The organism is Methylocystis bryophila (assembly GCF_027925445.1).
GTDB classification, from domain to species: Bacteria; Pseudomonadota; Alphaproteobacteria; order Rhizobiales; family Beijerinckiaceae; genus Methylocystis; species Methylocystis bryophila.
Genome location: NZ_AP027149.1, coordinates 2,832,851 through 2,947,103 on the forward strand (window position 1 = coordinate 2,832,851; position 114,253 = coordinate 2,947,103).

At 63.4% G+C, this 114,253-nt stretch carries 99 protein-coding genes, 2 tRNA genes and 5 pseudogenes (2 of these 106 cut by a window edge); 59 read left to right on the forward strand and 47 right to left on the reverse strand.

Translation table 11 applies throughout. The features are described from left to right. Window positions 1-575, reverse strand: partial view of a Crp/Fnr family transcriptional regulator gene (locus QMG80_RS13185; protein ID WP_085773224.1) — the 5' portion only. 100 nt of this gene lie to the left of the window's left edge; the window shows 575 of its 675 coding nt (coding positions 1-575); it begins with the start codon at window positions 573-575; the stop codon falls past the left edge of the window. A 478-nt stretch (window positions 576-1,053) separates the two neighbouring features. On the opposite strand from QMG80_RS13185, the gene QMG80_RS13190 reads away from it, so the two are divergent. The 9 genes from QMG80_RS13190 to QMG80_RS13230 all read left to right on the forward strand — a co-directional run bounded on the left by QMG80_RS13190 (window position 1,054) and on the right by QMG80_RS13230 (window position 7,165). Further along, window positions 1,054-1,647 (forward strand): DUF3501 family protein, encoded by a 594-nt coding sequence (locus tag QMG80_RS13190; RefSeq protein WP_085773226.1) that lies wholly within the window; start codon window positions 1,054-1,056, stop codon window positions 1,645-1,647. A gap of 64 nt (window positions 1,648-1,711) precedes the next feature. Continuing rightward, on the forward strand, window positions 1,712-1,945 hold the full coding sequence (locus tag QMG80_RS13195; RefSeq protein WP_085773227.1) for a DUF433 domain-containing protein: 234 nt from the start codon (window positions 1,712-1,714) through the stop codon (window positions 1,943-1,945). Between the two features lie 129 nt (window positions 1,946-2,074). Continuing rightward, window positions 2,075-2,437, forward strand: coding sequence for a DUF5615 family PIN-like protein (locus QMG80_RS13200; RefSeq protein WP_085773228.1), 363 nt, complete (start codon window positions 2,075-2,077; stop codon window positions 2,435-2,437). Between the two features lie 140 nt (window positions 2,438-2,577). Beyond that, window positions 2,578-3,858 carry a serine hydroxymethyltransferase gene (gene glyA / locus QMG80_RS13205; protein ID WP_085773229.1) on the forward strand — a complete coding sequence of 427 codons (1,281 nt, stop codon included), beginning with the start codon at window positions 2,578-2,580 and terminating at the stop codon, window positions 3,856-3,858. A gap of 56 nt (window positions 3,859-3,914) precedes the next feature. Further along, the gene (locus tag QMG80_RS13210) at window positions 3,915-5,054 is read left to right on the forward strand and encodes a bile acid:sodium symporter family protein (protein ID WP_085773878.1); all 1,140 of its coding nucleotides are present in this window, start codon (window positions 3,915-3,917) and stop codon (window positions 5,052-5,054) included. Between the two features lie 324 nt (window positions 5,055-5,378). Continuing rightward, window positions 5,379-5,870, forward strand: coding sequence for a transcriptional regulator NrdR (gene nrdR / locus QMG80_RS13215; protein WP_085773230.1), 492 nt, complete (start codon window positions 5,379-5,381; stop codon window positions 5,868-5,870). 100 nt (window positions 5,871-5,970) lie between these two features. After that, entirely contained in the window at window positions 5,971-6,864 is an 894-nt protein-coding gene (locus QMG80_RS13220; protein ID WP_085773231.1) for a PfkB family carbohydrate kinase, read from the forward strand. A 102-nt stretch (window positions 6,865-6,966) separates the two neighbouring features. Next, window positions 6,967-7,042: transfer RNA gene (locus QMG80_RS13225), tRNA-Asn, on the forward strand. Between the two features lie 31 nt (window positions 7,043-7,073). After that, window positions 7,074-7,165 (forward strand) — tRNA-Ser (locus tag QMG80_RS13230). A gap of 103 nt (window positions 7,166-7,268) precedes the next feature. Here the strand turns inward: QMG80_RS13230 and QMG80_RS13235 are convergent. From QMG80_RS13235 to QMG80_RS13255, 5 genes are all read right to left on the reverse strand, one after another. Beyond that, entirely contained in the window at window positions 7,269-7,898 is a 630-nt protein-coding gene (locus tag QMG80_RS13235) for a hypothetical protein (protein WP_245300000.1), read from the reverse strand. Between the two features lie 60 nt (window positions 7,899-7,958). Then, window positions 7,959-8,528, reverse strand: a complete 570-nt coding sequence (gene ybiA, locus QMG80_RS13240) for a riboflavin biosynthesis intermediates N-glycosidase (RefSeq protein WP_158658892.1) — start codon at window positions 8,526-8,528, stop codon at window positions 7,959-7,961. A 655-nt stretch (window positions 8,529-9,183) separates the two neighbouring features. Next, the gene (locus tag QMG80_RS13245) at window positions 9,184-9,816 is read right to left on the reverse strand and encodes an NADAR family protein (protein WP_085773234.1); all 633 of its coding nucleotides are present in this window, start codon (window positions 9,814-9,816) and stop codon (window positions 9,184-9,186) included. A gap of 301 nt (window positions 9,817-10,117) precedes the next feature. Next, window positions 10,118-10,669: a hypothetical protein gene (locus QMG80_RS13250; RefSeq protein ID WP_085773236.1), complete on the reverse strand. Its 552-nt coding sequence runs from the start codon at window positions 10,667-10,669 to the stop codon at window positions 10,118-10,120. A gap of 63 nt (window positions 10,670-10,732) precedes the next feature. Continuing rightward, entirely contained in the window at window positions 10,733-11,254 is a 522-nt protein-coding gene (locus QMG80_RS13255) for an NADAR family protein (RefSeq protein ID WP_199769002.1), read from the reverse strand. A gap of 118 nt (window positions 11,255-11,372) precedes the next feature. Here QMG80_RS13255 and dps point away from each other — a divergent pair, with 118 nt between their 5' ends. Further along, window positions 11,373-11,966, forward strand: coding sequence for a DNA starvation/stationary phase protection protein Dps (dps, locus tag QMG80_RS13260; protein ID WP_085773237.1), 594 nt, complete (start codon window positions 11,373-11,375; stop codon window positions 11,964-11,966). A 55-nt stretch (window positions 11,967-12,021) separates the two neighbouring features. Here the strand turns inward: dps and QMG80_RS13265 are convergent, their stop codons facing one another. Then, a complete protein-coding gene (locus QMG80_RS13265) occupies window positions 12,022-13,143 on the reverse strand; it encodes a DUF2865 domain-containing protein (RefSeq protein WP_085773238.1) in 1,122 nt (373 codons plus the stop codon). Between the two features lie 99 nt (window positions 13,144-13,242). Then, the gene (locus QMG80_RS13270; RefSeq protein ID WP_085773239.1) at window positions 13,243-14,469 is read right to left on the reverse strand and encodes an LL-diaminopimelate aminotransferase; all 1,227 of its coding nucleotides are present in this window, start codon (window positions 14,467-14,469) and stop codon (window positions 13,243-13,245) included. 25 nt (window positions 14,470-14,494) lie between these two features. Between QMG80_RS13270 and QMG80_RS13275 the strand changes: the two genes are divergently transcribed. Then, on the forward strand, window positions 14,495-14,695 hold the full coding sequence (locus tag QMG80_RS13275) for a hypothetical protein (RefSeq protein ID WP_085773240.1): 201 nt from the start codon (window positions 14,495-14,497) through the stop codon (window positions 14,693-14,695). A gap of 131 nt (window positions 14,696-14,826) precedes the next feature. Here QMG80_RS13275 and QMG80_RS13280 read toward each other — a convergent pair whose 3' ends face one another. After that, entirely contained in the window at window positions 14,827-15,183 is a 357-nt protein-coding gene (locus QMG80_RS13280; RefSeq protein ID WP_158658893.1) for a hypothetical protein, read from the reverse strand. Window positions 15,184-15,653: 470 nt separating this feature from the next. On the opposite strand from QMG80_RS13280, the gene QMG80_RS13285 reads away from it, so the two are divergent. From QMG80_RS13285 to QMG80_RS13295, 3 genes are all read left to right on the forward strand, one after another. Further along, window positions 15,654-17,576: a PHA/PHB synthase family protein gene (locus QMG80_RS13285; RefSeq protein ID WP_085773242.1), complete on the forward strand. Its 1,923-nt coding sequence runs from the start codon at window positions 15,654-15,656 to the stop codon at window positions 17,574-17,576. A gap of 7 nt (window positions 17,577-17,583) precedes the next feature. Further along, window positions 17,584-18,123, forward strand: coding sequence for a ribosome maturation factor RimM (gene rimM, locus QMG80_RS13290; protein ID WP_085773243.1), 540 nt, complete (start codon window positions 17,584-17,586; stop codon window positions 18,121-18,123). A 281-nt stretch (window positions 18,124-18,404) separates the two neighbouring features. Further along, entirely contained in the window at window positions 18,405-18,974 is a 570-nt protein-coding gene (locus QMG80_RS13295) for an HdeD family acid-resistance protein (RefSeq protein ID WP_085773244.1), read from the forward strand. Window positions 18,975-19,036: 62 nt separating this feature from the next. On the opposite strand, the gene QMG80_RS13300 is transcribed toward QMG80_RS13295, so the two are convergent. Continuing rightward, window positions 19,037-19,483 (reverse strand): DUF805 domain-containing protein, encoded by a 447-nt coding sequence (locus QMG80_RS13300; protein WP_085773245.1) that lies wholly within the window; start codon window positions 19,481-19,483, stop codon window positions 19,037-19,039. 184 nt (window positions 19,484-19,667) lie between these two features. Between QMG80_RS13300 and ftsY the strand changes: the two genes are divergently transcribed. From ftsY to recN, 3 genes are all read left to right on the forward strand, one after another. Then, the gene (ftsY, locus tag QMG80_RS13305; RefSeq protein ID WP_085773246.1) at window positions 19,668-20,759 is read left to right on the forward strand and encodes a signal recognition particle-docking protein FtsY; all 1,092 of its coding nucleotides are present in this window, start codon (window positions 19,668-19,670) and stop codon (window positions 20,757-20,759) included. Then, window positions 20,756-21,376 (forward strand): septation protein A, encoded by a 621-nt coding sequence (locus tag QMG80_RS13310; protein WP_085773247.1) that lies wholly within the window; start codon window positions 20,756-20,758, stop codon window positions 21,374-21,376. Before ftsY ends, QMG80_RS13310 begins: the two co-directional genes overlap by 4 nt. Window positions 21,377-21,667: 291 nt before the next feature. After that, a complete protein-coding gene (recN, locus tag QMG80_RS13315; protein WP_085773248.1) occupies window positions 21,668-23,341 on the forward strand; it encodes a DNA repair protein RecN in 1,674 nt (557 codons plus the stop codon). A gap of 834 nt (window positions 23,342-24,175) precedes the next feature. Here recN and QMG80_RS13320 read toward each other — a convergent pair. Both QMG80_RS13320 and ppc read right to left on the reverse strand, forming a co-directional pair. Beyond that, entirely contained in the window at window positions 24,176-24,625 is a 450-nt protein-coding gene (locus QMG80_RS13320; RefSeq protein ID WP_102938137.1) for a helix-turn-helix domain-containing protein, read from the reverse strand. A gap of 128 nt (window positions 24,626-24,753) precedes the next feature. Further along, window positions 24,754-27,531, reverse strand: a complete 2,778-nt coding sequence (gene ppc / locus QMG80_RS13325) for a phosphoenolpyruvate carboxylase (protein ID WP_199769097.1) — start codon at window positions 27,529-27,531, stop codon at window positions 24,754-24,756. Between the two features lie 249 nt (window positions 27,532-27,780). On the opposite strand from ppc, the gene guaA reads away from it, so the two are divergent. Beyond that, window positions 27,781-29,415 carry a glutamine-hydrolyzing GMP synthase gene (gene guaA, locus QMG80_RS13330; RefSeq protein ID WP_085773251.1) on the forward strand — a complete coding sequence of 545 codons (1,635 nt, stop codon included), beginning with the start codon at window positions 27,781-27,783 and terminating at the stop codon, window positions 29,413-29,415. A 147-nt stretch (window positions 29,416-29,562) separates the two neighbouring features. Here guaA and QMG80_RS21585 read toward each other — a convergent pair whose 3' ends face one another. The 8 genes and pseudogenes from QMG80_RS21585 to QMG80_RS13365 all read right to left on the reverse strand — a co-directional run bounded on the left by QMG80_RS21585 (window position 29,563) and on the right by QMG80_RS13365 (window position 35,848). Beyond that, window positions 29,563-29,700 (reverse strand): SEC-C metal-binding domain-containing protein, encoded by a 138-nt coding sequence (locus QMG80_RS21585; RefSeq protein ID WP_349775652.1) that lies wholly within the window; start codon window positions 29,698-29,700, stop codon window positions 29,563-29,565. A gap of 246 nt (window positions 29,701-29,946) precedes the next feature. Then, entirely contained in the window at window positions 29,947-30,318 is a 372-nt protein-coding gene (locus QMG80_RS13335; RefSeq protein ID WP_199769004.1) for a hypothetical protein, read from the reverse strand. Between the two features lie 274 nt (window positions 30,319-30,592). Further along, window positions 30,593-31,894: a hypothetical protein gene (locus tag QMG80_RS13340; RefSeq protein WP_199769005.1), complete on the reverse strand. Its 1,302-nt coding sequence runs from the start codon at window positions 31,892-31,894 to the stop codon at window positions 30,593-30,595. 79 nt (window positions 31,895-31,973) lie between these two features. Continuing rightward, window positions 31,974-32,171 (reverse strand): hypothetical protein, encoded by a 198-nt coding sequence (locus QMG80_RS13345; protein WP_085773252.1) that lies wholly within the window; start codon window positions 32,169-32,171, stop codon window positions 31,974-31,976. After that, window positions 32,168-32,776, reverse strand: a pseudogene (locus tag QMG80_RS13350) (methylated-DNA--[protein]-cysteine S-methyltransferase); the annotation flags it as partial. The gene QMG80_RS13345 and the pseudogene QMG80_RS13350, both read right to left, overlap by 4 nt. Before the next feature lie 151 nt (window positions 32,777-32,927). Beyond that, window positions 32,928-34,214 (reverse strand): 5-aminolevulinate synthase, encoded by a 1,287-nt coding sequence (gene hemA / locus QMG80_RS13355; RefSeq protein WP_085773254.1) that lies wholly within the window; start codon window positions 34,212-34,214, stop codon window positions 32,928-32,930. A gap of 193 nt (window positions 34,215-34,407) precedes the next feature. After that, window positions 34,408-34,845 (reverse strand): hypothetical protein, encoded by a 438-nt coding sequence (locus QMG80_RS13360; RefSeq protein WP_085773255.1) that lies wholly within the window; start codon window positions 34,843-34,845, stop codon window positions 34,408-34,410. A gap of 571 nt (window positions 34,846-35,416) precedes the next feature. Beyond that, window positions 35,417-35,848: a hypothetical protein gene (locus tag QMG80_RS13365; RefSeq protein WP_158658894.1), complete on the reverse strand. Its 432-nt coding sequence runs from the start codon at window positions 35,846-35,848 to the stop codon at window positions 35,417-35,419. Window positions 35,849-35,998: 150 nt separating this feature from the next. Between QMG80_RS13365 and QMG80_RS13370 the strand changes: the two genes are divergently transcribed. From QMG80_RS13370 to QMG80_RS13395, 6 genes are all read left to right on the forward strand, one after another. After that, window positions 35,999-36,733: a heme ABC transporter permease gene (locus QMG80_RS13370; protein WP_432806979.1), complete on the forward strand. Its 735-nt coding sequence runs from the start codon at window positions 35,999-36,001 to the stop codon at window positions 36,731-36,733. Then, entirely contained in the window at window positions 36,730-36,879 is a 150-nt protein-coding gene (gene ccmD / locus QMG80_RS13375) for a heme exporter protein CcmD (protein WP_085773257.1), read from the forward strand. Before QMG80_RS13370 ends, ccmD begins: the two co-directional genes overlap by 4 nt. Further along, window positions 36,876-37,478 (forward strand): DsbE family thiol:disulfide interchange protein, encoded by a 603-nt coding sequence (locus tag QMG80_RS13380; RefSeq protein ID WP_085773258.1) that lies wholly within the window; start codon window positions 36,876-36,878, stop codon window positions 37,476-37,478. The genes ccmD and QMG80_RS13380 overlap by 4 nt, the downstream gene beginning before the upstream one ends. 377 nt (window positions 37,479-37,855) lie before the next feature. Then, window positions 37,856-38,206: a hypothetical protein gene (locus tag QMG80_RS13385; RefSeq protein WP_158658895.1), complete on the forward strand. Its 351-nt coding sequence runs from the start codon at window positions 37,856-37,858 to the stop codon at window positions 38,204-38,206. 485 nt (window positions 38,207-38,691) lie between these two features. Beyond that, a complete protein-coding gene (locus QMG80_RS13390; RefSeq protein WP_281926138.1) occupies window positions 38,692-56,109 on the forward strand; it encodes a cytochrome c3 family protein in 17,418 nt (5,805 codons plus the stop codon). Between the two features lie 855 nt (window positions 56,110-56,964). Continuing rightward, the gene (locus QMG80_RS13395; RefSeq protein WP_158658898.1) at window positions 56,965-59,883 is read left to right on the forward strand and encodes a hypothetical protein; all 2,919 of its coding nucleotides are present in this window, start codon (window positions 56,965-56,967) and stop codon (window positions 59,881-59,883) included. 366 nt (window positions 59,884-60,249) lie between these two features. Here QMG80_RS13395 and QMG80_RS13400 read toward each other — a convergent pair whose 3' ends face one another. Together QMG80_RS13400 and QMG80_RS13405 are read right to left on the reverse strand one after the other, a co-directional pair. Then, window positions 60,250-61,827 (reverse strand): cytochrome c3 family protein, encoded by a 1,578-nt coding sequence (locus QMG80_RS13400; RefSeq protein WP_245300001.1) that lies wholly within the window; start codon window positions 61,825-61,827, stop codon window positions 60,250-60,252. A 14-nt stretch (window positions 61,828-61,841) separates the two neighbouring features. Then, complete coding sequence (locus QMG80_RS13405) at window positions 61,842-62,741, reverse strand: pyridine nucleotide-disulfide oxidoreductase (protein WP_245300002.1); 900 nt, start codon at window positions 62,739-62,741, stop codon at window positions 61,842-61,844. Window positions 62,742-63,096: 355 nt separating this feature from the next. Between QMG80_RS13405 and QMG80_RS13410 the strand changes: the two genes are divergently transcribed. The 9 genes from QMG80_RS13410 (at window position 63,097) to QMG80_RS13450 (ending at window position 72,727) form a co-directional block, all read left to right on the forward strand. Further along, window positions 63,097-64,398 carry an NAD(P)-binding domain-containing protein gene (locus tag QMG80_RS13410; protein ID WP_085773266.1) on the forward strand — a complete coding sequence of 434 codons (1,302 nt, stop codon included), beginning with the start codon at window positions 63,097-63,099 and terminating at the stop codon, window positions 64,396-64,398. Between the two features lie 208 nt (window positions 64,399-64,606). Further along, complete coding sequence (locus tag QMG80_RS13415) at window positions 64,607-65,857, forward strand: ankyrin repeat domain-containing protein (protein ID WP_281926450.1); 1,251 nt, start codon at window positions 64,607-64,609, stop codon at window positions 65,855-65,857. Between the two features lie 147 nt (window positions 65,858-66,004). Next, entirely contained in the window at window positions 66,005-67,987 is a 1,983-nt protein-coding gene (locus tag QMG80_RS13420; RefSeq protein ID WP_085773268.1) for a heme lyase CcmF/NrfE family subunit, read from the forward strand. Window positions 67,988-67,992: 5 nt separating this feature from the next. Continuing rightward, window positions 67,993-68,514 carry a DsbE family thiol:disulfide interchange protein gene (locus tag QMG80_RS13425; protein ID WP_085773269.1) on the forward strand — a complete coding sequence of 174 codons (522 nt, stop codon included), beginning with the start codon at window positions 67,993-67,995 and terminating at the stop codon, window positions 68,512-68,514. Next, window positions 68,511-69,005, forward strand: coding sequence for a cytochrome c-type biogenesis protein (locus QMG80_RS13430; protein ID WP_102938138.1), 495 nt, complete (start codon window positions 68,511-68,513; stop codon window positions 69,003-69,005). Before QMG80_RS13425 ends, QMG80_RS13430 begins: the two co-directional genes overlap by 4 nt. Beyond that, window positions 69,002-70,258: a c-type cytochrome biogenesis protein CcmI gene (ccmI, locus tag QMG80_RS13435; RefSeq protein ID WP_085773270.1), complete on the forward strand. Its 1,257-nt coding sequence runs from the start codon at window positions 69,002-69,004 to the stop codon at window positions 70,256-70,258. The genes QMG80_RS13430 and ccmI overlap by 4 nt, the downstream gene beginning before the upstream one ends. Before the next feature lie 93 nt (window positions 70,259-70,351). Continuing rightward, a complete protein-coding gene (locus QMG80_RS13440) occupies window positions 70,352-70,696 on the forward strand; it encodes a hypothetical protein (RefSeq protein WP_158658899.1) in 345 nt (114 codons plus the stop codon). 391 nt (window positions 70,697-71,087) lie between these two features. Further along, window positions 71,088-71,453, forward strand: a complete 366-nt coding sequence (locus tag QMG80_RS13445) for a YciI family protein (RefSeq protein WP_085773883.1) — start codon at window positions 71,088-71,090, stop codon at window positions 71,451-71,453. 2 nt (window positions 71,454-71,455) lie between these two features. Continuing rightward, window positions 71,456-72,727 (forward strand): RNA polymerase sigma factor, encoded by a 1,272-nt coding sequence (locus QMG80_RS13450; protein WP_085773271.1) that lies wholly within the window; start codon window positions 71,456-71,458, stop codon window positions 72,725-72,727. A gap of 75 nt (window positions 72,728-72,802) precedes the next feature. Here QMG80_RS13450 and QMG80_RS13455 read toward each other — a convergent pair whose 3' ends face one another. After that, entirely contained in the window at window positions 72,803-74,956 is a 2,154-nt protein-coding gene (locus QMG80_RS13455; protein ID WP_085773272.1) for a DUF4132 domain-containing protein, read from the reverse strand. Window positions 74,957-75,298: 342 nt separating this feature from the next. Here QMG80_RS13455 and QMG80_RS21590 point away from each other — a divergent pair. Beyond that, window positions 75,299-75,406: pseudogene (locus QMG80_RS21590) on the forward strand (VOC family protein); the annotation flags it as partial. A 39-nt stretch (window positions 75,407-75,445) separates the two neighbouring features. Here the strand turns inward: QMG80_RS21590 and QMG80_RS13460 are convergent. Beyond that, window positions 75,446-75,613: a hypothetical protein gene (locus QMG80_RS13460; protein WP_158658900.1), complete on the reverse strand. Its 168-nt coding sequence runs from the start codon at window positions 75,611-75,613 to the stop codon at window positions 75,446-75,448. Between the two features lie 31 nt (window positions 75,614-75,644). Next, window positions 75,645-75,998 carry a winged helix-turn-helix transcriptional regulator gene (locus QMG80_RS13465; RefSeq protein WP_085773273.1) on the reverse strand — a complete coding sequence of 118 codons (354 nt, stop codon included), beginning with the start codon at window positions 75,996-75,998 and terminating at the stop codon, window positions 75,645-75,647. A 128-nt stretch (window positions 75,999-76,126) separates the two neighbouring features. Here QMG80_RS13465 and QMG80_RS13470 point away from each other — a divergent pair, with 128 nt between their 5' ends. Next, a complete protein-coding gene (locus QMG80_RS13470) occupies window positions 76,127-76,801 on the forward strand; it encodes an NADPH-dependent F420 reductase (RefSeq protein ID WP_281926451.1) in 675 nt (224 codons plus the stop codon). A 34-nt stretch (window positions 76,802-76,835) separates the two neighbouring features. Here the strand turns inward: QMG80_RS13470 and QMG80_RS13475 are convergent. From QMG80_RS13475 to QMG80_RS13490, 4 genes and pseudogenes are all read right to left on the reverse strand, one after another. Then, window positions 76,836-77,192 (reverse strand): annotated as a pseudogene (locus tag QMG80_RS13475) (LysR family substrate-binding domain-containing protein); the annotation flags it as partial. Between the two features lie 195 nt (window positions 77,193-77,387). Continuing rightward, window positions 77,388-77,783, reverse strand: a complete 396-nt coding sequence (locus tag QMG80_RS13480) for a helix-turn-helix domain-containing protein (protein ID WP_085773275.1) — start codon at window positions 77,781-77,783, stop codon at window positions 77,388-77,390. Window positions 77,784-77,900: 117 nt separating this feature from the next. Continuing rightward, the gene (locus QMG80_RS13485) at window positions 77,901-78,371 is read right to left on the reverse strand and encodes a GNAT family N-acetyltransferase (RefSeq protein ID WP_085773276.1); all 471 of its coding nucleotides are present in this window, start codon (window positions 78,369-78,371) and stop codon (window positions 77,901-77,903) included. Window positions 78,372-78,473: 102 nt separating this feature from the next. Then, window positions 78,474-79,340, reverse strand: a complete 867-nt coding sequence (locus QMG80_RS13490; protein ID WP_085773885.1) for a LysR family transcriptional regulator — start codon at window positions 79,338-79,340, stop codon at window positions 78,474-78,476. Window positions 79,341-79,529: 189 nt separating this feature from the next. On the opposite strand from QMG80_RS13490, the gene QMG80_RS13495 reads away from it, so the two are divergent. Continuing rightward, on the forward strand, window positions 79,530-81,047 hold the full coding sequence (locus tag QMG80_RS13495; protein WP_085773886.1) for an MFS transporter: 1,518 nt from the start codon (window positions 79,530-79,532) through the stop codon (window positions 81,045-81,047). A 39-nt stretch (window positions 81,048-81,086) separates the two neighbouring features. On the opposite strand, the gene QMG80_RS13500 is transcribed toward QMG80_RS13495, so the two are convergent. Beyond that, window positions 81,087-81,965, reverse strand: a complete 879-nt coding sequence (locus QMG80_RS13500) for a LysR family transcriptional regulator (RefSeq protein ID WP_085773277.1) — start codon at window positions 81,963-81,965, stop codon at window positions 81,087-81,089. Window positions 81,966-82,062: 97 nt separating this feature from the next. Here QMG80_RS13500 and gstA point away from each other — a divergent pair, with 97 nt between their 5' ends. Next, window positions 82,063-82,680, forward strand: a complete 618-nt coding sequence (gstA, locus tag QMG80_RS13505) for a glutathione transferase GstA (RefSeq protein WP_085773278.1) — start codon at window positions 82,063-82,065, stop codon at window positions 82,678-82,680. Window positions 82,681-82,844: 164 nt separating this feature from the next. Here the strand turns inward: gstA and QMG80_RS13510 are convergent, their stop codons facing one another. Further along, window positions 82,845-83,618, reverse strand: coding sequence for a class I SAM-dependent methyltransferase (locus QMG80_RS13510; RefSeq protein ID WP_085773279.1), 774 nt, complete (start codon window positions 83,616-83,618; stop codon window positions 82,845-82,847). Between the two features lie 86 nt (window positions 83,619-83,704). Here QMG80_RS13510 and QMG80_RS13515 point away from each other — a divergent pair, with 86 nt between their 5' ends. Both QMG80_RS13515 and QMG80_RS13520 read left to right on the forward strand, forming a co-directional pair. Further along, window positions 83,705-84,517 carry an AraC family transcriptional regulator gene (locus QMG80_RS13515; RefSeq protein ID WP_085773280.1) on the forward strand — a complete coding sequence of 271 codons (813 nt, stop codon included), beginning with the start codon at window positions 83,705-83,707 and terminating at the stop codon, window positions 84,515-84,517. A 378-nt stretch (window positions 84,518-84,895) separates the two neighbouring features. Then, window positions 84,896-85,438: an AAA family ATPase gene (locus QMG80_RS13520; RefSeq protein WP_085773281.1), complete on the forward strand. Its 543-nt coding sequence runs from the start codon at window positions 84,896-84,898 to the stop codon at window positions 85,436-85,438. A gap of 57 nt (window positions 85,439-85,495) precedes the next feature. Here QMG80_RS13520 and QMG80_RS13525 read toward each other — a convergent pair. Continuing rightward, window positions 85,496-85,632 (reverse strand): annotated as a pseudogene (locus QMG80_RS13525) (GNAT family N-acetyltransferase); the annotation flags it as partial. Window positions 85,633-85,663: 31 nt separating this feature from the next. Here QMG80_RS13525 and QMG80_RS13530 point away from each other — a divergent pair. Together QMG80_RS13530 and QMG80_RS13535 are read left to right on the forward strand one after the other, a co-directional pair. Continuing rightward, window positions 85,664-86,035 (forward strand): tRNA-binding protein, encoded by a 372-nt coding sequence (locus tag QMG80_RS13530; protein WP_085773282.1) that lies wholly within the window; start codon window positions 85,664-85,666, stop codon window positions 86,033-86,035. A gap of 92 nt (window positions 86,036-86,127) precedes the next feature. After that, window positions 86,128-86,880: an SDR family NAD(P)-dependent oxidoreductase gene (locus QMG80_RS13535; RefSeq protein ID WP_199769006.1), complete on the forward strand. Its 753-nt coding sequence runs from the start codon at window positions 86,128-86,130 to the stop codon at window positions 86,878-86,880. 105 nt (window positions 86,881-86,985) lie between these two features. On the opposite strand, the gene QMG80_RS13540 is transcribed toward QMG80_RS13535, so the two are convergent. Next, a complete protein-coding gene (locus QMG80_RS13540; RefSeq protein WP_085773283.1) occupies window positions 86,986-87,621 on the reverse strand; it encodes a TetR/AcrR family transcriptional regulator in 636 nt (211 codons plus the stop codon). 89 nt (window positions 87,622-87,710) lie between these two features. Here QMG80_RS13540 and QMG80_RS13545 point away from each other — a divergent pair, with 89 nt between their 5' ends. Next, window positions 87,711-88,190: a peroxiredoxin family protein gene (locus QMG80_RS13545; RefSeq protein WP_085773284.1), complete on the forward strand. Its 480-nt coding sequence runs from the start codon at window positions 87,711-87,713 to the stop codon at window positions 88,188-88,190. Between the two features lie 83 nt (window positions 88,191-88,273). Here the strand turns inward: QMG80_RS13545 and QMG80_RS13550 are convergent. Further along, window positions 88,274-88,607 (reverse strand): annotated as a pseudogene (locus QMG80_RS13550) (carboxymuconolactone decarboxylase family protein). Between the two features lie 91 nt (window positions 88,608-88,698). Further along, the gene (locus tag QMG80_RS13555) at window positions 88,699-89,622 is read right to left on the reverse strand and encodes a LysR family transcriptional regulator (protein ID WP_085773285.1); all 924 of its coding nucleotides are present in this window, start codon (window positions 89,620-89,622) and stop codon (window positions 88,699-88,701) included. 122 nt (window positions 89,623-89,744) lie between these two features. Here QMG80_RS13555 and QMG80_RS13560 point away from each other — a divergent pair, with 122 nt between their 5' ends. From QMG80_RS13560 to QMG80_RS13580, 6 genes are all read left to right on the forward strand, one after another. After that, window positions 89,745-90,965 carry an MFS transporter gene (locus tag QMG80_RS13560; protein ID WP_085773286.1) on the forward strand — a complete coding sequence of 407 codons (1,221 nt, stop codon included), beginning with the start codon at window positions 89,745-89,747 and terminating at the stop codon, window positions 90,963-90,965. After that, window positions 90,962-91,885, forward strand: coding sequence for an EthD domain-containing protein (locus QMG80_RS13565; protein ID WP_085773287.1), 924 nt, complete (start codon window positions 90,962-90,964; stop codon window positions 91,883-91,885). Before QMG80_RS13560 ends, QMG80_RS13565 begins: the two co-directional genes overlap by 4 nt. Then, window positions 91,842-92,282 (forward strand): GNAT family N-acetyltransferase, encoded by a 441-nt coding sequence (locus QMG80_RS13570; protein WP_085773288.1) that lies wholly within the window; start codon window positions 91,842-91,844, stop codon window positions 92,280-92,282. Before QMG80_RS13565 ends, QMG80_RS13570 begins: the two co-directional genes overlap by 44 nt. A 104-nt stretch (window positions 92,283-92,386) precedes the next feature. Next, complete coding sequence (locus QMG80_RS21740) at window positions 92,387-92,665, forward strand: hypothetical protein (RefSeq protein WP_158658902.1); 279 nt, start codon at window positions 92,387-92,389, stop codon at window positions 92,663-92,665. Then, window positions 92,560-93,525 carry a nuclear transport factor 2 family protein gene (locus QMG80_RS13575; RefSeq protein WP_281926139.1) on the forward strand — a complete coding sequence of 322 codons (966 nt, stop codon included), beginning with the start codon at window positions 92,560-92,562 and terminating at the stop codon, window positions 93,523-93,525. The genes QMG80_RS21740 and QMG80_RS13575 overlap by 106 nt, the downstream gene beginning before the upstream one ends. Before the next feature lie 204 nt (window positions 93,526-93,729). Then, entirely contained in the window at window positions 93,730-94,338 is a 609-nt protein-coding gene (locus tag QMG80_RS13580) for a hypothetical protein (RefSeq protein WP_085773290.1), read from the forward strand. Between the two features lie 146 nt (window positions 94,339-94,484). On the opposite strand, the gene QMG80_RS13585 is transcribed toward QMG80_RS13580, so the two are convergent. From QMG80_RS13585 to QMG80_RS13610, 6 genes are all read right to left on the reverse strand, one after another. Continuing rightward, window positions 94,485-94,679: a hypothetical protein gene (locus QMG80_RS13585; protein ID WP_085773291.1), complete on the reverse strand. Its 195-nt coding sequence runs from the start codon at window positions 94,677-94,679 to the stop codon at window positions 94,485-94,487. A 65-nt stretch (window positions 94,680-94,744) separates the two neighbouring features. Continuing rightward, window positions 94,745-95,425 carry a DNA-3-methyladenine glycosylase gene (locus QMG80_RS13590; protein ID WP_085773292.1) on the reverse strand — a complete coding sequence of 227 codons (681 nt, stop codon included), beginning with the start codon at window positions 95,423-95,425 and terminating at the stop codon, window positions 94,745-94,747. Further along, window positions 95,404-95,784 (reverse strand): nuclear transport factor 2 family protein, encoded by a 381-nt coding sequence (locus QMG80_RS13595; protein ID WP_102938141.1) that lies wholly within the window; start codon window positions 95,782-95,784, stop codon window positions 95,404-95,406. Before QMG80_RS13595 ends, QMG80_RS13590 begins: the two co-directional genes overlap by 22 nt. Before the next feature lie 18 nt (window positions 95,785-95,802). Then, complete coding sequence (locus QMG80_RS13600) at window positions 95,803-97,179, reverse strand: FAD-containing oxidoreductase (protein ID WP_102938142.1); 1,377 nt, start codon at window positions 97,177-97,179, stop codon at window positions 95,803-95,805. A gap of 131 nt (window positions 97,180-97,310) precedes the next feature. After that, complete coding sequence (locus tag QMG80_RS13605) at window positions 97,311-97,967, reverse strand: pyridoxamine 5'-phosphate oxidase family protein (protein WP_085773293.1); 657 nt, start codon at window positions 97,965-97,967, stop codon at window positions 97,311-97,313. A gap of 32 nt (window positions 97,968-97,999) precedes the next feature. After that, the gene (locus tag QMG80_RS13610) at window positions 98,000-98,608 is read right to left on the reverse strand and encodes a TetR/AcrR family transcriptional regulator (protein WP_085773294.1); all 609 of its coding nucleotides are present in this window, start codon (window positions 98,606-98,608) and stop codon (window positions 98,000-98,002) included. A 125-nt stretch (window positions 98,609-98,733) separates the two neighbouring features. Between QMG80_RS13610 and QMG80_RS13615 the strand changes: the two genes are divergently transcribed. After that, entirely contained in the window at window positions 98,734-99,111 is a 378-nt protein-coding gene (locus QMG80_RS13615) for a DsrE family protein (RefSeq protein WP_085773295.1), read from the forward strand. A 367-nt stretch (window positions 99,112-99,478) separates the two neighbouring features. Here the strand turns inward: QMG80_RS13615 and QMG80_RS13620 are convergent, their stop codons facing one another. Continuing rightward, the gene (locus QMG80_RS13620; RefSeq protein ID WP_085773296.1) at window positions 99,479-101,245 is read right to left on the reverse strand and encodes an outer membrane protein; all 1,767 of its coding nucleotides are present in this window, start codon (window positions 101,243-101,245) and stop codon (window positions 99,479-99,481) included. 251 nt (window positions 101,246-101,496) lie between these two features. Between QMG80_RS13620 and metG the strand changes: the two genes are divergently transcribed. The 3 genes from metG (at window position 101,497) to QMG80_RS13635 (ending at window position 105,121) form a co-directional block, all read left to right on the forward strand. Then, window positions 101,497-103,065, forward strand: coding sequence for a methionine--tRNA ligase (metG, locus tag QMG80_RS13625; RefSeq protein ID WP_085773297.1), 1,569 nt, complete (start codon window positions 101,497-101,499; stop codon window positions 103,063-103,065). Between the two features lie 215 nt (window positions 103,066-103,280). Then, window positions 103,281-103,649 carry a hypothetical protein gene (locus QMG80_RS13630; protein ID WP_085773298.1) on the forward strand — a complete coding sequence of 123 codons (369 nt, stop codon included), beginning with the start codon at window positions 103,281-103,283 and terminating at the stop codon, window positions 103,647-103,649. A gap of 446 nt (window positions 103,650-104,095) precedes the next feature. Beyond that, window positions 104,096-105,121, forward strand: coding sequence for a hypothetical protein (locus tag QMG80_RS13635; protein WP_158658903.1), 1,026 nt, complete (start codon window positions 104,096-104,098; stop codon window positions 105,119-105,121). A 171-nt stretch (window positions 105,122-105,292) separates the two neighbouring features. Here the strand turns inward: QMG80_RS13635 and QMG80_RS13640 are convergent, their stop codons facing one another. Further along, complete coding sequence (locus QMG80_RS13640) at window positions 105,293-106,015, reverse strand: hypothetical protein (RefSeq protein WP_085773300.1); 723 nt, start codon at window positions 106,013-106,015, stop codon at window positions 105,293-105,295. Window positions 106,016-106,444: 429 nt separating this feature from the next. Between QMG80_RS13640 and QMG80_RS13645 the strand changes: the two genes are divergently transcribed. From QMG80_RS13645 to QMG80_RS13660, 4 genes are all read left to right on the forward strand, one after another. After that, the gene (locus QMG80_RS13645) at window positions 106,445-107,038 is read left to right on the forward strand and encodes an HdeD family acid-resistance protein (RefSeq protein ID WP_085773302.1); all 594 of its coding nucleotides are present in this window, start codon (window positions 106,445-106,447) and stop codon (window positions 107,036-107,038) included. A 232-nt stretch (window positions 107,039-107,270) separates the two neighbouring features. Next, window positions 107,271-107,777: a hypothetical protein gene (locus tag QMG80_RS13650; RefSeq protein WP_085773303.1), complete on the forward strand. Its 507-nt coding sequence runs from the start codon at window positions 107,271-107,273 to the stop codon at window positions 107,775-107,777. A 48-nt stretch (window positions 107,778-107,825) separates the two neighbouring features. Beyond that, window positions 107,826-108,626, forward strand: a complete 801-nt coding sequence (locus QMG80_RS13655) for a TatD family hydrolase (protein WP_085773304.1) — start codon at window positions 107,826-107,828, stop codon at window positions 108,624-108,626. Then, complete coding sequence (locus QMG80_RS13660; protein ID WP_085773305.1) at window positions 108,623-109,432, forward strand: MBL fold metallo-hydrolase; 810 nt, start codon at window positions 108,623-108,625, stop codon at window positions 109,430-109,432. Before QMG80_RS13655 ends, QMG80_RS13660 begins: the two co-directional genes overlap by 4 nt. Before the next feature lie 11 nt (window positions 109,433-109,443). Here QMG80_RS13660 and QMG80_RS13665 read toward each other — a convergent pair whose 3' ends face one another. Next, entirely contained in the window at window positions 109,444-109,734 is a 291-nt protein-coding gene (locus QMG80_RS13665; RefSeq protein WP_085773306.1) for a hypothetical protein, read from the reverse strand. A 497-nt stretch (window positions 109,735-110,231) separates the two neighbouring features. Between QMG80_RS13665 and yghU the strand changes: the two genes are divergently transcribed. The 3 genes from yghU (at window position 110,232) to mazG (ending at window position 113,114) form a co-directional block, all read left to right on the forward strand. Then, entirely contained in the window at window positions 110,232-111,080 is an 849-nt protein-coding gene (gene yghU / locus QMG80_RS13670; protein ID WP_085773307.1) for a glutathione-dependent disulfide-bond oxidoreductase, read from the forward strand. 466 nt (window positions 111,081-111,546) lie between these two features. Then, window positions 111,547-112,206 carry a cold-shock protein gene (locus QMG80_RS13675; RefSeq protein ID WP_085773308.1) on the forward strand — a complete coding sequence of 220 codons (660 nt, stop codon included), beginning with the start codon at window positions 111,547-111,549 and terminating at the stop codon, window positions 112,204-112,206. 77 nt (window positions 112,207-112,283) lie between these two features. Further along, complete coding sequence (gene mazG / locus QMG80_RS13680) at window positions 112,284-113,114, forward strand: nucleoside triphosphate pyrophosphohydrolase (RefSeq protein ID WP_085773309.1); 831 nt, start codon at window positions 112,284-112,286, stop codon at window positions 113,112-113,114. A 136-nt stretch (window positions 113,115-113,250) separates the two neighbouring features. Here the strand turns inward: mazG and QMG80_RS13685 are convergent, their stop codons facing one another. The 3 genes from QMG80_RS13685 to QMG80_RS13695 form a co-directional block, all read right to left on the reverse strand. Next, window positions 113,251-113,658, reverse strand: coding sequence for a type II toxin-antitoxin system VapC family toxin (locus QMG80_RS13685; RefSeq protein ID WP_245300284.1), 408 nt, complete (start codon window positions 113,656-113,658; stop codon window positions 113,251-113,253). Between the two features lie 5 nt (window positions 113,659-113,663). Continuing rightward, window positions 113,664-113,915 (reverse strand): type II toxin-antitoxin system Phd/YefM family antitoxin, encoded by a 252-nt coding sequence (locus QMG80_RS13690; RefSeq protein WP_085773311.1) that lies wholly within the window; start codon window positions 113,913-113,915, stop codon window positions 113,664-113,666. A 190-nt stretch (window positions 113,916-114,105) separates the two neighbouring features. Beyond that, a protein-coding gene (locus tag QMG80_RS13695; RefSeq protein WP_085773312.1) for a PadR family transcriptional regulator crosses the window boundary here: on the reverse strand, window positions 114,106-114,253 show its 3' portion. 410 nt of this gene lie beyond the right edge of the window; only the last 148 of its 558 coding nucleotides appear in the window; its start codon lies off the right edge, out of view; it ends in the stop codon at window positions 114,106-114,108.

Genomic DNA, 114,253 nt, shown 5'->3' on the forward strand with positions numbered 1-114,253 from the left:
AATGCGCGCCCCACCACCTCGCGCGCCGTTCCGAGGTCGGCGGCGAGCGCGTGCTGGGTCGTCTCGATATGGCCCTCCGACTTGAGAATAGCGAGAAGCCGCTCGGCGAGGCGCACGTCAATGCGCGTGCAGACAATGTCTTCGATACGGGCCATCAGGGTCGCGATGCGCTGGCTGTACCCGCTGAAGACGAAGGCGCGAAACTGCGCGGACTCGCCCATCATGCGCTCGAAAGCCGACGGCCTCAGCGCATAGGCGACAACCTCGGTTTCGGCGATCGCCTCGGCGGTGTATTCCTCGCCCGTGAGCAGCCCCGCGATGCTGAGGATACAGGTTTCATGCGCGGAGACGCGATAGAGCACGATCTCGCGGCCCGTGCAGGTGATTTTCTGAACGCGGATGCTTCCCGAAACGACCAAGGGGAACTGGGCAGCCGTGTCGCCCGGACGAAAGGCGGTTGCGCCGGGCGGCAAAAGGATTCGCGTCGCCGAGGCTTTCAGCAGCGCTTTTGCCGAAGGGTCCATGCCGCGTAGCGCCGGCATGGCCTCGATCCAATCCATCGCGGGCGTCTGCATGAGGCGTTCTCATCCAGGGTTACGCGGCGTTTACGAGGCTGGCCCGAACGCAGCGCGACCCAGCGTATAGACCCGAACAATCGTCAGGGTTAGCTTTCTCCCAATGGGTCGAAGCGCGCAACCGGCCTTGGGTCTCTGTTCGATCGGAGCGTCACGGAGGATCGGCTGCGGACGCTGGTGGTTTTCTTTATTTCGCCTCCCTTCGACTGGCGGCCTCGCGGCCTCGTCGGCCCTCAACAGGATCTTAACGCTGAGCCTCGAGGCGAGACGGTTGAGTCGGAGGCGCCGTCGCGTTAGCAAGGACGCGACAAAGTTCGCGGCGGGCGGCTCGCGACAGTGCGCCTCTCTCGCGGGCCGCCAAATGCGTCGCGGGCGATTATTTCGATGGCGGCGCGCCGTTTGCCTGACGGCCAGCACATCGGGCCCTGAACGCGGCGACGCCTTGCCGCGCCCCCTGCGACGCACACGGGAAAAAATCATGACGCCGAGAAAACACAAGCTTGCCGCTTCCGACATTCTCGCCTGGCAGGACTATGCGCAGAGCCGGCCGGAGCATCGGCGCCGTCACGCCGAAAGGAAGCGCGACCGTCGCATCGAGGTTGGTCCTTATGTGACCTTCTATTTCGAAAACTTCGACACGATGTGGTTTCAGGTGCAGGAAATGATGCATATCGAGAAGGGCGGCGCGGAGCAGCTCGAGGGCGAGCTTGCCGCCTATAATCCGCTCATTCCTCAGGGCGACGAGCTTGCCGCGACCTTCATGATCGAGATCGACGACCCGCTGCGTCGCGCGCGCGTGCTGGACGGGCTCGGCGGGATCGAGGAGACCTCCTTCTTCCAGATCGGATCGGAGAAGATCAAAGGTCTGCCCGAGGCCGACCAAGACCGCACCAGCGCGGAAGGGAAGGCGAGCGCGGTGCAATTCGTGCATTTTACTTTCACGCCGGCGCAGATCCAGGCCTTCAAGACGCCGAATGCGCAGGTGATCCTCGGGCTCTCGCATCCGGGCTACAATCACATGGCGGTGCTGAACGAGTCGACGCGGGCGGCGCTGGCGGGGGATTTCGATTAAGCCCCCCACTATTGATCCTGGCTCTGCAGGCCTTAGGATAAGGGCTTCAGCAAAGGACAAAGCCATGCCCGAAGGCGCAAGGATTGTTCTCGATGCGCAAGTGCTCGTGGGAAAACCGATCGTGCGGGGAACGCGACTTTCCGTCGAGTTCGTCGTCGGTCTCCTGGCCGACGGCTGGAGCGAGACCGAGATCTTGCAGAATTATCCGACTCTCTCGCGTGAGGACATCATCGCCTGCCTCGCCTATGCGCGCGACATCCTGAGCTCGGAGAAAATTTTTCTGTCCTCGAGCGCGTGATCGGCGAGGCCCCAATCCCGCTCCCGCCAGAACGGCGACAGGGCGGCGGCGGTAATCTTTGCGCGCCCAAACTCGAAGCGCCGCCAGAGCGTCCGTCCCTCGGTCTTCGACGCAGTTCCGGAATGTAGGATGCGCTTTCTGGCTGATGAGAACTTTCCGGGTCTCGCCGTGGCGGCTCTGCGTTCGGCGGGCCACGACGTCCTGTGGATTTGCGAAGCGTCTCCGGGCTCTAGCGATCAGCAAGTTCTCCAGACCGCCAGCGAGGAACGGCGCATTCTTCTCACCTTCGACAAAGACTTCGGTGAATCGGCCTTCCGCGTCGGTGTGTCCATGAGTTCCGGCATCATTCTCTTTCGTCTCCCAACGCCGCCGGCGAGCCGTGTGGGGTCAATGCTCGCCTCGCGTATCGCGGAGCGGCGCGACTGGGAAGGGCACTTTTCGGTTGTGGAGTCGGGCCGCGTGCGAATGCGCAAGCTGACTGCGCCTTCCTGAGCCCGCGCCCCGCGACCAACGGCTGCGGGTCGCCTCGACTTAGGCTCTTTTCCGCGCGGAAGGGGCGTGATAAGCGCTCGGCTCTCGCGCGCGCGCAGAAAGCGCCGGCGCATTCTCCGCACCCGACACTGAGGAAAATGATGAGTCAGTCCGGTTTCTTCACCACCCCGCTTTCGGCTTCCGATCCCGAGGTTTTCAAGGCGATTGAGCTCGAGCTCGGCCGTCAGCGCGATGAGATCGAGCTGATCGCGTCGGAAAACATCGTCTCGCGCGCGGTGACGGAGGCGCAGGGTTCCGTTCTCACCAATAAATACGCCGAGGGCTATCCCGGTAAGCGCTATTACGGCGGCTGCCAGTTCGTGGATATCGCCGAGAATCTGGCGATCGAGCGCGCCAAGCAGCTCTTTGGCTGCGGCTTCGCCAATGTGCAGCCGAACTCCGGCTCGCAGGCCAATCAGTCTGTCTTCCTCGCGCTCGCGACGCCGGGAGACACGTTCATGGGCCTCGACCTCGCGGCTGGCGGCCATTTGACGCACGGCTCGCCTGTGAATCTCTCGGGCAAGTGGTTCAAGCCGGTCCCCTATACGGTGCGCAAGGACGACCAGCGCATCGACATGGAGCAGGTGGAGCGTCTCGCCAAGGAGCATAAGCCGAAGATCATCATCGCCGGCGGGTCGGGCTATTCGCGCATCTGGGACTTCGCGGGCTTCCGCAAGATCTGCGACGAGGTCGGCGCCATTTTCATGGTCGACATGGCGCATTTCGCCGGGCTCGTCGCGGCGGGGCTGCACCCGTCGCCCTTCCCGCACGCCCATGTCGTCACGACGACGACGCACAAGACGCTGCGCGGCCCGCGCGGCGGCATGGTGCTGACCAATGACGAGGAGATCGCCAAGAAGATCAACTCGGCGGTCTTCCCGGGCCTGCAGGGCGGCCCGCTGATGCATGTGATCGCCGGCAAGGCCGTGGCCTTCGGCGAGGCCTTGCAGCCCGAGTTCAAAGCCTATCAGCAGCGCGTCAAGGACAATGCGCAGACGCTTGCGCAGACCCTCGTTGATTCGGGGCTTGCGATCGTCTCGGGGGGCACGGAGAATCATCTGATGCTCGTCGATCTGCGCCCCAAGAAGATCACTGGCAAGGCTGCGGAAGCCGCGCTCGGCCGCGCGCACATCACCTGCAACAAGAACGGCATCCCCTTCGACCCGGAGAAGCCCTTCGTGACATCCGGCATTCGTCTCGGCTCGCCGGCGGCGACCTCGCGCGGCTTCGGCACGGCGGAGTTCAAGGCGGTCGGCGGCATGATCGTCGAAGTGCTGGACGGCCTCTCCGCCAAGGGCGAGGAGGGCAACGCCGCGACGGAAGCCGCGGTGAAGGAGAAAGTCCACGCGCTGACGGCGAAGTTCCCGATCTACGCTTATTGATGGAGCTCGAGCCCTCCCTCAGAGACAAGGGGGAGGGCGCGTCCGACTCGCGCGGGATGAAACGCAGGGGGGCCGCAGGCTCTCGCGAAACTTTGCCGAAAGGGGCGGGGGGCATCGGCACTGCCCACGCGGTAGCGGCGCTCCAGCACGCGATCCATCGTTACTTTATCTGGCTGATCCTTTCGTCCTACGTTCTCGCCGCCGTCTTTCCCGGACTCGGCCTCTACTTTCGCAGCGCCGAGCTTGGCGCTGTCAGCCTACCGCAGGGCAAAATCGCGGTTTCGCTGCCGCCGCTGATGCTGGCCTTCCTTCTCTTCAACGCAGGGCTTGGCGTCAGGACCGCCGAATTATCGAGCCTGCTGCGCAAGCCGGGCTTGCTGCTCGCTGGCGCCGCCACGAATGTCGCCGCGCCGCTGGCCTTCATTGCCAGCGTTAGCCTCCTGTTGGCGTCCTGGAGCAACGCCGACGAGACGCAGCGGATTCTTGCCGGTCTGGCCCTGGTGGCCTCGATGCCGATCGCGGGGACCTCGACCGCCTGGGCGCAAAACGCCAATGGCAATCTTGCCTTGAGCCTCGGCCTGATCCTGCTGTCCACCTTATGCAGTCCGATTCTTTCGCCGCTCGCGCTGCACGCGGCAGGCTTCCTCACAACCGGCGACTACTCCGAAGACCTGCATGAGCTGGCCCAAAGCAGCGCCGGCTCCTTCCTCGGAGTCTGGGTCATTCTCCCGTCTCTGCTAGGGATCGCGACCCATAAACTGCTTGGAGAGCGGCGGGCGGCTTCACTTTCTCCCTACATGAAGATCATCAATTCCGTGGTCTTGCTGCTACTCAACTATTCGAACGCTTCGCTGAGCCTGCCGAGCCTCGTTGCTCAGCCCGATTTCGATTATCTCGCGGTCATGGTCGGCGTCGTGGTCGCCCTCTGCTTCTCGATGTTCGCGGCTGGCTATCTCCTGTCGCGGGCCTTTCGCACGGAGCGCGCCGCCATGGCGTCGTTGATGTTTGGACTCGGCATGAACAATAATGGCGCGGGGCTGGTTCTCGCCTCGCTCGAGCTGACCGATCATCCCGGCGTGATGCTGCCGATCATCTGCTACAATCTCGTCCAGCATTTCGGCGCGTCGCTCGCCGATCGCCTAATCGCCCGCGGCGGGTTCTCGAGGCCGCATGAGGAGCGCGCTCAGACCGAGTGAGCTTGGGCGTCGTCAGCCACCTTTGTTTGCCCGGGCGAGGTTGAGCGCGAGCAATTTTTCCAGCTCCTGCGCCGCCGCCCGCTCGGTCAGCACATGATTCTTCCATTTTCTGATAACTTTCGCGGGCTCGTGCCTCTGGCGGGGAGCGAAGACCCGAGACTGTCCGATCTTCTTGGAGAGAGAAGGCAGGGGCGAGGCGCTGGGTTATTCAAGAGGAATCGGACTCCCGCTGTCCAGACCATCGTGAGCTTGGCTTGCTTTCCTGCCTTGCCGTCGCCCGCCGCGATGGGTAAGCAGATCAATCCCGCTCGAGAAGACGCAGTCATGCGCTGTCCCTATTGCAGCTCGCCCGACACGCAGGTGAAGGATTCGCGCCCCGCCGAGGATAATTCGGCGATCCGGCGTCGCCGCGTCTGTCCCGACTGCGGCGGGCGCTTCACGACCTTCGAGCGCGTGCAGCTGCGCGAGCTTGTGGTGGTCAAGAAATCCGGGCGGCGCGCGCCTTTCGATCGCGACAAGCTGATGCGCTCGGTCGAGATCGCCTTGCGCAAGCGGCCGGTCGATCCCGAGCGCGTCGAACGCATGGTCAATGGAATCGTGCGCCAGTTGGAGAATTCCGGCGAGCCCGAGGTCGAGAGCGCGCGGATCGGCGAGCTGGTGATCGAGGGCCTGCGCGCGCTCGATCCCGTCGCCTATGTGCGCTTCGCCTCGGTCTACCGCGACTTTCGCGAGGCGCGCGACTTCAACACCTTGATCGACGAGCTGGAGAGCGCCGGCGCTTGGCAGACGGACGCGGCCCCCGAGAAAAAGCTCTAAGCCGCCGCGTCATAAGTCTGAGAGACTTTTCGCCGAGCCTCAGACCCTTCATAATCAACCGGCTTCCCGCCCGCGAGCGCCGCAAACGAAGGATGAAGCCTTGGACGCTCTTTTTATCGGCCATTCCTATATCGACGTGACGATGCTCGCTCCCTGCCTGCCGCAGGGCGACGAGAAGGCGATCGCGCAGGACTATGCCGTCTCATTTGGCGGCAACGCCGCCACTGCCGCCTTTTGTTGCGCCAAGCTCGGGACGCCGCCCGATCTCCTCGCTCCGCTGGCCCGAGACTGGCTTGCGCATATGTTCCAGGACATGGCCGCGACCTTCGGGCTGCGCCTGCACACGCGTCGCGTCGCGCGCTCCTCGCTCTCCTTCGTGTTTCCGCAGGAGGGCAAGCGCGCCATATTGCGCGCGCGGGACGATCACTATTTGCAGGATTTTCCGCGCCTCGACATCACGTCGGCGAGGCTCCTGCATCTCGATGGACATATGCCCGACGCAGCCATGCATTACGCTAGGGCGGCGCGGGAGAAGGGCATTCTGGTCTCGCTCGACGGCGGCGCGCTGCGCCCGGGGCTCATCGAGCTCCTTGACTTCGTCGACGTGGCGATCGTGGCGATGGACCTCTGCCACAAGATGCGGCTCTCCGAGGAAGAGATGCTCGACTTTCTCACGAGCAAGGGCGTGCGCATAGCGGGAGTCACCGACGGCGCGCGCGGCCTTCTCTGGCGCGAAGGCGGCGGCGCCCCGCAGCGTCAGATCGCGCTCAGCGTGCCGAGAGAGCGAATCATCGACACATCGGGCGCAGGCGACGTCTTCCACGGCGCCTATTGCGCCTCCTACCTCGATAATCCCGACGCGCCCTGGAGCGAGCACTTCGACTTCGCTCGCGCGGCCTCCGCGCATAAGGTGCAGCACCTCGGAAATGAGGCGGGGCTACCGTCTAAGGCCGATATTCTCTTGGCGCAGAGGCGTTACGGCGAGGCGGCGTGAGCGCTTCCGCGCCGCGAAATCGGGCCGGATTGAAAGCAGTCAGCGATTTACGCCAAAAGGGGTTGGCAAGCCGCGTCGCCGCTTGCTATATGCGCCGGACGTTCCCCGATAGCTCAGCTGGTAGAGCACGCGACTGTTAATCGCTAGGTCGTAGGTTCGAGTCCTACTCGGGGAGCCAGTCGCCTTTGTTGCTGGGCGATAGCGTTGCTGGAGAGGTGGCAGAGCCTGGTTGAATGCACCGCACTCGAAATGCGGCATACGGGAAACCGTATCGGGGGTTCGAATCCCTCCCTCTCCGCCATTCGCCGCGCATTCGGCGAAGTCTGACTTCGCGGCGCATGTTTTGACGAAGCTCCGCGCGGCGCTCGTCGCGCCCGCTCTGCTCCTCGGCATGGCGTCAAGCGCTACGGCCTGGCGCGACTTCGCCGCTGTCCCTCAGCGCAAGCGGCTTCGGAGATGTCAGCGATAAGACGCCTTTCACAGAGCAGGCGATCGCCTCGGCGCTTCCCGGATTTGAAATTAAGAAAACAACGGATGGAAGAGAGGACACGAGCTGGACCGCCTTCGTCGCCGAGCGGGATGGCTTGAAAGTTCTCCTCGGCCCCGGTGAGGGGAAATCCGAAGGCGAAAGGTTCCACACTCGTCTCCTGAGGAATGCTGAGGGTCCGAAAGGTTTCTTCCTGGAAGGCGGGAATGGTCGCGTCGGCTATCTGAAAGTTTCCGGCCCGAAAGGCGCGACGGTCGCGGGGATCAGAATCGGCGAAAAATTCTCTGATGTGTATGGCGAAGCCGCCCCGATCACGGGGGCCGCGAGCGGCGCCAACTGTGTCGCCGGCCTGGAGGAACTCCAGGACTCTATCCTGTGCGCGGCTCCCGGACTCCCTCACGTCATTCTGCAATTTCAGTCCAATCGCGGGGAAATCCCCGAACTCGCCGAACCCTTTTTCCGCAAGAAACTGAATTCCTGGATTCTGCGCGCCCTGGCGCTCCGCTTTACGCCAGCCGATTAGGTTGCTGCGCTCAAGCTCAACCAAGCTTCAACATGCCGACATGTTGCTTGAGAAATTGGCGCGCGTATCACCACTTCCATGTGGTCAGTTATAGCTGGCTCTGAAGTCGGCTGACCCGTTTGGGAAGCCGGTCGAATCTTCAGTTCTCCTTAGTTGATCGCGAACTTCCATGATCACGCGACCGGCCCAATTGAACCCCTGGCCGTCCGGCCCGGTTCCCCAAAACGGCTCGGACGGAGAGTCTTCAATCAGTTCGGCGTCACCTGTTGCGAGCAGCAGTGCTGCAAGGTCGGGATTTTGGGAGAATTTTGCCAAGTCGGCGCGCCGCATGATCTCGAGTTTGACGTCATGCCAATCTGGCCGTGGCATGACGCTGTTCTTCCGAAACCAGGACTGCTGCGCCGAGCGCCCGGGCGCCATCGGTTGAGCGGCAAGACGCTTGGCGAGACCGGGCGTTTCCGCAGCGCGTATGGCCGCCCGGTAGTCTGGGTGATCCGACTTTTGAGCCTGGTAGAAATGCTCCACCGTCACCCAATGATCGTTATCGAGCGTGATGGGCGAGGGGTGGAAGTGGGAGAGAAAGCCGAAGGCTGCGTGATCCCTCGAAAAATACAGGATGCGGCCATCGGCCGGAACGGGTGCTGACTCAATCACGATGGGCCTCGATACCGGGGGGAGACGACAGCCTGAGAGATTTCGCCTTAGCCGTGTCACTAATGCTTTGATCCTCCTCGCCATGACGATCATAACTTCTCGAACGGTTCTGGTAAGCCTCGGCATAATTCGGATCGAGCCCGATCGCCTTGCTGTAGCCGGGGATTGCCTGGATTTTGTCCCCCATTGTGGCGTGGGCGACGCCCCGGCCTTCGTAGGCGAGCGCGGATTTTCCACTTGCGGAGGCGCAACCAGAGCCCGGCTTCGCCAGAGCCTGGCCTGATCGAAGTCATAGGCTACGCCTTCGGCGGTCTGGCTATGATCCGCCAACCACTCGTATTCCGAGGCCCGCGCCAGGCATTCGGCGCGCGAAAGGTTGACGGGAGTCATACGTCGCATTTGCCAGCTCCGAGTTGTCCTTTGCGATCATCACCCGAGACGACCCGGGCTTGCCTTTCGTGAGCGGCCAGCGCGGCTTTTGATTCCGCCACGCGCGCTGATCTGTGAGCCCGACATGTCGCCAAACGCGAGTTGAATCGGGTCCAACGCAATCGAGCAACATCAGGAGCAGTCATGAATTGGCTCGCCTGAATGAGCAACTCCGCAAACGCCAGGTCGGGCGAGGCGGCATGGCTTTCATGACTGTCCGGGGTTGTCATGAGGCCCCGGTCTCGCGGTTCTTCAGCCAGCTTCGGACGCGCATCCAGATCTCTGCCATGAGGGCGCCCGGAATCGTCTTGCTGTCGCGCCGGACACGATGGGTGAGCGGGCGCTCGCCAGTTGAAAGCAAGGCTTTCTGTGCCGGAAGATGCTGGGTGAATTTCGCTCGGCAGGCCTGCAGCATGAGCGCGCGATGGTTAGCGCTGCCGGCGACATAAGTTCGCCCGTCATAGCTGAAAGTCGCCGGCGTCGGTCCCTTCGGCGCCGCAAATTTGGCGTCGCGTCCCGAAAGCGCCGCAACGCGTCGTCGATCTTCCTCCAAAGGATACTTCAGGCCCTGCCAAAAGCCCTCGATGCTCGCATAGGTTTTGTCTCTCAGCGTGAAGGGAGTTTCGGCCAGATTGCTGATCGGCAGCCATTGTTCCTCAATGTCGTAGACAATATTGATCGGTTCGCGACAGGCCTCTTCGCGTGGGCCGAGATCACGGAGGGCGCCGCCCTTTGCGGACCCTCCGTCGAAGTAGAACACGTGACCCCGGGTCGTCTCGCTCCACGCTGCGAATTGGGCGCGCTCATCTTCGGTTTCAGCGGCGAAGACGAGAATTCCGGTCTTAAGAATGACGCGCATCGTAAAATCTCGTTGGCTGAGGGAGGCTCAGTTGACGGTTGGTATCCGAGTCACTTTGGCACGCCCAGCCTCCGTCACAGCCTTGATCTCGGCATTCGCCCGGAGGGGCATGGGGCAGGCTCTGGGCTTCGCAAAGCCGTGGATCGGCCGAACTCTCCTGAATGATCGCCTTACACAGCGGAAACTGGCTGTGTTTGGGCCATGATGATTGAGACCGACACGCCTTCAAATCCAGGAGCCGACGAATTGAGCGCCGCCACCGCCAAATGACCGGCGGCCTCTGCAAATACAACTAATTGATTTAGCACGGAAAACTCACAAGATAGTAATGCCGCCAGAGTGGTTGAGCCGAAAAGCCTCCACACTGCAACTCTCCTAAATGCGCGCTTGCGCGCCACGCGACAGATTGTTCGCCCGCAGGAAGCGCGACCTCGTCGCTCTCATCGTAGACAACGCCGCGCGAATTCCAAACCATGCCGCCCCAATTGAACACGGCGATGCGCGGGCTCTCGTTGCGTGGCAGTCCAGCGACCACGCGCTCGTAATAGGGTAGCGCGACGACGAAGTGGAGGACGTCTCCAAGGACCGCGCAGCTGCGCAAGAAGATGGTTGGATAGAGGCAAACCAGGACGGCCGCGACGGGAAGCGCGGCGCACGCCAGGGAAGATTTCCAGAGCCCGCGAGCCGCAAAGCGGACGCACAGGATCAGCGACCGGGCAGCGACAAGCGCCCATAGCAGAAGCAGAAGCGGGACGCCGATCAAAACATAGATCGGGTTTGCGGCGAGCGGCGACGCCCCCAACAGGATAAGGCAGAACGGGACGCCAATCCCGTAACGAAGAACGGATCGCATTTTGACACTCTGGAACTGATTCGGCTGCGGCCTCAGAATCAGACGGACGCATCTTCGTAGTTTTCACCCCCGCGAGCGCGTTGACGATCGATCTCCGAAATGGGCTCGCAAGCGTTCAAGGCGTGTGCAGAATTCTTGTTCGGTGAGGATTGTCTCGCAAGGGTCCGACTTTCCCATTCGATGGGTGAGCGGCGCCTCTCCCGTCGCCGCAAGCGCATTCCGGAATTTTGGCGCCTGGGCGAAGAGCGCGTCATAGGCGCGGTCAAGCAGCTTCTGATAGGCGTCCGACAGCCGGTCGACGGGCTTTCCTTGCCACCATAGCGTTCCGCTGTTCCAGTCTTCTTGGCGCCCCCGGCTTTGCGCCTCGGCTCCAGAGAGACGGCAGACGCGAGCCTGCTCGGCGCTGTCCTGAATTTTCAGACTTTGGAGAAAACCCTCCATCGAGCCACAGGCTATCCCGTCCAACGCGAAAGCGTGCGGAGCAAAATTGCTCAGGGCGCCGGCGGGGAAGGGCGCTTTGGCTTTGATGTCGACGGGGTCACAGCTCATCTTGGGGACTTCGCATTTTTGGAAATGCGCCGTCATCACGCTCTTCGTCGCCGTGTATAAAAGCAGGCCGCCAAGCGCGGGCGAGCGCAGACACCGTTGTGATCACCTGAAAATCTTACCTGGCCGTCTTGCCGACGCGGCGGCCCGCGCCATTATGCAGAGTCGGGCGAAAGCCGCGCAGCCGGCCCGCAAAGGCGGCGGCGCGCGTCACGGCGAAGCGGAGGAGGCGGATTTGACGACCAAGACGACTGCGACGACCAAGACGACAAAAGCGCATGAGACTCGAAACGATCTTGCCTCGAATTCCAAAGCTACGGCCATCGGGCTCCTGAACGCACGGCTGGCCGACTCGATTGATCTCGCGCTCGCGACCAAGCAGGCGCATTGGAACATGCGCGGGCCGAATTTCATCGCAGTTCATGAGATGATCGACGGGTTCCGCACACAGATCGACGGGCACGTCGACACGATCGCGGAAAGGGTCGTCCAACTCGGCGGCGTCGCGCTCGGCTCCACGCAGGCGGTCGCCGGCGCCACGGCCCTGGAGCCCTATCCGCTCGACATTTCAAAGCTCGAAGATCATCTCCACGCGCTGGCGGACCGCTACGGTAAGGTCGCGAACGCGGTGCGCGGGGGAATCGACGCGCTGGACGAGGCGGGCGACGCCGACAGCGCCGATATTCTCACGAACTACTCGCGCGATCTCGACAAGGCGCTTTGGTTCATCGAAGCGCATATCGTGCCATGAGTTGAGAGGCGCATACCGCGCCTGAGCTGAAACGGGACGCTGCCGCGTCCTCGGTTCAGAGCGCGGGATCGATGACGCGCACGCGTTTCGTCGCTCCATCAGGCCCAGTCACCTGACGGTAGACGCCCTGATCCAGGCCCACGCCCGCAGCCGCGGATTCGGCTGGCGGCGAGGCCACGGCATCGATCACGCGTGTATCCCGCCGCGTTTGGCCGTTGGCGACGCGCCGGCTCGCCCCGCCGATCGGCAGGGGCCGCGACAACCGCTCCGCTTCCTCAGCGGTGAGGATCGAATCGTGATGCCGTTCGAAGGAGAGCAGACGCTCCGCGCCCTCGAGCGCTTGCGCCCAGCTCACATCCGGCGGCTTGCAGCTGCAGGCGGCGTTGCGCTGCTTCTGGAACTTCAGCGCGTTCGGGAGGCTCATATAAGGCTGGCCGTCCATCGAGACGGCCGTGTCGACGTCCCGCCACAGGGATTTCGTGAAGACCGCCGCTTCCGCATTCGGACATTGCGCCTGACAAAGCGAATTAAGGTCCTGAAGATTGCCATGGTGCGCCGAGTAGCTCACCGGGAAGAAACCGCCGTCGCATTGGCGGACGCAAATCGCCTCGGAGCCGCCTTGGGCGTGGTATTCCCCATCCGGATCGCCGGGATTGAGGACGCCGCCGCCCGGCCCGTCGACCGTCGGCTCGTCGCGGCGCGGAACCATGCCAAACAGCGCTTCGAAAATATTCGAGGGCTCGGCTTGTCGGGCGGCGCGATCGCCGTGCCGGCATTCGGCGTCGTAGCGGGCCAAAAGGGCGCTGCGGTCTGAGCCTCCCCAATAGCCGCCCGACGTCGGACTAGCGACGCTCGATAGCTGCGCGATCCGAGACTGCAGCCCTCCGCACTCCGCCGGCTCGCTGGGGCCAAAGATCAGGAACGCGCCGCGGCCGCAGCCGATGGCATGGGCGCGGTATTGCAAGCGGCGAAGCTCGGCGCTCTGCCGGCCCGAGGCGCGCTCGCCGCCGCTTCGGGCGATCTGCGCGCGTAGATTCTGGCAATAGGCGCTGTCATCGGGGCGCGCCGCCGCAGGCTGGAGAAAGATACCAGCCAAGGCCAAGGCGCTGAACAGCGTAATCGCAAGCCGGCTCGCGCCGAGGACGCCAGTCGTCCGATGATCAGCGAGGTTTCGCATCTCGTTTCGCACGCTCCTGGCGCAGATGGACGCGGGAAGGGCCCCGGAGAAGGACTATCTGTGAACTCGCCGTTACGATCAACGAACTTTACGGCGCTTTCACGAAGAAGCTGCGAGGCGTGTCTTTGGCGCCACATTATGGAGCCGCTCATCGGCGGAATCGAAGAACTTCCGTAGGTTGCGCGCAGCTTGTCGGATGCGTTGCTCGTTTTCGACGAGCGCGAGACGCAGGAAGCCTTCCCCGTGCTCGCCAAAGCCCACGCCCGGCGCAACGGCGAGATCCGCCTTCTCGATCAGGAGGCTGGAGAATTCGAGGCTCGTCAGCTCGGCGAAGCGCTCCGGTATCGGCGCCCAGGCGAACATCGAGGCTCGCGGCGAAGGAATGGTCCAGCCCGCCTGCGCGAAGCTTTCCACCAGCACGTCTCGGCGCCGGCGATAGATCGCGCGCATCTCGGCGATGCAGTCCTCTGGGCCGTTCAGCGCCGCGGCCGCCGCGACCTGAATCGGCGTAAAGGCCCCGTAGTCGAGATAGCTCTTGACGCGCGCCAGCGCCGCGCAAAGCCGCTCGTTGCCGGCGGCGAAACCTATGCGCCAGCCGGCCATCGAGAAGGTCTTGGACATGGAGGTGAACTCGACGGTGACGTCGATCGCGCCGGGCGCCTGCAACACCGACGGCGGCGGTTCGTCGTCAAAATAGACCTCGGCGTAGGCGACGTCCGAAAGGATGAAGATCTCGTGCTTTTTGGCGAAAGCCACCAAGTCTTTGTAAAAATCGAGCGAGGCCAAGGCGGCGGTGGGATTGGCGGGATAGCAGACCACCACGGCGATCGGCTTCGGGATCGAATGCTTGACCGCGCGTTCGAGCGCCGCAAAATATTGGGGAGTCGGCTCGGCCGGTACAGAGCGCACGACCCCGCCGGCCATAAGGAAGCCGAAGGCGTGGATCGGATACGAGGGGTTCGGCGTAAGCACCACGTCGCCCGGGGCGGTGATCGCCTGCGCCATATTGGCGAAGCCCTCCTTCGACCCGAGCGTCGCGACGATCTGGGTTTCGGGATCGAGCGCGACGCCGAACCGGCGCCGATAGTAACTGGCCTGCGCGCGCCGCAGGCCCGGAATGCCCTTCGAGGCCGAGTAGCGATCGGTGCGCGGTTTTCCCGCCGTTTCGACGAGCTTCTCGACGACGTGACGGGGCGCTGGGAGATCGGGATTGCCCATGCCGAGGTCGACGATGTCGGCGCCTCCCGCGCGCGCCTTGGCCTTCAGGCGATTGACCTGCTCGAAGACGTAGGGCGGCAGGCGTTGGATGCGATAGAAGTCCGGCATAGCTGTTCCAGGGCGTTTAGCGCGCTTGTCCATCGAACGGCGTCGTTCGAGCGACGAGAAAGCGCGCCGGATTAAAACGTCGGAGCGAATTCAGATCGCAAAAGTTACTTTTGCCGAATTCGCTTCAGATTTTCGCCTGCGCTTCTTAGCGCGCTTTCCGCTCGAACGGAATCATTCGCGAGAGCGGAAATCGCGCCAGATCAAAAAGCTGAAGCAGGTCACATGATTCTGTCGAGCTCACAGACTCCGCTTCGCCGCTTAGACCGGTTGCGAGATGGCGCAGATCACGCTGCGTTCAGGCGAAAAACCGGTTTCCACTTTTCGTATCGCGCTCTAGGAGCATGTCACGGCTGCGAGCTAGGGATCCTGCTGGTCGAGCTTGACTTTCGCCGGCTTTTTTCCTCCTAACGGACCGGGCGCATGGACGCCTTGAGCGGCCCGCTGATTCGCGGTCCTGGCGTTCTCGAGCGAGGAGGCCAGGGCGTCCAGCTCGGCGGCGCTCTTCTTGTGGTTCGTCTTGTCGGTCGGCGCGAGTCGCTCGTACTCCGACTGATCGGGGCGGGCGCGCTCGACGAAATCGGCGGCGGGCGGAGGCGCCGATCTCAGATGGAGAATCTCGGCGGCCTCCCCGATAGCGCCGCCCGGAGATTGCGCATGCGCCGGGCCCGCGGCGCAGAGAAGCGCCAGCGCCGCGGCGAGAGCGCAAAAATCCAAGACCGGCTTTGCGAGTGAAGCGCGCTCCACCTTTCTGGACGCAGTCGCGTTTTCCACCTTCGGGCGATTACGCTCAAACGCAGCGTGATCTAAACGGGCGCAGGAGGCGGCGGCCGCGACATTTCGTCTCGCCTGCGGTTCGCCGCAGCCTAGCGAAAATCGCTTTCGCGGCGCGCCGCGGCTGGCGTCGTGCGTCGTCATCGGCATGATGCTAAATTATCCCAATTCGGAGCCGTGAAGCGCCATGGCCCCGGAAGCGGCGCGGTTAGCTTCGCCAAATGTAGGTTGCGACGAAGCGCCTTGATTTTCCCTCGCCGGAACGCAAGAACCGAGGGGAGGGCGCCTCCCGCGCCAAGGAGGCAAGGGGAGAGACGATCATTAATAAGACCAAAAAGACTGGCAAGAATAAGACCGGCGAGGCTGAGAAGCGGGGAAAGCCCGAGCATAAGAAAGCTACCGCGCGAATTATCATGGACCCCGAGAAGGCGTCGGGGGACGAGGCTCAGCCCGAGCTCGCGGCGTCCGCGAAGAAAGCGAAGCCGGCGAAGAGCAAAGCTGGAAAAGCGCGCGCCGACCTCCCGACGCCGCCCGAAACGCCCAAGTCCCGGGAGAAGCCTGCCACATTCGCGGACGAGATCGACCTCGCGGCCGACAATATGGCCAAGCTCGTCGATCATGGCCGCCGCGTATTGCACGCGGCGATGAGCGCGCCCGACCCGGCGGAGACGACGAGCGAGCTCGCGCTCAACGCCGCCGACGCGACGCGCACGCTCGGCGCCGTCGTCGAGGCGTGGATGAAAAACCCCCAGCGCGCCGCGGGGGCGCAGGCGGAGCTGACCCAGGGGCTCGGGGCGATCTGGACGCAAACGCTGCGCCGGCTCTCGGGCGAGAAAGCCGAGCCCGTCGTCCCTGTCGACCCATCGGACAAGCGCTTCGCCGCGCCGGAGTGGAAGGACAGCCCGTTCTTCGACTTCTTACGTCAGTCCTACTCGCACACGACGCAATGGGCGGACAATATGGTCGAGCGCGCCGAAGGGCTCGATCCCATGACGCGCTCCAAAGCGGCCTTTTATACGCGGCTCATCTCGAGCGCGATCTCGCCTTCGAATTTCGTGGCGACCAATCCCGAGCTCTTGCGCGCGACCATCGACGCGAGGGGCGGCAATCTTGTCCGCGGCCTAGAAATGCTCGCCGAAGATTTGAAAGCCGGCGGGGGCACGCTGAAAATCCGCCAGACTGATCAGAGCAAGTTCGAGCTCGGCGTCGACATGGCGACGACTCCGGGCAAGGTGGTCTTCCGCAACGATGTGATGGAGCTCATCCAATATGCCCCGACGACGGAGGAGGTGCTGGCGCGTCCGCTGCTCATCGTCCCGCCCTGGATCAACAAGTTTTACGTTCTCGATCTGAACCGCGAGAAGAGCTTCGTACGCTGGGCGGTCGATCAGGGGCTGACAGTCTTCATCATCTCCTGGGTCAATCCCGACTCGAGCCAAGCGGAGTTGTCTTTCCCCGACTATATGCGCCGCGGCGTGCTGGCGGCGATCGACGCGATCGAAGCGGCGACCGGGGAAAAGCGCGTCTCTGCGGCTGGCTATTGCGTCGGCGGCACCATGCTCGCCACAACGCTCGCCTATTTGGCGGCCACCGGCGAGGAGCGCGTCCAGAGCGCGACTCTCTTTGCGACGCAAGTCGATTTCACCCACGCCGGCGACATGCAGATTTTCGTCGACAAGGACAAGCTCGCGGCGCTCGAGGAGGCGATGGCGAAGACCGGCTATCTCGACGGCGTCAAGATGGCCAACACCTTCAACGTGCTGCGGCCCAACGAGCTCGTTTGGAACTACATCGTCAATAATTACGTGAAGGGAGAGACGCCTTCCGCTTTCGATCTTTTGGCCTGGAACGCGGACTCCACGCGCATCCCGCGCGCGAACCACTCCTTTTACCTGCGCAACTGCTATCTTGAGAACAATCTCGCCCGGGGCAAGCTCCGGATCGACGGCGTCACGCTGGATCTGAAGAAGGTGACGATCCCAATCTATGAGATCGCCGCGAGGGAGGACCATATCGCGCCGGCGCGCTCGGTCTTCCTCGGCGCCAAGCTCTTTGGCGGGCCGGTCGAATATGTGCTCGCCGGCGCCGGGCATGTGGCGGGAATCATCAATCCGCCCGTCAAGCATAAATATCAATATTGGCGCGGCGGACCGCCGAGGGGCGAGCTCGAGGACTGGATCAAGAACACCCAGGAGGTCAAAGGCTCCTGGTGGCCGAATTGGATCGAATGGTACAAAAGCCAGGCTCCCGAGAAGGTTCCCGCGCGCTGGCCCGGAGAAGGCGGGCTGAAGGCGATTTGCGACGCGCCCGGCGAATACGTCCGCGTGAAGGCGTGAGCTTGCGATGAGCGAAACCACCGCCAAGCCAGGGAATCTTCTGCTGATGGGGCGTTTTGGCGCGCCGCATGGCGTGCGCGGCGAAATCCGCTTGCAGAGCTTCACCGCCGAGCCGCTCTCGATTGCAGACTATGGTCCGCTCTTCGACAAGAGCGGGGCGCGGCGCTTCTTGCTCGAGAGCGCGCGCGAGCAGGGCAGAGAGATGCTCATCGTCAGCGTCAAGGGCGTCGCGGATCGCGACGCCGCGCAAAAACTGACCGGAATTGAGCTTTATCTCCCGCGCGAATCCCTGCCGGCGCCGGAAGAAGACGAGTTCTATCTCGCCGATCTCATCGGCCTCGCCGTCGAGAGCGAAGCAGGCGTAGCGCTCGGGCGCGTGATCGCGCTACGCAATTTCGGCGCGGGCGATATTTTGGAGGTTCTCCCGCAAGGGGGAGGCGAAACCCAGTTCTATCCCTTCACAAAGGCGCTTGCGCCGATCGTGGACGTGGCCGGTGGGCGTGTCGTCGTCATGGCGCCACGCGAAGAAATCGACGAAGAAGACTGAGGCGGCGCCCACTTCTGGGTGCACAAAGTTGATCTGCGGCCGATCAGATGAGCGACGGACAAGCGAGGGCCCGATTGCTCGGACGGCTTGTCAAAAAACTGGAATCGGAAGAGGATTTAATGCTTCGGCCGCCGACCTGCGGAGAGCAAGGCGGCGAGATCGAAGCCGCGGAGATATTTCGAGCCGGGAGAGCGGCGCCGATTTCACGAAGCTGAATTTCCGGCTCTGCTCGAACATTGCGATCTCTCCACGGCGCAGCTTGCAAAACGAGGAGGCCGATCATGAGCATTGGAGGAGCTGAAAATCTGTTGGGCGGGCGCTCCGGACTGGAGCACAAATGGGGCTGGGTCGTCGCGCTCGGCGTCTTTTTCCTGCTTGCGGGCTTCATCGCCCTGACGGATGAGTTCGCCGCGACCGTCGTCAGCGTCTTCGTGACGGGCGTGTCGCTGATCGTCGCTGGCGTCGTGGAAGTCATCACGGGCATACAGGTGCGTCCCTGGCCGCGCGCGCTGGTCTGGGTGCTGGTGGGCGTCGGCGTGGCCGTCGCCGGCGTGCTGATCTTGCGCGACCCCGTGCTTGCGGCCGCGGGCATCACGCTCGCCTTGGGCCTCTGCCTGCTCATCTCGGGGGTGTTTCGACTCATTTTGGCGTTTCAGCTCAAGGACGCGGCGCTTTGGCCGATGGTGGCTTTGGCGGGCCTCTTGAGCGTCGTCGTCGGCGGGCTGATCTTGAGCCGCTGGCCGACTTCGAGCCTTTACATCATCGGGCTGCTGCTCGGCGTGAACCTGATCTTCGCCGGCGCCTCCTGGCTCAGTCTCGGACTGACGCTGAGGAAAAGTGCGTCCGCTTGAGTCGCCGCAAAGCAACGACGCAAGCGGCGCGGGGGCAAAAGCGCGCTCGCCGCTTGCGACATCTAGATCTCGGGCGCCAGGGTCTGAGCCGCCGGGAGCAGCGGATCCTCACCGAAGCGATTGGCGCCCACCGTGCCGCGGAAGCAGAAGCCGATGAGCATGACCAGGGCCGCGAGCGAGCCAAGATAGGGAACCAGTAGCGTCAAATACCACCAACCCGACCAGTCGAGGTCATGCAAGCGCCGCACGGTGACGCAAACCGTCGGAAGCAGCAGGGCCAAAAAGCAGAGACCAAGCACGAGGGCGATAACGATGAACGCCGAGCTGTCTTCAGGCCGAAGTCCCGCAGCCTGCTGATTGGCGGCGATCACGAGGAGCGGAACGCCGCCGAAGATGTAGACAAAGAATGTGAACAGAGCAAACCACCAATATTCGGAGCGCGGAGCGCGGCCCATGAACGCCGAATATTTGGCCGTTAGGCAGGTCTTGACGGCTTCGGGATAACCCATGGATGAGCTCCGCGCCACGCCGAAACGAGTCCGACGCGGCGCCCAGCGTGGCGGAGCCGCGTTTATCGACGACGTAGTTAGGCCCTCGCGGCGGCGCATCAATCGAGGAACGGCGCCGGGCGCCGCTCTCTTGGCCCTGGCCCTTCTCTGCGCTCTGGTGTAGGGCTCAGCGTATGGGGCGGGGATGAGCGGGAACGGCGTGGAGACCAAGGAAAAGAAGGGGCTTTTCGCTCGGCTGTTTGGCCGAGGGGAAGCGCCGGCGCCCCAAGAGGCGCCTCCGCCCGAAGCGGCGGAAGCTGAGGAAGCGGCCCCAGAGGCCCCAAAGCGCAGCTGGCGCGAGAGGCTTTTCGGCGGGTTGTTTCGCTCGTCGCAAGCCCTTCGCAAAGGGCTCGCGGAGCTTTTCACCAAGAAGAAGCTCGACGCGCTGACGCTCGAGGAGCTCGAGGATGTGCTGATCCGCGCCGATCTCGGCGTGGGCGCGGCCTCGCGCATCGCTGACGCCGTAGGCAAGCTGCGCGTCGAGAAGGGGATCGAGCCCGACGAGGTGCGCAAGATCCTTGCGGCTGAGGTCGAGCGCGTTCTGGAGCCCGTGGCGCGGCCGCTCGAGATCGACGAAAGCAAGCGCCCCTTCGTGGTGCTCGTCGTCGGCGTGAACGGCTCCGGCAAGACGACGACGATCGCCAAGCTCACCGCCAAATGGCGCGGGGAGGGGAAAAGCGTGATTCTCGCCGCTGGCGACACCTTTCGCGCCGCCGCGGTCGAGCAGCTCAAACATTGGGGCGCGAAGCTCGACGCCGAAGTCGTCTCCGGCAAGGAGGGCGCGGACGCCGCCGGCCTCGCCTTCGACGCTATCCAGCGAGCCCGCGCGCAAGAGGCGGATCTGCTGCTGATGGACACGGCAGGCCGGCTCCAGAATCGCGCCGAGCTGATGGCCGAGCTCGAGAAGATCGTGCGCGTGATGAAGAAGGCCGATCCCGAGGCCCCGCACGCCACGCTCCTGGTGCTCGACGCCACGGTCGGTCAGAACGCCTTGCAGCAGGTCGAAATATTCGGCAAGACCGCGGGCGTCACGGGCCTCGCCATGACAAAGCTCGACGGCACGGCGCGCGGCGGCATTCTCGTCGCCATAGCGGAAAAATACGGCTTGCCGATTCATTTCGTCGGCGTCGGCGAAACCGCCGAGGACTTGGAGCCGTTTGCGGCCCGTGATTTCGCCCGGGCCATCGCCGGCCTCGAGGACGATGAAGAACCGACAGTCAAAGGGACGGACGCATGACGCAAGAGGCGGCGGGCACGAGGCCGGAGACGAAAACGGCAAAAAGACAGGTTCCGCGCGGCTTGAAATTCGCGGTGGAGCTTGGACCGCTCATCCTGTTTTTCGCGATCAACGCCAAATGGGGGATTTTCACCGCGACCGCCACGCTGATGCTCGTCGTGCCGATCTCGCTCGGCGTGGCGTGGAAGCTCGCGGGGCGCATGCCGGTGATGCCGATGGTCACCGCGGCGCTGGTGATCGTCTTCGGCGGACTGACGCTGCTTCTCAACGACGAGGAGTTCATCAAGATCAAGGTGACGATCCTCTATGCGCTGTTCGGCGCGGCGCTCCTGATCGCGCTCCGCTTCAACAGGCTTCTGCTGCCGATCGTCTTCGACGCGGCCATACATCTCGACGACAACGGTTGGCGCAAGCTCACCTGGCGCTGGAGCTTTTTCTTCTTCTTCCTGGCCGGCTTGAACGAGGTGTTGCGCCACGCGCTCTCGACCGACCAGTGGGTGAGCTTCAAGGTCTTCGGCATCGTCGCGCTCACCTTCGTCTTCGTGCTAACGCAGGCGCCGCTGATGCTCCGCCATGAGATCAAGCCGGAGGACGACACGTCCGAAACGCATTTTTAGGCGGGTTCAGGAAGGCTCTTTCTCCTCCCCACTTGTTGCCTGTTCGCGAGGCCGCCGGATGCAGGTGTCTCGAAGATTCCCAGCGCCGTCATGGCCGGGCTTGTCTCGGCCGTCCACGCCTGTCCGCTGCGACAGAGTCGAAGAGCTGCGTCTCTCGCGAAGGCGGCAAGCTCCTGCCCTATTACACAGAAATCTTCGGCCTTTCGGCGTGGATGGCCGGGACAAGCCCGGCCATGGCGGGACCTGTGACGACCCGAGCCGCACTCTCCTCGCCATTGGGTAGAGGCGCTCATGCTCACCCGTCTCTCCATTCGCGACATCGTGCTCATCGACGCGCTCGATCTCGACCTTGCGGACGGACTCACGACGCTGACGGGCGAGACGGGCGCGGGCAAGTCGATCCTGCTCGACGCCTTCATGCTGGCGCTCGGCGGGCGGGGAGACGCCTCGCTCGTGCGCGCGGGCGAGGCCCAGGGCCAGGTCGCCGCGGTTTTCGAGCTTTGCGCGGACCATCCCGCGCATCTTGCGGCGCGCGAGCTCGGTCTCGACACGCAGAGCGAGCTCGTGCTGCGCCGCGTGCAGAACGCAGATGGGCGCAGCCGCGCCTTCGTCAACGACCAGCCGGTGTCCGCGCAAGGTTTACGCGCTATCGGGCGCGAGCTCGTCGAGATCCACTGTCAGCACGATGAGCGGGCGATGGTCGACCCGGCCGCGCATCGCGCGCTCGTCGACGCGCATGGCGGCCTGTTGCGCGAGGTCGAGGCGCTACGCGGCTTGCACGCGGCGAGGAACGCGGCGAAGCGCGCGTTGGAAGAGGAAGAAGCGCGCGTCGCCAAGGCTCGCGCGGAGGCCGATTATTTGCGCCATGCGCATCAGGAGCTCGCGGAGCTTGCCCCGGAGGAGGGCGAGGAGGAAAGTCTCGCTGCGCGGCGGCTGGCGATGCAACGGGCGGAGAAAGTCGCAGCGGATCTCCGCGACGCCCTGGAAGTCTTTTCCGGCGATCATTCCGCGGTGGCTTCGCTCGCGCAAGCCGTACGTCGTCTCGAGCGACGCTCAGCGACGGCGCCGGAGCTGCTCGAGCCGCCCTTGAAGCTCCTGGGGCAGGCCCTCGACGCGCTGGCCCTTGCCGAGCAGGCGCTGGAAGCCGCGCTGGAGCAGGCGAATTCCGATCCGCGCGAGCTCGAAAAAGTCGAGGAGCGGCTCTTTGCGTTGCGCGCTGCGGCGCGCAAGCATCAGGCGCGCGTCGCCGAGCTGCCGGCCGTCGCCAGAAACATCGCGCAAGCGCTCGCCGCTCTCGACGCCTCTGAGGTCCGGCTGACCGAGCTTGCGCGCCTCGCGAAAGACTCGAAGGCCGCCTATGACACGGCGGCGCATGCGTTGAGCCAAGCGAGGCGCAAGGCCGCGAAGGCGCTCGATGCTGAAGTCGACGCGGAGCTGAAGCCGCTGAAGCTGGGCGGCGCGCAGTTCCACACATCGATCGCGAGCGACCCCGATAACGGCGGCCCCGAGGGGATCGACCGGATCGAGTTCTGGGTGCAGACCAATCCTGGCTCGCGTCCGGGACCTTTGACGAAAGTCGCCTCGGGCGGCGAGCTCGCCCGCTTCCTTCTGGCGCTCAGAGTGGTCCTCGCCGATCGCGGATCGGCGCCCACGCTCGTCTTCGACGAAATCGACACGGGCGTCGGCGGCGCGGTGGCGGATGCGATCGGCGAACGTCTGTCGCGGCTCGCGAGACGCGTCCAGGTCCTTGCAGTCACCCACGCGCCGCAGGTCGCAGCGAAGGCGCAACAGCATCTGCGCATCGCCAAGGCGCCAGCCAACCGCAATGAGGAGCGTTTGGCGACTCGCGTGACGGCGCTCGCCGCCTCTGAACGCCGCGAGGAGATCGCGCGCATGCTCGCCGGCGCGACGGTCACCGACGAGGCGCGGGCTGCGGCGGCGCGATTGCTGAAAGGGACGCGCTAGATCACGCTTCGATCAGGCGGAATCGCCAGAACGCAGAATACGTGATCGACTCCAAAGTTTAAGCGCGAAGTGCGCGCGAAAAACCGGCTCCCTGTCTTTCGCATCGCACTCTTGAAAGCGTCCCGCGCGACAGGCCCGCAGAGTCGACGCTAGAGGCGCGTACGTACTGCAGTGCTGTATTTTCCACAATGATGCGCAAATTCGCCTCGCCCATATCAAAAGCAGAAGTCGACGAAGCCTTTCGCTGACGGACGCCGGGGGTGTGCGGGGAAGGCTCGCGCGTCCGGAATGCAAACGGGCGACCAGAGGCGCGTCGAGCGCGCTCGCTGCGAGGGAATTTGGTTTTTGGCCGGCCTTCTCGCAGGCTCCAGCCTTTTCTTGTTGATCAGCTCCTCTGCCTTCTGGCGCCTGCGTCCAGACACAGAGAGTGCGCGCGCAAAGAAGCCTTGCCGGATCGATGTGCCGCCTCGAATTCCGGGCGTGAGGGCCGCGAGCCGCTTTCCGCAAACGGGTTGCGTCAAATGATCGCAGCGTCACGATGTCGGATTGGCTTGGCGCTTGCCTCTGGGCGATGGCCATTGCCGACAATGCGCCATCATAGGCGCTCGCCCCTACGGCGCGATGAGAAGGAAAATTGGACCATGCTGGGACCGCAAGAAATATACGCGATCATGACGCTGATGCGAGGCGCGTCGCTGTTGCTCGTTCTCGTCTTCGCCTTCAAGATCCTCAAGCACTTCGTGCTGACTCTCTGAGGAGAACGCGCCACCAAGCTTGTGGCGCGCCAAACGGCATGCGCCGGACCATGCGGGTAGCCCGTGAGTTATCCTTGCGTCAGTTCGCTCGTTCCCTTTGCGCGCTCAGCCGCGCTTCGATTTCGTTTACGCGCGATCTCACCGTCCGCCAATTGGGCGGGCGCAGTCCATTTTTGCGGCAGCGCTCTTGAATTTCCTTGTAGAGCCGCGTGTAGCTCGGCGCCAGCGGCGTAAAATAAAAGGTTTCGATCGTTTCGCGGATCAGATATTCGCGCGTCGCGTCGAGCATGCGCGCGCCTTTCGGGCGGCCGATGGGCCGCGCTTTCGGGTCGACCACCGCGCCGCAGGCGCGAAACGTCTTGATCATGCGATAGGCGGTGGAGCGGCTGACGCCGAGCTTGTCCGTCACCTCCTCGATGTGTTCTTGCGAGAGGCGCTTGCCGGCCCGCAGGATGATGTCGCGAATGGCGTCGGTGCGGACGCGCGTCTGCGCGTCGCGTGGACTTAGGTCCAACTTATGGTCGCTCATGGCTCGGGCTCCGAAGGTTTTCCGCGCTCCGCCTCGCCTTCGTCGAGGCCTAGCTAACGAGCTGTTTCTACGGCGAGTCGCTAGGAATGGCGAGCAAAGAGCGCCCTCCGTCCCTGCGACGCTTTGCCTCATCCGGTGTTGCGCAGGCCCGCGGCCACGCCATTGATCGAGGTTAGAATGCCCTCGCGGATTTCGTCGTTCGTCTCGCCGGCGCGCCAACGGCGGATCAATTCGATCTGCAGATAGTTCAAGGGCGCTATATAGGGCATGCGCAGCTTCAGGGAGCGCGCGAGTGAAGGATTGTCCGCAAGCCGCGTCTCTTCGCCCGTAATCGCCTGCAGCGCGGCGACCGCGCGGCCATGCTCGGCCTCGATCTCGCCAAATATGACGCGGGCGGACTCCTGGTCGGGCGCGAGCCCGGCATAGTGACGGGCGATCGACAGATCTGTCTTGGCGAGAATCATGTCGATGTTCGAGAGCAGCACCCGGAAGAACGGCCAGTCGCGATTCATCCGCTGCAGGAGGCGCAGCCGGGGCTCGTAATCTTTCTCGAGGAAATGCGCTATGGCTGAGCCGAAGCCGAACCAGCCGGGCAGCGCAAGGCGCGCCTGGCCCCAGGCGAAGCTCCAGGGAATCGCGCGCAGATCTTCTATCCGACGCGAGGGTCTACGTGACGCCGGCCGAGAGCCGATGTTGAGCGCGGCGATCTCGGAGATCGGCGTCGAGCCGAAATAGTAGTCGACAAAGCCCTCTGTCTCGTAAACCATCTTGCGATAGGCGGCCATGCCGTCGCGCGACAACGCTTCTGCGGCCAAGAGGAATTCGTCGGGGGGCGCCTGGCGATCGGAGAGCAGCGTCGCCTCGAGCGTCGCCGCAACGATCAACTCGAGCTGGCCGCGCCCAATCTGCGCGTTAGCGTATTTCGCGGCGATGACCTCGCCTTGCTCCGTCATGCGGATCTGGCCGTTCACCGTGCCCGGCGGCTGCGCGAGAATGGCGTCATAGGTGGGTCCGCCGCCGCGCCCGACGGTTCCGCCGCGCCCGTGGAAGAGCCGCATCGAGATGCTCGGGATGGTCGAGAAGAAATCGGCGAGCGCCGTCGAGGCCCGATAGAGCTCCCAAATGCTCGTGACGATTCCGCCGTCCTTGTTGCTGTCGGAATAGCCGAGCATGATGTCTTGCGTCGCCCCGGAATGGGCGACGAGCGCGGCGATTCCTGGCAGCGCGTAGAAATCGCGCATGATGGGCGCGGCGTTGCGCAGGTCTTCGATCGTCTCGAAGAGCGGCGTGATGATGAGGTCCGCCCAGGCCGAGGCGGCGTCCTCCTCCGCGAGCGAGCCATGCATCAGCCCGCACTCCTTTTGCAGGAGCAGCACTTCCAGGAGATCGCTCACCGTCTCTGTGTGCGAGACGATGTAGTGTCGAATCGACTCGTCGCCGAAATCCCGCCGCATGCGGAGAGCCGTTTCGAAAATTTCGAGCTCGGAGCGCGCAGCCTGCGAATATTTTGCCTCGGCGAAACGCAGCGGGCGGCGTTCGCTCAGCAGGCGCATCAGGAGCTGCTGCTTTTCCCTCTCGCCGAGCGCCGCATAATTGTCGCAGACGCGCGCGCAGGCGAGAAGCTCGCCGATGGTCTCCTCGTGCCGGTCGGAGCTTTGTCGCAGATCGACCGTCGCAAGGTGGAAACCGAAAACCTCGACCGCGCGGATCAAGGGTTCGAGACGCTGCGAGGCGACCACCTCGCTATGGTGCAGACGGAGTGACTCGTCGATCGCCACGAGGTCGGCGAGAAAAGCCCAGCTGTTGGCGTAGGGCTCGCCGGGCGCGACGGCGTGGCGTTGCGCCTCCTGGCCGGTGAGCTTCGTGAGCGTCGCGGCGAGCCGCGCATAGACGCCGATGAGGGCGCGACGATAGGGCTCGTCGTCGCGGTGCGGGTTGTCGTCGCCGGAGCGAAGCGCCAGCTCCTCGACCGCCTTGGTCGCGCCGGCGTATTTCCTCGAGATCGATAGCTCGCCGCCAAGCTGATGCACTTCGATGAGATAAAATCGCAGCGCCACCTCGGCCTGCAATTTGAGCGCGGTCTCGAGCGAAGCGGCCACCACATTGGGATTGCCGTCGCGGTCGCCGCCGACCCAGGTGCCCATGCGCAAGAAGGGCGGCACCCGCAGGCCCTCGATGCGGCGCTCCACATCCGCGTAAATATTCGGAATTTCGACAAGAAAGGTCGAGCGGTAGTAGCTCAGCGTATTCTCGATCTCGTCGCGCACCGAAAGGCGCGCATGGCGCAACAGCTCGGTCTGCCAAAGCTGCGAGACGCGCGCCAAAAGCTGCTCCTCGTTGCGCGCCAGCTCGCTCTTGGCGCGCAACGAGTCTCGCTGCGCCAAGAGCGAGAAGACAGCATGCTCGGCGTCGAGAAGGCACTTGCGTCGCACCTCGGTCGGGTGAGCCGTCAACACTGGCGATATCCAGGCGCGCGCAAGAACCTGCGCGATCTTGCCGGCGCCGATCGAAGCCTTGCGAAGCTTCGCGAAGCTTTTGGCGAGGCTCGGCTCGGCTCCCGGCATTTCGCCGGCCGCCTCGGCCCGCGCCCGCTGCTGCAGCGGATGCAAATCCTCGGCGATGTTGCCCAAATGCAGGAAATAGCTGAAGGCGCGGATGACCGAGACCGCCTCGCGGGCCGTGAGCTGGCGCAACAGCGAGTCGAGCCTGTCGGCGGCCTCATGTTCGTTGCGGCTTGCGGCGATCGACAGCCTCCGAATGGTCTCGATCCGTTCGTAGGCCTCTTGCCCCTCGTGCTCGCGCACGGTCTGGCCGAGCAGGCGTCCGAGCAGGCGCACGTCCTCATGCAGCCCCTGATCGTTGCGCGAGGACTCCAAACGCAGCCCGTTCGGAGCGTCCGGGCCCATCTGGGCGGCGCGCACGGCGAGAGGGGAGGGTTCCGCGACCTGCATGGAAAGGACCTCCTTGGGCTAAGGCGCGATGCAATGACCGGGCCGGAGGGGGCTCTATAGCAGGCTTCGGCGCCAAACTCGAACGCCGCCGTCGCTTTCCTGGCGGCGGCGACATCTCCAGTCGGGTCTGATGTGTCATCGCTTGACTTATCCCTTAAACCCCTCCGTATGACCGTCTTCCTTCAGCCTGAACACAAAGCACCCATGACCGTCGACTTCCACCATGAAATCGCCGAGAGACACGACAAGGCGCTCGTGATCGACTTCGGCTCGCAGGTCACCCAGCTCATCGCGAGACGGGTGCGCGAGGCGGGGGTCTATTGCGAGATCGCGCCTTTCCAGAAGGCCGAGGAGGCCTTCGCCGAGACGCGGCCCAAGGCCGTGATCCTCTCGGGCGGACCCTGCTCGGTGACGGACGAAGGCTCGCCGCGCGCGCCGCAGGCGATTTTTGACGCGGGTATCCCAGTCCTCGCCATCTGCTACGGCGAGCAGCTATTAGCGGAGCAGCTTGGCGGCAAGGTCGAGGCCGGCCATCATCGTGAATTCGGCCGCGCGGACCTCGAAGTCGTGACCCCGAGCCCCCTGTTTGAGGGCGTCTGGGCGGTCGGCGGCCGGCATCAGGTCTGGATGAGCCATGGCGACCGCGTCACGCGCCTGCCGGACGGCTTCGCGATCATCGGCAAGTCCGAGAACGCGCCCTTCGCAGCAATCGCGGATGAAAAACGTCGCTTCTACGGCGTGCAGTTCCACCTCGAGGTCGCGCATACGCCCGACGGCGCCAGGCTGATCTCGAACTTCCTGCACAAGATCGCGGGGCTCAAATCCGACTGGACCATGGCGGCTTTTCGCTCTGAAGCCGCGCGGGCGATCCAGAAGCAAGTGGGCCTAGGGCGTTCGGCAGAACGTCCGTCGCAGGCGGCAGGCTATGGAAGGGTGCTTTGCGGCCTCTCCGGCGGCGTCGACAGCGCCGTCGCGGCCGTGCTCATCCATGAGGCGATCGGCGACGCCCTGACTTGTGTTTTCGTCGACCACGGACTCTTGCGCCAGGGCGAGGCCGAGGAGGTCGTGAGCCTCTTTCGCGACCACAACAATATCCCGCTGCGTCATGTGCAGGCGCAGGAGTTGTTTCTTACCGCGCTCGAAGGCGTCGAGGACCCGGAGGTCAAGCGCAAGACGATCGGCCGGCTCTTCATCGAAGTTTTCGAGGCCGAGGCGAAGAAGATCGCCGAGGACGGCCGCGGCGCGCCGCAGTTCCTGGCGCAGGGCACGCTCTACCCGGATGTGATCGAAAGCGTCTCCTTTACCGGCGGGCCTTCGGTGACGATCAAGTCGCATCACAATGTCGGGGGTCTGCCCGAGCGCATGAACATGGCGCTGGTCGAGCCTTTGCGCGAGCTTTTCAAGGACGAGGTGCGAGCGCTCGGCCGCGAGCTCGGCCTGCCGGAAGCCTTCGTCGGCCGCCATCCCTTCCCCGGCCCGGGGCTTGCGATCCGCTGCCCGGGCGCGGTGACGCGCGAGAAGCTCGAAATCCTGCGCAAGGCCGATGCGGTCTATCTGGACGAAATCCGCAAGGCGGGCCTCTACGACGAGATTTGGCAGGCTTTCGCGGCGCTGCTTCCCGTGCGCAGCGTCGGCGTGATGGGCGACGGGCGCAGCTACGACTATGTGCTGGCGCTTCGCGCCGTGACCAGCACCGACGGCATGACCGCGGATTTCTATCCTTTCGACATGAGTTTTTTAGGCCGGGCGGCGACGCGAATCGTCAATGAGGTGAAGGGCGTGAACCGGGTCGTCTATGACGTGACCAGCAAGCCGCCGGGGACCATCGAGTGGGAATGAGGGGTACAAACGGCGGCAAAAGGGTAGTTTCGGCGGCGATTTTCCCTGCTGTTCCCGTCCGCTCGTCACCTTCGTCCGCGCCAACTTGAGCGAAATCAAAGTTGCAAGATGTCCAGCCTGGACTCGGTTAGCAGCTGCGGCTCGCTCCTAACGGCCGTGGCGCCTCTTGTACTTTGCTCCACTCCCACACGGGCACGGATCATTCCGTCCCACCTTCTTGGTCTTCACAGGAGAGATTGCGTTTTTTGGCTGGTTGAGTTTCACCGCCCGTGTGGGTTGAGCCATTCGGGCGGCGTCTTCGTAAATGTGGGCATTTTCTTCCGTTCGCGCTGTCGGAATGTTGACTGCGAAAGGCTGCGCTCGGTGGTAGGTTCCATCGGCACTAACCTCTGCCACGACGCCAATGATGTTAGAGGCTCTGAGGGCCAGCGCAGCTGCGCTGGCCTTGTCATTCACCTTGGTCCAGTTAACTTGGTGGTCGTGTTGTTGAAGCCAAACGAAGAGCGGCTCGCCGACGGTGGACAAGATAAATTAGCGAGCGGGATGCTGGTTCAAGGTTTGGCGAAGGTCGGACAGCATCTTGGCTAGGTTATTCCGGCCTTCCTCTCCCAAGGCACGGATATGGCTCTCGGCCGAAAGCCATCCGCGTGCTCGGGTGGCGTCAAGCGCTTCAAGCAGCGTCAGCACTTGCTCCGGGAAGTCCTGCGCCGGAAACGGCCCGTTTTCCCAGTCTTCACCCTCGAAGCTCCTGTCAACGATGTCGCTCCTGCCGTCCCAGACGAGCATGTTGACCTTGCCGCCCTTTAATTGGTCGGCAATGTCCTGATCGAAGCGGTTCTTCTTCAGGTACGCGCCCAGGTGGTCGAACTCGTCGAAGAGATGAGCCCGGCGTATCCCCGCCACGGATTGTCGCACCTCCATGTATGGGCAAATGAGCCTGGCGTGGGCAGGAGCCGCTTGAGCACGAATAGCTCGTCAATGGACAGCGAAATGAAGGCATGCTTCCCAAGTAGCGGCTTAATCTGCGGCAGTTCCTTGCAGTACGTCGAAAAGGGCGAGAATGACTCGACTGTCAGCCCAATCGGCACCAACACGCGGTAGTCGGAGCGGCGGACACGGCCGCACTCTTCATATTTGCCGTCGACGAGGTGATAGAGCGGCACTTCGTCCGCAGAATTCAGGTAGCTAAAGAAGCGCTCGCACTGCTTGTACGCCTTGAGCACCAAGTCATGCACGGACTGGGCGTGGCGGCCGAAATCAAGCGCCGGCGACGCAATGGTGGCGGCCGCTCCTGCCTTGGCTTCAACCAGGTACAACACGTCGTCGACCAGGATGAGGGTGTCGTTTTCGGCCCACTGCTTGCTGGCGGGGTCCTTGTAGTAGACCTCCTGGAAAACTGTGCGCCTGGAAGCTGGACCGTCAGAATGTCGGCGAAAGCAGCTTCGCTCATCGTCTTCTGCCGATCTTCAAAGGTCTTCTTGTAGTCCGGCTTTTGCTGAAGGAGGTTGTAGAGAAGTGCGCGATACCCCGCGTCGCGGATGAAGCACGGGTCGACGGCGTAGTAGTCCGATCCAAGCTGGATTAGGGGTTTCTTTCGGGCAGGCAGTGTCCGATAGGGTGTCCCCACAAAATCGCCCGCAGCGAAGAACTCGGTTTCTTCTCCGCGCCCGTACGCCAAGTCCGTCAGCAGCATCGGCGGCAGCTTCGTGTGGCGGCTCACGTTGGCGATGCCGCCCCGAAACATGTCATCCATCGCCCGCCCCGCGGCTATCGATTGTTCCGCATTGGCTGCAACCCACGCCTCCATGACAGCTTCCAGAGGCTTGCCCTGTGCTGCAGCGAAAGCCTGTGCCGCCTCAAACTGCTTCATCATCTCCATGACCGCGTCGGCATGCCCAGAACGCATGGCGTCGGCCATGGCCTGAAAGCCGTCCGCGATAACGGCGGCACCGACGCCGTACACCTCTTTCAGGACATCATTGTGAGGCGCCAGAACGTAGCGATAGAACTCTCCTTCCAAAACTTGGTAGCGATTGCCGCGTAGCATGATCCAGGTGGATTTCGCGCGGAATTCAATGTCGGCCGTGTCGGGACCGAAGACGCCGTCCTTAGTATCGGCGGAAGTGGCCATGGCAAAAAGCACGGCTTGCTCTCGCAGTTTGCGGCCAAGTTCAAACAGCTCGGCGCACTGTGCTTCGTCGAATGTTACGTCTGCAGAAGCAGCATCTGACGCGAGAACCGCGTGCACGTACTCCAGCAGGAACTGTCTTTCGTTGATCAGGTCATCCGGGCCGTTCGCTTCGCGTTGCTCCCCGGTGGTGCCTTGGTCTGTCACCGCTTTAATTATGTGCTGGGCGTAGATGTAGCCGAGCAAATCGTGCGCGGGCATGGCGACAATCAGCGCGCGCATACGGCCGGCGGCGGCTTCCATGTCTTTCAGTAGAGAGGCTGCAACCTCTTTTCGCTTTTGCTCGTTCATGAATATATGCACACCTGACATCCCCTCGGCACAATATTGCGCAGTGCGCATCCATAGCTAGCGTAGGCGTCGCACTCTTTCAGATAGACTCATCGTGGTCAATCTCCCGTGGCTCGCCGAGCAGTTCAATATCAGCCTCATTTGGCACGAACGCTGTCATGGTCATGCGGGCCAACGTTGGATTCGAGAGTTGCTCAGCGAGCTGGCGGGCGAGAAAGCGGCCGGGAATTCCGCGTGATCGGCGCATGGATATGGCTGCCGAACTATCCTCGCTCACCCCGCTGTCTCCCTGTCCAGAAGCGCGCGTTTGCGCTCCACGCCCCAGCGATAGCCCGACAAGTCGCCGTCGGAGCGTACCACGCCGTGGCAAGGTATGGCGACGGCAATCTTGTTGGCGGCGCAGGCCTGCGCGACGGCTCGAACGGCGGCCGGTTTGCTAATGCGGGCGGCGACTTCGGCGTAACTGGCGGTGTTGCCTGGCGGGATTTCGCGAAGCGCCTGCCAGACTCGCTGTTGAAAGGCCGTGCCGCGCACATCGAGCGGAAGCGCGAGCCCGGTCTTTGGCGCTTCGACGAAGGCCACGACTTGGGCGACCAGTTTTTCAAACTCAGCGTCTCCGCCGATGAGACTGGCTTTGGAAAAGCGATCCTGGAGCTCGCGCAGCAGATCCTCGGGATCATCGCCCAGGGTAATCGCGCAGACGCCCTTGTCACTGCACGCCACCAGAATGGCGCCGAGCGAGCACTCGGCGACGGCGAAGCGGATCACGACGTTCTTGCCGCCACCCTTGAACGCGCTTGGCGTTATCCCGAGCAGAGCATTCGAGTTCTCGTAGAAGCGGCTGTTGGAGGAATAGCCGGCGCTGTAGATGGCGTCGGTCACTGACGCGCTGCTTTTGGCGCTTACCCCCGGATGAGTGGGTTCGCGAAAATCGAGAGCGGGCTCGCTGTCATGAATTGGATGATGGGACTTTCAATCGTCTCGCTCACCAGTGAGACGCAAGTGACCTTCATGCACTGAAGCGCTGTCAAGCCTACTGCGCCGCGCGCAGGATCTCCGGATACGCGCACTGCTCTGCGCTCTTCTCATGGATGCCCAGATTCGCCGGCGGTTCGATGAAGGGAAGGCCGAGCGTTTGCCAAACATCGACCAGCGCCTCGACGAGCGCGCCAATATGCTCGCGGGTGTGATGAGGCGTCGGCGTAATGCGCAGGCGCTCCGCTCCCTTAGCGACGGTGGGATAGTTAATCGGCTGGATGTAGATACCATGCCGGTCAAGCAACATGTCGCTCGCCGCCTTGCAAAGCTGAGCGTCGCGCACCAAAACCGGCACGATGTGCGAACTGTTTTCGAGCACCGGAAGGCCCGCCGCCAACAGCGCATGCTTTGTGACTTGCACGGCGCGCTGGTGGGTCGCGCGAATCTCGGGCCGCGACTTCAACAGCCGCACCGCCGCGCAGGCCGCCGCGGCCACCGCCGGCGGCAGCGCTGTCGTAAAGATGAAGGACGGAGCATAGCTGCGAACCGCGTCGATCAGCGCCGCGTCCCCTGCGATATAGCCGCCGAGCGCGCCAAAGCCCTTGGCAAGGGTGCCTTCGATCACATCGATCTGGTCCATTACGTCCGCCTGCTCGCAGACGCCGCCGCCACGCGCCCCATACATGCCAACGGCGTGCACTTCGTCGATATAGGTCATTGCGCCGTACCGCTTCGCGAGAGCGGCGATCTCCGCAACGGGAGCGACATTACCGCTCATCGAGTAGAGGCTCTCGAAGACGATGAGCTTTGGGCGGTCGCCAGCCGTGATCAGCAGCTCCTCGAAATGCTCGAGATCGTTATGCCGGACGACCCTCTTTTCGGCGCGTGACCGCCTGACGCCTTCGATCATCGAATTGTGATTGGACTCGTCGGAGAGGATCAGGCAGTTGGGCAGAAGGTCGGCGATGGTTGAAATCGCCGCGAGATTGGAGATCCAGCCGGACGTGAAGACGAGCGCCGCCTCCTTGCGATGCAGGTCCGCCAGCTCGCGCTCGAGCTCGACGATCGCTTGGCTCGTGCCGGAGATGTTTCGAGTGCCGCCCGCGCCGGCGCCGGTTCTCCCGGCGGTCTCGATCATGGCCTGGATGACCTCGGGGTGCTGTCCCATGCCGAGGTAGTCGTTCGAGCACCAGATCGTGACGTCCTGGCTGCACCCGTCCGGACGCCGCCAAGCGGACACGGGGAAGGACTCAACGTCGCGCTCGATTGGGACGAACACCCGATAACGGCGCTCGGAACGCAGGCGAAACACGGCTGCCTCGAAGTAGCGTCGATAGTTCATGATTCTTACCGCCCCTCTCAGCCCGCGATGCCAGCAAAAGACAAATTCCTCGTGTGAGCGATCCACGAAGTTATGTGAGTTGCAGTCGCACTTTGCGAGTTCACTGGAAATCGGTTCAGCCGATTGACAAGCATTCAATCCAATCTCTGTGCTTTGCAGGCTTAGACGATGGCTCTAGCGCTAGGGGTTGCTCCTATTCAGCAGCCGCCGCTCTGGAGTAATCGGTTAATTCCTGTTCCGTGCTCGCTCTCGATATTTCTTCAGCTACTCGTCTGGCATTTTCTCGACGCGCGCGTTCCTGCGCGGTTCGACGCCGACGAAACTCAGCTCGCTCCTCCGGCGTCATTTGAGCGATGTAAGATCGATTCTGCGCATTTCTACGATCCTTCCGCGCGCGCAGCTCCTCGGGGGTTAAAGCCCCCCGAGTTTTTGGCCTAGGCTGCGCCTCATTTCCTGGTTCCGGGCGCTCCGCTTGGTCCTCTTCTTCGTCCACCTCATCATAGGGCGAGGGCCAAAGCACTTCTGCGACGACAAAAAGTTGATCCGTAAATCGCTCGAACTCTTCGCGCGACTTGATGGTGACGGAAACCTTTAGAGCGTCTTCGCAGTGCGCCTGGAAGTCAATCTGCATAGATGTCAGCCCTGTACTCTCCGCTCCTGGAACTCTCTTTTAAAGCTTTATATTGCGAGTAAAGCTTCATATTGCGAGACATTGCGCGATATGTTAAGACCGGCCGCTGATACATAGTGTATCAGCAGAGACTGGCTGTCAAGAAGGATGAGGCGCCACGTACCTTGGAATGCGCTGGCTCTCCTCTAAACTCTGAGATGATCGCGCCGCCGTCGCCTGGCCCATGAAGGCATATGCGGTAAGGGGCAGATTTCCAGGCGACTGGCTCTTGGCTCAGGCAGGCGGATTAGGCTTGCTACAGGCGCCTCTCGCATCATCCGACGGCCCTCTCGCGCTGAAGAACTCAAACGTGGATGCCGAGTAAGACGTGAAGCTAGCGCGCTGGCGCTGCGACAGGGCTGACGGTCGCTGCGCCGAGCTTGCCGCAAGAGCTGTCGGCGTCGCGCGCGACACGCCCGATCGCTGGAAAAAAACTTCTCGGCCATCACAGGCTGCGCGGTGAGGTCGGCGCAGCCTGTCCAGATCGACACGCTCTTCATCAATATCCGCCTCGACAGGCCAATCAAGCACTTCATCGGCTATGACCCGTCGCCAAATGCACGACGACCGCGTGGCCGGCCATGCCAGCGCCACCAGCGCCAAAGCGGTTCTCGACAAGCTTCTCGCCGAGGCGCCGTTCGCAACAAGCGGGATTCGAGTCGACGGCGGGAGCGAGTGCAAATCCACGTTCGAGGCGAAGTGTCAGGGACGCGGCCTCGAGCTCTTCGTCCTGCCACCCAAGCGACTCGATCTCAACGGGTGCGTCGAACGCACTCAGTTCTAACGGCGCTACGAGTTCTACGCCGCCTAGAAACTGCCGCATAAAATCGAAAAGCTCCAAACCTTCGTCGACGCCATCGCTTATCGCTACAACACCTAAAGGCCGCACAACGTTGGCGAAAAAGCCCGCAAGAGTATCTGCAGGCTGAAGGCTACGGGCGATCCCGGCCGTCTCAGATTTCATGAGACCGGAGATCGCCTTGCTTCCGGGCCAGAGCGTGTTTAGGTGTCGCCTCTCAGGTCGGCGGCTGGGGTCCGCCCGGAGCCGAGCGCGCGGGACTCACGGCCCACCGACCCGCACTTCACGCAAGGAGACGTCCGCCCCGTGGCGACAATTTCCGAGTTTTTCAATCCGACGCGTTTCATGGCGCTGACGGACCGGCTGCTTCCCTGGCTCTCGGGCGCCGCGGCGCTGTTGCTCGGCGTCGGGCTCTATGCCGCCTTCTTCCTCGTTCCGCCGGATTATCAGCAGGGCGAGACGGTGCGGATCATGTATATCCACGTGCCCGCCGCCTGGCTTGGCATGTTCGCCTATATTGTGATGAGCTCCGCCTCGATCGGCGCGCTCGTCTGGCGTCATCCGCTGGCCGATGCGGCGCAGAAGACGGCGGCGCCGCTCGGCGCGCTCTTCACTTTTCTCTGCCTCGTCACGGGCTCGCTCTGGGGCAAGCCCATGTGGGGAACCTTTTGGGTCTGGGACGCGCGCCTCACCTCTTATCTCGTGCTGTTCCTCATCTATCTCGGCGTCATCGCAATCCGCCAGACGATGGACGACACGCCGCGCGGCGCGCGCGTCGCCGCCATCATGACGCTTGTCGGCCTCGTCGACATCCCGATCATCAAATTCTCGGTCGACTGGTGGAACACGCTGCATCAGCCGGCGTCGGTGTTCCGCGCCGGCGGCTCGACGATCTCGGGCTCGATGCTCTGGCCGCTGCTCGTCATGGCGGCGGGCGCCTCCTGCCTCTTCCTGGCGCTGCATTTCATGGCGCTGCGCAATGAGATCCTGCGCCGGCGACTCGCGCGTCTTACGCTGCGCGCCGTGCGCGCCGAGGAGGCGCTGACATGAACGCCGATCCGCACTGGGGCTATATCATCGCGGCTTACGCCATCGCCTTCGTTGTGGTCGGCGGCGCGATCTGGCGCATCGTTGGCGAGCATCGCAGGCTCTTGGCCGAGCTCGCGCGCTTCAAGGATCAAGGAGAGGAGGGTTGAGCGCCGGGGAGGAGAAAAGCCCGCGGACCTGGCTCCGTCTCGCGCCGCTCGGCGTCTTTCTGCTGTTGGCCGGACTCTTTGTCATTCGGCTCTATTCCGGCGATCCCTCGAAGCTCCCCTCGGCGCTCATCGGCCGGCCGGCGCCGGCCTTCACGCTTCCGGCGGTCGAAGGACTGGCTGGCGTTTCGGGCTTCGGCGACGCCGATTTGCGTCAAGGCCATGTCAGCGTCATCAACGTCTTCGCCTCCTGGTGCGCGCCTTGCCGCGCCGAAGCGCCGACGCTGTTGACGCTCGCCCATGACGAGACGCTGAAGGCTGCGGGCGTCAAGCTCTACGGCCTTTCTTACAAGGACGATGCGGCAAATGCGGTGCGCTTCCTGACGCAGGAAGGCAATCCCTTCGACGCCGTCGGCGCGGATTCTCTCGGCCGCACGGCGATCGACTTCGGCGTCTATGGCGTGCCGGAGACCTTCGTCGTCAGAGGCGACGGGGTCGTCGCCTATAAATTCGTGGGACCTTTGTCGCCCTATGCGCTGGAGAAGACGCTGATCCCCGAGATCGAGAAGGCGCAGAAGGCGTCGGCGGCGCAGGGCTCGTAATCCTGGCTCTCGCGAGTGGTTCATAGTGCCCTCGCGAGGTAACGCTTTTCCAGCCGGCGACTCTTCGGCGCAGCTTCGGAAAGCACCACGCGCGTTTGCATGCGAATGAGCATCGCCGCGCGTGGCAGGCGCCTCGCCTGCAAAACATCGCTCGCCGTTTAGCCAGCCCCTTCATGATGACGCTGCCGCATCCCTGCGCGATGCGACGGTGGACCATGTCGTGGTCTCACACCAGGCGGCAGAGTCCGCGGAAACTGGCGCCTGATTGATGGGGTTCATGAGGAAGGCGGCCTGCGTCGGCCTCGAGCACCGCGCGGGCATAAGGAAGATAGCGCGCAGGAGGGCTAGGTTCGTTTCGCCCCAGGGACGATGGCGCCGTGATGATTGCTGTCGGCCAGCGAGCCGCAACACGTCGCAATCGCATGCAGCAGAACGCCGTTGGAGTCGGTGCTAGTGAATTGGCTGCCGTGATTCGTGTTAAAAAATTCGGGCCAGTGACGTCCGACAAACGCATCTTGAATCGTCTCGATGCAAAGCGCCGTCTCCATCGTGATCGACAAGCTGTGGGCTCACGTCGCATCGATGACACGTCGATCATCGCGGCGAAACAGGCGAAGACTCTCGCCATCGAGGGGCAAGCGATGTCCATCACTCCACATCTGATCCGGTCGCTTGATCCTCGCGGCGCACAATTGATGCGGATCAGGCAATCATTGCTCTTTATGTAGAAGCTCCACTCGGCATATGCTCACGCTTCGCCTCATTCCAAAGTTAGGAATGTCGCTGAAGGTTTAGTCCTGTCAGGCGTGTGTCAGTTACCGCGGTTAGGGCTAACGGTGCGGCTCAATCGAGTTGCGTGTCATGCTGCTGGTGAATGAAAAACGAGAGGTCGCATCAGAATGCGGGCAACGGCTTGAGCTGGCTCCGAGGATGGCGGGAAGTTGCGCGGAACTCGTTGTTCCGCGTCGCGGCTCTGCTGCTCTTCGCAATCGCGTGCAGCGTGATTGCAACGGGGTCGCTCGCCCAAAGCTCACGTCCTGGCGCCGATTTTCATCCGTCATACGACCAACCCTTGCGAGGCGCTTTCGACCACGAGAAGACCGGCTTCCCACTCACACGCAGCCACTCCACAGTGGCGTGCGAGTCCTGTCACATAAAGGGCCGCTTCAAGAACACTCCGAGATATTGTTTTGGTTGCCACAACGGTTCCGATGTGGCTGGCAGGCCTCCCTCGCATCCTCCGACAACGGAGAAATGCGAGGCCTGCCACGATACGACTTTCTGGCGTGACATCCGCATCATCGATCACACGCAGGCTTCTATCGAATGCGCCGCCTGCCACAATGCACGGATCGCTCCCGGCAAGCCGGCCGGACATATCCGCACGCTTGCATCCTGCCAGCTTTGCCATAACAGCACGTCGAGTTTCGCTAACGCGATCGTGATGAACCACTCGGGGATCGCGAGCGGTTGTGCGAATTGCCACAACAATGTCACTGCGATTGGTAAGCCGCCGAACCACATCCAGACCGCTCTGCCATGTGAGAGTTGCCATAAGAGCTTTTCCGATTTCTTGGGAGCGGCGTTCACCCATCAGTCGCAGGACACCAATTGCGTGAGCTGCCACAATGGGACGACGGCGGTCGGCTTAACGACGCCGCCGCATATCCCGACCGGGACGATCCAATGCTCGGGCTGCCACAACAATGCGCCGGGGACGCTGCTGACGAGCTTCACGACGGCGCCCGGCTATCCGCAGGCGATGGGGGCGGCCGGGCATGCGGTGGTGGCGTCGATGCGCTGCGACAGCTGCCACAGCGGCGCCTATACGAACCAGGGTCTGACGGGGGCCTATGGGACGGCGAGCTTCCCCGGCCATGTGGCGACGAACGGCCAGGACTGCGCCGCCTGCCACAAGAGCGCGGCGACGAGCTTCACGAGCTGGGCCGGGGCAGGCTTCGTGCACACGGCGGCCAACACCAATTGCGTGAGCTGCCACAATGGGACGACGGCGACGGGCTTGGCGACGCCGCCGCATATCCCGACCGGGACGATCCAGTGCTCGGGCTGCCACAACAATGCGCCGGGAACGCAAATCACGAGCTTCGCGACGGCGCCGGGCTATCCGCAGGCGATGGGGGCGGCCGGGCATGCGGTGGCAGCGTCGATGCGCTGCGACAGCTGCCACAGCGGCGCCTATACGAACCAGGGTCTGACGGGGGCCTATGGGACGGCGAGTTTTGCAGGGCACGTGGCGACGAACGGGCAGGACTGCGCCGTCTGTCACAAGAGCGCGGCGACGAGCTTCACGAGCTGGGCCGGGGCAGGCTTCGTGCACACGGCGGCCAACACCAATTGCGTGAGCTGCCACAATGGCACGACGGCGACGGGTCTGGCGACGCCGCCGCATATCCCGACCGGGACGATCCAATGCTCGGGCTGCCACAACAATGCGCCGGGAACGCTGCTCACGAGCTTCACGACGGCGCCCGGCTATCCGCAGGCGATGGGGGCGGCGGGGCATGCGGTGGTGGCGTCGATGCGCTGCGACAGCTGCCACAGCGGCGCCTATACGAACCAGGGTCTGACGGGGGCCTATGGGACGGCGAGCTTCCCCGGGCACGTGGCGACGAACGGGCAGGACTGCGCCGTCTGTCACAAGAGCGCGGCGACGAGCTTCACGAGCTGGGCCGGGGCAGGCTTCGTGCACACGGCGGCCAACACCAATTGCGTGAGCTGCCACAATGGGACGACGGCGACGGGCCTGGCGACGCCGCCGCATATCCCGACCGGGACGATCCAGTGCTCGGGCTGCCACAACAATGCGCCGGGGACGCTGCTGACGAGCTTCATCACGGCGCCCGGCTATCCGCAGGCGATGGGGGCGGCCGGGCATGCGGTGGTGGCGTCGATGCGCTGCGACAGCTGCCACAGCGGCGCCTATACGAACCAGGGTCTGACGGGGGCCTTGGGGACGGCGAGTTTTGCAGGGCACGTGGCGACGAACGGGCAGGACTGCGCCGTCTGTCACAAGAGCGCGGCGACGAGCTTCACGAGCTGGGCCGGGGCAGGCTTCGTGCACACGGCGGCCAACACCAATTGCGTGAGCTGCCACAACGGGACGACGGCGACGGGCCTGGTCACGCCGCCGCATATCCCGACCGGGACGATCCAGTGCTCGGGCTGCCACAACAACGCGCCGGGAACGCTGCTGACGAGCTTCATCACGGCGCCCGGCTATCCGCAGGCGATGGGGGTGGCGGGGCATGCGGTGGTGGCGTCGATGCGCTGCGACAGCTGCCACAGCGGCGCCTATACGAACCAGGGTCTGACGGGGGCCTATGGGACGGCGAGCTTCCCCGGGCATGTGGCGACGAACGGCCAGGACTGCGCCGTCTGTCACAAGAGCGCGGCGACGAGCTTCACGAGCTGGGCCGGGGCAGGCTTCGTGCACACGGCGGCCAACACCAATTGCGTGAGCTGCCACAATGGGACGACGGCGACGGGCCTGGCGACGCCGCCGCATATCCCGACCGGGACGATCCAGTGCTCGGGCTGCCACAACAATGCGCCGGGGACGCTGCTGACGAGCTTCATCACGGCGCCCGGCTATCCGCAGGCGATGGGGGCGGCGGGGCATGCGGTGGTGGCGTCGATGCGCTGCGACAGCTGCCACAGCGGCGCCTATACGAACCAGGGTCTGACGGGGGCCTATGGGACGGCGAGCTTCCCCGGCCATGTGGCGACGAACGGGCAGGACTGCGCCGTCTGTCACAAGAGCGCGGCGACGAGCTTCACGAGCTGGGCCGGGGCAGGCTTCGTGCACACGGCGGCCAACACCAATTGCGTGAGCTGCCATAATGGGACGACGGCGACGGGCCTGGCGACGCCGCCGCATATCCCGACCGGGACGATCCAGTGCTCGGGCTGCCACAGCAATGCGCCGGGAACGCTGCTCACGAGCTTCATCACGGCGCCCGGCTATCCGCAGGCGATGGGGGCGGCGGGGCATGCGGTGGTGGCGTCGATGCGCTGCGACAGCTGCCACAGCGGCGCCTATACGAACCAGGGTCTGACGGGGGCCTATGGGACGGCGAGCTTCCCCGGCCATGTGGCGACGAACGGGCAGGACTGCAGCGTCTGTCACAAGAGCGCGGCGACGAGCTTCACGAGCTGGGCCGGGGCGGGCTTCGTGCACACGGCGGCCAACACCAATTGCGTGAGCTGCCACAATGGGACGACGGCGACGGGCCTGGCGACGCCGCCGCATATCCCGACCGGGACGATCCAGTGCTCGGGCTGCCACAACAATGCGCCGGGGACGCTGCTGACGAGCTTCATCACGGCGCCCGGCTATCCGCAGGCGATGGGGGCGGCGGGGCATGCGGTGGCAGCGTCGATGCGCTGCGACAGCTGCCACAGCGGCGCCTATACGAACCAGGGTCTGACGGGGGCCTATGGGACGGCGAGCTTCCCCGGCCATGTGGCGACGAACGGGCAGGACTGCGCCGTCTGTCACAAGAGCGCGGCGACGAGCTTCACGAGCTGGGCCGGGGCAGGCTTCGTGCACACGGCGGCCAACACCAATTGCGTGAGCTGCCACAATGGGACGACGGCGACGGGCCTGGCGACGCCGCCGCATATTCCGACCGGGACGATCCAGTGCTCGGGCTGCCACAGCAATGCGCCGGGAACGCTGCTGACGAGCTTCACGACGGCGCCCGGCTATCCGCAGGCGATGGGGGCGGCCGGGCATGCGGTGGTGGCGTCGATGCGCTGCGACAGCTGCCACAGCGGCGCCTATACGAACCAGGGTCTGACGGGGGCCTATGGGACGGCGAGCTTCCCCGGGCATGTGGCGACCAACGGCCAGGACTGCGCCGTCTGTCACAAGAGCGCGGCGACGAGCTTCACGAGCTGGTCGGGGGCAGGCTTCGTGCACACGGCGGCCAACACCAATTGCGTGAGCTGCCACAATGGGACGACGGCGACGGGGCTCACGACGCCGCCGCATATCCCGACCGGGACGATCCAGTGCTCGGGCTGCCACAATAATGCGCCGGGAACGCTGCTCACGAGCTTCATCACGGCGCCCGGCTATCCGCAGGCGATGGGGGCGGCCGGGCATGCGGTGGTGGCGTCGATGCGCTGCGACAGCTGCCACAGCGGCGCCTATACGAACCAGGGTCTGACGGGGGCCTATGGGACGGCGAGCTTCCCCGGCCATGTGGCGACGAACGGGCAGGACTGCGCCGTCTGTCACAAGAGCGCGGCGACGAGCTTCACGAGCTGGGCCGGGGCAGGCTTCGTGCACACGGCGGCCAACACCAATTGCGTGAGCTGCCACAATGGGACGACGGCGACGGGCCTGGCGACGCCGCCGCATATTCCGACCGGGACGATCCAGTGCTCGGGCTGCCACAGCAATGCGCCGGGAACGCTGCTGACGAGCTTCACGACGGCGCCCGGCTATCCGCAGGCGATGGGGGCGGCGGGGCATGCGGTGGTGGCGTCGATGCGCTGCGACAGCTGCCACAGCGGCGCCTATACGAACCAGGGTCTGACGGGGGCCTATGGGACGGCGAGCTTCGCCGGCCATGTGGCGACGAACGGGCAGGACTGCAGCGTCTGTCACAAGAGCGCGGCGACGAGCTTCACGAGCTGGGCCGGGGCGGGCTTCGTGCACACGGCGGCCAACACCAATTGCGTGAGCTGCCACAATGGGACGACGGCGACGGGCCTGGCGACGCCGCCGCATATCCCGACCGGGACGATCCAGTGCTCGGGCTGCCACAACAATGCGCCGGGGACGCTGCTGACGAGCTTCATCACGGCGCCCGGCTATCCGCAGGCGATGGGGGCGGCGGGGCATGCGGTGGTGGCGTCGATGCGCTGCGACAGCTGCCACAGCGGCGCCTATACGAACCAGGGTCTGACGGGGGCCTATGGGACGGCGAGCTTCCCCGGCCATGTGGCGACGAACGGGCAGGACTGCGCCGTCTGTCACAAGAGCGCGGCGACGAGCTTCACGAGCTGGGCCGGGGCAGGCTTCGTGCACACGGCGGCCAACACCAATTGCGTGAGCTGCCACAATGGGACGACGGCGACGGGCCTGGCGACGCCGCCGCATATCCCGACCGGGACGATCCAGTGCTCGGGCTGCCACAGCAATGCGCCGGGAACGCTGCTCACGAGCTTCACGACGGCGCCCGGCTATCCGCAGGCGATGGGGGCGGCGGGGCATGCGGTGGTGGCGTCGATGCGCTGCGACAGCTGCCACAGCGGCGCCTATACGAACCAGGGTCTGACGGGGGCCTATGGGACGGCGAGCTTCGCCGGCCATGTGGCGACGAACGGGCAGGACTGCAGCGTCTGTCACAAGAGCGCGGCGACGAGCTTCACGAGCTGGGCCGGGGCGGGCTTCGTGCACACGGCGGCCAACACCAATTGCGTGAGCTGCCACAATGGGACGACGGCGACGGGCCTGGCGACGCCGCCGCATATCCCGACCGGGACGATCCAGTGCTCGGGCTGCCACAACAATGCGCCGGGGACGCTGCTGACGAGCTTCATCACGGCGCCCGGCTATCCGCAGGCGATGGGGGCGGCGGGGCATGCGGTGGTGGCGTCGATGCGCTGCGACAGCTGCCACAGCGGCGCCTATACGAACCAGGGTCTGACGGGGGCCTATGGGACGGCGAGCTTCCCCGGCCATGTGGCGACGAACGGCCAGGACTGCGCCGTCTGTCACAAGAGCGCGGCGACGAGCTTCACGAGCTGGTCGGGGGCAGGCTTCGTGCACACGGCGGCCAACACCAATTGCGTGAGCTGCCATAATGGGACGACGGCGACGGGCCTGGCGACGCCGCCGCATATTCCGACCGGGACGATCCAGTGCTCGGGCTGTCACAGCAACGCGCCGGGAACGCTGCTGACGAGCTTCACGACGGCGCCCGGCTATCCGCAGGCGATGGGGGCGGCGGGGCATGCGGTGGTGGCGTCGATGCGCTGCGACAGCTGCCACAGCGGCGCCTATACGAACCAGGGTCTGACGGGGGCCTATGGGACGGCGAGCTTCCCCGGGCATGTGGCGACGAACGGGCAGGACTGCGCCGTCTGTCACAAGAGCGCGGCGACGAGCTTCACGAGCTGGTCGGGGGCAGGCTTCGTGCACACGGCGGCCAACACCAATTGCGTGAGCTGCCACAATGGGACGACGGCGACGGGTCTGGCGACGCCGCCGCATATCCCGACCGGGACGATCCAGTGCTCGGGCTGCCACAACAATGCGCCGGGGACGCTGCTGACGAGCTTCACGACGGCGCCCGGCTATCCGCAGGCGATGGGGGCGGCGGGGCATGCGGTGGCAGCGTCGATGCGCTGCGACAGCTGCCACAGCGGCGCCTATACGAACCAGGGTCTGACGGGGGCCTATGGGACGGCGAGCTTCCCCGGCCATGTGGCGACGAACGGGCAGGACTGCGCCGTCTGTCACAAGAGCGCGGCGACGAGCTTCACGAGCTGGGCCGGGGCAGGCTTCGTGCACACGGCGGCCAACACCAATTGCGTGAGCTGCCACAATGGGACGACGGCGACGGGCCTGGCGACGCCGCCGCATATCCCGACCGGGACGATCCAGTGCTCGGGCTGCCACAACAATGCGCCGGGGACGCTGCTGACGAGCTTCACGACGGCGCCCGGCTATCCGCAGGCGATGGGGGCGGCGGGGCATGCGGTGGCAGCGTCGATGCGCTGCGACAGCTGCCACAGCGGCGCCTATACGAACCAGGGTCTGACGGGGGCCTATGGGACGGCGAGCTTCCCCGGCCATGTGGCGACGAACGGGCAGGACTGCGCCGTCTGTCACAAGAGCGCGGCGACGAGCTTCACGAGCTGGGCCGGGGCAGGCTTCGTGCACACGGCGGCCAACACCAATTGCGTGAGCTGCCACAATGGGACGACGGCGACGGGCCTGGCGACGCCGCCGCATATCCCGACCGGGACGATCCAGTGCTCGGGCTGCCACAACAATGCGCCGGGGACGCTGCTGACGAGCTTCATCACGGCGCCCGGCTATCCGCAGGCGATGGGGGCGGCGGGGCATGCGGTGGTGGCGTCGATGCGCTGCGACAGCTGCCACAGCGGCGCCTATACGAACCAGGGTCTGACGGGGGCCTATGGGACGGCGAGCTTCCCCGGCCATGTGGCGACGAACGGGCAGGACTGCGCCGTCTGTCACAAGAGCGCGGCGACGAGCTTCACGAGCTGGGCCGGGGCAGGCTTCGTGCACACGGCGGCCAACACCAATTGCGTGAGCTGCCACAATGGGACGACGGCGACGGGCCTGGCGACGCCGCCGCATATCCCGACCGGGACGATCCAGTGCTCGGGCTGCCACAACAATGCGCCGGGGACGCTGCTGACGAGCTTCATCACGGCGCCCGGCTATCCGCAGGCGATGGGGGCGGCGGGGCATGCGGTGGTGGCGTCGATGCGCTGCGACAGCTGCCACAGCGGCGCCTATACGAACCAGGGTCTGACGGGGGCCTATGGGACGGCGAGCTTCCCCGGCCATGTGGCGACGAACGGGCAGGACTGCGCCGTCTGTCACAAGAGCGCGGCGACGAGCTTCACGAGCTGGGCCGGGGCAGGCTTCGTGCACACGGCGGCCAACACCAATTGCGTGAGCTGCCACAATGGGACGACGGCGACGGGCCTGGCGACGCCGCCGCATATCCCGACCGGGACGATCCAGTGCTCGGGCTGCCACAACAATGCGCCGGGGACGCTGCTGACGAGCTTCATCACGGCGCCCGGCTATCCGCAGGCGATGGGGGCGGCGGGGCATGCGGTGGTGGCGTCGATGCGCTGCGACAGCTGCCACAGCGGCGCCTATACGAACCAGGGTCTGACGGGGGCCTATGGGACGGCGAGCTTCCCCGGGCATGTGGCGACGAACGGGCAGGACTGCAGCGTCTGTCACAAGAGCGCGGCGACGAGCTTCACGAGCTGGTCGGGGGCAGGCTTCGTGCACACGGCGGCCAACACCAATTGCGTGAGCTGCCACAATGGGACGACGGCGACGGGCCTGGCGACGCCGCCGCATATCCCGACCGGGACGATCCAGTGCTCGGGCTGCCACAACAATGCGCCGGGGACGCTGCTGACGAGCTTCACGACGGCGCCCGGCTATCCGCAGGCGATGGGAACGGCCGGGCATGCGGTGGCAGCGTCGATGCGCTGCGACAGCTGCCACAGCGGCGCCTATACGAACCAGGGTCTGACGGGGGCCTATGGGACGGCGAGCTTCCCCGGCCATGTGGCGACGAACGGGCAGGACTGCGCCGTCTGTCACAAGAGCGCGGCGACGAGCTTCACGAGCTGGGCCGGGGCAGGCTTCGTGCACACGGCGGCCAACACCAATTGCGTGAGCTGCCACAATGGGACGACGGCGACGGGCCTGGCGACGCCGCCGCATATCCCGACCGGGACGATCCAGTGCTCGGGCTGCCACAACAATGCGCCGGGGACGCTGCTGACGAGCTTCACGACGGCGCCCGGCTATCCGCAGGCGATGGGAACGGCCGGGCATGCGGTGGCAGCGTCGATGCGCTGCGACAGCTGCCACAGCGGCGCCTATACGAACCAGGGTCTGACGGGGGCCTATGGGACGGCGAGCTTCCCCGGGCATGTGGCGACGAACGGGCAGGACTGCAGCGTCTGTCACAAGAGCGCGGCGACGAGCTTCACGAGCTGGTCGGGGGCAGGCTTCGTGCACACGGCGGCCAACACCAATTGCGTGAGCTGCCACAATGGGACGACGGCGACGGGCCTGGCGACGCCGCCGCATATCCCGACCGGGACGATCCAGTGCTCGGGCTGCCACAACAATGCGCCGGGGACGCTGCTGACGAGCTTCATCACGGCGCCCGGCTATCCGCAGGCGATGGGGGCGGCCGGGCATGCGGTGGTGGCGTCGATGCGCTGCGACAGCTGCCACAGCGGCGCCTATACGAACCAGGGTCTGACGGGGGCCTATGGGACGGCGAGCTTCCCCGGCCATGTGGCGACGAACGGGCAGGACTGCAGCGTCTGTCACAAGAGCGCGGCGACGAGCTTCACGAGCTGGGCCGGGGCAGGCTTCGTGCACACGGCGGCCAACACCAATTGCGTGAGCTGCCACAATGGGACGACGGCGACGGGCCTGGCGACGCCGCCGCATATCCCGACCGGGACGATCCAGTGCTCGGGCTGCCACAACAATGCGCCGGGGACGCTGCTGACGAGCTTCATCACGGCGCCCGGCTATCCGCAGGCGATGGGGGCGGCGGGGCATGCGGTGGTGGCGTCGATGCGCTGCGACAGCTGCCACAGCGGCGCCTATACGAACCAGGGTCTGACGGGGGCCTATGGGACGGCGAGCTTCCCCGGGCATGTGGCGACGAACGGCCAGGACTGCGCCGTCTGTCACAAGAGCGCGGCGACGAGCTTCACGAGCTGGTCGGGGGCAGGCTTCGTGCACACGGCGGCCAACACCAATTGCGTGAGCTGCCACAATGGGACGACGGCGACGGGTCTGGCGACGCCGCCGCATATCCCGACCGGGACGATCCAGTGCTCGGGCTGCCACAACAATGCGCCGGGGACGCTGCTGACGAGCTTCACGACGGCGCCCGGCTATCCGCAGGCGATGGGGGCGGCGGGGCATGCGGTGGTGGCGTCGATGCGCTGCGACAGCTGCCACAGCGGCGCCTATACGAACCAGGGTCTGACGGGGGCCTATGGGACGGCGAGCTTCCCCGGCCATGTGGCGACGAACGGGCAGGACTGCAGCGTCTGTCACAAGAGCGCGGCGACGAGCTTCACGAGCTGGGCCGGGGCAGGCTTCGTGCACACGGCGGCCAACACCAATTGCGTGAGCTGCCACAATGGGACGACGGCGACGGGCCTGGCGACGCCGCCGCATATCCCGACCGGGACGATCCAGTGCTCGGGCTGCCACAGCAATGCGCCGGGAACGCTGCTGACGAGCTTCACGACGGCGCCCGGCTATCCGCAGGCGATGGGGGCGGCGGGGCATGCGGTCGTGGCGTCGATGCGCTGCGACAGCTGCCACAGCGGCGCCTATACGAACCAGGGTCTGACGGGGGCCTATGGGACGGCGAGCTTCGCCGGGCACGTGGCGACGAACGGGCAGGACTGCAGCGTCTGTCATAAGAGCGCGGCGACGAGCTTCACGAGCTGGTCGGGGGCAGGCTTCGTGCACACGGCGGCCAACACCAATTGCGTGAGCTGCCACAATGGGACGACGGCGACGGGCTTGGCGACGCCGCCGCATATCCCGACCGGGACGATCCAGTGCTCGGGCTGCCACAGCAATGCGCCGGGAACGCTGCTGACGAGCTTCATCACGGCGCCCGGCTATCCGCAGGCGATGGGGGCGGCGGGGCATGCGGTGGTGGCGTCGATGCGCTGCGACAGCTGCCACAGCGGCGCCTATACGAACCAGGGTCTGACGGGGGCCTATGGGACGGCGAGCTTCCCCGGGCATGTGGCGACGAACGGCCAGGACTGCGCCGTCTGTCACAAGAGCGCGGCGACGAGCTTCACGAGCTGGTCGGGGGCAGGCTTCGTGCACACGGCGGCCAACACCAATTGCGTGAGCTGCCACAATGGGACGACGGCGACGGGCCTGGCGACGCCGCCGCATATTCCGACCGGGACGATCCAGTGCTCGGGCTGCCACAGCAATGCGCCGGGGACGCTGCTGACGAGCTTCATCACGGCGCCCGGCTATCCGCAGGCGATGGGGGCGGCCGGGCATGCGGTGGTGGCGTCGATGCGCTGCGACAGCTGCCACAGCGGCGCCTATACGAACCAGGGTCTGACGGGGGCCTATGGGACGGCGAGCTTCCCCGGCCATGTGGCGACGAACGGCCAGGACTGCAGCGTCTGTCACAAGAGCGCGGCGACGAGCTTCACGAGCTGGGCCGGGGCAGGCTTCGTGCACACGGCGGCCAACACCAATTGCGTGAGCTGCCACAATGGGACGACGGCGACGGGCCTGGCGACGCCGCCGCATATCCCGACCGGGACGATCCAGTGCTCGGGCTGCCACAACAATGCGCCGGGGACGCTGCTGACGAGCTTCATCACGGCGCCCGGCTATCCGCAGGCGATGGGGGCGGCGGGGCATGCGGTGGCAGCGTCGATGCGCTGCGACAGCTGCCACAGCGGCGCCTATACGAACCAGGGTCTGACGGGGGCCTATGGGACGGCGAGCTTCCCCGGCCATGTGGCGACGAACGGGCAGGACTGCGCCGTCTGTCACAAGAGCGCGGCGACGAGCTTCACGAGCTGGGCCGGGGCAGGCTTCGTGCACACGGCGGCCAACACCAATTGCGTGAGCTGCCACAATGGGACGACGGCGACGGGCCTGGCGACGCCGCCGCATATCCCGACCGGGACGATCCAGTGCTCGGGCTGCCACAGCAATGCGCCGGGAACGCTGCTCACGAGCTTCACGACGGCGCCCGGCTATCCGCAGGCGATGGGGGCGGCGGGGCATGCGGTGGTGGCGTCGATGCGCTGCGACAGCTGCCACAGCGGCGCCTATACGAACCAGGGTCTGACGGGGGCCTTGGGGACGGCGAGTTTTGCAGGGCACGTGGCGACGAACGGGCAGGACTGCGCCGTCTGTCACAAGAGCGCGGCGACGAGCTTCACGAGCTGGTCGGGGGCAGGCTTCGTGCACACGGCGGCCAACACCAATTGCGTGAGCTGCCACAATGGGACGACGGCGACGGGTCTGGCGACGCCGCCGCATATTCCGACCGGGACGATCCAGTGCTCGGGCTGCCACAGCAATGCGCCGGGAACGCTGCTGACGAGCTTCACGACGGCGCCCGGCTATCCGCAGGCGATGGGGGCGGCGGGGCATGCGGTCGTGGCGTCGATGCGCTGCGACAGCTGCCACAGCGGCGCCTATACGAACCAGGGTCTGACGGGGGCCTATGGGACGGCGAGCTTCCCCGGGCATGTGGCGACCAACGGCCAGGACTGCGCCGTCTGTCACAAGAGCGCGGCGACGAGCTTCACGAGCTGGTCGGGGGCAGGCTTCGTGCACACGGCGGCCAACACCAATTGCGTGAGCTGCCATAATGGGACGACGGCGACGGGTCTGGTCACGCCGCCGCATATTCCGACCGGGACGATCCAGTGCTCGGGCTGCCACAGCAATGCGCCGGGAACGCTGCTGACGAGCTTCACGACGGCGCCCGGCTATCCGCAGGCGATGGGGGCGGCCGGGCATGCGGTGGCAGCGTCGATGCGCTGCGACAGCTGCCACAGCGGCGCCTATACGAACCAGGGTCTGACGGGGGCCTTGGGGACGGCGAGTTTTGCAGGGCACGTGGCGACGAACGGGCAGGACTGCGCCGTCTGTCACAAGAGCGCGGCGACGAGCTTCACGAGCTGGTCGGGGGCAGGCTTCGTGCACACGGCGGCCAACACCAATTGCGTGAGCTGCCACAATGGGACGACGGCGACGGGTCTGGCGACGCCGCCGCATATTCCGACCGGGACGATCCAGTGCTCGGGCTGCCACAGCAATGCGCCGGGAACGCTGCTGACGAGCTTCACGACGGCGCCCGGCTATCCGCAGGCGATGGGGGCGGCGGGGCATGCGGTCGTGGCGTCGATGCGCTGCGACAGCTGCCACAGCGGCGCCTATACGAACCAGGGTCTGACGGGGGCCTATGGGACGGCGAGCTTCGCCGGCCATGTGGCGACGAACGGGCAGGACTGCAGCGTCTGTCATAAGAGCGCGGCGACGAGCTTCACGAGCTGGTCGGGGGCAGGCTTCGTGCACACGGCGGCCAACACCAATTGCGTGAGCTGCCATAATGGGACGACGGCGACGGGCTTGGCGACGCCGCCGCATATTCCGACCGGGACGATCCAGTGCTCGGGCTGCCACAGCAATGCGCCGGGGACGCTGCTGACGAGCTTCATCACGGCGCCCGGCTATCCGCAGGCGATGGGGGCGGCCGGGCATGCGGTGGCAGCGTCGATGCGCTGCGACAGCTGCCACAGCGGCGCCTATACGAACCAGGGTCTGACGGGGGCCTATGGGACGGCGAGCTTCCCCGGCCATGTGGCGACGAACGGCCAGGACTGCGCCGTCTGTCACAAGAGCGCGGCGACGAGCTTCACGAGCTGGTCGGGGGCAGGCTTCGTGCACACGGCGGCCAACACCAATTGCGTGAGCTGCCACAATGGGACGACGGCGACGGGCCTGGCGACGCCGCCGCATATTCCGACCGGGACGATCCAGTGCTCGGGCTGCCACAGCAATGCGCCGGGGACGCTGCTGACGAGCTTCATCACGGCGCCCGGCTATCCGCAGGCGATGGGGGCGGCCGGGCATGCGGTGGTGGCGTCGATGCGCTGCGACAGCTGCCACAGCGGCGCCTATACGAACCAGGGTCTGACGGGGGCCTATGGGACGGCGAGCTTCCCCGGGCATGTGGCGACCAACGGCCAGGACTGCGCCGTCTGTCACAAGAGCGCGGCGACGAGCTTCACGAGCTGGTCGGGGGCAGGCTTCGTGCACACGGCGGCCAACACCAATTGCGTGAGCTGCCACAATGGGACGACGGCGACGGGTCTGGCGACGCCGCCGCATATTCCGACCGGGACGATCCAGTGCTCGGGCTGCCACAGCAATGCGCCGGGGACGCTGCTGACGAGCTTCATCACGGCGCCCGGCTATCCGCAGGCGATGGGGGCGGCCGGGCATGCGGTGGTGGCGTCGATGCGCTGCGACAGCTGCCACAGCGGCGCCTATACGAACCAGGGTCTGACGGGGGCCTTGGGGACGGCGAGTTTTGCAGGGCACGTGGCGACGAACGGGCAGGACTGCGCCGTCTGTCACAAGAGCGCGGCGACGAGCTTCACGAGCTGGGCCGGGGCAGGCTTCGTGCACACGGCGGCCAACACCAATTGCGTGAGCTGCCACAATGGGACGACGGCGACGGGCCTGGCGACGCCGCCGCATATTCCGACCGGGACGATCCAGTGCTCGGGCTGCCACAGCAATGCGCCGGGAACGCTGCTGACGAGCTTCACGACGGCGCCCGGCTATCCGCAGGCGATGGGGGCGGCGGGGCATGCGGTCGTGGCGTCGATGCGCTGCGACAGCTGCCACAGCGGCGCCTATACGAACCAGGGTCTGACGGGGGCCTATGGGACGGCGAGCTTCCCCGGGCATGTGGCGACCAACGGCCAGGACTGCGCCGTCTGTCACAAGAGCGCGGCGACGAGCTTCACGAGCTGGTCGGGGGCAGGCTTCGTGCACACGGCGGCCAACACCAATTGCGTGAGCTGCCACAATGGGACGACGGCGACGGGCCTGGCGACGCCGCCGCATATCCCGACCGGGACGATCCAGTGCTCGGGCTGCCACAATAATGCGCCGGGGACGCTGCTGACGAGCTTCACGACGGCGCCCGGCTATCCGCAGGCGATGGGAACGGCCGGGCATGCGGTGGCAGCGTCGATGCGCTGCGACAGCTGCCACAGCGGCGCCTATACGAACCAGGGTCTGACGGGGGCCTTGGGGACGGCGAGTTTTGCAGGGCACGTGGCGACGAACGGCCAGGACTGCAGCGTCTGTCATAAGAGCGCGGCGACGAGCTTCACGAGCTGGTCGGGGGCAGGCTTCGTGCACACGGCGGCCAACACCAATTGCGTGAGCTGCCACAATGGGACGACGGCGACGGGCCTGGCGACGCCGCCGCATATCCCGACCGGGACGATCCAGTGCTCGGGCTGCCACAACAATGCGCCGGGGACGCTGCTGACGAGCTTCACGACGGCGCCCGGCTATCCGCAGGCGATGGGAACGGCCGGGCATGCGGTGGCAGCGTCGATGCGCTGCGACAGCTGCCACAGCGGCGCCTATACGAACCAGGGTCTGACGGGGGCCTATGGGACGGCGAGCTTCCCCGGGCATGTGGCGACGAACGGCCAGGACTGCGCCGTCTGTCACAAGAGCGCGGCGACGAGCTTCACGAGCTGGTCGGGGGCAGGCTTCGTGCACACGGCGGCCAACACCAATTGCGTGAGCTGCCACAATGGGACGACGGCGACGGGTCTGGCGACGCCGCCGCATATTCCGACCGGGACGATCCAGTGCTCGGGCTGCCACAGCAATGCGCCGGGGACGCTGCTGACGAGCTTCATCACGGCGCCCGGCTATCCGCAGGCGATGGGGGCGGCGGGGCATGCGGTGGCAGCGTCGATGCGCTGCGACAGCTGCCACAGCGGGGCCTATACGAACCAGGGTCTGACGGGGGCCTATGGGACGGCGAGTTTTGCAGGGCATGTGGCGACGAACGGCCAGGACTGCGCCGTCTGTCACAAGAGCGCGGCGACGAGCTTCACGAGCTGGGCCGGGGCGGGCTTCGTGCATACGGCGGCCAACACCAATTGCGTGAGCTGCCACAATGGGACGACGGCGACGGGCCTGGCGACGCCGCCGCATATCCCGACCGGGACGATCCAGTGCTCGGGCTGTCACAGCAACGCGCCGGGAACCCAGATCACGAGCTTCGCCACGGCGCCGGGTTACTCCGGAATGGGAACGACCGGCCATGCGGCGGTCACAGCGATGCGCTGCGACAGCTGCCATAATGGCAGCTTCACGAGCCAAGGGACGACGGGCGCTTACGGCACGTCGAATTACGCGAACCACGTTCCTACGAACGGTTCCGACTGCATCACCTGTCATGCGACGGCGAGGAGCGGCGGCTACAGCAGCTGGGCCGGCGGCGCCTATGTTCACGCTGCGACCGACACGAATTGCACGGGCTGCCACAACGGCGCCACGGCGGTCGGCCTCACGACTCCGCCGCATGTTCCTGTCGGCTCCGTTCAGTGCGGTCCGGGTTGTCACTCAAATTCGCCTGGAACGGTTTTGACGAGCTTCGCCACCGCGCCGGGTTACTCCGGGATGGGAACGACTGGCCATGCTGTCGTTCACGCCACCCGCTGCGACACATGCCATAACGGCGCCTACAGGAGCCAAGGCACGAGTGGCGGCGCGCGGGGCCCAGATCACAGTGCGAAAACCCAAGATTGCGGCTGTTGTCACGTGAAGGCGGCCCAGAACTTCTCGAGCTGGGACAGTGAACAAAAGCCTGCAGCCGGATGCGTTACTACTGCTAAGAGTCTGTTCTCGCGCAGCGCCATCACGAACTTGCGCGAGTTACTAACGAATAATGGTCTGAGACCGTCCTCTCGGGGTTTCGGAACTCCACAGACCGACTTCACCTTGCATCCATCCATCCCGGGTGGTCTTGAAGGCGCGACGACGCCTTTCCAGAAGCCAGCCCCGGGCGTCGTCCCCGGCCTTCCCTCGTCGCCGACGACGGGAGCGCAAGGTTTCGACCATTTGACGGCAAGAGGGCCTTGCGCGGGCTGTCACAACGGAAGGGACGCGATCGGCAAGCCGGCCAAGCACATCGCGACGTCTGCGACCTGCGACTCTTGCCACAAGAGCACGCGCACCTTCGCGGGGGCGCATTTTGACCACGCCGCGGTCGCCGCCACGAGCTGCGCGAGCTGTCACAACGGAAAGGACGCGATCGGCAAGCCGGCCAAGCACATCGCGACGTCTGCGACCTGCGACTCTTGCCACAAGAGCACGCGCACCTTCGCGGGGGCGCATTTTGACCACGCCGCGGTCGCCGCCACGAGCTGCGCGAGCTGTCACAACGGAAAGGACGCGATCGGCAAGCCGGCCAAGCACATTGCGACGTCAGCAAACTGCGACACCTGTCACAAGAGCACGCGCACCTTCGCGGGGGCGCATTTTGACCATGCCGCGGTCGCCGCCACGAGCTGCGCTAGCTGTCACAACGGAAGGGACGCGATCGGCAAGCCGGCCAAGCACATTGCGACGTCAGCAAACTGCGACTCCTGCCACAAGAGCACGCGCACCTTCGCGGGGGCGCGTTTTGACCACGCCGCGGTCGCCGCCACGAGCTGCGCCAGCTGTCACAACGGAAGGGACGCGATCGGCAAGCCCGCCAAGCACATCGCGACGTCAGCAAACTGCGACTCCTGCCACAAGAGCACGCGCACCTTCGCGGGGGCGCGTGTCGACCACGCCGCGGTCGCCGCCATGCCCTGCGCGGATTGCCACAACGGAAGGGACGCGATCGGCAAGCCGGCCAAGCACATCCCCACGGCAGCGGCCTGCGACTCCTGTCACAAGAGCATTCGGACCTTCGCCGGAGCACGCCTCCTCCACGCGGCCGTCGCCTCCACGCCCTGCGCGAACTGCCATGACGGCAAGACAGCGATCGGCAAGCCCGAGAAGCACATCGCGACGACGGCGGCCTGCGACTCCTGCCACAAGAACACCCTCAACTTCGGAGGCATCACCTTCAACCACAGCGCCGTCGTCGAGACGCCTTGCGCCAACTGCCACAATGGCCGTGACGCCGTAGGGAAACCCATGCGCCACGTCATGACGAGCGCGCCGTGCGATGACTGCCACAAGGGCACGCTGACCTTCACCCTCACGGGAGGAAAATCGATCTTCCATGGGAGAGGCGTGCGCTAAAAAAGACGCCGCTTGGAAAGATTGTCTCAGGAAATTAGAAGGTTGTATTTTTCTTAGGAACGAAATTCTCACGTACAGTTTCATCAGAGAAAACGTTTTTCTGCCAGGAAATACAGTTTAGGCTGGCTCTCTGTGACCTAGAAAACGCATCGCCCCGGCGAGGGTCATTTTGGGGCTCCGATAGGCGCTGAGGTCCCTATAAGATACACAGCGTATCGCTAATCTTGACAGCTCCCCTCAAAATGATACACCATGTATCATATATCGGGTGTCAGGCAACAAGTGTCGCTGTGAAGCGCCGTGCCTGCCACAGGCATGGATGCTTCATCTAATGCTCGAAGAGTATGAATAGAAACCTGTCTAGTTCTGTCAGCTTCCCGTCAGTTCATTGTGCCAGAGTCTGTACACTGCGCCTTAGACGCTGCTGGCGCTGATAGTCGGAGACTTTGTTCGTCGTACCGGTTTCCGAATCCGGCGCACGACTTGGCAAGCGAGTGCGGATGACAAGACATGCCGTTGGCTAGGGAGCGAAGACTTCGGAAAGGCGCTGTCGCTACGCTTAGGCTTCTCGCTACGGCGGCGCTGAGCCTTTTGTCAGTGAGGGCTTCAGCGCAGCCTCTACTGGACGCCTACATTTCGGAAGCCCAGGTGACGCAAACCAAAGGTTGCGCGCTCCTGAGCATCAAATTCAATACGCGGATCCGTTACGCGGGCCACTTCCCGCTAGATCGCGGCGATGAATTGCACATTTCGTTGTTTCCGGTCGACCCGGGGTCCGTTGAATGGATTCCCGGCGCGCAGCGCGAAAGCGCCAATCTCGTCGACGGCGAGTCGGCGGGCGTTCATTCCGTCACGATGGACGCCAGTCAGGCCGCAGGACCGGAACTGCGAATCCGCTTCGACCACCCGACCGCATATCAAGTTCAACAGAGCCGCGACTTCAAGCATCTCAACATCACATTCACGCCGCCAGGCTCAAAGAGCCCTTGTGCTTCCATTCCCGGCGCAGCCGCGACCCCGGAACAGGCTCCACCGAAAAGGATTTCGGCGGCGGATTTGAAATTCATTGAAGCGTCGATGGACGAAGCGCGCGCCGCCATAAAGAAACAACGACTTGGCGAGGCGGCCACGCTGCTGAAGAAAGTGCTGAAGTTCCCCGAGAACGAACATACGGCCGAAGCGCGCGAATTGCTTGCCCGCGCGGAAGGCTCGTCAGCTCCGGCGGACCGTTCCCAGGTCGAGCTGCAAGATTACAAGCTTCGTTTTTCGGACGGGAATGAAGCTACGAATATCGACAAATCCTTCGTTTCCAGCAACGGTCGAGATGCCCCCAAAGCGCAAGCGATCGGGCCTAAACCCCCGGTGGCGGTCGTTGACCCGAATAAAGACGAAACGCAATTCCAGATCTCAGGAGGCGTATCGTCGTTCTATGTGCGGGACGACAGCGCCAACACAACCAAGGACATCTCCATTGCGCCCGATCCGAATGCGGATCCCGATGCGCATCGCTTGCACCAAAACATGTTCCTTTCGAATTTCGATGTTTTCGGCACGTTCAACAACGACGTGGCGCGTTCGAAATTCAAGTTCTCCGGAACCGACGAGCAAAGCAGCCCAACCAACTCGTTCGATACCAATAGATACGGGATCTCGACGGCCTTCTGGGAGACGCAGCTCAAAGAAACCGACCTCACGGCGCGCATTGGCCGACAAACGCGCAACACGGGCGGCGTATTGGGTCGCTTCGACGGCGCCGTTCTGAGTTGGGGCTATAGCGACACCATCAAGCTCAATGCTGTTGCTGGCGCAGCGAACTGGAGCCGCTTCGACGCTCCCGGGAAGGATTCGAGATATCTTTACGGCGCGAGCATCGACCTGGTGAAGCCGATCAGCGGTCTTGACCTCTCGCTTTATGCAATTCAGCAGAGCGACCGCTGGTTGCTCGACCGTCGCGCCTTAGGGGCGGAGTTTCGCTATCTACAGAACAATGTCGCCGCTCTCGCAACCGTCGACTACGACGTGCACTTCGGGGCCCTCAACGCCGCGATCGGTAGCGGTTCATGGACCTTCGACGACAAGTCGGTGATTTCGGGCTCAGTTGATTACAGACGCGTGCCCTATCTGGCGTCGTGGAACGCGCTGCAAGGCCAGCCTTTTCTGACGCTATACGATCTGCTGAAATACGACACGCAAGCCGAAGTTCAGCAGTGGGCGAAGGACCGAACACCCCTCTTCAAGTCGGCGATGGCGAGTTACACGCGGCCAATAAACGACAATCTGCAATTCATCGTCGATGGAACCGTGACCCATTTGTCGGGCACCCCGCCGTCAGGGGGAGTCGATGGCACCTTCCCCACCGGTACCGAATATTTCGTTTCCGGGCAGCTGATGGGGCAAAACTTTTTTGCGAAGGGTGACATGTACAGCGCCGCCATCCGCTATGCGCATCTGGCGGGTTCGCAGGTTTATTTCCTCGACCTCAACGCTCGCTATCCCTTGAGCGACGAATTACGCATCAATCCGCGACTGCGCGTCGGACAGCAGAACGGAAGCGCGCCAAACCCTACGACGCCGCTCTATCTCGCCGGGCCCTCGATCACGGCTTGGGTTCCCGGCCTGCGGCAAATGACCATTCTGCCGTCCGTATTGTTCGACTACAGCCTCACGAAGGATCTCTTTTTTGAGACCGAATTGGGCACAAAATGGATTGCAGTCAGGAATAACAACACGCAAACCACGACAAAGGACCTGTATATGACGATCGGGTTGCGGTCGACCTTCAGCACCGAGGGATCCTATCGATGCGCGGGCCTCCTCGCGCCTTGCGTCGGCATGTTCAACTCTTCGCCAAAGGGTGAAGCTATCGCGAAGCAGGAGCAGTTTTATGCTTTGAGCGACCGGGACGTCAGTCCAGAAAAGCCCGCCGAACCCTCGGCATTCATCCTGGAGAGCGGGCTGCGTTACGTGGGGACGACCGGACACAATGCGTACAACTATTTTGCGGACGATACGACGATAGCGCGCGTCTCTCGCTTGTCCTATAGCGGACTTCGGGCAAACTCGGGGGAACTCTTCTTTCGCGGGGACATTCGCCGAGGCGTGCTGCGAGACGTCTTTATCAAAGGATATGCAGGTGGCGGGTCCATCGGGCACGGCTCGCTCTATGATGAGGACTTCCCGCCTTTATCGGTCTACTCGAAGACCATCAGTCAGGCTTCGGGCAGCTTGCGTTACGGCACGATCGATCTCGGCTACAACCTTTACACCGACCCACGCTTCAGAATCGGCGCCTTCATTGGTTTCCATGGTTGGCGCGAGTCCGTCAGCGCGCGAGGCTGCGCGCAGATCGGAGCCAATCCGGAAATTTGCCAGCCTGCAATCCCCGCTGGCGTTACGCTCGTTAACGAGCGTGATCATTGGAACACGTTCCGGGCGGGCGGCGTGCTCGACGTGAATTTGACCGACCGGCTTTCCTGGAGCGGTGAAGCTGCAATGGTCTCCGTCTCGCAGCATGCCCGCGACACTCACTACTTCACATTCGGAGTTGACCCCGCGAGGGGGCAGGGGGCCGGATTCGAACTCGAGAGTCTCTTGAAGTATCAACTTACAGACAATCTGAGCCTGGGGATCGGCGGGCGTTGGTGGCACTTGAGCACGAACGCGGTCGACATGTTTGGTCAGCTGCTGACCTACCACACGGACCGTGTCGGTGTGTTCGGTCAGGTCAGTTACAAGACTGATTTTTTCGGGGACTTCGCCGGCAATCAAAAATGATCTCGTCTCGGCGAGGCCACGAGCGCTTTTTTTTTGGCGCGCGCTTGTCATCTCTCAGCCTGGGCGCAAAAACGTGATCGATTTCTAAAAGTCGAAAGCGCGCCTTGCGCATAAAGCGCGTCCCCATCGCATGGAAGCACGCGATCGAAAGGGACCTGCTCCAAATAAAAAGCTTAGCGCATGTCCTGGAAAACCGCACCGCACTATTCCGGGACATGCGCTCGAGCCGGCTTTCGCATTTTCCCATCGCGCCTTGAAAGCTTCGGCCTATCGGCGGTCGCCTCGTAGCCGTCGGCGGGGCGGGCGACGCCCAAGATATCGGTCCGCGGGCGGCTCCGCCAACCGGCAAATGCAGGCCTGCTCCAATCAATTTCTTATGTTGACTTCTCGCCAGTTGGACGTGTTGTGGCACCTCCCGCAGGCCGAGCCAAAGGAGCCCATATGCGGGTCGTCCTTGCGATGACAGCTTCCGCACTCGGTCGGCAATTTGAGGCTGACGGGATTGGGCGTGGAGTGGCAGGTTTCACACTTCAGACGAGCATGCGCCCCCGTCAGCGGATAACCGGCCTGCCGGCCGTGATCGAAGCGCCAATGCGCCCACGATCTGGCGTCATGGCACTCGCCGCAGCGGGCGGCGGCGCCGAGTCGGCCTTGGTGATAGCGGTCCTTGTGGCACGACTCGCACGCGGTCGGCAGTTTCAGGGAGCCGCCTGGCTTGGAGTGGCACGCCTCGCATAAGACGCGTGCGTGCTCGCCGACCAATGGAAAATGAGCTTCCCGGGCGTGATCGTAGCGCCAATTGCTCCACGCGATCGGAGTGTGGCAGGAGGCGCACCGCGGGTTGTTTCCCAGTCTGCTGCGGTGCACGACGTCGGCATGGCACTTCTCACATGCGAGCGGAGTGTCCCTATAAAGAGGCGTGCGATGGCACTCCTCGCAGGCCACGGCCGCATGCTTGCCTATCAGGGGGAACTTCGAAAGATTATGGTTGAAACTAATGTCCTTTCCCCAGTCCGTGTCACCGTGACATTGCTCGCACCGCTCGCCAAGCTGGCCTTTATGAGGGTCTTGTTTTTGGTGGCACGACACGCAGTTCGTCGAGAGCTTGTCTTTGTAGAGGTCGCCGGTATGACAGGCGTCGCATTTCGCCTTCTGATGCGCGCCATGTAGGGGAAAATGGGTCTTGTTGTGGTCGAACCGCGCCTCCTTCCATTTTGCTTCATTGTGACAGGTCTCACATTTCTCGCCGTAGCGGCCCCTGTGGGCGTCCTGCAGTCTGTGGCAAGAGACACAGGTCCGAGTCAGGTCCTTATATATCTCGCCGCTGTGACAGGCGTTGCAGGCGACGGTCTTATGCGCGGCTTCGAGCGGGAACTTGGTTTTGCTGTGGTCAAAACTCTTCGTCTCCCGCCATTTGGTTGGGGAGTGGCAGCCGTCACATTTCTCGCCGAGCCTGCCCTTGTGCGGATCGTTCTTCTTGTGGCAGTCGAAGCATTGGAATGACGCTTTGTGGAACGGCTTCCTGGGTTCGTGACAGGACGCGCAAGCGACGGACTTATGCGAATCCACGAGCTTGTAATTCGTGAAATCATGGTCGAAGCGGTCCCGATCCAGCTGCATAATGTCCGCGTCGCGGCCCTTGTGTTCGGTATGGCAGTGCTGGCACTCCTGTGTGAGCGCCTCTGGCTGTCGGCCATGGTAGCCCTTGTGGGCGTTACGGTCTTCCAAGATATTCTTGTGGCAAGCGATGCAAAGCGAGGACTGAGCGCGACCGGCGAAGGCCTCATGACATTTGTTGCATTCTTTTTCGACCTTGGCGTGGCTTTCCGCCAAAGGGCCGGGGGTCACGAGGCGCTCGAGCAAACTTTGCGCGATCGCCGGACGCGCGGCCCCGACGAGGAAGAGAGCTGCAAGCAGCAGAAGAAGACAACGCGCTCTCGCCACGCCTTTTCCTTTTCTCAGTATCTGTGAACGGCCCAAACGTGAAGGAGCGCAGTCACGACGAGAACGAAAAACAGTGGCAGGTGCAGAACATGCCACGCTGCGAACAGGCGCTCGTAAAAGCTCAGCTCCAGCGCTTTCAGAGTCGCAGTGATATAGGTGCTCAGCCTGCGTTCGAGTATGGCCGCACGCTGCTGCTGTTCGTGCAAGGACCAATGCTCTTTCTCTGCGGTGATCCGCACGAGATCGCGCACGCTGGAGCGCATTTCATTCTTGAGGGCAAGCGAGCGCGCCGTGGCGCGCATCGCACACAGCAAGCCGTCATGCGCGCCTGAAGGCCGCGCGGCCAAAGTCTCGTCGTTGAATGCGTCCAGGCGTTGGAAGAATCGGTCGCTCGATCCCAGTTCAACGAGATCGACGTCGAACGCCTTCCGCATCTCTTCGAGATCCTCGCGGATTTCTCTGGCCTCAGCCTTGCGGCCATGAACGCCCATATGAATCTTGCCGTAAATGTAGCGGCCGATCACGCCGCTCAACGCGACGATGAGCATTGCGAAAAAGGCGACATTGCTGTTGAGCGCGCCCAGCCGGAAATTCGCATGATAGATCACCAGCACCGGGCCGAAGATGCCCAGAAACATATGGACGCGAAACCAGATTGGCGTCGATCCCGGCAAACGGGACATGGGGTGGCGCTTACGATACGAGTACACCAGCAGAAGCAACATCATGCTGCCGCCGACGATCCCGAGCCAGTACCCGAGGCCGCTTTTTGGCGTCAGATATTCTTCGTCGCTTTGGAGCCATCCAACAATCAGCGACACAACGGCTGCGAGCGCGACCAAGAGAGGCGCCGCGCGCGCCGCTGAATTTGCGACATAGTGAGCGTATCGTGGAGAGGATTCTGTGGCGACCATGGCTTCTCGAATCTGCTCAAGTTTGACGACGAAACTTTGGCCCAGGCTGTCGCCGATCACAAGCCAAATGAAGAATGAGCGAGTCGCTGCGCGCTTGTCTGCGGCTCTGAAGAAGGAGACGAACGCCTGGGTAATCGTGAAGTCGGAGAGGGTTAAGTTCGTATTTGTCTCCTTAATTTGGCCGCTCTGTGGATGCCCTGTGAGAGTGCGGCGGCCGTTGGGGTTCTGCGTGCGGCAGGTTCCAATTCGTCAAGGCGGCCGCCACACAAGCTTGATGCGATCTGCGACGGCTTATAAAGTCTGGCAGGCAGCATTTTGCAGGTGGCAGGATTCATTTCGTTGAAAGGAGGCCAAAATGGAGATTGATGCGGTTATTGCTTACGGGGCGCTGGTCACCATCCCATGGGCCATTTACCTCCCTCTGCGTGCGCGCACGACCTCCCGCAGCCACGACAAACTCAAGGCGTCGAAGGAGGCCGGCCTCATGGAGCCCGCGTCTCTACATCCAATCATCGATCACTCGCGATGCATCGGTTGTGGCTCTTGCGTGCGCGCCTGTCATGAGGGAGAGATTCTCGGACTCATCGACGGCCGGTCTACACTCGTCGAGCCTTCGCTTTGCATCGGACACGGCGCTTGCAAGGCCGTCTGCCCGGCCGATGCGATCAAGCTCGTGTTCGGCACTGAAACGCGCGGAGTGGACATTCCCAATGTGGCTCCAAACTTCGAGACCAATGTTCCTGGAATTTTTATCGCTGGCGAGCTCGGCGGGATGGGTCTCGTCGCCAATGCGATCGAGCAGGGCCGCCAGGCGATGGACTCGATTGCAAAGTTGAAAAAGAGCGCCGACCCCGAGATGCTCGATGTCGTAATCGTCGGCTGCGGTCCCGGAGGGCTCTCGGCGAGTCTTGCCGCGAAGCAGAAGAACTTGCGAGCCGTCACTCTTGAGCAAGACACCCTCGGCGGAACTGTCGCGCACTTCCCGCGCGGGAAACTGGTTATGACGCAGCCCTTCACGTTGCCGCTGGCAGGGACATTCAAATTCAATGAATTAAGCAAGGAGGAGCTGATCGAGTTCTTTGAGAGCGTCATCCAGTCGAACGGTCTCGAGATCCGCACGGGCGAGCGCGTCGAGCATGTCTCGCGCGAGGGCGACGGCTTCCTCGTGACTTCGACGCAGGGAACCTACAAGACGAGGGCGGTCCTTCTGACGATTGGCCGTCGTGGCACGCCACGCAAGCTCGACGTGCCGGGCGAGGACCATCAAAAGGTCGTTTATCGCATGATCGATCCCCAACAATATCAGGGGCGCCATGTGCTGGTCGTCGGCGGCGGCGACAGCGCGCTCGAAGCCGCCTGCGAGATCGCCGACCAGCCAGGAACCACTGTGACCTTGTCTCACCGCAGCGAGAATTTCAGCCGCGCCAAGGTCAAAAATCGTGATCGCGTCGAGCGGGCTCGACAGGAAGGGCGGGTCGAGGTTTTGTACTCGTCGTCCGTTAAGCGGATCAGCGCCGAGCATGTCGAGATCAAGTACGACGGCGAAGTGAGAACCATCACGAATGACGATGTGATCGTTTGCGTCGGCGGCATTCTTCCGACGCCGTTTCTGAAAAACATGGGCATAGAGGTCGAAACGAAATATGGCTCGACTTAGGTTCCCCCCCTTCGGACTTATCCTTTCGGTGGCGATCGTGCTTCTTCCTGGCGTCTCAGCAACGGAGGAGGCGCCGAGGGCATCGAGCCAAACCGAGGATGCCGTCACTTTGCTCGAGCGAGGTGACGGCGAGACGCTGTTCAAAAGATCGCTGCAATATCGTTCCGGCGTTGGAACGCGGCCGGATTTGCCGCTAGCCTTCCGTTTAATGCGCGCAGCCGCTGAGCGGGGCTACAGGCGTGCGGAATTTGCTCTGGGAAGTATGTATCTCCAGGGGCTCGGAACCCCAGGCGATCTCGAGCAAGCCCGCTTCTGGCTGAAGCGAGCCGCCTCCCGTGGCGAGAAGCGCGCCGAATTCCTTCTGCGGCGAGTGGACGTCGGTCGGGATGGTCTCGCAAACGTCCCGCTTCCGAACTGGCGAAAGCGCCCGGAGGAAAAGCGAAGCGACCCGGCCGTCTCTCGGTCTGCTTCCGCTCTTGAGGCGGCCAGAAATGGACGCGCGGCCATTCTTGACGCGGCGCTTCGCGGGCAAACCGAGCCGCTGAAACAGCTGATCGAGGCGGGAGCCAAAATCGAAGAGGTCGACGACGCGGGACAGACGCCCCTGATGCTGGCGTCCGCGGCCGGGAACAAGCGCGCGCTCGAACTCTTGATTGCCGCCCATGCGAAAGTAGACGCTCAGGACAAGTCGGGTTCGACCGCGTTGATGGCGGCAGCTTCCGCAGATCGGGCGGAGAACGTTGAGACTCTCTTGCAGGCAGGGGCAAATCCGCGCCTTGCCTCGCCGCAGGGAGAGACGGCCTTGATGCGGGCCGCAAAGGGCTGTCACGCGTCTGTTGTCGCGCTGCTTGCGCCGGTTTCCGATCCGAAATCAGCGGACGGGCAGCAGCGAAGCCCGCTCATGCTTGCAGCGAGCCGCTGTCCTGCGCCCGCCATCGAGGCGCTTTTGGCAAATGGCGCCGCGATCGACGCCGTGGATAAGTCCGGACGCAACGCCCTTTGGCATGCCGCAGACGGCGGTGGCATGGACACCTTGGAAGCGCTGCTCGCGAAGGGCGCCAATCAACACCTCGCCGACGCTCAGGGGGTAACCCCTTTCCTTCGCGCCTTAGAGCTCAAGCGCGAAGACGCGGCCCTCGTCATGCTCGAGCGCGGCGCCGATCCCAATGCCGCCACGGCCTCAGGAAACACGCCGCTGATCGTCGCCGCGCAAAACGGCATGACTGAGCTGACGAGGAAGCTGCTGGCGCGCGGCGTTAAGGTCAATGCCCGCAACAAGCAAGGCTATAGCGCGCTGATGGCCGCAGTTGAGAGCGGGCGCCAGGACATTGCTGAAATTCTCCTGAACTCCGGTGCGAATCCCGCGCTTCTCAACAAGAAGCGCGAGGCTGCCGCCGAGATCGCCGGCGCCACTGGCGGCGAAGGACTCGCGCGCGCGTTGAGAGCCGCGAAACATTAGTTGCGGTCGTCCTGCCACTGCGTCGATTTTGTCCTGCCACCGCAGCGATTCCTGCCCTTTTTTCGGCGGGAAATTTCCTTATAAGGCGTTCGTGTTCGACATAATCAGCGGACATAACCGAGCTTACGGAGAGGAAGAGAACAGCGCATGACTGCGACCATCGGATACTTCGCGCTGCTGCTCGCGCTGGCGCTTTCTTTTGCGCAAATGACAGCGCCCTTCGTGTTTTTCAGGCGGCGGGACCCCGTCATTGCGGCATTCGCTGATCAAGCTGCGCTGGGCCAACTCGTCTTCGTTACGACGGCTTTCATGTGCTTGGCGTACGCGTTTGTAACTTCCGATTTTTCGCTTCAAGTTGTCGCTGCTAACTCTCACACAGCCAAGCCGCTTCTCTACAAGGTTTCGGGAGTCTGGGGGAATCACGAAGGCTCTATGCTGCTGTGGATTCTCATCCTCTCGATTTTTGGCGCGGCGGTAGCAATCTACGGCGACAACGTTCCCGATCGTCTGCGCAGCCTCGTGCTCGCCGTGCATGGCGCGATTGGCTTCGGGTTTCTCGTGTTCGTGGTTGCGACGTCCAATCCGTTCGTCACGCTCTCCAACCCGCCCGCGGACGGCGCGGGTCTTAACCCAATCCTGCAGGACCCCGGTCTCGCGATCCATCCACCATTTCTCTATCTGGGCTATGTCGGATTCTCGATGGCCTTCTCTTTCTCGATCGCCGCTCTGATCGAGGGTAAAGTCGATGCGTGTTGGGCGCGTTGGGTTCGGCCGTGGGTTTTGGCGGCATGGTGCTTTCTCACCATTGGCATCACGCTTGGCAGCGCCTGGGCGTATTACACGCTCGGCTGGGGAGGGTGGTGGTTCTGGGATCCGGTCGAGAACGCTTCACTGATGCCGTGGCTCGCTGGCACTGCGCTGTTGCACTCGGCTCTCGTCGTCGAGCGCCGCAATGCGCTCACGAGTTGGACAATCCTGCTTGGAATATTAACCTTCTCCCTGAGCTTGATTGGCACCTTTCTCGTGCGCTCCGGCGTGCTGACGAGCGTCCACGCTTTCGCGCAGGACCCTTCGCGCGGCGTGTTCATCCTGGCTCTGATTGCGATAACCACCGGCGGCGCGCTGGCGCTCTATTCCTTCCGGGCGCCTAGCCTGAAGACCGGAACGCCCTTTTCAACCGTTAGCCGAGAAAGCGGCCTGACGCTCAACAACGCCTTGCTGACGGTGGCGGCGTTCACAGTCTTTCTCGGGACCTTCTATCCGCTCATCATCGATATGATCGGTGGCGACAAGATCTCGGTCGGGCCTCCCTATTACAGCCGCACCTTCGTGCCGCTGATGACGCCGCTGCTTATCGTCATGGCGCTCGGCCCGACGCTCAAATGGAAGCGCGACGATTTGCGCGCGGCGGTCGCCAAGCTCAAATACGCGCAGGCTGCTGCTGTTGTGGCGTTTGCGGCGGTGATCGTCATCGCGGGCGTTAGCTGCGCGCTCGCTGGCGTGTTCATGGCCATCGCCGCTTGGCTGATCGTCGGCTCGCTGCTCCTGCTGGTGCAGCGCATGCGCATCGGATCTGCGTCGCTAGAGACGTCGCTGCGACTGTTGAGAACGACGCCTCGATCCTTCTACGGCCTTGTCATCGCCCATGCCGGCATGGGCTTGCTCGTTGTCGGGATCACGGGCATGTCGGTCTGGGCGACGGAGAAGATAGAAGTCTTGCGGCCGGGGCAATCCCTGTCGCTTTCGGGCTACGAGTTGAAGCTCCGATCCGTCAAAAATGTTGCTGGCCCGAATTACGAGGCTGAACGCGCCACATTTGATGTGACGACCCGCGGCAGTTATGTCACGCGCCTGATCTCGGAGCGCCGGTACTTTCCCGTCCGTCAACAGCTCACGACCTCGGCGGGCATAAGAACGAATATCGTATCCAATCTTTACGTCGCGCTTGGAGACGGGGATAGCGCAAGCGGCTGGACCGTGCGCTTTTACTACCATCCCTGCGCCCCGCTTATCTGGATCGGGCCGCTGTTTATGGCGTTCGGCGGCTTCGTCTCTCTGTCCGACCGGCGTCTGCGCGTGGGCGCGCCGCAGCTGGCGCCGGCGCGCGCCGCGCTCCCCGCGGTCGCCTAATCCTGATGTCGCGCTTCCTGCCCTTGGCGTTGTTTGTGGCGCTTTTGGTCGTGCTCAGTTTCGCGCTGACCAATAATCCCGGAAAAATGCCATCGATGCTAATCGACAAAGCGCTTCCCGGTTTCACGCTTACCGCCGTCGACGGCGAGCGCGAGCTTACGAGCGGCGAAATCGCAGGCCAGGTCGCGCTCGTCAATGTTTTCGCCTCCTGGTGTCCGGTCTGCCGTCAAGAGCATTCGGTTCTGGACGAACTCGCCGAAAAAGGCGTCAGAATCTACGGCATCGATTGGAAGGACACGAGGCAGGCCGCGCAACGCTGGTTAGGGTCGCGACATAGTCCTTATGTTCAAACCGGATTTGATGAGAGCGGCCGCGTTGGTCTCGATCTCGGCGTCACCGGTGTGCCCGAGACCTTTCTGGTCGATCGCAGTGGCCGGGTGCGATACCGTCACGCTGGAGCGATGACAGAAGAGGCTTGGCGAGAGGTTTTTGAGCCCTTGATCCGATCCTTCCGGAGTGAGCCATGAATTCAAATTCGCTGCTGAAAGTGCGTGTCGCCGCAGTGGCGGCTTCGCTGGTGATCTTCGCGCCAGGGTCGCGCGCCGTGACGCCCGATGAAATGCTGAAGGATCCACGTCTTGAAGAGCGCGCGCGGGATTTGAGCCAAGGGCTACGATGCGTCGTTTGCCAGAACCAGAGCATCGACGATTCCAATGCGCCGCTCGCGCATGATCTTCGTGTGTTGTTGCGGGAGCGTCTCGTTGCTGGCGACAGTGACAAGGCCGCTGTCGACTACATCGTCGCGCGCTACGGAAATTTCGTTTTGCTGAAGCCGCCGATGCAACCCAACACGGTTGCGTTATGGTGCGCGCCGGCGCTCGTCGGGCTTCTCGCGCTATTCGGGTTCTCTCGCTACTTGGGCCGAAGCCGCGCGGCGCCCTCCGGGCCGTCGCCGACCTTGACGGTTGACGAAGAGACACGCGCCGACGCGCTTCTTGAAGGGAAACAAATCCAATGATTCTGTGGATCGTCTTGACTGCGATGTCGTCCGTCGCCGCGATGCTTGTGGCGATCCCGTTCATTCGACGCGTGGAGCGAGAGCGCGCGGAACAAGTGTTCGAGTTTGCTGTCTATCGCGACCAGCTCAAGGAGGTGGACGGTGAGGTAGCTCAAGGCCTGATTGACGCGCCGCAAGCGGACGCGGCCAAGCAGGAGATTAAGCGGCGCGTGCTGGCTTCCGCGCGCGACGTGGATGCGATGGCGCCTGGGCTTTCCAGCGGCGAGCGGACCTTCGCAGCTATTGGCGTTGCTGCGGTCGTCGTCCTTGGCTCGATCGGTCTCTTTGCGCTCACGGCGAAAATGGAGCCATCGGCGGAGGCGCAGGCCGTTGCCGAGGAGCCGACGGACGCAGTGGAGTCCAGCAAGACGGCGAGCGCCGCGGCGGGAGCGATGGGGACCTCGCCGTCGGTGGCGCCGCTCAATCGTCCTTCAGCGGGCGCGACCGCAGCGCGAGCCGAAGCGCCGGTCCGCGAAGCTGCGAAAGAAAAGTCGCTGCCTCCTGTGGACGAGATGATCCAGCGGATCGTCAAACGTCTCGAGGCTAATCCGAAGGACGTCGGTGGTTGGCGCATGCTCGGCTGGTCCTATGCGGGGGTCGAGCGTTTCTCTGAGGCCGCGGAAGCCTATGCGAAGGCGATCGCACTGACGCCCAACGTCGCCAGTCTGCATAGCGCGCGGGCCGATGCGCTGATCCAAGCCGCAAAGGGAAATGTCACGCCCGAAGCGAAATCCCTTATTTCGGAAGCGCTCAACATCGATCCCAAGGATGTGCGGGGCCGCTACCTGAGTGGCTTGATCAAGGAGCAGGAGGGCGACAAGACCGCCGCGGTTGCTGAGTGGTCGCAGCTTGTCGCGGAGGGCGATCCAAATGACCCCTTCATTCAGGAGCTCAAACGGAAAGTTCCTGGCGCCGAGACTCAATCGCCTCCAGAAAGAGGGCCAACGGCTCAGGATGTGAAAAACGCGGAAGCGATGACCCCTGCCGGGCGCGATGAAATGATAAAGACCATGGTGAATGCGCTGGCGACACGCCTGGAAAAGTCGCCGCATGACTCTGAAGGCTGGATCAAGCTCCTAAAGTCTCGCGTTGTGCTCAAAGAGAACGAGGAGGCTAAGCACGCCTTGGAGCGGGCATTGGCGGAGTTCGGCAGCGAGTCGCCTGATCGTGATCGTATCGTCGCGACGGCGCGGGAACTCGGTCTGAAGGAATGATTCTGCTGACGGGATAACGTCCACTTCAATCCGCTCCTACCGCTCACCCTAACGATAAGGCCTCTCACGACTCGACGTGAGAAGGAGTGATCCATGCGCAACCTCGGACTCATATTTTTGGTTTGGTCATCCACGGCCGCAGCGGGGCAAACCTTATCAGAGGATTTGCGATCTCAGTTCTATAACAAATGCTTGCGTGACGCCTTCGCATACAATCAAATCGACAAGCACGGCGGCGGCTCTTCGTATAGCTGCTACGGTGAGACAGCAAAAGCTTGGTTTGATTCGCTGTCTGGTGACAAAACGGTGCATGACAAGAACGGAACATTCGTCGCGCGATATTATGGAGAAACGGGTTACTGTGCTCACCAGACCGAAGACACGTCCGGTAAGCCGGCCTCTGCCTATGTATGCGAGATAGTGACGGACACTCCCTGAACTTTTTGGGAATAGTCACGGGACGGATCTCGAGCGCTCGATGACTGTCCGGCTAAACCCAAGGCTCGAAACGGGTAGGGATGCCGGCGCCGGATCTGCCGTTCTCAAGAAGACGCTTCTCGACGAATCTAGCGCCCTAGCTTGGTGGTATCGTAGTTGGTATGTGCTCGGAGCCCGGAGGGAAGGCTCAATAATTTCGATGTGGATTCAATCCGGTTGATCATCGAGTGGGAGTAGGGGGGCGAATTTTCGGATACTGCGGGATACCGCAGCGTAGCACGATACAAAAAATTTCCGTTGTCCTGTCGATTTTCTCCTGGCTCATCCATCGAGAGGGTGACGGCATGATCAGGCGGCGATGGCGCCGCCGACCGTCGAAGGAGTCAGAGGGATGCGCTACCTGTTTATCGTCAAGTCGAACCAGCTTGCCGAGCCAACGCCGGCGCTGATGGAAGCCATGCACAAATTGGCGCAGCGGGAGATCCAGGCGGGCCGGATGCTCGACGATGGCGGGCTTTTCCCCCAAGCCACGGGCGCACAGGTAACGGTCGGCAAGGGAGAGCTGAAAGTGATCGACGGCCCCTTCATCGAGGCCAAGGAGGTGATTGGCGGGTTCGCGATTTTCGATCTGCCGGGGCCGGATGAAGCTCTCGCCGCCGCGCGGGAGTTCATGCAACTTCACAAGGACCATATGCCCGGCTGGGAAGGTATTTGCGAAATCCGCGGCATTGCTGGCTCGATGACCAAGGGCGCCTGACATTGGCGGCTGGCGGGACGCAGAGCGATATCCATCGTACGATCTTGGCCACATGGCGGATCGAACAACCCAGGCTGATCGCCAGCCTGAGCAGGATGCTGCGCGACTTGCCGCTGGCCGAGGAACTGACGCAGGACACTCTCGTCGCGGCGCTGGAGCGGTGGCCGGAGGCCGGCGTTCCGGATCGTCCGGGAGCTTGGCTGATGGCCACTGCGAAGCGCCGCGCCCAGGAGCATTTACGCCGCACGCCGATGCTGACCCGTAGACATGCGATGATCGCGGTGTCGCTGGAGGCCGAGCAGAACGCCATGCCCGATATCGACTTCGCCTTGGACGACGACATCGGTGACGAGATGCTGCGGCTGATCTTCACCGCCTGCCATCCGCTGTTGCCAAGTCCGTCGCGCGCCCTTCTGGCGTTGCGCATGATCTGCGGCCTCACCACCGGTGAAATCGCCCGCGCCTTTCTGCTAACGGAGGCGGCGGTCGCGCAGCGTATCGTCAGGGCCAAGCGGCTGCTGTCGGAGTCGGGTCTCGCCTATGAAACGCCGTGTGCGGATGAGCGGGCCAAACGGCTGCCCGCCGTAATGGAAGTCATCTACCTGATCTTCAACGAGGGTTACACGGCTGCGCGGGGTGACCACTGGCTGCGGCCGGAACTCTGCGACGAAGCGCGCCGCCTCGGTCGCATCCTTGTTTCCCTGACGCCTGAAGAACCCGAAGTCCATGGCCTGGTCGCCCTTATGGAACTGAACGCGTCGCGCAATGGCGCGCGCACCAGCCCCGAAGGCGACCCCATCCTTCTCATGGAGCAGGATCGCCGTCGCTGGGATCTCGTGCAGATACGACGGGGCCTGAATGCCCTTGCCCAAGCGCAAGCGCTAGGCGGTGGCTTCGGCTTCTATGGTCTGCAGGCCGCCATCGCCGCCTGCCACGCGCGTGCGGGCGCTCCGGAAGACACGGATTGGGCAAGCATCGCCGAGATTTACGCGCAATTGTCTGCGCTGACTCATTCACCCGTTGTCGAGCTCAATCGCGCAGTCGCGGTGGCGATGGTCGCCGGGCCGGCCGCGGGCCTCGAGATCGTGGATCGTCTCACCGAGGCCCCGGAGCTGAGAAATTATCATCTGGCGCCAAGCGTGCGCGGCGACCTTCTGGAACGTCTCGGTCGCATGGAAGAAGCCCATCGGGCATTTGTCTTCGCCGCGACCCTCGCCACCAATGACCGCGAGCGAGGTCTGCTGGAGACCCGGGCCAGGCGCTGCGCGCGCTGATGTCTTTGACGAACGCTTGGCTGCTCGATCTTGCCAAGGCTGACGGTGCTTTTGGCCGTGATTTGGGTTCGGGCGTCAGCCTTGGGCTTTGAGGCGGAGCGCGATTTCGATTGCGGTCCAATAGATCGTCTCCAATAGCTTTTCGTCATAAGGGAGCCAAGGCCTTGCGGCTCGATCTGGATCTTTCGGCAGCTCGACCGCGATGGGGTCTCCGTCGCGCGTGACCCGTCCCGTCGAAAGGTGAATGGCGTAGGCGCCCACGCAGAGGTGTCGGGCCTCAAATCGAACACCGTCGAGCCCGCGGAGCATGCGCTGGAGAGCTTCCTTGCGCATCTGCGCCATCGCTCCGAGCGGCGTCTCGGCCAAGCGCCGTAGACGTGCGTCTGAGCCTCTGTCGGCTTCGGCTTCCGTCACGGCGAATCCGCTTGCGCTGACCAGGAGATCGACAGCACGCAAGATCTCGGACAGGGTGGCGGAAGGAACGGCGCTCAAACGGCTCGGCTTGTTTTCGCCTAACGCTCTAACAGAGATGGTTTGCGTGGTCGTCTCCCCGCCGCAGCCAGGATAGACGGGGTCGGCGAGATTCAAGGTCGCGGTCCATGCGCCGAAGGACCGGGTCAGACAACTATCGCCGACAAGCCAGCGCTCCCGCCGCGCGAGACCCAGAAAGGGCGTGACCGCAACCACATGCCCGGCGAACATCGCCGTCCTCGTATCCGAAAGCTCCTCGCGCGGCGCGACATAGTGCTCGCGAAAGACCTGCTTGAAGGGCTGCTTGATCTTCAAGGCGGCGAGGCGATCGCGCCATGTGTCGCGTTCCGCCGCACTCGCGTGGCGCGGATGCCAAAGGGTGACACGGCATCTCGTCGTCGGAGAGACGGTCGCGCCGGCCACGTCCCAAAGCGCCGAGCGGCCGTCTTCGCGCTTGCATAGCGCCGCAACGCTGCTCCCGTCAGGGTCCAGGATCAGCCAAACCAATGACGCAGTCAGATCTCGCGCGTACGGATGCTCGGCAAGCCTGACGCGCCAATCCTCATAGTCGAGCTCCACGCCGAGCGCCAAGCCGGCTTCCATGCTTCGCGCGAGCGTGGTCAGCTGCGATTTCGATATGGGTTGATCCAGCGGCAGGCGCAGCGCGATCTCCGGTCTTCCGGCGAGGCCGCGTTCGGCGCCGTGCAGATTGCGCCGCAGACGCTTGACGACGCCGGCATGGCGGGTTGTGCGGATGACCTCCCGCAGCGTCGCCACCGTCTCCGGAGTCGGAAAAGCTTCAACCGCGTGTCCGAGCGCTATCGCCACGGATTGCGACGGCGCCGTCCTTGCGGCCGTCGGCGCAAGCGCCACCTTGTGAAACAGCTCATCCAACACGGGCGGCAGCCAGGCTTCGTCCCGGGCGAGCGCGACGCGGGCAAGCCGCGCGATCACGGCAGACTCCGCGAGCGTGAAGGCTTTATCCGACGCATAGGGCAGCTCGAACGCGTGGATCTTGCGCAGGCGCTCTGCAGCCCGTTTCAAGCCGACCTCGGCAAAGACGGCGTAGGCAGAGCAATCCGACAGGCTTTGGCGATCGTCTGCCATCGCCTCGTCGGACGTCCCAAGATCCGGGTAGGCGATATCGGCGAGCAATATGTTTGCGGGCAGATCGAGGAGGGCTGCTGAGCGTAGCTCGTCGACGAGGAGCGGCGAATGGGCCAGGTCGGCCGCAAGCCGATCGAGAACGCGCGCTTCGCATGCCGGATCGACCAGTCGAGCCAGCGCGACCGCGAGATGCGGCATGACGTGATGGTCCCAGGCCGCGAGGAAGCGCTCTGCGGGCGCGCCAAGCTCGTAGGAGGACAGCTCGATGCAGCGCCTTAGGGCGAAGCACGCCTTTTGCCATGGATAGGTCGCGGCGCGATCGGCCGCTCGGTCCGGATCCCTTTCCGCCGTGCGCGCGAGGAGATCGAGATAATCCCCGCACGCCGATGCGCGAAACATCGGAGCCATCTTGTCGCCGAGCTGGAGGACGGCGCGCGCCGCATCCGCGGCGGGGCTGTCCACGGGACGATGATCTTGCCAACGTTCGGTCGCATGGGCGGCCGCCCAAAGGTCGCCCAGCGCCAAAGGATCAATCCAGCTCACGTCGACAGCTTCGCCATCGCAAGGCGAACGGCTCGACGCCGTGCCGGCCATTCTGTTGATGAGCTTGATCGTCTCCGGCCGAATATCCAAGATCGACTTGGAAACCATAGCGCCCTCAAATCCTGCCGCCTCGCGTAGAATTGAATATAGCCGACCGGTCCTCTTCTCGCATCTTGAGACCGTCGGAAGACATTTGAGGCGTCGTCAAACGAGCTCCAGCTCATACCGGCCCAGAGCAGTCGGGGAATTGCGGAGGACGAAGGAGGTGAACACCGTCGCACAGCATTATGACACGCTGCTCGCCAGGCGCTACACCTGGATGTTCGGAATGCCATTCCAGGAAAAGGTGGATGAGCAGAGAAGAGCAAACGCGCGCCTTCCTACGGCGGGCCCTTCTTTGCGAAAGCGCCCGGAGACGTCAGCACGATTTTCCAGCTCAAGGCTGGCGACATCGATGATGCTATGCAGCGCGCCCTTTCGGCCGGGGCCGTGATCCGCGATGAAATCCAGACTGACATGACCGGCCGTCGCGTAGCCTCAATCTTCGATCCCTTCGGCCACATCTGGGCGCTGGTGCAGCGGAAGGCAAAGGAAGTGTCACTGGCCGCGGGAATGTGCGAGGCCCGCGCGAGGTCCCGGCCGGTGGGGCCGCTGGCCGTGGCGTCCGAAGGCGTTCAGGCGCTTCACGACGCCATAGGTGGCGCGGAAGCCCGCGACGGCGGCCTGTGCGACGAAGATCACGGCGACTGTGCTCGTCGACGTCATCGCGCCCGAATATCCCGTCGCGGATAGCCCCTTATGTGTCTTCTGCGCGGGGGATGTCGCGGCGCGCCAGATAGGCGTCTCCCCAATCGCGCATCAGCAGGAAGAGAGGACCAAGCGTCCGGCCAAATTCGGTAAGCGAATAGTCCACACGCGGCGGCGCCTGGGCATAGACCTTGCGCTCAATCACCCCGTCGCTTTCGAGTTCTCGAAGTTGCTGGGTCAACATGCGTTGGGTGACGCCGGGCAATCGCCGACTCAATTCGCCGAATCGTAAGGTGTCCCCCAGCAGGTGGTAGATAAGGACGCCCTTCCACTTGCCACCGATCACTTCGAGCGCGGCTTCCACCGAGCAGCCGGGGTTTGCGTCATAGCGCGAATGCCGCATAGAACCTCAATAGTATTGTTTTTGTGGGTATAGGATAAAAAAGTGCATACTTGCTATATTGTCTGAAAGCAAGGCAGTTCCCGTGTCGTTAAATCCACGAGGAGCCGGCAATGCTGAATTTCGGAATCATGGGCACAGGGCGCATGGCGGTGCGCCTGGCGGATCTGGCGGCAAAGGGCGGGCATGACGTCAAGTTGGGTTCGCGCAACCCCGACCGGGCCGTTCGCATCGCCGGGAAGCTGGGGCGCAATATCAGGGGCGGTTCTTATGAGGAGGCCGCGAGCCGCGACGTCGTCATGCCCTCGGTGTTCATGCGCGACGGGGCCTTCGATGATCTCAAGCCTTTCGCCGCGACCGTCGCGGGCAAGATCGTCGTCGACATCCTGAACCCTTTCAACGACGCCTACGACGACTTCATCCTGCCCTGGGACACCAGCGCCGCGGAAGAACTGCAAAAGATCTGGCCTCAGGCCCGGATCGTCAGCGCCTTCAAGTGGCCGTTCTGGGAAGCCTTCGAGAACGCCGAGTTCGAAGGCGGCCCGATGGACATCGTCTACACAGGCAATGATGTAGAGGCGAAAGAGATCATGCTGGAACTGTTCAAGGCTTCACCGTGGCGCTTTCTCGATGGCGGCGGCCTGGCGCAGGCGCGCTTTACCGAAAGGATGACGCTATTCTGCGCGCAACTCGGCGCGCGCTATGGCTTGTTGCCGCGCGTGGGCTGGCGGTTGCTCGGCAAACCGTGGACAGTCGGCGAACGCGACGCCTATAGCGCCACCGTCGAACGGTGGGATCGCCCATGAAGCCCTTGAGACGACCCCAGATAAATAATTCCAACGTCGGTAGCTTATCGCCGGTCCGCCAAGCCAGCGCCACTTCATAAGGCGCCGGGCAGCCATCGCCTGTCAGCTCCCGAAACACGACTCCTACACGTGTTTCGCTGAACAGGCGCGGAACCAGGGCAACGCCGAGGCCTGCCGCGACGAGCCCGATGATGGTTTCCATTTGCACCGCGCGCTGCGCCACCCGCGGCGTGAAGCCAGCCTCTGCGCAGGCGCGGAGTATCGTCGAATGAAGGCCGGGACCCTCATGCTGTGGAAAAAGAATCCACGGCTCATTCGCAAGCGCGGCCAAGGCAAGCGGATCGTCCGGGGCGTCCGCCAGCGACCAGTGGCAAGGGATGGCCCGCGTCAGAAGCCGGTTCTTTCGTCACCGGCGCGGTCATCCCGGTCAACGGCGGATGGCGCATCGGCTGAGACCCATACGACGCTTGTGGACCTGCAGCGACGCCTTCGGCGCGCCGGCAGAGCGCGTCGTTAAATGAGCCGGAAGCTGGCCGACATGGCGGCAATCACACTTGAGGGGGCGCTGATTGTGTTCGCGGCGGAGCTACGCGCCAACCCCTTGCGAATTTCTCTGGTAAGCGGCCGCAGGTGCGCCAACGATTTCCCTGAAACGCTTGGTGAAATGACCCTGATCGGCAAAACCCGCCTCCAGCGACACCTCAGCAACAGGCAATCCCTGCCGCAGAAGCTTCTTGCCAAATTCGACCCGAAATTGACTTTGCAAAGCCTGCATGGGGATCCCGATGTGCCGCCGAAATTCGCGCATGAGATGGTAAGGACCGATCTCCAGCGCAGCAGAAATATCGGTTATGGAAAGTTCCTTCTGATAATTCGCTTCTATCAAGGCATAGGCGCCGCGAACAAAGACGGCGGTCGGCCGGATCGGAAGCGCGGATGATGTCGTGCGCGCCACCACCTTCCTGGTCACCAACAGCTTCATGACCGGCAAGGTGATCGTATGCGACGGCGGGCCCCGGTTTGCCGGATGAGACTACGTGCGCCTCTCGGTTCAAAGGCCCACAGTTGTGCAACTCTATCTGTTCAGCATGAGTGAACGCTACTCTGGCGCGCCCCCAATAGCTTTGGACATTACGATCGTGCGCTCTTCACCGTAGAACTCTTCTCGAACAATATTGAATCCCAACATCGCATAGAAAGATTGTGCAGTAATTGAAGACTGCACATTCAACGAGCGGACGGATTGCGCATGGGCAGCGTTCTCGACCGCGATCATGAGCTTTGTCGCGACGCCCCCGCGCTGATAGTCTGGGTGGACGAAGACAGACTTGACGGTGTTGCCGCTGAGACCTGCGATTCCAACGACCCGTCCGTCGACGATCGCGACAAAGGCATGCCAGGCATCGAGGTTTGAGGCGACATTTTCCGGCAATGTCAAAACCAAGCGATCGATCACGGACGCCGGATAATCCTTGGCGTTGGTTTCACGTAACGCGTGAAAAACGATTTCGCAGACGGCTCGCGAATCATCAGCCGTGGCGCGCCTGATCGTGATTTGCTTCCTCGGCATTGCCGTCTCCTTCCTCGTTAAAGCTGGGAGACAGGCACAAAAAACCCGCCTCTAGGCCAACGACTTTGTGGCTACACGGACTGGGAGAGATGCTGATGGAAATCATCGCGATCCGGATCTAGCTCTATGCTCCCGAAAAGCCGCAGCCAATGTACGCAGCGCGGCGCGCGATTTGAGATCGGTGAGCGTCGAGTGCAGCACGATCTCGGACGACGGCAGGCGCGGCAACCTGAGACGCTCGCCGATTTCGATAGCGCCGGGCGGAGCAAGGCGACAGGAAAAGATGGCCACGGCCAATCCGGCGGAGACGGCTGCCGCCACTGCCGAGGAACCGCCGCCGAGGAATACTTCCGTCCAGGCGATGCCCGCCTCGTCGAGGGCGCGGGTCGCGATATCACGCACGCCGCAGGAGGGTGACAGGGCTGCCAGCCGCAGAGGCTCGCCTTGCCGATGCTCGAAATTCGGCGAAGCGAACCATCCGAAATGCTCGGGGCTCAGAACCTCGCCGTCGCGTCGGTCGTCCTCGCGACGAATGATGCAGGCGTCGAGTTCTCCGCGATCGAAGGCGTCGAGCAGCGTGCGCGAATTTTCGAGACGGACCTCGATGCGCAGGCCCGGATCGTGCGCGTTGAGTTGCGCCAGAAGTGCGGGGAGCTCCGGCCCCGCGACATGCGCAGCGATGCCGAGCACGAAACGGCGAGGGGTCGCGGAGGCGAGGGCCGACAGCGCGGCGTCATGCGCAGCAAGAAAGTCGCGAGCCCGGTCGAGAAACACGGCGCCGTGTGCGGAGAGCCGGACGTGGCGCGGCGTGCGCTCGATCAGCCGCTGGCCGATCCGCTCTTCCAGGCGCCGCAGTTTGACGCTGATCGCTCCTTGCGTGGCGCCAAGGGCCTCCGCCGCGCGCGTGAAGCTCTGAAGGTCGGCGATGGCCACGAAAGCCCGAACCGACTCGACATCGAGGGACGCCATTTCAATCATCCAAATTTGTTGTCTTTGAAATAGTCAGCCATATCGTTTTTATATCGTCAAGTTTCGCCTACGATCAGCTGCGTCAACAACGGTCGCTCGCAAAATTGCCCTGCCGCCCCGGCCTTGGTCGCCCCGGGTGAACGGCCGCTCGCGGGGCGCCGCGTGAGCTCGACGCTGAAAGGCCTGATCATGCCCGGTGCTTCTTTGCGGCAAGGCAACCTTGCCTTGGCCGCCGCCTGCCTCTCGTCTCTGATGTTCGGACTCGAAATATCCAGCGTCCCGGCGATCCTGCCGACGCTGGAGAAAGTCCTTCACGCCAATTTTCAGCACCTCCAATGGACGATGAACGCCTACACCATCGCGGTGGCGACGGTTCTGATGGCGGTCGGAACTCTGGCCGATCGATACGGCCGCAAGCTCCTGTTCATTCTGACCATCATCGCCTTCGGAGCGACCTCGCTGCTGTGCGGTCTCGCGCCTGACATGCCAGCTCTCATTGTCGGACGCGCGCTTCAGGGGAGCAGCGGCGGCGCCATGCTGATCTGCCAAATCGCAGTCCTTTCGAAGCAGTTCAGTGAGCCGAAGGACCGGGCTCGGGCTTTCGGATGGTGGGGCGTCATATCTGGCCTTGGCCTGGGCTTCGGTCCGGTGATCGGAGGCGGGATCGCCGCGCTGATGGGCTGGGCCTGGGTGTTTCTCATTCACGCCTTCGTCGCGGTTTTGACGGCGCTTCTCGCTTGGGTCGGCGTCCGGGAATCGAAAGATCCCGAGGCCCGGCGTCTGGATCTCGCCGGCATCGTGACTCTGTCCCTGGCCGTCTTTTCCATCGCCTACGTCATCACTCAGGGCAGCGAGCTCGGTTTCACCAGCCCCATTGCGTTGGCGATCGTCGCGACAGCCGCTCTGAGCCTCATCGCCTTCATCATTGTCGAGCAGATCACGCCGCACCCGATGTTCGATTTCTCGGTGTTCCGGGTCCGGTCCTTTTCAGGAGCCTTGTTCGGCTCGATGGGCATGAACTTCAGCTTCTGGCCATTCATGATCTATCTGCCGATCTGGTTTCAGGCGGGGCTCGGGCTCGATGGGCCGATGGCCGGCTTGGCGCTTCTCGCCTACACCCTGCCGACGCTGGTCGTCCCGCCTTTTGCCGAACGCCTTTCGCTGCGCCTTGGAGCCGGGACCGTCATTCCGGCGGGACTGTTCGTGATCGGTCTCGGCTTCTTCGTCATGAAGGTCGGGGCAGGTGGTGGCCCGGCAGCTCTGCCGACGACTTTGCTCGGCGCGTTGCTGGCTAGTCTCGGCCTCGGGGCGACCAATACGCCGGTCACCAACACCACGACCGGATCGGTGTCGAGCGACCGGGCCGGCATGGCCTCTGGCATCGATATGAGCGCCCGGATGATCTCGCTCGCCGTCAACATCGCGCTGATGGGCTTTGTCTTGGTCGATGGCGTTCTGTCTCGCTTGAGCGTGGCGTCAGGATCGTTCGACGTCACGCAACTCCGGCGCTTCGCCGAACAGATCGCCGCCGGAAATGTCGCCGCCTTCGATCATACCATCCCGGGATTCTCAAAGGTGCTCGGCCTCGACGCGATGGCCGGCGGCTTCGGAGACGTGATGCTCTACGGGGCCATCGGCGTCTGGGTGCTGGCCGCGCTCAGCTTCTTCACCTTCGGGCGGAAGAGACGTGTCGAAGATGCAGCATGAGGTCGGAGTCCGGCAGCCGGCTCCGTTACGCGTTTCGCGCTATGCCGAGGTCGGCGCCGTCGAGCGGCGCGCCACCTCGACGAACAGACTTCCGGCCCGCGAGAGCGGCCGCAGCGGCGAGGCGACGAGCCCGAACTCGCGATGCAAGGGCAGGGCGAGCTTGGAAACCCGAAAGCCACGCCGTTGTTCCGGCAGGGTGGATTCCGGCACAAGGCTAACACCCGCACCCTCCCGAACCAGGGCAATTGCGCTCGCCCAATCGCGCACCTCGATCTCAATATGCTGGAGTCTCAGTCCGGCCGCGTCGGCGAGCGAGCGCGCATTGGCGTGACACCCGCCTGTTGCGAGAACAAAGGGTGCGGCCGCGAGTTCGGCCAAGGAGACCGAATTACGCCGCGACAAGGGATGCGCCGCCGGCAGGATCGGAACCCATGCATCCTGTCCGAGCGGAACGGCATGTCTGGCCGGAGACGGATTGAGAACGACGCCGAGGTCGATCGATCCCGCCGCGAGCCACGCCTCCACTTCCATGTCGTCGGTTTCGAGCGGCACGAGGTCGACGCCGGGATGCAGCGCGCGAAAACGCCGAAGCAAGGGCGGGAGGACGCTTGCAAAGACGCTCGGAAACCCTGCGAGACGGAGGGCGCCGGTTTCTGCGCCGATCAGCGCCATCGCCTCTTTCTCGATTGCCTTCAGGTGCGACAGCGCCATGCGCGCGTGGTCGAGGGCGCGCTCCCCGAAGGCGGTCAATTCAACGCCCCGCGGCTGCCGGACAAGCAGCTTCACCCCGAGGTTTTCCTCGAGCGTGGCAAGGGCCTGGCTCATTCCCGATTGGGTGACGCCGAGCTTGTCGGCGGCGGCGGTGAAGCTGCCGGCCTCGGCGACGGCGATAAGGCTCTGGAGCTGTGTCAGATTCATAGTAGGCAAGCTTATATCAGAAAAATATTCCAGTAAGTTTTATTATGTCGAGAGGCCTGTCAATGTGGTGGCCATCCACCCCTAGCGAGGCCCGACGATGAAGCTCTATTTCGCCCCCGACACTTGCTCGCTCTCACCGCACATCGTGCTGCAGGAGCTCGGGCTGTCCTACGACCTCGTGCGCGTGAACAACCGCACGAAGCGCACGTCGGAAGATGGGGATTTTCTCGCCGTCAACCCGAAGGGCTATGTCGCGGCGCTCGAGCTCGACACCGGTGAGGTGCTGACCGAAGGACCGGCCATCGTTCAGTATCTGGCCGATTTGAAACCGGAGGCGGGATTGGCTCCGGCCGCCGGCGCGATTGAGCGGGTTCGGCTGCAGGAATGGCTCAACTTCATCACCAGTGAAATCCATGCCGGGTCCAGCCCGCTGTTCAACGGGGCCTTGCCCGAGGCTGTCCAGGCGATCTTCCGAGAACGGCTGTTCCGGCGCTTCGACTTCATCGAAACGAGCCTCGCGTCCCAGGACTATCTGCTGGGGGGCCGCTTCACGGTCGCTGACGCCTATCTCTTTACTGTGCTCGGCTGGATGGAGGGCTTCTCGATTGATCTCGACCGTTGGCCGGCGAGCGCGCGCTACAGGCAGCGCATCGGCGCGCGGGCGTCCGTGCAGGCGGCCCTGGCGCGTGAGGCAAAGATTCCTCCCGTCAAATGACGGACAAGTTCCGCTTCAACCCCGCGTTCGAACGAGTGGGGCTCGGGCCTTGCTAGGCGCGGGCGAGAGGAATTCCGCCTGCAAGGCGTCAATGGCGAGCGCCATGAGCGCGCGCAGGGCAGGAACATCCTCGGAAGTCGCCCAGCGAGTCGAAAAGCTGGTCGTCATCGGGCGGCGTCCGAACGCTCCCAGGCCACGATCGACACCGGGAATTGGAAATTGATGCCGTCGCGCGTGCGCCAGGCTCCGACGCCGATGCGATTTTGTCCCGAGGCAATGTCGGCGTCGAACATCGCCACGAGCGCCGGCATGTCGGATAAATCCGCGAGCGTGGATAGCTCGGCCTCCAGCCGATAACCGTCAACGACCACCTCGCGCAGTCCCGCCGCCCGGCCGACCTCGCGGAGCTGCTCCAGGGTGAGCGCGCTCGTATGGGACGGATCGCGCAATCGCTCCATGGCGTCATAGGCCGCTTGGGTCTCCGGCGAGGGCGTCGCGTCGATGACGACGATGCGGCCCTCGGAACGGCAGACGCGGACCATCTCCGCGAGCGTGGCGGCGGGATCAGGCATATGATGGAAGCTGTAGCGCGTCGTCACCCGATCGAAGCTGCCGCTTTCGAAGGGCAGGGCGATTGCGTCGCCGACGCGCCAGGCCATGTTCTCCAGCCCCGCCGCGGCCTGCCGCGCGTGCGCCTGCTCGATCATGGCGGGCGTGATGTCGACGCCGGTCACGCTGCGCGAAAGGGGCGCCTGTGCGCAGGCGAGGATGCCGGGACCGCAGGCGACATCGAGGACATCCGAATCCGGTGTCAGGGCGCAGGCTCGGAGCGTGCGCGCCATCGCGTCCGCTTCTGCGTGGATGGGCAGCTCAGAGAAGGGCTTAGCCCAACGGGTGAACTGGTCGACGATGAGCTGGCTGTGCCTGGCGACGGTCATATCATCCTCCTCTAGGGAAGGGGACGATAGCCTTCGCCGCTTTGGACGACTAACGTTCTACGGCCATAGTTGAGCGGATAGCGGCCATGCAGGCATTGAACGACGCCGAAACCCAAAACGCCATACGCGCCCACGGCCTCGATCGCCCGGCCGGAGTCGGATTCGCGTTTCTGGGCGCCGCCTGCAATGTCCTCTATGATTGGCACGCACACGACTACCATCAGCTGATGTATGCTGCGGGCGGACCCGCACAAATCGAGACGGATCGCGGTCGCCATATCCTTCCGCAAGGCCGGGCTGTCTGGATACCGGCGAGAACGCTGCACCGCTCCCTGGTCGCGGATAGCGGCGGCGCCTCGCTGTATTTTTCACCTGACGCCGTCGAGGATCACTCAAGCCATGTGCGGATCGTGGTCGCGAGCCCATTGATGCGGGAGATGATCCTATTCGCGACCCGCTGGCCGCTCGGCGCCAGCGAGACCGATCCGCTCGCCGACAACTTCCTGCGCGCATTGGCGCTTCTGTGCGGCGAGTGGCTACAACGCGAGCTTCCGCTGTTCCTGCCGAGCGCGACGAGCCCCTCTCTCCGTCGCGCCATGGACTACGCCTTGGGCGATCTTGCCGCCGCGACGCTGACCGAAGCCCTGCGTCACGCGGCGCTGTCCGAACGCACCTTCCGTCGCCTGTTCGCACGGGAGACGGGACTGACGTGGCAAAACTGGCTCTGCCAAGCGCGGATTCAGATGGCGATGGGGCTGTTGATCCAGGGTCAAAGAATAACCGGCGTTGCGGCCGACGTCGGATATGCGTCCCTCAGCGCCTTCGCAAAGGCGTTCGCGCAGATCGCCGGCGAAGCGCCGGCTCAATTCCGGCAGCGCCACGCCTCAAAGGCGAGCTGACAATTCGCGAGGCCTGACGGCGGCTGTCGCAGCTGGCGTCCAGACACTGATGCGAACATGGAAGCCGCCAAGGACAGGCTGCGACATTTAGCGCGCCCGCCTCGTCCGCAGTTCGCGCGCACAGCCCGTCTTCGTCTCGCCATCCTTCTCGGGGGTCAGCCTCCTGGCTGTGGCGTGGGCTGGCTTTGATCCCTCAGGGCTTGCCGCAACCAGATCACGGCCGGGTCCGCCGCACTGCGGGGATGCCAAGCAAGGCCTGCTTCAAAGCCTTCGATGCTGATCGGAGGCGTAAACATCCTGTGGCGCTCTGCGCTGTCTAGCCCTCACTCGATGCGAGATTTCGGCTCGGCTTCAGCAACTTCTAACGCGAGCACGATCATGGAAGATCTTGAGACGAGCAGGCACGTGGTGTTGTCGGGTTGTTCCGGCGGCGGGAAATCCACGCTCTTGGCGGAACTGGGCCGGAGAGGCTTTCTGATCGTGCCGGAGCCCGGTCGCAGGATCGTCGCCGAAGAACTGCGCGGTGACGGAAGGGCGCTCCCTTGGATCGATCTTCCGGCGTTTGCGAGGCAAGCAATCGAGGTGGCGCGGAGCGACCGCCGGTCTCTCGGCTGCGCGGACGGGTGGGTTTTCTTCGATCGCGGACTCGTTGATGCTGCAGTAGCGCTTCAACGCTCGACGGATCAACGAGCGGCTAGCATTCTGGAACAAGATGCGCGCTACCATCGTCAGGTTTTCCTGACGCCGCCGTGGCCAGAAATATTTGCCGTGGACACCGAGCGCCGGCACACCTTCACCGACGCAGTCGCCGAATATGATCGGCTGCTCCTTGCCTATCACGAGCTTGGATACGACACGATCCTGTTGCCGAAGATCGGCGTCGGAGAGCGAGCGGACTTCGTGCTGCGCCACCTTCACTGAATATTGGCGCGAAGGTGAGAAGCTCCGCCGCATTTCCAGAAACCAACCGAATCTGACTTAAATCTCGTCCAGCGAACGGAACATGACCAGCGCGTCGAAATATCCGAGAAGGGGTGATTGAAGGCTTGCGGCAGGCGACCCACGACCTCGAAACCGAACGATCGCCATAACGCCACGGCCCGGCGATGCAGGCTGTCCTACGCATTCGAACTGGGAGAAACCGTAGTGTATTTGCTTCATGATCCGGATAAGCCGCCAGCGCCGCAAATCGAGTTCAATCGTTTTTTGGATGTCGATATTCGCGTAGGCACGATTGTCGCGGCGGATCTTTTTCCTGATGCTCGCAAGCCCGCCTTCAAGCTCAAGATCGATTTTGGTCCTGGCGTTGGCGTCAAGCAATCCAGCGGACAGATCACGCGGCATTACGACATCGCAAGTCTGGTTGGCAGACAGGTCGCGGCAGTCGTGAATTTCCCTCCTCGACAGATCGGGAAGTTCATGTCGGAGGTTCTGACCCTCGGCTTCCCGGATGAGAACGGGGACGTGGTGCTATTCGCGCCCGACCAGAAAGTTCCCAATGGCGCTCGCCTTTTCTGATCACCCGGACTTTGCCAAGATTGAGCCGTTTCGTAAGTCGGAGATGATGGGCCAACCCGGATTGGAAAATTGGCCTGTTCAAAGAGATCGGGGTGTTGCGCTTGGAAGCTGAACGTCCGGTCGCCCTCGTCACAGGCTCAACATCGGGAATCGGCGCAGCGATAGCGCGCCGTCTGGTTCAAGAAGGTTATGCGGTCATTCTGCATTCGCGGGAATCCGTGAATAAGGGAAGCGCATTGGCGTCCGAGCTCGGTCATGCCGCTTATATTCAGGCCGATTTGGCACAGGATGTCGATCGGATAAGACTCGTCCGAGAAGCTGTTGCGCTATGGGGGCGGTTGGATGTTCTCGTCAATAATGCGGGAATCACCCGCGTGATTCCGCACGCCGATCTCGCGGCGGCGACGCCGTGGGTCTGGCATGAATTGCATGAAATCAATGTCGTCGCCCCCTTTCGACTCGTCGCGAACGCGGAGCCGTTCCTGCGTGAAGCCGCCCGGCGCGGGCGGCCGGGATGTGTCGTCAATGTCAGCTCCCATGCGGGCAGCCGGCCGAAGGGAGCCTCGATCCCATACGCCGCGAGCAAGGCGGCGCTGAACCATGTCACCCGCCTCTTGGCCTTGGCCCTGGCGCCCGATATACGGGTGAATGCGGTGGCGGCGGGCCTCGTGGATACACCCCTCACAGCCGACTGGACTGCGGCGCAGCAGCTTTGGCGGGAGCGGTCGCCGATGCGCAGGGCCGCGAGCCCTGATGATATCGCGCAAGCCGTCATGATGCTGGTGTCTTCGGACTACTTGACCGGCGAAATTCTGCTGGCGGATGGTGGACTGAATCTCACCTGATTGCGCTACGCAAGCTAGGCCCGCCGATTCGGAGGCGACCCTCGCAGCGACACGACCACGGAAAGCTCCGGGTGGGCTGTTCCAGGACTGCCAGACCAACATCAATCAGCATCCCGTCCGCGCGGTCGCGCGCCTGGCGATATGATCGATGGCCATGTCGAGAGCGGCCTCCAGCGGGCGGCTCGAACGCGACGTCTTGGCCAGGAGAAGCCCCCCTTGGAGCGCGCTCAATAGCGCTAGAGCCAGGTCATGGGGATTGGCGGAAGCATCGATTTCGCCGCGGTCTCGCATCTTCGCCAGCCCCGCTTCGAGGCGATCGCGCCACAGGGAGAAAGCGTCGGCGAGGCGTTTTCGCGCCGGCTCTGAATCATTGGCGAGCTCGCTCGCGAGAGATCCGAGCGGGCATCCTTTGCCCCTCGTCGCCTTGTTGAGCCGCAGGATACCGTCGCGCCAGGCTTTCAGGGCGGCCAGCGATTCGAGCGCCTCGAGATCGGGGCGCTGGGACTCAAAAATGCGCTCGGTCTGCCGCGCGATCACCTCGAGCACCAACGCGTCCTTGTCCGCGAAGTAATGATAGAGCTGCGACTTGCTCACGCCGCTCTCGGCCATCACGTCGTCCAGGCTCGTTCGCTCCACCCCGCGTTCATAGATCAGGTCAGCGGCGGCGTTGACGATGCGCGCGCGCGTAGCCGCGCCCCGCGCGGTCAAAGGACGGGAGCCAGGATCTCGAATCGAGGACATTTCGAAAGGCTACGCCAACTGGACTTGACAGTCCAGTATCGTCGTGGCACATCATTCTGGACTGGATAGTCCACTTTCAGGAGCCCAAGATGAGCCGCTTGCAAAATGGCCAGCTCTTTCCGTCCCTCGAAGTCCCCGCTGTGGGCGGCGGGGTCATTCCAATTCCGCAATCCCTCCACGGATCATACGGCGTCATCCTGATCTATCGGGGCGCGTGGTGCCCTTATTGCCAGGCGCAGCTTGGGGGCTTCCAGCGCGCAAGCGAGAAATTGGCGGAAGTCGGAATCAAGGTTGCCGCGCTTTCGGTCGATGACGAGGCGACCACGAAAGGAACAATCGAAAAATACAAGCTACGCTTCCCCGTGGGACACAGCGCCGACGCGGACCACGTCGCGCTCGTCACCGGGGCCTACACCAACCCGTCGCCACGATATCTTCAATCGACAGGATTTTTGCTGGATCCCGAGGGTAATGTCCTGAATGCGGTCTATTCCAGCGGGCCAATCGGCAGGCTGGTCGCGGAGGACGTGATCGGAATGGTCGCCTATCTCAACACGAAGGGCGCGTGATTGAGTGTCTCAGACGCATCGAGGTGAGGGGAGGGGCGTCAACGGCGTGCAATGCTACTTTCCTTCTTCAGGGAACGATTATCTCACCTCGCCACGACCCGGTCCGTCAGCAGCGAGAAGACTTCCTTAGCGGCGAACAGACCGTTCAATCCGGCTTCGATATGGACCTTCAGTTGCGGCGTGGCGTTACCGAGCGCCGTCAAGGCCGCGATGGTGGCGATTTCACGCGCCTTAAGATCGAGACCGGGACGGCTGTAGATGTCGCCGAAGGGATATTCGAGCAGGTAGGTGGCGAAATCGGGCGCGACATCGGCCAGCGCGGCGATGACCTTGGCGCCCGCCTCGCCGTCGATTTCAGCGAGGGCGCTGTCCGCGTCGCAGCCAGCTTTCGGCGCCGCTCTGGTGGTGTTGCGTCATAGTTTGTCATCCTCTTCTGCGCGCCGGCATATCCGGCGATTTTGGTGTCGAGGACGAGAAGACAGGCTTGCAGGAATGATGAAGCGGCAGCTCATCTGTCGGGATCCCACGGCGGGTCGGGCAGGAAGCGGTTCACCAGTTCGTCGACCACGACGCGCACCTTCGGGCTCATCTGCCGGGTCTGCGGCCAGAGAGCGTGGATCGGAAAGCCTCGCGTCGGCACCGCCGGCAGCACCCGAGCAAGTCGTCCGCCGCGTAAGTGGTCGGCAATCAGCCAGGTCGAGAGAAGCGCGATGCCTTGGCCGGCGAGGGCCGCGTCGCAGATGGCGTCGCTGTGGTTGAACGAGAGCCGTCCGGAGACGGGCTTCGCCATGGGCGCGCCCTTCCCATCCAGGAACCACCACGGCAAGGACTGTCCGCTCCGGCCGAAGACGATGCAGGCATGAGCGCCCAGATCATCGAGCGAGGTGGGGCGACCGTGCCTGTCGAGATAATCGGGGCTGGCGCAGAGCACCGATTGCTGAACACCCAGTCTTCTGGCGACGAGCATGGAGCTGTCATCGAGATCGCCGATGCGGATCACCAGGTCGATGCCTTCGTCAATCGGATCAATGCGCCGATCGGTCAGCGAGACTTCCTGCGACAGTTCTGGATAGTGCTCGCCAATGTCGAGGAGCACGGGTAGGACCCAGCGTCGACCGAACACCACAGGCAGATCGACCCGTAGGCGCCCACGTGGCTGCAGGCGATGGGCGTTTAGCGCCGCCTCGGCGTTTTCCAGATCGGCCAGGACCCGCACGCAGGTCTCGTAGAAGGATTGGCCTTCGGTCGTCAGTGCGAAGCGACGTGTTGTTCGGTTGAACAATCGAACCCCGAGTCGATCCTCGAGCCGCGCCACGCTCTTGGCGATGCCGGATTTCGAGAGGCCGAGCCTCTCGGCCGCCAGCGTGAATCCGCCCGCGTCGGCGGCCTGGACGAAGGCTGTTATGCCACTGAGGTGTTCGGTGGAAATCATCGCGACCTATTGAAGACTATCAGTCAACTCATATTGCCATATGAGGCGATTTATCGCCACTACAGTCGCCAATAAAATGCTCCGGGTAGGGTCGTCCGGCCCGCATCCCACGGAGCGGCGCCATGCCAGGACCATCACATTCCACCCATAAAGACGAAGGGAGGCGGTCGATCCCACCACCGATCTGGCTTCTGGCGATCGGAGCCGGCGTCGGCGTCGCCAATGTTTATTACATCCAACCGGTGGTCCTGCTGGTACGCGGGACATTCGGCATCGGATCGGAATCGGCGAGCCTCGTCCCGGCGGTGAGCCAAGCCGGCTATGCCCTCGGAATGCTGCTGCTGGCCCCGCTCGGCGATCTCATCGACCGCAAGCGGCTGGTCCTCGCCAAGTCGATCCTGCTCGTGCTTGCCCTGTTGGCGACGACTCTCGCACCGAATTTTTCCGTGCTTCTCGCCGTCAGCCTCGGCGTCGGACTGCTCGGCAGCCTCGGCCAGGACTTCGTGCCCATGGCGGCGCAACTCGCGACGGCCGAAGAGCGGGGGCGCACCATCGGGCTTGTGACCACGGGACTGCTCTGCGGCATCCTGTTGTCGCGCACCTTGGGTGGGGTTGTCGGCGATCTCTTCGGCTGGCGAGCGATCTACGCGTTGGCCGCCACCATGGTGGCGCTGGTCGGCGTTGTGGTCTGGCGCTGGTTGCCGCTCCAGCCGGCGACCGCCAACGGTTCCTACGGCGCTTTGCTCCTGAGCCTCGTCACCTTGGTCGGGCGGTACGCGGTGCTACGCAAGGCTCTTCTGACCCAAGGCTTGCTGGCGGCGACCCTCGGCGCCTTCTGGTCCACACTGGCGTTGATGCTGGCGGAGCCGCCATTCCGCCTCGGTGCGGGTGTGGCCGGCGCCTTCGGATTGGCCGGCGCGGCCGGCGCCTTCGGCGCCCCTCTGTTCGGACGCCTCGCTGACGCCCGCGGGCCTGCCATCGCGATCCACCTCGGCTGTCTGCTGGTCGCTCTAGCCTTCATCCTGATGCTGGCGTCGCCGCATTCGATCGCCGCGCTGATCGCGGGGGCGGTGCTGTTCGATCTCGGCGTCATGGCCGCGCTGGTTTCGCACCAGACCATCGTCACGACGATCGACCCCGCTGCGCGCAGCCGGCTGAACGGCTTACTGATGACCGCCGCCATGATTGGCATGGCGATCGGTGCGCTCGCCGGCGGCTGGGCCTGGAGCCGCTACGGCTGGGTCGGTGTGTGCCTCACAGGCGCCGCCTGCGGCCTCGTCGCGCTGCTGCGCTCTCTCCTTCCGCCATCCATTCCCTTCGCTTCAAAGGAGTACGCCCGATGACCGCCTCTGTCGCACCGTCCACGTCAACCGAGCCCGACGCTCGAACCGCTCCGCTGACGGTGCTGTTCTCGTTCCTATTGCGCGCCGATCCGGCCGCCAACGTGTCCGAACCCGACCCCAATCTCAGTTTCGAAACATGGGGGGACTATTGGCGCAAGGTGCATGGCCCACGTTTCCTCCATCCCGACGAGGCGGACGACCGCAAGACCATCGGTCGCCTGCTGCGTTACGATCAGATTCACCGTGTGGCGTCGGGACCGACAAGCTTGAACCCGCCGCCTTACCGGCCGCCGCTCGACGCGGACGGTCGCCTGTTCGAGACCATCGTCGGTCACGTCGAGCCCTACCGACGTCCGCAGTGGGACGGGGTCGCGTATCTCAACTTCGCGGGGCTCGACGATCTCGGCGCGGTTCTCGGCGCTGAGCGTGTTCGTCGCAAGATCCTTCCCGAGGATCAGGCGATCTTCCGGGATCTCGGACCGGTGCTCGCCCGCCAGTTCATCATCATGCCGAACACGGCTGGTGACGACTCGATCGTCCTGATCAAGACGCACATCCGGCGCGATGATCTCGACCGCGAGACCTTCCAGCGCCGCTGGCTGCACGACCACGCCAAGCTGGTGGTCGGCCAGGCCGATACGCAGCGTCTCGTGAAGCGCTACGTCCAATTGCACAACATCGGTCCCGCCGCGAAGGGCGCGCCATTCTTCCACCCCATAGCCAGCCGGATCGATGGCGTGACGCTCATGGCCTTCGCTTCGATGAAGGATGTCGAGAACTTCCTGCTGTCCGATGCTCATGCCGCCATCGAGGAGGCGGAACGATCCATCGCGATCGCCGGCGCAGGCGAGTATTGGACTGGCCTGACCTTCACCGTTGTCGATCAACTCGCGCCGGAAAAGGCCTCGGCAACGTCATGAGGGGGCCGGCGGCGCCAACCTTCCGTATCTCGTCGCTGAAACCCATGGTCGGATCGTTGGATATTCCTACGCGACCGCCTACCGGCCACGTCCCGCTTACCGCTATACAATCGAGGATTCGGTCTATGTGGCTGACGGGCTGGCAGGGCGTGGAATTGGAACGGCACTCCTGCATGCCCTGGTTTCGCGCTGTGAGACCGGTCCCTGGCGGCAGATGCTTGCCGTCATTGGAAACAGCGGAAATACCGGGTCGATCGACCTGCATAAGAAGCTGGGCTTTCAACATATCGGCGTTCTTCGTTCCGTTGGGTTCAAGCTGGGTCATTGGGTCGATACAGTTATGATGCAGCGTGCTCTTGGTCGCGGCAACATCATGCTTCCTTCCTCAGATGAGTAAGAGAATAAGACGTGATCGCGCGTCGGATTATTGTCGCTCTCGGGCTCATCTAACTATTCTCTTGTGGAATAACCTATTATCTGATTGGTGTATTCGGCGAGACAATGGCTCGCGACCTTGGTTGGACCCGAGGCGTTATTTATGGTGGGTTCTCAGCCTCATTGCTGGTAATGGGCGTGATTTCGCCCGTGGCTGGGCGTTTGGTGGATCGTCACGGCGGATGGTTAGTCTTGAGCATCGGTGCGCTTGTGAACGCCCTCGGCTGCATCGGGCTCGCGTGCACCAGCACCATCGAGCTGTATATCGCGTCCCGGAGGCGCGTCGTCCAATCTCTCAAATCACGCTGCTCGGAGGCTTGGCATCGTCCGTGTTCTGGCCGTTAGGACATCTGCTGTCTGCGCAGTTCGGCTGGCGATACGCACTGTTCTGGTATGCCGCGATTGCGGTCACAACCATACCACTCAACTGCTTCATCTCGGACAAGAGTTATTGGGTCTGGCCCGATCGCGCTCCGATCCGCTCTACCCAACCTCTGGCGTCGACGCGTCGCGATGTCCTTATTTGTGGCATCATTTACGCCTTGGCCACAACCGGCGCGAACTGCCTCAATGCGGGCATGTCTGCACACATGATCCCAGTATTGATTGGTCTGGGTCTCGGTGTGTCAACAGCAGTATGGATCACGACAATGCGCGGCATAGGTCAATCGGCGGCACGACTCTGTGAGATCATGTTCGGACGCAGGGTTGATCCCTTAGAATGGGTTGCCCCGTCGCCAGCGGACAACCAAGCCGAAATCCTACGGAGTAAGAAAATGCTCGATAAATATTCCGCCTATGTTGGTGCAGAACCCTATTTCACACTGGTTCGACAGGCGCTGGGGGAGCTCGTCGACGGCGAGCACTTCTTCGACGTTGTAGCCGGCGATATCTCCTATGAGGTTCGTTACGACCTGGGTTGGCCTCTCGTGGTGAGAGGGCGCGCCGAGCTGATGAACCAATTCCAAGGATATGTCGGCAGCATCCGGCTCCGATCAGCGGACGGCTTGATTGTTAACAAGGCGGACAATGGCCGGGTTGTCGTGATCGAGTACGATGTTCACGGGACGATCCTTGCGACAGGCGCAAGTTACGAAAATCGATTCTGCTCGATTATCGAACTCGAGAATCGTAAAATTGCTCGCTGGAGAGATTACATGGACTCGCACGCCGCCTGGACTGCGTTGACGGCCAAAAAGAACTAATCGCATTGTGATAAGCGCCAAAGCCGAACAGGCGGATGACTACAGCCACGACGTGTCAGATGCCCGTTCTGGACCTGCCGCAGTTTCCGGGAATCGTCATCGGCTGACTAGGCCTCGTGACAATAGTCGCGAGTCCAACGCCTGATTGTCGAGGCTGTCGAGAGCGCCAAGGCAAGCAGATTCACCAGGCTTCCGGAGTGATCCTTGAGACCCGCTGACATAGAAAAGCAGAATCGTTTTTTGCTGCGGCGGCAACACGATTTTCGTAGGGCTGCGGATATCGTCACTGACGCGCTGATGGGTTTCGAGGAAGTCGAAGCCGTCGCGGTGATCGGGTCAGTGGCCAAGCCATTGTGGAAGGAGCTCCCGCGGTTCCGCGAATTCCGTCGCGCCGGCATTACTGTCTGGCATGAATGCAAGGATCTCGATCTGGCGGTATGGATTTCGTCGCAGCATAGGCTCGATGCTCTCCGTCGCGCCCGGGATTCGGCCCTGCGGAGGGGATATGAGAGGGGAGGGGGGCCGAGCATTGCTGATCACCAAGTCGAACTTTTTTTGATTGAACCGGGCAGCGATCGATATCTGGGACGGCTATGCAATTTCAATAAATGCCCGAGAGACAAGATGGCATGCCGCGTGCCGGGCTGCGGCGCCATTCCCTTCAACAGATGCGTCGACGGCTTTGCGCCCAGCGCCGATCTGCTGACTTCCGCCTCGTACGCGAAGCTGTATCAACGAGGCGCTGGACGTTTGCGTTCTGCTCTTGACCTACCGGGAGCGGACGAGGCGACCGGGCGGGACAACCTCGCTTGAACGTATTTCTCCGCCGCTCAGGGACGCGTCCCCGATCACCTTCCTTGCGAGACGAAGGCCAGCTAAGCTCTGGGGCGTCAGTGCAAATACAATGGTCGCGGAGAACCCATGTATAACCTGTACGTCGCGAACAAGAACTACTCGTCCTAGTCGCTACGGCTGTTGTGGCGCTCGTTGAAGAACTCAAGCTTCTCGCGGCCATCGTAGCCATAGACCTCAATAGCGACTCGAGCCCCGTAGCGTTGGAAAAGCTCGGCGGCGGAGGAGACCGGGGCGCGCGCTTCTTTCTCGGGATTTGGCCGATGGGCGCAGGCGTGGATGGAAAGCCAAGAGGGCTGCAAGAAACTGATGCATCTCCTCCAGGACAGGCCCTGCTTGCGGCGCGCTTTGTCAGGAGCATAATGCGTTAACCGCTTGGTGTGTGACGTCGCCTGCAAAGATGATCCCCGTCACTGATGTTCAGCGACTTCGGTCCGCTCACAAAGGGGTTGCCCACCGAATAAAATCGCAACTGGCGATGCGTCTCCCGCGTGATGCCGATCCTCACGCTCTCGCCGATTTCGCCGGGCTCGTCGTCGTCGTGCGCCAACCACAAAGGCCCTTGGCGGCAGAGGTCGAGCCCATCGAGGCGACGATCGATGCGCAACGCCTTGGCAAGCCTTCCCGGTCCGCGCGCCAGATCGCGCAGGCGGTCGACGCCGCGATTTGCGCGCATGATCGCTATACCCTCCAGGGGCTCGAGCGCCCGGATGAGGACGCCCGCTCCGACCCCGGCCGATTCCGCCGAGACATTCAGCATGAACGAGCTGCCATAGGTGAAATAGACGTAAGCATGGCCCCTCTCGAGAAAGAGCGAGCGATTGCGCGGCGTCATTCCCCGGTAGGCGTGCGCCGCAGCGTCGCCGACGACATAGGCCTCCGTCTCGACGATGCGGCCGCTGACACGGCCTTCAGGCAACGCGCGCGCCACGATCTTGCCGATGAGAAAGCGGGCGAGCGCGATGGTGTCGGCGGGGAGCGCCGTACGCGCGAGCGGCAGATAGAGGTCCTCATGGCCTTGAGGGTTCAAGGCATCCGCTCGACCCATTGCGCTCGCGAAGGCCCCGGCTCAAAGGGATCAGCGAAATACTGCGTTTCGCGGGCCACTTTCCCGTCGAGGAACTCCATAACGCTCACGGTGTAGGACGGCCGTCCGTCATAGCTCAAGAGAAATTCGGTGATCCAGAGATCCCGCGAGCCGATCATCCGTCGCACAGTGAAGCGTTTGCGGTTCGGTTGCGCGGCGCGAGACGACTGAATGTTCCGCCGCCCGCGAATGCGCTCGCCCGATTGCGGATATTCGAGCACCGCGTCTTCTCGATAAATATCGTGCTCCGTCTCGAAGTCGTTCGCATCGGAGGCGGCCCAGTGGCGATCCAGAGCCGTTCGGATGTCGTCGTCTGCCATCTGGATCTTCGCTCCTACTCAATCCATCGGTTTCAGATCGCCCAATATCGTCGGCAGCAGCTCGCTCACCGTCGGATGAATGTGCATCGCGCGCTGCATGATGGTGTAGGGCGCCTTGGCGTACATCACATCGAGGATCGCGTGGACAACCTCGTCGCATCCCGTACCGAGCAATGAGGCGCCGAGGAGTTCTCGACTGTCGCCATCGACGAGTATGCGCATGAAGCCTTGCGTCTCGCCCTTTTCGACGGCGCGGGCGACGCGCGTCATCGGCCGCTCGCCGACCAGCACCCGCCGCCCGCTCTGGCGCGCCTGCGCCAAAGTCATGCCAACGCGGCCCAAGGGCGGGTCGATGTAAAGGGCATAGGCGGTCAAACGATCGCTCACTTTGCGCGGATCGTGATCGAGCAAATTCGCGGCGACGATCTCGAAATCATTATAGGCGGTGTGGGTGAAGGCGCCTTTGCCGTTGCAATCCCCGAGAGCCCAGACGCCGGGCGTCGTGGTCTGCAATTGCTCATCCACGATGATGTAGCCGCGCTCGTCGCAGCGCACGCCGGCCTTGTCGAGATCCAGATCGTCGGTGTTTGGCCGGCGGCCGACCGCCAGCAACAGATGCGAGCCTTCGACTTCGGGAGCGCCGTCCGCGCAATCGACCTTTACGGCGATCCCGTCGCCGCGCCTGCCGAGGCTGATGCATTTGGCGTTCAACCTGACATTGACGCCCTCGCGCTCGACGATGTCCTTGATCGCCGCCGACACCTCATCGTCCTCACGGGGAACCAGCCGTGGGGCCATTTCGATGATCGTCACCTCGCTGCCAAAGCGGCGGTACATCTGGCCAAACTCGAGGCCAATATAACTGCCGCCGATAATGATGAGATGGCGCGGCAGGAAATCGACGTCCATCATCGACGAATTGGTCAGGTAGGCCGTCTCGTCTATCCCCGGCATTGCTGGAACGAGCGCCCGGCCGCCGACATTGATGAAGATTCGTGCGGCGTTCAGCCGCTCGGCACCGATCTGCACGGCTTGCGGCGACACGAAGCGCGCGTGGCCGCGGTAGAGCGAAATATTTTCGGCCTTTTCGAGGGCGGAGGTGAGCCTGTTCCGCGATGCGGCCACAATCGCGTCCATGCGCGCTTTGACCCGCCGCATGTCGACGCTGACGTCGCCCTTGATCTCGACGCCATATTCTGCGGAGCGCCGAGCCAGCTGGGCGGCGTAGGCGCTCGCCACCAAGGCCTTGGTCGGGGTGCAGCCGGTGTTTACGCAAGTGCCGCCGACGAGATGGCGCTCGACGATAGCCGCCTTCATGCCGACTTCGGCCAGGCGGAAGGCTAAAGAGGGGCCAGCTTGGCCGGCGCCAATGACGATTGCATCGAAGTCGGGCATGACAGCCTCTCCAGCGGCACAAGGCGTCAAGTGAATATAAGAACCAGTGACAATAGGGCGAGCCGGACGAGAAGCCATTTGGCCGCGTCAACGGCTGCGCTCAGAAATGGGATCGGTTCGTCACAGGAGAACTATGGCGCTCTATTTGCCCTGGATCGCAGCGGCGCCTGCGCGTCTTTGTTCTCGAGCGCGTGATGCGTCAGGGCCTCGAGCTCGACGATGCGTTCCTTCAGAGGTTTCACGAACTGATCGATCTCGTCCTCGGCGTAGCGCGGGGTGATGTGTTGCGAGCAATTCCAATCGTAGGAATCGATCTCGACTATGAGCCCGCGCTCGACCTTCGAGCCATAGTCCGCGTCGATGAGCAAGTCCGCGAGGGCGGGGTGGTCGGCGAGATCGATCGACCGGACGCGGCCCAGCAGTTTCAAGCGCGCGCGTCTTGCATAGTCCATGAAGAAGAGCGCGGCGCGATCGTCCTGCTCGATATTGCCGAGGCTGATATATTGCCGATTGCCGCGGAAATCGGCGAAGCCGAGCCTTTTCTCGTCTAGGACCCTGACGAAGCCGACAGGACCACCGCGGTGCTGCAGATAAGGCCAGCCGGAGGCGCTATTGGTCGCCATATAGAAACTATCGCGCATCGCAATGAACGTCTGCTCGCGCGGCGTGAGCCGGTCTGGCTCGCTCGTCGGCGCGTCGACCCGCGCATAGGCTTGGCGGCTGCCCTGGGCGGCCTGCGCGGCCTTCACCGAAGGCGTGAAGAGCTGATGAAGATAGCGGCTGGTCATGACGACCTCCTTAAAGGGATGGGGCGCTTCGATCAGCGAGATCGTCGCCGCTGGCTCGCGGAGGTCGGCTTTCCACCCGGTCCGATAAGGTCCTCGGCGAGATTGGCCAAAAAGTTCTTGAAGGGCGCGTTCGACGCGAGCCCGCGCGATAGCACGAGGCTGCCGTGCAGCATCGCCACCACGCGTTCGGCGCGCGCCCGCGCGACATCGGGAGACTGCCCGCTCTCCTCGGCGAAACCCGCGAAGGCCAAGATGAGCGTCTCAAACATTTGCTTGATCGCCGCCGCAAAAGGACTGTCCTCGCTGCGCGGCGCCGAAAGCATGTTGAGGAGACAAGCCTCGCGACCGCTCGCGTAAAAGCGATCGAGCTGGCGGACAACCAGACGCAGGCGGTCCGCGGGCTCGCCGTCGGCTCGAAGCGGCGCGAGAATATGCGCCTCGTACCATTCGCCCGCGGCGGTAAGCACCTCAGCCGCCATCTGCCGCTTTCCCCCAGGGAAGCGGTGATAGAGGGCGGCCTTGCTGAGCCCCGTCGCCTCGGACAGGTCGGCGAGCGACGCCCCGGAATAGCCGACCGCTCGGAAGCAGTGGCTCAGACGGTCGATGAGCTCCTCGTCTTCTATCGATAGGGGTCGCGGCATGGGGGCTCTCGACAGGGGAGAGATGGGTTTCCGATCGATCGGTAAAAAATGTTTGACACGGGCGCTCGCGAGTGTCAAACAATATATACCGAACGATCGGTAATTAAAACTCAGAGGAGCTTGCCATGTCAAAGACCGCCATCGTCGTTTTTTCCGATCCCAAGCATGGGGGCGAGGAGGCCTTAGGCCGCCTCTTCAACGCCCTGATCCTGACGCTGGAGCTCAAGGAGAAAAGCCAAGAAGTCGATCTCGTCTTTCAGGGCGCGGGCACGCGCTGGCCGGCCGAGATCGTGAAAGCCGCGCATCCAGCGAACGCGCTTTACAAGGCTGTGGCCGACAAGGTTGCAGGCGTCTGCGCCGGCTGCGCCGACATTTTCGGCGCGCGCGAAGGCGCGGAGGCGAGCGGCCTCAATCTGATCCGCAATCGCGATATTCCCGGAACGTCCGGCGTCATCGATCTCTCGCGCTATCTCGACGAAGGCTACCGGCTCGTCTCCTTCTGAGTAATGAATAGTGGGGCGCTCGGCGCGGAGCGCACCCTTGGGGGTCATCGCGGGAAGCGATGTCTTGTCCCTCGAACGATTTCGTTCGAGGGACAACGCCGGCCGACGGGATCACGCCGCGGTCACGTGGGACATCGGTGGACGCGGAAAGAGAGCTCGATTCCAAAAGGCGGAATTTTAGAGAATGTCACGGAAATGTGCGCGCTCTGCCCGGCGACGACGAATGCGTCGCATACATGATGTATACGTGCGAGAGCAGCCAATCCCAATAGGTGTCTGAGTTCTCGTCGGCGCGCTCGAAGGGGACCCGCCAGACCGCCAGAGATGCATCATTTTCGGCGCCCTGAAGCGCACGATGGGCTCTCCCTCAGAAGCGGAGCCCTAGGCTCAACACGGGGCCGTGCAGAATGGCCTTGATCCCATCTTGCCGGGCGTCGCTCCCCGTTCTCGAATAGTCAATGCTCAGCGCCCGATAGCCAGCGGAAGCCGTGAGCTTCAGCCCGTTGAATTCGAAGTCCTTCGCATAGCCCCCGTAAAACTCCCAGCTGAAGGCGCTGCCAGCCCCGAATCCGCCGATGTCGCCGCGCGCTTCGAAGCGCTGATCCGGCGCGAATTCGTGCCGCGCGCGCAGGCCAATGACCGGGTCGACCCATTGCAGCGCCCCCGACCTCGCGTCGACGCGAGCGCCGAGCTGGTTCAGGCCAAGCAGTCGAGAGGTCTCCGCGCCGGCCGCGTCGAGCTGCAGATCCAGGTCGACGCGCCAGTAGCGCAGGCCCGCATAGGCGTCCAAGCTCGTGACGGAGCTCGCCGCGCCCAGGAACTTCCAGCGCGCGAGCTCATAGCTCACGCCCGCCTCGCCGATCGCCATCGTCTGCTTGATATGACCGTCGGCGCTCGCCGCCACGAGAACGTCCGCGAAAGGCGAGCGCAACTGCAGAGTCGATCCCGAGGCTCGAACCTGCATCCACACGAGATCGCCGTAGACGCCGAAAGGACCGTTGCTCGCTTCGACGCGGCCGGCGAAGTTCAGAGGAAAGGCGCTCGTCTTCGTCAGAAAGTCGATGAAGGAGAGGTTGCTCCCGGCGGTCTCTCCCCGGGCTGTCATGCTTCCGTTGACGCCAAGCGCCCAGAGATAAGGCGCGAGGGAGATCCGCCAATCCCCGAGTTGCGGGGCCTCCAGCCTCGCCAAGTCCGGCGAAGCGAGAAGCGGCGTCGCGCCCGCAGGCGTCTTCTCCGCGGGCACGCTCCAGTCGAGGCGGTAGTTCAGCCCGGCGCGCACGATATTGCCGTCATAGCGCGTCGAAACGTTGGTCGCGTTCGCGAGGAAGATGGGAAGCAGTCCAAGAACGCTTTGCGCCGCCAGCGGACTGATCTCGGCGTTGGTCAGCGTCTTCGAGCCGAGGTCGTAATAGAGATATTCGATCTTGGCGGAGAGCGCCGGCGTCAGCGCATATTCGAGGCCGGCGCCCAAGCTCCAGCCGGCGCGGTTCTCGAAGGCGGAGCCCTTGGCCTCGCCGGCGGCGAAGAACGACGGCCTCAAATTCTGTCCGAAGGAGGCGCTCTCGCTCACCCCGCCGAAGGCGAGGCCGCCAGTCGCATAGACGAGGAGATTGGGCGTCGGAGCGAAGCCCAAACGCCCCCGCACGGTCGACAGATATTCGAGATTGCGATTGAGCTTCGCGCCAGTGACGGCGGCGGCGGAGAGGCCGAAGATATTCGGGTTCGGAACGATATTGCGCAAGCCGCCGCCGCCGCGCACGCCTGCGCCCTCGAGGTCAGCCTCGATGCCGGCGACGAAGCGGTCGTGGAACTGCCAATTGTAGCCGAGGCCGCCGCCGGCCAGGAAGCCGTCGAGATTCGCGCCGGTGAACCCGGAAGCGCTGAGCGCCGAGGCCGGTCCCCAGCCGAGAAGCGATCGGTCGACGAGATTTGCCGAGAGCGCCGTGATGGAAGGCGAAGCAGACCACGTGTAGCCGAAATCCATGCCGAGATAGAGGCCGGTCCAGGTAAAGGCCGGCGCTGAGACGGGCGCGGCTTTGACGGAGGGAAGATCGGCGGCGCGGGCAGGGGGAATCAGCAACTGAAGCGCGGTGGCGCCGAGAAGAATCAGCCCGGGAAAGGGTCTGCGCCGCATAAATGCGTGTCCTTGGATCAGTGACGAGCAAGGCCAAAAGCGTCCCGCAACGGGCTGCGCCTGTCAACGAAGTGGGCGGGGGAGCCGGCGCTGCCCATGACGAATTCCGGTGAGCGCGCCATTTTTGCAACACTTGGTCCGGCTGCAATCAGCGACGCTCCGGAGAGCATTTAGGGAGGCTTCGAGCTCTCGCCTCTCGCGAAGCGTCTCGCCGCTTTGCTCCCATAGCGAAAGCGCGATAAACCCGCGCCATGACGCGCCCGACCTACATGATCACCACCGCCATTCCCTACGCCAATGGCGCGCCGCACATCGGCCACGCCTATGAACGCGTCGCGACCGACGCCTTCGCGCGCTGGAAGCGGCTCGACGGGTTCGACGTGCTCTTCGTCACCGGCATGGACGAGCACGGCCAAAAAATGCAGCGCACGGCTGAGAAGGAGGGGCTCACGCCGCAGCAGCTCGCCGACCGAACCGCCGCGCAGTTCCAGCACATGGGCGAGGTCCTCAATGCGCGGGCCGACGACGTCGTGCGCACGACGCAGCCTCGCCACAAGGCGGACGTGCTCGAGATCTGGCGGCGCATGGAGGCCAATGGCGACATCTATCTCTCCAAATACGCCGGCTGGTATTCGGTGCGCGACGAGGCCTATTTCGACGAGGGCGAGCTCGTCGAACGCGAGGGCAAGAAATTCGCCCCGTCCGGCGCGCCGGTCGAGTGGGTCGAGGAGGAGAGCTGGTTCTTTCGGCTCTCTGCCTATGGAGAGCGACTGCTCGCCCATTATGAGGCCCATCCGGGCTTCGTGACCCCGGAACACTACAAGAACGAAGTCGTCGCTTTCGTGAAGCGCGGGCTCGAGGATCTGTCGATCTCGCGCACGACCTTCGACTGGGGCATTCCGATCCCGCCGAGCCCGCAGACGAACGCGCATCACGTCTGCTACGTCTGGGTCGACGCGCTCACGAACTACATCACCGCGACCGGCTGGCTGACGGGGCAGGGGGATCGGCAAAAATTCTGGCCGGCCGACGCCCATGTCATCGGCAAGGACATCACGCGGTTCCACGCGATCTTCTGGCCGGCCTTCCTGATGTCGGCCGGGGCGCCCCTGCCCAAGAAGATCGTCGTGCACGGCCACCTCTTCTCGCGCGGCGAGAAAATGTCGAAATCGGTCGGAAATGTCGTCGATCCGATTGATCTGGCGCAGCGCTATGGCGTCGATCCGCTGCGCTATTTCTTCCTGCGCGAGATCTCCTTCGGCCAGGACGGCAACTACTCGCACGAAGCGATCGTCAACCGGATCAACGCCGATCTCGCCAATGACCTCGGCAATCTGGCTCAGCGCTCGCTCTCGATGATCGCCAAGAATTGCGGCGCCGCCGTCCCCAAGAAGGACAGCCTGCTGGAGCAAGACAGGGCGATCCTGGCTGACGCCGCCGCAGCGCTCGAGAAAGCGCGCGGCGCCATGGACTCCTATCGGCCCGATCTGGCGCTCGCCGAGATCTTTCGCGTCGTCGCGGAGGCGAACCGCTATTTCGCGGGAGAGGAGCCTTGGGCGAAGAAAAAGACGGATCCGGCTCGGATGGCGACGGTCCTCTATGTCACCGCCGAGACGCTGCGGCGGTTGGCGATCCCATTGCAAGCCTTCATCCCGGCGGCCGCGGGCGCGCTTTTGGAGCAGCTAGCGGTTCCGCCCGGAGCCCGTAATTTCGCAAGCGCAGGCGATGCGGATTCGCTGACGGAGGGCGCCCCCTTACCCCCGCCGGCGCCAGTGTTTCCACGTTTTGTCGAGCCCGCCGAGCCGGAAGGGCAGGGGTGAGCCAGTCGGCGCTTCCCGTCTATTTTCTATATTTGGTCCTATCACTGATCGTCATTCTTCGCAGCCGGCGTCCGACGCCGATCGCGCGACGTCGCCCCGTTCACACCGCGTTAAGCCGCGGGCTGGGATGCTGCGGGAGCATCCTCTCGGCGGACAAAGAGGATGCAGCGACACGGATAAGTTCAGCGTCGCCGCCTTTCGGAAAGGAATGATCCATGGACAAGAAAACCGTCGGCCTCGTCGGGGCCATGTCAGTTTTGGCGCCCCTTGCGGCTGTAGCCCCCATAGACAAGACCCTCGCTGAGGTCATGTCGCCGCAGTCCTACATGGAGCTCCTGCGACCGATTCCCAACGCCGCAACACTCTTGCAAGAGGAGAGGACCGCGACTTCCGAGGAAGGGCCTCAGCCAAGAATTCAGACGGCGCAATATTACCAATACCCTGACGGCCCCTATTACCACCATCATCATCACCACCATCACCACCACCATCACCAATACCGCGGCTGGGATGGCTACCCCTATTACCACCATCACCACCATCATCATCACCACCACCACAATTATTATTGGGGTCCCTATTGAGACGCTCGGCCGGGAGCGCTCCCGGCTCAGCTGTCCGAGACTGCGCCGGTCGTTGAAGGGGCGATCGGCGCTGTCGAACACCACGTTCATCGACAAAAGCCTTGCGAGTCAGCGCGGAATCTATCGCGCCTCGCTTGAATATATCGGTTGAACGTAGCGGAAAGCCGCGACGCCTGCCTGCCGAAACGCCGCAGTTCTACAATGACTTGCGGCATCAGTAGCTTGATTCAAAGGAGGTCGCCGTAGGTTGCAAGACTCTTAACCAGCTCTAGTGACGTTAACGGCGCTTAAGAACAAAAAATTGCCGAGTCTTAGCTTGCGTTGCGCGATTTCTTGAGATAAAAGATATCGAATATGTGTTTCGCCGCGTCGTCCTGCGTTGCAGGGGCGCATATTCGGAAAATGCGTAGCAAAGTTTTGCCTGCGCATGTATTTGAGAGGGGCAGATGATAAACATTTCTCGTTCTCTGGTTACAACAGCTCTGGCTGCCGCGGTCATGTGGCTTGGAAGCGTGCCGGCGCAAGCGGGCTTTGTTTTCCAAACCCTCGATAATCCCGCGGATCCGACCTTCAACCAGCTGCTCGGCATCAATAATTCCGGTCTCATCGCCGGCTATTTCGGCAGCGGCGCCGCCGGTCATCCGAACCAGGGCTATACTCTTACGCCTCCGGCGTCTTTCACGAGCGTCAATTTCCCGGGCTCCACACAGACGCAGGTGACGGGCCTCAACAACACCGGAACCTTGGTGGGCTTCTACGCGCCGACCAACTTGGGCACGGGCGATGTCAATCATGGGTTCTATGAGCAGTCCGGAGTCTTCCATACGGTCGACAATCCGCTCACAAACTCCACACCTGCGGTCAATCAGCTGCTGGGCGTCAACAATTCCAATGTGGCGGTCGGCTTCTACAATGACAACGCCGGCAACAGCCATGGCTACACCTACAACATCGGCGCTAATTCCTTCACCGCCGTCAACGATCCTCTCGGCGTTTCGACGATTGCCGCGGGGATCAACAACGCGGGAGATATCGTTGGCTTGTATACCGACGGGGGCGGAGTGACCCATGGCTTCCTCGATGTCGGAGGAAGCTTCACGACGCTCGACGCGCCGGGAGCCGACAACACGCAGCTGCTGGGCGTCAACAACAAGGGTTGGATCGTCGGAGTGGAAACGGCCGGCGGCAACTCCCATGGCGTGATTTATAACGAGAACACGCATAGCTGGACCGTGCTCGACGCGCCGTCCGGCATAAACAACACGGTCTTCAACGGCCTCAATGACTTGGGGCAGATCGTTGGCTTCTACACGGACGCCAACGGCAATACGAACGGCCTCTTGGTCAGCAGCGCTCCGGCGCCCGAGACGGGCAAGGGCGTGCTGGGTCTGGCTCTGCTGATCCTCGCTTACGCTGCGCGCAGCCGATTGGTTCGCGCTGGTGGCGGCTCCCCCTGCGACGCGGCCCTTTGAGGATCTGCGACGTCGCGCGGATTCGGGTCGCACTACGGACGTGAACCAGGAAGCTCGGATTATCAGCGTGTTGCGCAAATGCTTATTTGCGCAACACGCTTTCTTCGCAATGGGGAAGCGAAGGGTCACGGTCAAGAGAACGCAGGAAGGCCTATCCGTGGGGCGTGCGCTTCAGCGACTCTCGGGAAGTTTGCGCGCCGCTCCGTGAATGCGGCGATAGGTGCCGTCGAAGACCGTGTTCGTCGACGACAGCCACTGCGAGTCGGCGCCGAGCGTGCCGCGGCTCGCATGTATGCGCCGTGACTGCAGCTCTCGCTCCGCCGCCTCATCGGCGTCCATCGGCTCGAGCTCGAACTCGCTCTCCGCCGGGATCGGCAGGAATTGCGCGATCGGCTGTCCGAGCCGGAAAATATGCGTTTGGCCCTCGGCCGGCGATTTGAACACCATGAAATACAGCATGGGCCACCATCGGCGGATCAGCGCGGGGACCGCGATCGGAGCCGTTCCGGTCTTGTCCGTGTAGAAGCTCGGGTGCGTCTCGACCTTGATCGCGAATCCTTCCTCGGGCTTGAGGTCCAGCAGGATCTGATAGGTGTAGTAAGCGTCGCCGAAGTTCCTGAAGGGCGGCCAATTTCGGTCGGGCGCCGGGGAGAGGCCGAAATCCCCGTCGAGAATGAGCTTCCCGGCCTGCGTGGTGACTCGCAGCTCATTCTCATAAGGGTAGAAGACCTCGACGCCGTATTTCGCGGCTTCCGTAAACGGGATGCAGTGCCATGCCTGCTCATGGGAGCCGTCGGCGCGCGGCTCGGGTTCTCCTGCCCAGCCGGGAATCTCGAGCTTGGTGGGCCGCGGGCGCAGGTCGTCTCCGCCCAGTCTGAACTTGATCTTGTGCATGAGCGTCCCTCTCGACGAGAAATTCGGCCATGGGGGCCGGCGGCCATCGGGACATAACTGCGTCCGTCCCGCAGGAATAGTCAAAGACCTTCGGGTTGGCGTATGGCGCGACTCGGTGATCATGCGCCAAAGCGTCACGCCGCGCGACGAGCTCGAACGCAATCGCGAGGCTGGCGTTGCCCGATTCATCGAAAAGCGCCGAGGCGAGGGGAGAGGGGCGAGGAGGCAGATTTCTCAACATGAGGATGAACTCAAAACGATTTTACCTTCCGATAGATACATTTCACTCTTCATATATTGCTTGAAGACCTTTCGACGCCCCTTCGCGCGGAGCGGAGCCCACGCCGAGATCGAAGTCATCTTCAGCGGCGGTTGATTGTCGGGCTCCGAAGCCCAAGTTGATTGTCGAGCAAAGATGGAGGCGTCCCTATGTCCCTGAACGAAACTCTCGATCAACGACAACTCGAGCAGAAAGCCGCCAGCGCCATTCACGATCAATGGGGGTTCTATCTCACCGAAGGGATCATCCTTCTCGTGCTCGGCCTGCTGGCGATTCTCATCCCGCCGGTCGCCACCCTCAGCGCGACCATCGTCATCGGGGCGGTTTTTTTCGCCAGTGGCGTCGCCGGCCTTATCTCGACCTTCTCCGGACATCGCGCGCCCGGCTTCTGGTGGTCGTTGATCTCGGCCGTGCTGGGCATCGTCGTGGGCCTGATGCTGCTCGTGCAGCCGATCGCTGGCGCCGTTTCGCTCACGCTCGTGCTAATCGCCTTCTTCATCGCCGAAGGCGTCTTCTCGATCTTCTTCGGCGTGGATCACCGGCGGCACGTCTCGACCTGGGGCTGGATGGTCGCGAGCGGCGTCGTCGATCTCGTGCTTGCCGTCATCCTCTTGGCGGGACTTCCCGGCGACGCCGCCTGGGCGCTGGGATTGCTCGTCGGCATCAACCTGATTTTTGGCGGAGCCGCACTCGCGGCGATCGCGCTACGCCTGCGGACATCGGCGTCGCTCCCGCCGGCTTGAACTGACGCGCTCCAAATCAAAAACTTGGGAGTATGTCCTGATCGGAAGGCCGCTTCGCGCTTTCCCGTGACATGCTCGAGAGCCGTTCGTCGCCGTGACGCCGCGCGCGGCCGCGACGGATTCTATGCAATATGGTAACGTGAAGCTGCTAAGGCTAAGCGTCGCGAGCGAGGATCGCGACGATTCCGGCGGCTGACGCCGCGCTCGCCGGGAAGGACCTGAGGAGGCGGTGATGCGGGGGCTGGTCTCGACACTTCCTGCCTGGGCGGGCTCCCGCGCCCAAATGGCCGCCGTTATCGGCGCGCTCGGCGCGGCCGCCGTCGCGCTCGGCGCTTCGGCGACCGGCTCCTCCACTCCCTTTGACGGCAAATGGATTATCGACGCGACGGCCACGGGGGCTCTTTGCCCCGTTCGCAGCAAGCGGCTCGGCGCGCTGGTGACCAGCGGCAGATTCACGAAGATCGTGGGGCTTCCTTCGCCCCAGACGTCGGGCTTCGTCGATTCGTCCGGCGCCGTGACGATCGAGATCAAGACGCTCGGCGTCACCGCCCACGTCAAGGGCAATCTCGTCGGGAAAACCGGGCAGGGCGAGTGGTCGTCGAATAGCTTTCTATGCCCAGGGGGCGGCTGGCGCGCGGCGGCGGCCGCAGGAGAGCGGCCGCATGGCCCCGTAAGACCCGCCAAGCCCGCCAGGCCGGCGCCGGCGTCCGCGAGCCCGATTTCCTCTCCTATTTATTGAGCATGAACAGCCGTTCCTTTCCCCGACGTCTCGGCGTAAAAGGCCGCCATGCTCGTCGATACGCACTGCCATCTCGATTTTCCTGATTTCGCGCCGGAACGTGACGCTGTCGTCGCGCGCGCCCGCGCCGCCGGCGTCGGGCGCGTCGTCACCATCTCGACGCATGTGACTAAATTCGCCGAAATCGCCGCGATCGCCGAAGCCTATGACGACGTCTTCTGCACGGTCGGCACGCATCCCAATCATGCGCTGGACGAGCCGGAGGCCAGCCCCGAGACGCTCGTCGCCCTGGCTCGCCACGAAAAATGCATCGCCTTTGGCGAGGCCGGGCTCGACTATCATTACAATCAGGCGCCGAAAGAGACCGCCCAACGGGTTCTCCGCAACCACATCGCCGCGGCGCGCGAGGCGCAGCTGCCGCTCGTGATCCATACGCGCGACGCCGACGAGGACATGGCCAGGATTCTGCGTGAGGAGATGGGGCAGGGGGCGTTTCCCGCCCTGCTCCATTGTTTCACCGCCTCGCGCGCCCTGGCCGAGACGGCAGTCGAGCTCGGGGTTTATCTTTCGTTCTCTGGGGTGCTGACCTTCAAGAACGCGCAGAGCCTGCGCGACATCGCCGCGGACATGCCGCTCGAGCGCCTCCTCGTCGAGACCGACGCGCCCTTTCTCGCGCCGACGCCGCATCGCGGCAAGCGCAACGAGCCAGCCTTTGTGAAAGAGACCGCGCGCGTGCTCGCCGAGTCGAAGGGCGTCTCGGAAGCGGAGATCGCTCGGGCGACGACCGCCAATGCGTTGCGGCTCTTCTCTAAAATGCCGCCGCTTTCGTGCGCCGAGGCCGCCGCTTGACCCTCGAGGTCGCCATTCTCGGCTGCGGCTCGTCTGGCGGCGTGCCGCGGGTTGGCCAGGGTTGGGGCAAATGCGACCCGCATAATCCCAAGAACCGCCGGCGACGCTGCTCGATCCTGGTGACGCGTCGGGCAGGGGCGGAACAGACCGTGATCCTGGTCGACACCTCGCCGGATCTGCGCGAGCAATTGCTCGACGCGGGCGTCAAGCGCGTCGACGCGGTGCTCTACACCCATCTCCACGCCGACCACACACATGGGATCGACGATCTGCGGACTCTCGTGATCCAGAACGGACGGCGCATCCCAGCCTTCATGGACGAGACGACCCGTCGCGGCCTGACGTTGCGCTTCGACTATGTCTTCGCGACGCCGCCCGGAAGCAACTATCCGCCGATGATGGACGCGCGCTCCCTCGCGGCGGGAACGCCCGTGACGATCGAAGGTCCGGGCGGTCCGATCGTCGCGACGCCGTTTCGTCTCGAGCATGGCGACATGGATTCGCTCGGCTTTCGCTTCGAGGCGGAGGGCAAGGCCTTCGCTTACACGCCCGACATGAACGCGATACCCTCGGAAAGCGTCGAATTTCTCGCGGGGCTCGATCTATGGATCATCGACGCTCTGCGGCATCAACGGCACGGCACGCATTTTAGCGTGTCGCAGGCCTTCGATTGGATTGGGCGCATGCAACCCCGGCGCGCCTTGCTGACCGATCTCGCCACCGAGCTCGATTATTCGACCCTCTCCGCGGCCTGTCCGCCAGCGACCGAGCCCGCCTATGACGGGTTGCGGCTAGAGCTGGATTAAGGCGCTGGCGCTCAAAGCCCCAGCGCCGCATAGGCCAGCGCAGCGAGGATTACCCCGTTGAGCAGCGCTCCGATCGCTCTCAAGCGGTAGACTCGTTGTCCAGTGATGGAGCCGATCAGGCCGATAAGCGCCAGGAGCGCCAGCATCGTCACGAAACCGGGAAGAAAGGTCTCTATAGCGCGGCTTCTCGCCGCGAATCCCGCGACGAAGAGGCCCGCCGCGAAGGCCGATGGCCCGAAGGCGCAAAGAGGCACCAGGGGAAAACGAACGGGCCTCACCCGCGGTCCCGTTTCTTGCGTCACAATCTTCTCCGATCGGGGCAGGCGTGGCCCGAATCTCCCGCCCGAGGCCAGCCCTCGCCGTTTGAGTTCCTATCAGCGCAATCGCGGGCATTTTTTTGACCGCGCGGCGGCCGATCGACGACCCGTCCCGCGACGCTGGCGAGCTTTTTGACAATGGCGAGAGGCAGCCGGTCGGGGAGCCGTCGGAACAACGCATCCTTAGCCAAGGCGCGTGATCGGCGCAGGCGCCGCGCGATGCGCGTGCTAGCCTCGAGTTCGGAATTCCGGAAAGGCCGATCGCAAGCCGCGGAAAAGACGTGGCGTCTAGTTAGGTTCCATAATACCGATTATGCGAATCTAATGGCCGCGCCAAACCTTGTCGCCCCCGAACGGACACGCTCCGGCTGGCCCGCCCCTCGACCGCAGATTTCCTCGATTTCCTCGCGTCTCTCCCTATTGTCGCCCTAACTGAGCGAGCGGACCCACCCAAAACGTCGAACCAACCGAAGGAATGTCTCATGGCCGACGAACCTCGCTATTCGCCGCCGCGCGTCTGGGAATGGAAGCGCGCCAGCGGCGGACGATTCGCCGCGATCAACCGACCCGTTTCGGGCGCGACGCATGAGGCGGCGCTGCCCGTCGGCAAGCACCCGTTGCAGCTTTACTCGATGGGCACTCCCAATGGGGTCAAGGTGACGATCCTGCTCGAGGAGCTGCTTCAAGCCGGTTTCACGGGCGCCGAATACGACGCCTGGCTCATTCGTATCGACGAGGGAGATCAGTTTTCGAGCGGGTTCGTCGCCGTCAATCCCAATTCGAAGATCCCGGCCATGGTGGATCGCAGCGGCGGAACCCCGATCCGCATCTTCGAATCGGGCGCGATTCTGATTTATCTCGCCGAAAAATTCGGCGCCTTTCTGCCCACGGACCCTGCCCTGCGCGCCGAGTGCCTGTCCTGGCTGTTCTGGCAGGTCGGCAGCGCGCCCTTCCTCGGCGGCGGCTTCGGCCATTTTTACGCCTATGCCCCAGACAAGATCGAATATGCGATCGACCGCTACGCCATGGAGGTGAAACGTCAGCTCGACGTGCTCGACAAGCGCTTGGGCGAGACGGAATTCGTGGCCGGCGACGCCTATACGATCGCCGATATCGCCCTGTGGCCCTGGTATGGGGCTCTCGTCGAGGGCAGGCTGTACGAAGCCGGAGAGTTTTTGGGCGTCCAGGACTATGCGAATGTGCGGCGATGGGCGCAGGCGGTGGGGAACCGTCCGGCCGTGAAGCGCGGCCGAAGGGTCAATCGGACAGGCGGCGATCCGGGCGAAGACTTGCGGGAACGCCACGACGCGTCAGATTTCGGGGTCGACTGAGAGGGATCGGAGCGAGAAGGCGCCGGAGCCCGCCTGGCCTCGCGAGTTGCGCGAGATGCTTCCCAATTCTGCCAATGGGAGGTTGAGTAGACCTTGCGCCGTCCTTGACTGGCCCCACAAGGGAGCCGCCGCGAGTTCTTCTCTGAACGACGATTGTGCTGGAGGCGCGAAAACCGACAGAGTGGCGCTTTTTACGTTCCCTCTTCAGCACTCGCCGTCGACGCCCTGCCCGCGAAACGCGCTCGCCTCGGCCAAGAGGGAAATTACGTACTTTATTTCTTCTAAAATTCGCTGGCCAGCCCGCCTCGATTTCTGCTAAAAGAGTTCGCGCGCGGGACTATATGGCATTGAGCTGGAAAATTCCCTCTCTCCCTCTGACGACGCGCAGTCGCCGGAGGTGGGCGTTTGGGTGATGACCAAGTGGCATAGCGGTCTTGCCGATGTGGCGAAGACGAGACAGGTTGACATGAGCAAAGGTAAGGATTTCCGCGGTCCTCGCAAGCGCGGGTTCGACGATGACGGTCCGTTCGGTTACGACGCCCCCAGGACCCCCAGGCCGCCCCGTCCGGCTTTTGGCGGGGGAGGTTTTCAGGAGGGGCCCCCCATGGCTTCGGACGCGCCCGCCGTCGACGCGGTGGTGAAGTGGTTCAAGTCCGACAAGGGCTTTGGCTTTGTCGAGCTTGCGAACGGAACCGGCGACGCTTTCCTTCACATCGGCGCGGTGCAGGCGGCCGGTTACGAAAGCCTGCCTCCGGGAGCGAAGCTCAAGGTGCAGGTTTCGAGCTCGCTCAAGGGCCAGCAGGTGTCTCGGATTCTCGAGGCGGATCTGGCGGGCGCCTCCGAACGCGCGCCCCCGCCCCGCTCCTCTTTCGACGGCCCCCGGCCGCCGCGCCGGGCTGCCCCCGATCCCTCGACGGCGGTCACGGTCGCCGGCAAAGTCAAATGGTTCGACGAGTCGAAAGGCTTCGGCTTTGTCCAATCCAATGACGGCGGCAAGGACGTGTTCGTTCATATCTCGATCCTTGCTCCTTCGGGCGTGAGCCGACTCGTCGAAGGCCAGCCGGTCACGATGCAGGTCGTGGACACGCAAAAGGGCCGCGAGGCGCTGTCGATCTCGACGCAATGAGCTGACACTTCTTCGTTATTCAACGCCGCGACGCCCTGCCCGGCCTCGCGGCGTTTTCCTTTTGCCCAGAGACTGCGATGACGATCCACCGTCTCATCGAGATTATGGCGGCGCTGCGTACGCCGCAGACCGGCTGTCCCTGGGATTTGGAGCAGACCTCGCGCTCCATCGCCCCTTACGCGATCGAGGAAGCCTATGAGGTCGTCGACGCGATCGAGCGCGACGATCTTTGCGACCTCAAGGACGAGCTCGGCGATCTTTTGCTCCAGGTCGTCTTTCACGCCCGCATGGCCGAGGAGGCCGGACATTTCGCCTTTGACGACGTCGTCGGAGCGATCTGCGAGAAGCTTACGCGACGCCATCCGCATGTCTTCGCGCAGGGCCGCGCGGCAGACTCTGCGGCCGTGTCTCTCCAATGGGACGCCATCAAAGCGGGCGAAAAAGCCGCCCGCGACGCGCGGCGCGGGGCGGCGGCTCCCCCTTCCCTGCTTGAGGGCGTGCCGACGCCCCTGCCCGCGCTGACGCGCGCCGTGAAGCTGCAGGAGAAGGCCGGCAAGGTCGGCTTCGACTGGGCCGACGCGCGTCTCGTGCTCGAAAAGATCCGCGAGGAGGCGGCGGAGGTCGAGGCGGAGCTCGCGGCGCCGGGCGCAGAGGCCTCGCCCGAGCTCGAGGACGAGATCGGCGACCTCCTGTTCGCCGTGGCCAATCTCGCCCGCCACGCCAAGGTCGATCCTGAGCAGGCGCTGCGCGGCGCCAACGCCAAGTTCGAGCGCCGCTTCCGCCACATCGAGCGCCGTCTCTCTGAAGCCGGCCGCACGCCGAAAGAAGCGACGCTCGACGAGATGGAGGCGCTGTGGGTTGAGGCGAAGGGACGCGAGCGCGGCGCTGATTCGCGGAAGCCGGGCTGAAGGCGATCGCTCGAGCATGTCACGGAAAAGTGCGAAGCGGTTTTCCGATCATGACATGCTCCAACTTTTTAACTTGGCGCGATTCCTTATCGCTCGAACGATTCCGTTCGAGCGGGAAACGCGCTAGGTTCTTCGGTTACTCAATCCCCAGCAGGCGCAATCCGAGGCCCCTGCCAGCCGCCCGCATGTCCGCGTCGAGCGTCGCGAGCGGCAGCGCGCGCCGCGCCGCGAGCTCGACATAGGCCGCATCATAAAGCGTGAGCCCGAAGCGCTCGGCTAGCTCCACCGTTTCGCCCCAAGCATTGGCGTCGGTATGGGCATCGACGACAACATCGAGCAGGCTCAGATCGGCGAGCGCCGCGCGGCGAAATCCTTCCTCGATTCGTCCGCGACGCAGCGCAGCCGTGAGACAATTAGCAACCTCGAGCCGCCAGAGCGAGGGCACGACGGCGCCCCACTCCGCGACCTCGTCGAAGACGCGCTCGATGGCCTTCGTCGTTTCATCGCCGAAGATCCAGGCGAGCGTCGCGGAGCTGTCGAGCACGAGGCTCAAGATCGGCCTTCGTCGCGAAGAGGCTTCCACTCTAGCCAGTCGAAGGGTCCGAGCTTTCTCGCTCTGGCGCGTTGGCGAATGCGCTGCAGGGCGGCGCGCGCTTCTGCGCCGCCGCGCACCTCCTTCAGGGGCGCGAGGCGCGCCACCGGTTTTCCGTGGCGGGTGATAATCACTTCCTCGCCCTGCTCCACGAGATCGAGCAGATAACCCAGTCTGTTCTTGGCCTCGAAGGCGCCGATTTCGCGCATGGCGCGCTCCATCCTGATCTAATTAAGCTAGCCTAATCCAGCTTAGTCAGGCCGTCCAGCACGCTGCGCGCAGTTTTGAAAAAGCCGAGGACCGGGCGTGTGGGAATTTAACCCCATAGATATGGTTAAAATACCACACTTTTGCGGTTTATTAATCATACTATTGCAGGCTATTGATATCTATTGATCTTCAAATCCGCTCGACCTCTTCCTTGGCGCGCTTCAACAGCTCGCGCAGCTTCTCAGCGCGTGCGGGCGAAAGCCCCCCGCCCCGCATCTTCTCGAACAGCGCGGCGCGGAGTTCGGCGATCGCCTCGCCGAGCGCCGACTCGCCGATG

Bases quoted from the DNA above. Each gene is read 5' to 3' on its own strand.
- QMG80_RS13285 (WP_085773242.1), top strand. From the start codon at position 15,654: ATGGACCCCGAGAAGGCGTCGGGGGACGAGGCTCAGCCCGAGCTCGCG.
- QMG80_RS13690 (WP_085773311.1), bottom strand. From the start codon at position 113,915: ATGCGCGAAATCGGCGCCTTCGAGGCCAAGAACAGACTGGGTTATCTG.
- metG (WP_085773297.1), top strand. From the start codon at position 101,497: ATGACGCGCCCGACCTACATGATCACCACCGCCATTCCCTACGCCAAT.
- QMG80_RS13490 (WP_085773885.1), bottom strand. From the start codon at position 79,340: ATGGCGTCCCTCGATGTCGAGTCGGTTCGGGCTTTCGTGGCCATCGCC.
- QMG80_RS13645 (WP_085773302.1), top strand. From the start codon at position 106,445: ATGTCCCTGAACGAAACTCTCGATCAACGACAACTCGAGCAGAAAGCC.
- QMG80_RS13560 (WP_085773286.1), top strand. From the start codon at position 89,745: ATGCCAGGACCATCACATTCCACCCATAAAGACGAAGGGAGGCGGTCG.
- ftsY (WP_085773246.1), top strand. From the start codon at position 19,668: ATGAGCGGGAACGGCGTGGAGACCAAGGAAAAGAAGGGGCTTTTCGCT.
- QMG80_RS13675 (WP_085773308.1), top strand. From the start codon at position 111,547: ATGAGCAAAGGTAAGGATTTCCGCGGTCCTCGCAAGCGCGGGTTCGAC.
- ccmD (WP_085773257.1), top strand. From the start codon at position 36,730: ATGAACGCCGATCCGCACTGGGGCTATATCATCGCGGCTTACGCCATC.
- QMG80_RS13465 (WP_085773273.1), bottom strand. From the start codon at position 75,998: ATGCGGCATTCGCGCTATGACGCAAACCCCGGCTGCTCGGTGGAAGCC.
- QMG80_RS13195 (WP_085773227.1), top strand. From the start codon at position 1,712: ATGCCCGAAGGCGCAAGGATTGTTCTCGATGCGCAAGTGCTCGTGGGA.
- QMG80_RS13320 (WP_102938137.1), bottom strand. From the start codon at position 24,625: ATGAGCGACCATAAGTTGGACCTAAGTCCACGCGACGCGCAGACGCGC.
- QMG80_RS13565 (WP_085773287.1), top strand. From the start codon at position 90,962: ATGACCGCCTCTGTCGCACCGTCCACGTCAACCGAGCCCGACGCTCGA.
- QMG80_RS13500 (WP_085773277.1), bottom strand. From the start codon at position 81,965: ATGAATCTGACACAGCTCCAGAGCCTTATCGCCGTCGCCGAGGCCGGC.
- QMG80_RS13265 (WP_085773238.1), bottom strand. From the start codon at position 13,143: ATGCGAAACCTCGCTGATCATCGGACGACTGGCGTCCTCGGCGCGAGC.
- QMG80_RS13440 (WP_158658899.1), top strand. From the start codon at position 70,352: ATGCGCAACCTCGGACTCATATTTTTGGTTTGGTCATCCACGGCCGCA.
- ccmI (WP_085773270.1), top strand. From the start codon at position 69,002: ATGATTCTGTGGATCGTCTTGACTGCGATGTCGTCCGTCGCCGCGATG.
- ppc (WP_199769097.1), bottom strand. From the start codon at position 27,531: ATGGGCCCGGACGCTCCGAACGGGCTGCGTTTGGAGTCCTCGCGCAAC.
- QMG80_RS13250 (WP_085773236.1), bottom strand. From the start codon at position 10,669: ATGCGATCCGTTCTTCGTTACGGGATTGGCGTCCCGTTCTGCCTTATC.
- QMG80_RS13495 (WP_085773886.1), top strand. From the start codon at position 79,530: ATGCCCGGTGCTTCTTTGCGGCAAGGCAACCTTGCCTTGGCCGCCGCC.
- QMG80_RS13650 (WP_085773303.1), top strand. From the start codon at position 107,271: ATGCGGGGGCTGGTCTCGACACTTCCTGCCTGGGCGGGCTCCCGCGCC.
- QMG80_RS13640 (WP_085773300.1), bottom strand. From the start codon at position 106,015: ATGCACAAGATCAAGTTCAGACTGGGCGGAGACGACCTGCGCCCGCGG.
- QMG80_RS13360 (WP_085773255.1), bottom strand. From the start codon at position 34,845: ATGCAGATTGACTTCCAGGCGCACTGCGAAGACGCTCTAAAGGTTTCC.
- QMG80_RS13255 (WP_199769002.1), bottom strand. From the start codon at position 11,254: ATGACGGCGCATTTCCAAAAATGCGAAGTCCCCAAGATGAGCTGTGAC.
- gstA (WP_085773278.1), top strand. From the start codon at position 82,063: ATGAAGCTCTATTTCGCCCCCGACACTTGCTCGCTCTCACCGCACATC.
- QMG80_RS13520 (WP_085773281.1), top strand. From the start codon at position 84,896: ATGGAAGATCTTGAGACGAGCAGGCACGTGGTGTTGTCGGGTTGTTCC.
- rimM (WP_085773243.1), top strand. From the start codon at position 17,584: ATGAGCGAAACCACCGCCAAGCCAGGGAATCTTCTGCTGATGGGGCGT.
- QMG80_RS13295 (WP_085773244.1), top strand. From the start codon at position 18,405: ATGAGCATTGGAGGAGCTGAAAATCTGTTGGGCGGGCGCTCCGGACTG.
- QMG80_RS13635 (WP_158658903.1), top strand. From the start codon at position 104,096: ATGATAAACATTTCTCGTTCTCTGGTTACAACAGCTCTGGCTGCCGCG.
- QMG80_RS13540 (WP_085773283.1), bottom strand. From the start codon at position 87,621: ATGTCCTCGATTCGAGATCCTGGCTCCCGTCCTTTGACCGCGCGGGGC.
- QMG80_RS13270 (WP_085773239.1), bottom strand. From the start codon at position 14,469: ATGCCGGACTTCTATCGCATCCAACGCCTGCCGCCCTACGTCTTCGAG.
- QMG80_RS13210 (WP_085773878.1), top strand. From the start codon at position 3,915: ATGAAACGCAGGGGGGCCGCAGGCTCTCGCGAAACTTTGCCGAAAGGG.
- QMG80_RS13515 (WP_085773280.1), top strand. From the start codon at position 83,705: ATGCAGGCATTGAACGACGCCGAAACCCAAAACGCCATACGCGCCCAC.
- QMG80_RS13470 (WP_281926451.1), top strand. From the start codon at position 76,127: ATGGGCACAGGGCGCATGGCGGTGCGCCTGGCGGATCTGGCGGCAAAG.
- QMG80_RS21740 (WP_158658902.1), top strand. From the start codon at position 92,387: ATGGCTCGCGACCTTGGTTGGACCCGAGGCGTTATTTATGGTGGGTTC.
- dps (WP_085773237.1), top strand. From the start codon at position 11,373: ATGCAGAGTCGGGCGAAAGCCGCGCAGCCGGCCCGCAAAGGCGGCGGC.
- QMG80_RS13595 (WP_102938141.1), bottom strand. From the start codon at position 95,784: ATGGCAGACGACGACATCCGAACGGCTCTGGATCGCCACTGGGCCGCC.
- recN (WP_085773248.1), top strand. From the start codon at position 21,668: ATGCTCACCCGTCTCTCCATTCGCGACATCGTGCTCATCGACGCGCTC.
- QMG80_RS13405 (WP_245300002.1), bottom strand. From the start codon at position 62,741: ATGGTCGCCACAGAATCCTCTCCACGATACGCTCACTATGTCGCAAAT.
- QMG80_RS13555 (WP_085773285.1), bottom strand. From the start codon at position 89,622: ATGATTTCCACCGAACACCTCAGTGGCATAACAGCCTTCGTCCAGGCC.
- QMG80_RS13455 (WP_085773272.1), bottom strand. From the start codon at position 74,956: ATGGTTTCCAAGTCGATCTTGGATATTCGGCCGGAGACGATCAAGCTC.
- QMG80_RS13480 (WP_085773275.1), bottom strand. From the start codon at position 77,783: ATGAAGCTGTTGGTGACCAGGAAGGTGGTGGCGCGCACGACATCATCC.
- QMG80_RS13420 (WP_085773268.1), top strand. From the start codon at position 66,005: ATGACTGCGACCATCGGATACTTCGCGCTGCTGCTCGCGCTGGCGCTT.
- hemA (WP_085773254.1), bottom strand. From the start codon at position 34,214: ATGAACTATCGACGCTACTTCGAGGCAGCCGTGTTTCGCCTGCGTTCC.
- nrdR (WP_085773230.1), top strand. From the start codon at position 5,379: ATGCGCTGTCCCTATTGCAGCTCGCCCGACACGCAGGTGAAGGATTCG.
- QMG80_RS13620 (WP_085773296.1), bottom strand. From the start codon at position 101,245: ATGCGGCGCAGACCCTTTCCCGGGCTGATTCTTCTCGGCGCCACCGCG.
- QMG80_RS13365 (WP_158658894.1), bottom strand. From the start codon at position 35,848: ATGAAATCTGAGACGGCCGGGATCGCCCGTAGCCTTCAGCCTGCAGAT.
- QMG80_RS13200 (WP_085773228.1), top strand. From the start codon at position 2,075: ATGCGCTTTCTGGCTGATGAGAACTTTCCGGGTCTCGCCGTGGCGGCT.
- QMG80_RS21585 (WP_349775652.1), bottom strand. From the start codon at position 29,700: ATGGCTCAACCCACACGGGCGGTGAAACTCAACCAGCCAAAAAACGCA.
- QMG80_RS13485 (WP_085773276.1), bottom strand. From the start codon at position 78,371: ATGCCGAGGAAGCAAATCACGATCAGGCGCGCCACGGCTGATGATTCG.
- QMG80_RS13545 (WP_085773284.1), top strand. From the start codon at position 87,711: ATGAGCCGCTTGCAAAATGGCCAGCTCTTTCCGTCCCTCGAAGTCCCC.
- QMG80_RS13410 (WP_085773266.1), top strand. From the start codon at position 63,097: ATGGAGATTGATGCGGTTATTGCTTACGGGGCGCTGGTCACCATCCCA.
- QMG80_RS13425 (WP_085773269.1), top strand. From the start codon at position 67,993: ATGTCGCGCTTCCTGCCCTTGGCGTTGTTTGTGGCGCTTTTGGTCGTG.
- QMG80_RS13190 (WP_085773226.1), top strand. From the start codon at position 1,054: ATGACGCCGAGAAAACACAAGCTTGCCGCTTCCGACATTCTCGCCTGG.
- QMG80_RS13300 (WP_085773245.1), bottom strand. From the start codon at position 19,483: ATGGGTTATCCCGAAGCCGTCAAGACCTGCCTAACGGCCAAATATTCG.
- mazG (WP_085773309.1), top strand. From the start codon at position 112,284: ATGACGATCCACCGTCTCATCGAGATTATGGCGGCGCTGCGTACGCCG.
- QMG80_RS13460 (WP_158658900.1), bottom strand. From the start codon at position 75,613: ATGACGTCGACGAGCACAGTCGCCGTGATCTTCGTCGCACAGGCCGCC.
- QMG80_RS13615 (WP_085773295.1), top strand. From the start codon at position 98,734: ATGTCAAAGACCGCCATCGTCGTTTTTTCCGATCCCAAGCATGGGGGC.
- QMG80_RS13415 (WP_281926450.1), top strand. From the start codon at position 64,607: ATGCGCGCAGCCGCTGAGCGGGGCTACAGGCGTGCGGAATTTGCTCTG.
- yghU (WP_085773307.1), top strand. From the start codon at position 110,232: ATGGCCGACGAACCTCGCTATTCGCCGCCGCGCGTCTGGGAATGGAAG.
- guaA (WP_085773251.1), top strand. From the start codon at position 27,781: ATGACCGTCGACTTCCACCATGAAATCGCCGAGAGACACGACAAGGCG.
- QMG80_RS13395 (WP_158658898.1), top strand. From the start codon at position 56,965: ATGGACGCCAGTCAGGCCGCAGGACCGGAACTGCGAATCCGCTTCGAC.
- QMG80_RS13605 (WP_085773293.1), bottom strand. From the start codon at position 97,967: ATGACCAGCCGCTATCTTCATCAGCTCTTCACGCCTTCGGTGAAGGCC.
- QMG80_RS13245 (WP_085773234.1), bottom strand. From the start codon at position 9,816: ATGCGCGTCATTCTTAAGACCGGAATTCTCGTCTTCGCCGCTGAAACC.
- QMG80_RS13655 (WP_085773304.1), top strand. From the start codon at position 107,826: ATGCTCGTCGATACGCACTGCCATCTCGATTTTCCTGATTTCGCGCCG.
- QMG80_RS13340 (WP_199769005.1), bottom strand. From the start codon at position 31,894: ATGAACGAGCAAAAGCGAAAAGAGGTTGCAGCCTCTCTACTGAAAGAC.
- QMG80_RS13590 (WP_085773292.1), bottom strand. From the start codon at position 95,425: ATGGGTCGAGCGGATGCCTTGAACCCTCAAGGCCATGAGGACCTCTAT.
- QMG80_RS13610 (WP_085773294.1), bottom strand. From the start codon at position 98,608: ATGCCGCGACCCCTATCGATAGAAGACGAGGAGCTCATCGACCGTCTG.
- QMG80_RS13630 (WP_085773298.1), top strand. From the start codon at position 103,281: ATGGACAAGAAAACCGTCGGCCTCGTCGGGGCCATGTCAGTTTTGGCG.
- QMG80_RS13430 (WP_102938138.1), top strand. From the start codon at position 68,511: ATGAATTCAAATTCGCTGCTGAAAGTGCGTGTCGCCGCAGTGGCGGCT.
- QMG80_RS13600 (WP_102938142.1), bottom strand. From the start codon at position 97,179: ATGCCCGACTTCGATGCAATCGTCATTGGCGCCGGCCAAGCTGGCCCC.
- QMG80_RS13510 (WP_085773279.1), bottom strand. From the start codon at position 83,618: ATGACCGTCGCCAGGCACAGCCAGCTCATCGTCGACCAGTTCACCCGT.
- glyA (WP_085773229.1), top strand. From the start codon at position 2,578: ATGAGTCAGTCCGGTTTCTTCACCACCCCGCTTTCGGCTTCCGATCCC.
- QMG80_RS13445 (WP_085773883.1), top strand. From the start codon at position 71,088: ATGCGCTACCTGTTTATCGTCAAGTCGAACCAGCTTGCCGAGCCAACG.
- QMG80_RS13310 (WP_085773247.1), top strand. From the start codon at position 20,756: ATGACGCAAGAGGCGGCGGGCACGAGGCCGGAGACGAAAACGGCAAAA.